Annotated in this window: 95 protein-coding genes and 1 tRNA gene (2 of these 96 cut by a window edge); 41 read left to right on the plus strand and 55 right to left on the minus strand. The window is 70.2% G+C overall.

Going from position 1 to position 114,177, the window contains the following annotated elements; translation table 11 throughout:
* The 4 genes from AC06E6_RS10065 to AC06E6_RS10080 form a co-directional block, all read right to left on the minus strand.
* Positions 1 to 687: the 5' portion of a sensor domain-containing diguanylate cyclase gene (locus AC06E6_RS10065; protein ID WP_478061193.1), read on the minus strand. It extends 606 nt beyond the left edge of the window; only the first 687 of its 1,293 coding nucleotides appear in the window; the start codon lies at positions 685 to 687; the stop codon falls past the left edge of the window.
* A complete protein-coding gene (locus AC06E6_RS10070; RefSeq protein WP_312347830.1) occupies positions 675 to 1,439 on the minus strand; it encodes an EAL domain-containing protein in 765 nt (254 codons plus the stop codon). The genes AC06E6_RS10065 and AC06E6_RS10070 overlap by 13 nt, the downstream gene beginning before the upstream one ends.
* A 78-nt stretch (positions 1,440 to 1,517) precedes the next feature.
* Entirely contained in the window at positions 1,518 to 2,183 is a 666-nt protein-coding gene (locus AC06E6_RS10075; RefSeq protein WP_478061195.1) for an SDR family oxidoreductase, read from the minus strand.
* A gap of 11 nt (positions 2,184 to 2,194) precedes the next feature.
* Positions 2,195 to 2,335 carry a DUF2256 domain-containing protein gene (locus tag AC06E6_RS10080; protein ID WP_478061196.1) on the minus strand — a complete coding sequence of 47 codons (141 nt, stop codon included), beginning with the start codon at positions 2,333 to 2,335 and terminating at the stop codon, positions 2,195 to 2,197.
* A 204-nt stretch (positions 2,336 to 2,539) separates the two neighbouring features.
* Between AC06E6_RS10080 and AC06E6_RS10085 the strand changes: the two genes are divergently transcribed.
* The 4 genes from AC06E6_RS10085 (at position 2,540) to folE (ending at position 6,220) form a co-directional block, all read left to right on the plus strand.
* The gene (locus AC06E6_RS10085) at positions 2,540 to 3,118 is read left to right on the plus strand and encodes a lipocalin family protein (protein WP_478061197.1); all 579 of its coding nucleotides are present in this window, start codon (positions 2,540 to 2,542) and stop codon (positions 3,116 to 3,118) included.
* Positions 3,115 to 3,867, plus strand: coding sequence for a hypothetical protein (locus AC06E6_RS10090; RefSeq protein ID WP_478061198.1), 753 nt, complete (start codon positions 3,115 to 3,117; stop codon positions 3,865 to 3,867). The genes AC06E6_RS10085 and AC06E6_RS10090 overlap by 4 nt, the downstream gene beginning before the upstream one ends.
* Positions 3,864 to 5,393, plus strand: coding sequence for a cryptochrome/photolyase family protein (locus AC06E6_RS10095; protein WP_478061199.1), 1,530 nt, complete (start codon positions 3,864 to 3,866; stop codon positions 5,391 to 5,393). Before AC06E6_RS10090 ends, AC06E6_RS10095 begins: the two co-directional genes overlap by 4 nt.
* Before the next feature lie 107 nt (positions 5,394 to 5,500).
* Positions 5,501 to 6,220, plus strand: coding sequence for a GTP cyclohydrolase I (gene folE, locus AC06E6_RS10100; RefSeq protein ID WP_104937873.1), 720 nt, complete (start codon positions 5,501 to 5,503; stop codon positions 6,218 to 6,220).
* A 64-nt stretch (positions 6,221 to 6,284) separates the two neighbouring features.
* On the opposite strand, the gene AC06E6_RS10105 is transcribed toward folE, so the two are convergent.
* Complete coding sequence (locus tag AC06E6_RS10105) at positions 6,285 to 6,953, minus strand: ChrR family anti-sigma-E factor (RefSeq protein ID WP_104937872.1); 669 nt, start codon at positions 6,951 to 6,953, stop codon at positions 6,285 to 6,287.
* A complete protein-coding gene (locus tag AC06E6_RS10110) occupies positions 6,950 to 7,588 on the minus strand; it encodes a sigma-70 family RNA polymerase sigma factor (protein WP_104937871.1) in 639 nt (212 codons plus the stop codon). Before AC06E6_RS10110 ends, AC06E6_RS10105 begins: the two co-directional genes overlap by 4 nt.
* Positions 7,589 to 7,732: 144 nt before the next feature.
* On the opposite strand from AC06E6_RS10110, the gene AC06E6_RS10115 reads away from it, so the two are divergent.
* The 13 genes from AC06E6_RS10115 to AC06E6_RS10175 all read left to right on the plus strand — a co-directional run bounded on the left by AC06E6_RS10115 (position 7,733) and on the right by AC06E6_RS10175 (position 20,030).
* Positions 7,733 to 8,698, plus strand: coding sequence for an acyl-CoA desaturase (locus AC06E6_RS10115; RefSeq protein ID WP_478061200.1), 966 nt, complete (start codon positions 7,733 to 7,735; stop codon positions 8,696 to 8,698).
* Position 8,699: 1 nt separating this feature from the next.
* On the plus strand, positions 8,700 to 9,950 hold the full coding sequence (locus AC06E6_RS10120) for an NAD(P)/FAD-dependent oxidoreductase (protein WP_478061201.1): 1,251 nt from the start codon (positions 8,700 to 8,702) through the stop codon (positions 9,948 to 9,950).
* Entirely contained in the window at positions 9,947 to 10,723 is a 777-nt protein-coding gene (locus AC06E6_RS10125; RefSeq protein WP_478061202.1) for a DUF1365 domain-containing protein, read from the plus strand. Before AC06E6_RS10120 ends, AC06E6_RS10125 begins: the two co-directional genes overlap by 4 nt.
* The gene (locus tag AC06E6_RS10130) at positions 10,720 to 11,973 is read left to right on the plus strand and encodes a class I SAM-dependent methyltransferase (RefSeq protein ID WP_478061203.1); all 1,254 of its coding nucleotides are present in this window, start codon (positions 10,720 to 10,722) and stop codon (positions 11,971 to 11,973) included. The genes AC06E6_RS10125 and AC06E6_RS10130 overlap by 4 nt, the downstream gene beginning before the upstream one ends.
* Entirely contained in the window at positions 11,970 to 12,503 is a 534-nt protein-coding gene (locus AC06E6_RS10135) for a DUF2878 domain-containing protein (protein WP_427852547.1), read from the plus strand. The genes AC06E6_RS10130 and AC06E6_RS10135 overlap by 4 nt, the downstream gene beginning before the upstream one ends.
* Positions 12,500 to 13,273, plus strand: coding sequence for a DUF1295 domain-containing protein (locus tag AC06E6_RS10140; protein WP_478061204.1), 774 nt, complete (start codon positions 12,500 to 12,502; stop codon positions 13,271 to 13,273). The genes AC06E6_RS10135 and AC06E6_RS10140 overlap by 4 nt, the downstream gene beginning before the upstream one ends.
* A 22-nt stretch (positions 13,274 to 13,295) precedes the next feature.
* Complete coding sequence (locus tag AC06E6_RS10145) at positions 13,296 to 14,375, plus strand: SAM-dependent methyltransferase (protein WP_478061205.1); 1,080 nt, start codon at positions 13,296 to 13,298, stop codon at positions 14,373 to 14,375.
* A gap of 526 nt (positions 14,376 to 14,901) precedes the next feature.
* On the plus strand, positions 14,902 to 15,576 hold the full coding sequence (locus AC06E6_RS10150; protein ID WP_313232282.1) for a hypothetical protein: 675 nt from the start codon (positions 14,902 to 14,904) through the stop codon (positions 15,574 to 15,576).
* 139 nt (positions 15,577 to 15,715) lie between these two features.
* The gene (locus AC06E6_RS10155; protein ID WP_478061206.1) at positions 15,716 to 16,279 is read left to right on the plus strand and encodes a fasciclin domain-containing protein; all 564 of its coding nucleotides are present in this window, start codon (positions 15,716 to 15,718) and stop codon (positions 16,277 to 16,279) included.
* A 750-nt stretch (positions 16,280 to 17,029) separates the two neighbouring features.
* Complete coding sequence (locus AC06E6_RS10160; protein ID WP_293760399.1) at positions 17,030 to 17,326, plus strand: hypothetical protein; 297 nt, start codon at positions 17,030 to 17,032, stop codon at positions 17,324 to 17,326.
* An 86-nt stretch (positions 17,327 to 17,412) separates the two neighbouring features.
* The gene (locus tag AC06E6_RS10165; RefSeq protein ID WP_478061207.1) at positions 17,413 to 18,636 is read left to right on the plus strand and encodes a sensor histidine kinase; all 1,224 of its coding nucleotides are present in this window, start codon (positions 17,413 to 17,415) and stop codon (positions 18,634 to 18,636) included.
* Entirely contained in the window at positions 18,627 to 19,373 is a 747-nt protein-coding gene (locus AC06E6_RS10170) for a LytR/AlgR family response regulator transcription factor (RefSeq protein WP_478061208.1), read from the plus strand. The genes AC06E6_RS10165 and AC06E6_RS10170 overlap by 10 nt, the downstream gene beginning before the upstream one ends.
* A 366-nt stretch (positions 19,374 to 19,739) precedes the next feature.
* On the plus strand, positions 19,740 to 20,030 hold the full coding sequence (locus AC06E6_RS10175) for a hypothetical protein (protein ID WP_478061209.1): 291 nt from the start codon (positions 19,740 to 19,742) through the stop codon (positions 20,028 to 20,030).
* Positions 20,031 to 20,191: 161 nt separating this feature from the next.
* On the opposite strand, the gene AC06E6_RS10180 is transcribed toward AC06E6_RS10175, so the two are convergent.
* From AC06E6_RS10180 to dtd, 4 genes are all read right to left on the minus strand, one after another.
* Positions 20,192 to 20,267 (minus strand) — tRNA-Ile (locus tag AC06E6_RS10180).
* 69 nt (positions 20,268 to 20,336) lie between these two features.
* Positions 20,337 to 22,646: a GH92 family glycosyl hydrolase gene (locus AC06E6_RS10185; RefSeq protein ID WP_478061271.1), complete on the minus strand. Its 2,310-nt coding sequence runs from the start codon at positions 22,644 to 22,646 to the stop codon at positions 20,337 to 20,339.
* 162 nt (positions 22,647 to 22,808) lie between these two features.
* A complete protein-coding gene (rpoD, locus tag AC06E6_RS10190; protein ID WP_104937856.1) occupies positions 22,809 to 24,662 on the minus strand; it encodes an RNA polymerase sigma factor RpoD in 1,854 nt (617 codons plus the stop codon).
* Between the two features lie 91 nt (positions 24,663 to 24,753).
* On the minus strand, positions 24,754 to 25,194 hold the full coding sequence (dtd, locus tag AC06E6_RS10195) for a D-aminoacyl-tRNA deacylase (protein ID WP_313232270.1): 441 nt from the start codon (positions 25,192 to 25,194) through the stop codon (positions 24,754 to 24,756).
* Positions 25,195 to 25,316: 122 nt separating this feature from the next.
* On the opposite strand from dtd, the gene AC06E6_RS10200 reads away from it, so the two are divergent.
* From AC06E6_RS10200 to AC06E6_RS10215, 4 genes are all read left to right on the plus strand, one after another.
* Positions 25,317 to 26,237 carry a lauroyl acyltransferase gene (locus AC06E6_RS10200; RefSeq protein WP_313232268.1) on the plus strand — a complete coding sequence of 307 codons (921 nt, stop codon included), beginning with the start codon at positions 25,317 to 25,319 and terminating at the stop codon, positions 26,235 to 26,237.
* An 82-nt stretch (positions 26,238 to 26,319) separates the two neighbouring features.
* Positions 26,320 to 27,450 (plus strand): GTP cyclohydrolase II RibA, encoded by a 1,131-nt coding sequence (gene ribA / locus AC06E6_RS10205; RefSeq protein WP_478061210.1) that lies wholly within the window; start codon positions 26,320 to 26,322, stop codon positions 27,448 to 27,450.
* A 55-nt stretch (positions 27,451 to 27,505) separates the two neighbouring features.
* The gene (locus tag AC06E6_RS10210) at positions 27,506 to 28,012 is read left to right on the plus strand and encodes a PH domain-containing protein (protein ID WP_478061211.1); all 507 of its coding nucleotides are present in this window, start codon (positions 27,506 to 27,508) and stop codon (positions 28,010 to 28,012) included.
* A gap of 2 nt (positions 28,013 to 28,014) precedes the next feature.
* On the plus strand, positions 28,015 to 29,514 hold the full coding sequence (locus AC06E6_RS10215) for a PH domain-containing protein (protein ID WP_478061212.1): 1,500 nt from the start codon (positions 28,015 to 28,017) through the stop codon (positions 29,512 to 29,514).
* 22 nt (positions 29,515 to 29,536) lie between these two features.
* On the opposite strand, the gene AC06E6_RS10220 is transcribed toward AC06E6_RS10215, so the two are convergent.
* A complete protein-coding gene (locus AC06E6_RS10220; protein WP_478061273.1) occupies positions 29,537 to 30,595 on the minus strand; it encodes a CDP-glycerol glycerophosphotransferase family protein in 1,059 nt (352 codons plus the stop codon).
* A 1-nt stretch (position 30,596) separates the two neighbouring features.
* On the opposite strand from AC06E6_RS10220, the gene AC06E6_RS10225 reads away from it, so the two are divergent.
* Positions 30,597 to 31,409: a glycosyltransferase family 2 protein gene (locus AC06E6_RS10225; protein WP_478061213.1), complete on the plus strand. Its 813-nt coding sequence runs from the start codon at positions 30,597 to 30,599 to the stop codon at positions 31,407 to 31,409.
* Here the strand turns inward: AC06E6_RS10225 and AC06E6_RS10230 are convergent.
* Positions 31,400 to 32,650, minus strand: coding sequence for an O-antigen ligase family protein (locus tag AC06E6_RS10230; protein ID WP_478061275.1), 1,251 nt, complete (start codon positions 32,648 to 32,650; stop codon positions 31,400 to 31,402). The two genes, AC06E6_RS10225 and AC06E6_RS10230, sit on opposite strands and share 10 nt — an antisense overlap.
* A 229-nt stretch (positions 32,651 to 32,879) precedes the next feature.
* On the opposite strand from AC06E6_RS10230, the gene AC06E6_RS10235 reads away from it, so the two are divergent.
* Entirely contained in the window at positions 32,880 to 33,818 is a 939-nt protein-coding gene (locus AC06E6_RS10235; RefSeq protein WP_478061214.1) for a UDP-glucuronic acid decarboxylase family protein, read from the plus strand.
* Positions 33,815 to 34,741 carry a glycosyltransferase family 2 protein gene (locus tag AC06E6_RS10240; protein WP_478061215.1) on the plus strand — a complete coding sequence of 309 codons (927 nt, stop codon included), beginning with the start codon at positions 33,815 to 33,817 and terminating at the stop codon, positions 34,739 to 34,741. Before AC06E6_RS10235 ends, AC06E6_RS10240 begins: the two co-directional genes overlap by 4 nt.
* Positions 34,742 to 34,781: 40 nt before the next feature.
* Here AC06E6_RS10240 and AC06E6_RS10245 read toward each other — a convergent pair whose 3' ends face one another.
* From AC06E6_RS10245 to def, 4 genes are all read right to left on the minus strand, one after another.
* Positions 34,782 to 35,540, minus strand: coding sequence for a glycosyltransferase family 25 protein (locus AC06E6_RS10245; protein ID WP_478061216.1), 759 nt, complete (start codon positions 35,538 to 35,540; stop codon positions 34,782 to 34,784).
* A gap of 236 nt (positions 35,541 to 35,776) precedes the next feature.
* On the minus strand, positions 35,777 to 37,114 hold the full coding sequence (gene rsmB / locus AC06E6_RS10250) for a 16S rRNA (cytosine(967)-C(5))-methyltransferase RsmB (RefSeq protein ID WP_478061217.1): 1,338 nt from the start codon (positions 37,112 to 37,114) through the stop codon (positions 35,777 to 35,779).
* 4 nt (positions 37,115 to 37,118) lie between these two features.
* On the minus strand, positions 37,119 to 38,042 hold the full coding sequence (gene fmt, locus AC06E6_RS10255) for a methionyl-tRNA formyltransferase (protein ID WP_161614169.1): 924 nt from the start codon (positions 38,040 to 38,042) through the stop codon (positions 37,119 to 37,121).
* A gap of 88 nt (positions 38,043 to 38,130) precedes the next feature.
* Complete coding sequence (gene def, locus AC06E6_RS10260; protein WP_478061218.1) at positions 38,131 to 38,646, minus strand: peptide deformylase; 516 nt, start codon at positions 38,644 to 38,646, stop codon at positions 38,131 to 38,133.
* A gap of 130 nt (positions 38,647 to 38,776) precedes the next feature.
* Between def and AC06E6_RS10265 the strand changes: the two genes are divergently transcribed.
* The 8 genes from AC06E6_RS10265 (at position 38,777) to AC06E6_RS10300 (ending at position 47,642) form a co-directional block, all read left to right on the plus strand.
* Entirely contained in the window at positions 38,777 to 39,913 is a 1,137-nt protein-coding gene (locus AC06E6_RS10265) for a LysM peptidoglycan-binding domain-containing protein (RefSeq protein ID WP_161614167.1), read from the plus strand.
* A 74-nt stretch (positions 39,914 to 39,987) separates the two neighbouring features.
* Positions 39,988 to 41,139, plus strand: coding sequence for a DNA-processing protein DprA (dprA, locus tag AC06E6_RS10270; RefSeq protein ID WP_161614166.1), 1,152 nt, complete (start codon positions 39,988 to 39,990; stop codon positions 41,137 to 41,139).
* Positions 41,140 to 41,182: 43 nt separating this feature from the next.
* Positions 41,183 to 41,656: a DUF494 family protein gene (locus tag AC06E6_RS10275; RefSeq protein WP_054668528.1), complete on the plus strand. Its 474-nt coding sequence runs from the start codon at positions 41,183 to 41,185 to the stop codon at positions 41,654 to 41,656.
* Between the two features lie 164 nt (positions 41,657 to 41,820).
* Positions 41,821 to 42,519, plus strand: coding sequence for a pilin (locus AC06E6_RS10280; protein ID WP_161614165.1), 699 nt, complete (start codon positions 41,821 to 41,823; stop codon positions 42,517 to 42,519).
* Positions 42,520 to 42,552: 33 nt separating this feature from the next.
* The gene (locus tag AC06E6_RS10285) at positions 42,553 to 43,473 is read left to right on the plus strand and encodes an RDD family protein (protein ID WP_478061219.1); all 921 of its coding nucleotides are present in this window, start codon (positions 42,553 to 42,555) and stop codon (positions 43,471 to 43,473) included.
* 186 nt (positions 43,474 to 43,659) lie between these two features.
* Positions 43,660 to 46,179: a DNA topoisomerase I gene (locus AC06E6_RS10290; RefSeq protein WP_478061220.1), complete on the plus strand. Its 2,520-nt coding sequence runs from the start codon at positions 43,660 to 43,662 to the stop codon at positions 46,177 to 46,179.
* Between the two features lie 130 nt (positions 46,180 to 46,309).
* Positions 46,310 to 46,870 (plus strand): L-threonylcarbamoyladenylate synthase type 1 TsaC, encoded by a 561-nt coding sequence (gene tsaC, locus AC06E6_RS10295; protein WP_478061221.1) that lies wholly within the window; start codon positions 46,310 to 46,312, stop codon positions 46,868 to 46,870.
* A 97-nt stretch (positions 46,871 to 46,967) separates the two neighbouring features.
* Positions 46,968 to 47,642 carry a DUF4124 domain-containing protein gene (locus AC06E6_RS10300; RefSeq protein WP_478061222.1) on the plus strand — a complete coding sequence of 225 codons (675 nt, stop codon included), beginning with the start codon at positions 46,968 to 46,970 and terminating at the stop codon, positions 47,640 to 47,642.
* Positions 47,643 to 47,657: 15 nt separating this feature from the next.
* Here AC06E6_RS10300 and AC06E6_RS10305 read toward each other — a convergent pair whose 3' ends face one another.
* Positions 47,658 to 48,431 carry an SDR family oxidoreductase gene (locus AC06E6_RS10305; protein WP_104937836.1) on the minus strand — a complete coding sequence of 258 codons (774 nt, stop codon included), beginning with the start codon at positions 48,429 to 48,431 and terminating at the stop codon, positions 47,658 to 47,660.
* Positions 48,432 to 48,521: 90 nt separating this feature from the next.
* On the opposite strand from AC06E6_RS10305, the gene AC06E6_RS10310 reads away from it, so the two are divergent.
* The gene (locus tag AC06E6_RS10310; protein WP_313232231.1) at positions 48,522 to 48,740 is read left to right on the plus strand and encodes a hypothetical protein; all 219 of its coding nucleotides are present in this window, start codon (positions 48,522 to 48,524) and stop codon (positions 48,738 to 48,740) included.
* Between the two features lie 74 nt (positions 48,741 to 48,814).
* On the opposite strand, the gene sppA is transcribed toward AC06E6_RS10310, so the two are convergent.
* The 4 genes from sppA to AC06E6_RS10330 all read right to left on the minus strand — a co-directional run bounded on the left by sppA (position 48,815) and on the right by AC06E6_RS10330 (position 53,877).
* Positions 48,815 to 50,722, minus strand: a complete 1,908-nt coding sequence (gene sppA, locus AC06E6_RS10315; RefSeq protein ID WP_240212859.1) for a signal peptide peptidase SppA — start codon at positions 50,720 to 50,722, stop codon at positions 48,815 to 48,817.
* A 69-nt stretch (positions 50,723 to 50,791) separates the two neighbouring features.
* Complete coding sequence (locus AC06E6_RS10320) at positions 50,792 to 52,153, minus strand: MATE family efflux transporter (RefSeq protein WP_240212858.1); 1,362 nt, start codon at positions 52,151 to 52,153, stop codon at positions 50,792 to 50,794.
* 160 nt (positions 52,154 to 52,313) lie between these two features.
* Positions 52,314 to 52,877 (minus strand): DUF3106 domain-containing protein, encoded by a 564-nt coding sequence (locus AC06E6_RS10325; protein ID WP_478061223.1) that lies wholly within the window; start codon positions 52,875 to 52,877, stop codon positions 52,314 to 52,316.
* The gene (locus AC06E6_RS10330; protein WP_478061277.1) at positions 52,864 to 53,877 is read right to left on the minus strand and encodes a hypothetical protein; all 1,014 of its coding nucleotides are present in this window, start codon (positions 53,875 to 53,877) and stop codon (positions 52,864 to 52,866) included. Before AC06E6_RS10330 ends, AC06E6_RS10325 begins: the two co-directional genes overlap by 14 nt.
* Positions 53,878 to 54,360: 483 nt before the next feature.
* Here AC06E6_RS10330 and AC06E6_RS10335 point away from each other — a divergent pair, with 483 nt between their 5' ends.
* Positions 54,361 to 56,556, plus strand: a complete 2,196-nt coding sequence (locus AC06E6_RS10335; protein ID WP_478061224.1) for a primosomal protein N' — start codon at positions 54,361 to 54,363, stop codon at positions 56,554 to 56,556.
* A 39-nt stretch (positions 56,557 to 56,595) separates the two neighbouring features.
* On the opposite strand, the gene AC06E6_RS10340 is transcribed toward AC06E6_RS10335, so the two are convergent.
* The 8 genes from AC06E6_RS10340 to AC06E6_RS10375 form a co-directional block, all read right to left on the minus strand.
* On the minus strand, positions 56,596 to 57,705 hold the full coding sequence (locus tag AC06E6_RS10340) for a serine hydrolase domain-containing protein (protein ID WP_478061225.1): 1,110 nt from the start codon (positions 57,703 to 57,705) through the stop codon (positions 56,596 to 56,598).
* 144 nt (positions 57,706 to 57,849) lie between these two features.
* Positions 57,850 to 59,280, minus strand: coding sequence for a glycoside hydrolase family 47 protein (locus AC06E6_RS10345; RefSeq protein WP_478061226.1), 1,431 nt, complete (start codon positions 59,278 to 59,280; stop codon positions 57,850 to 57,852).
* Positions 59,280 to 61,964: a beta-mannosidase gene (locus tag AC06E6_RS10350; protein ID WP_478061227.1), complete on the minus strand. Its 2,685-nt coding sequence runs from the start codon at positions 61,962 to 61,964 to the stop codon at positions 59,280 to 59,282. The genes AC06E6_RS10345 and AC06E6_RS10350 overlap by 1 nt, the downstream gene beginning before the upstream one ends.
* A gap of 70 nt (positions 61,965 to 62,034) precedes the next feature.
* Positions 62,035 to 63,312, minus strand: a complete 1,278-nt coding sequence (locus AC06E6_RS10355) for an AGE family epimerase/isomerase (RefSeq protein WP_478061228.1) — start codon at positions 63,310 to 63,312, stop codon at positions 62,035 to 62,037.
* Entirely contained in the window at positions 63,309 to 64,304 is a 996-nt protein-coding gene (locus tag AC06E6_RS10360; RefSeq protein ID WP_478061229.1) for a carbohydrate kinase family protein, read from the minus strand. The genes AC06E6_RS10355 and AC06E6_RS10360 overlap by 4 nt, the downstream gene beginning before the upstream one ends.
* Before the next feature lie 6 nt (positions 64,305 to 64,310).
* Complete coding sequence (fucP, locus tag AC06E6_RS10365; protein WP_409476215.1) at positions 64,311 to 65,618, minus strand: L-fucose:H+ symporter permease; 1,308 nt, start codon at positions 65,616 to 65,618, stop codon at positions 64,311 to 64,313.
* 31 nt (positions 65,619 to 65,649) lie between these two features.
* Positions 65,650 to 66,711 carry a LacI family DNA-binding transcriptional regulator gene (locus tag AC06E6_RS10370; protein WP_104937825.1) on the minus strand — a complete coding sequence of 354 codons (1,062 nt, stop codon included), beginning with the start codon at positions 66,709 to 66,711 and terminating at the stop codon, positions 65,650 to 65,652.
* Between the two features lie 123 nt (positions 66,712 to 66,834).
* Positions 66,835 to 69,285 (minus strand): GH92 family glycosyl hydrolase, encoded by a 2,451-nt coding sequence (locus AC06E6_RS10375; RefSeq protein WP_478061230.1) that lies wholly within the window; start codon positions 69,283 to 69,285, stop codon positions 66,835 to 66,837.
* A 741-nt stretch (positions 69,286 to 70,026) separates the two neighbouring features.
* On the opposite strand from AC06E6_RS10375, the gene AC06E6_RS10380 reads away from it, so the two are divergent.
* Positions 70,027 to 73,107 carry a TonB-dependent receptor gene (locus AC06E6_RS10380; protein ID WP_240212847.1) on the plus strand — a complete coding sequence of 1,027 codons (3,081 nt, stop codon included), beginning with the start codon at positions 70,027 to 70,029 and terminating at the stop codon, positions 73,105 to 73,107.
* 193 nt (positions 73,108 to 73,300) lie between these two features.
* Here the strand turns inward: AC06E6_RS10380 and AC06E6_RS10385 are convergent, their stop codons facing one another.
* Positions 73,301 to 73,921, minus strand: a complete 621-nt coding sequence (locus AC06E6_RS10385; RefSeq protein ID WP_161615367.1) for a glutathione S-transferase family protein — start codon at positions 73,919 to 73,921, stop codon at positions 73,301 to 73,303.
* A gap of 79 nt (positions 73,922 to 74,000) precedes the next feature.
* A complete protein-coding gene (locus AC06E6_RS10390) occupies positions 74,001 to 74,777 on the minus strand; it encodes an NYN domain-containing protein (protein ID WP_240212846.1) in 777 nt (258 codons plus the stop codon).
* A 131-nt stretch (positions 74,778 to 74,908) separates the two neighbouring features.
* On the opposite strand from AC06E6_RS10390, the gene AC06E6_RS10395 reads away from it, so the two are divergent.
* On the plus strand, positions 74,909 to 76,210 hold the full coding sequence (locus AC06E6_RS10395; protein ID WP_240212845.1) for an NAD(P)/FAD-dependent oxidoreductase: 1,302 nt from the start codon (positions 74,909 to 74,911) through the stop codon (positions 76,208 to 76,210).
* Between the two features lie 11 nt (positions 76,211 to 76,221).
* Here AC06E6_RS10395 and AC06E6_RS10400 read toward each other — a convergent pair whose 3' ends face one another.
* From AC06E6_RS10400 to rhlB, 7 genes are all read right to left on the minus strand, one after another.
* Entirely contained in the window at positions 76,222 to 76,626 is a 405-nt protein-coding gene (locus AC06E6_RS10400) for a GFA family protein (protein ID WP_240212844.1), read from the minus strand.
* 179 nt (positions 76,627 to 76,805) lie between these two features.
* Positions 76,806 to 77,681, minus strand: a complete 876-nt coding sequence (rpoH, locus tag AC06E6_RS10405; RefSeq protein ID WP_054661518.1) for an RNA polymerase sigma factor RpoH — start codon at positions 77,679 to 77,681, stop codon at positions 76,806 to 76,808.
* A 178-nt stretch (positions 77,682 to 77,859) separates the two neighbouring features.
* Positions 77,860 to 78,594 (minus strand): uracil-DNA glycosylase, encoded by a 735-nt coding sequence (ung, locus tag AC06E6_RS10410; protein WP_161615371.1) that lies wholly within the window; start codon positions 78,592 to 78,594, stop codon positions 77,860 to 77,862.
* Positions 78,591 to 79,433, minus strand: a complete 843-nt coding sequence (locus AC06E6_RS10415; protein WP_104937818.1) for a response regulator — start codon at positions 79,431 to 79,433, stop codon at positions 78,591 to 78,593. The genes ung and AC06E6_RS10415 overlap by 4 nt, the downstream gene beginning before the upstream one ends.
* Positions 79,434 to 79,440: 7 nt before the next feature.
* Entirely contained in the window at positions 79,441 to 80,418 is a 978-nt protein-coding gene (ftsX, locus tag AC06E6_RS10420; RefSeq protein WP_478061231.1) for a permease-like cell division protein FtsX, read from the minus strand.
* On the minus strand, positions 80,415 to 81,101 hold the full coding sequence (locus tag AC06E6_RS10425) for a cell division ATP-binding protein FtsE (RefSeq protein ID WP_054661506.1): 687 nt from the start codon (positions 81,099 to 81,101) through the stop codon (positions 80,415 to 80,417). Before AC06E6_RS10425 ends, ftsX begins: the two co-directional genes overlap by 4 nt.
* A 96-nt stretch (positions 81,102 to 81,197) precedes the next feature.
* On the minus strand, positions 81,198 to 82,883 hold the full coding sequence (rhlB, locus tag AC06E6_RS10430; RefSeq protein WP_313249955.1) for an ATP-dependent RNA helicase RhlB: 1,686 nt from the start codon (positions 82,881 to 82,883) through the stop codon (positions 81,198 to 81,200).
* Positions 82,884 to 83,080: 197 nt separating this feature from the next.
* Here rhlB and trxA point away from each other — a divergent pair, with 197 nt between their 5' ends.
* Positions 83,081 to 83,410: a thioredoxin TrxA gene (gene trxA, locus AC06E6_RS10435; RefSeq protein WP_054661500.1), complete on the plus strand. Its 330-nt coding sequence runs from the start codon at positions 83,081 to 83,083 to the stop codon at positions 83,408 to 83,410.
* Positions 83,411 to 83,631: 221 nt separating this feature from the next.
* The gene (gene rho, locus AC06E6_RS10440; RefSeq protein WP_312347718.1) at positions 83,632 to 85,362 is read left to right on the plus strand and encodes a transcription termination factor Rho; all 1,731 of its coding nucleotides are present in this window, start codon (positions 83,632 to 83,634) and stop codon (positions 85,360 to 85,362) included.
* Positions 85,363 to 85,437: 75 nt separating this feature from the next.
* Here rho and AC06E6_RS10445 read toward each other — a convergent pair whose 3' ends face one another.
* From AC06E6_RS10445 to AC06E6_RS10475, 7 genes are all read right to left on the minus strand, one after another.
* Entirely contained in the window at positions 85,438 to 86,307 is an 870-nt protein-coding gene (locus AC06E6_RS10445) for an energy transducer TonB (RefSeq protein ID WP_478061234.1), read from the minus strand.
* A gap of 58 nt (positions 86,308 to 86,365) precedes the next feature.
* Entirely contained in the window at positions 86,366 to 88,084 is a 1,719-nt protein-coding gene (aceK, locus tag AC06E6_RS10450) for a bifunctional isocitrate dehydrogenase kinase/phosphatase (protein ID WP_478061235.1), read from the minus strand.
* Between the two features lie 208 nt (positions 88,085 to 88,292).
* Positions 88,293 to 90,518 (minus strand): NADP-dependent isocitrate dehydrogenase, encoded by a 2,226-nt coding sequence (locus tag AC06E6_RS10455; protein WP_313232187.1) that lies wholly within the window; start codon positions 90,516 to 90,518, stop codon positions 88,293 to 88,295.
* 300 nt (positions 90,519 to 90,818) lie between these two features.
* A complete protein-coding gene (locus tag AC06E6_RS10460) occupies positions 90,819 to 91,307 on the minus strand; it encodes a hypothetical protein (protein WP_293762474.1) in 489 nt (162 codons plus the stop codon).
* 44 nt (positions 91,308 to 91,351) lie between these two features.
* On the minus strand, positions 91,352 to 91,651 hold the full coding sequence (locus AC06E6_RS10465) for a LysM peptidoglycan-binding domain-containing protein (RefSeq protein WP_321989812.1): 300 nt from the start codon (positions 91,649 to 91,651) through the stop codon (positions 91,352 to 91,354).
* Between the two features lie 102 nt (positions 91,652 to 91,753).
* Positions 91,754 to 92,566 carry an NADPH-dependent 7-cyano-7-deazaguanine reductase QueF gene (gene queF, locus AC06E6_RS10470; RefSeq protein WP_478061237.1) on the minus strand — a complete coding sequence of 271 codons (813 nt, stop codon included), beginning with the start codon at positions 92,564 to 92,566 and terminating at the stop codon, positions 91,754 to 91,756.
* A gap of 212 nt (positions 92,567 to 92,778) precedes the next feature.
* Positions 92,779 to 94,095, minus strand: coding sequence for an amidohydrolase (locus tag AC06E6_RS10475; RefSeq protein ID WP_478061239.1), 1,317 nt, complete (start codon positions 94,093 to 94,095; stop codon positions 92,779 to 92,781).
* A 209-nt stretch (positions 94,096 to 94,304) separates the two neighbouring features.
* Between AC06E6_RS10475 and AC06E6_RS10480 the strand changes: the two genes are divergently transcribed.
* The 3 genes from AC06E6_RS10480 (at position 94,305) to AC06E6_RS10490 (ending at position 102,066) form a co-directional block, all read left to right on the plus strand.
* Positions 94,305 to 95,555 carry an efflux RND transporter periplasmic adaptor subunit gene (locus tag AC06E6_RS10480; RefSeq protein WP_161614027.1) on the plus strand — a complete coding sequence of 417 codons (1,251 nt, stop codon included), beginning with the start codon at positions 94,305 to 94,307 and terminating at the stop codon, positions 95,553 to 95,555.
* A gap of 158 nt (positions 95,556 to 95,713) precedes the next feature.
* Positions 95,714 to 98,950: an efflux RND transporter permease subunit gene (locus AC06E6_RS10485; RefSeq protein ID WP_240212834.1), complete on the plus strand. Its 3,237-nt coding sequence runs from the start codon at positions 95,714 to 95,716 to the stop codon at positions 98,948 to 98,950.
* Positions 98,947 to 102,066 carry an efflux RND transporter permease subunit gene (locus tag AC06E6_RS10490; protein WP_161614025.1) on the plus strand — a complete coding sequence of 1,040 codons (3,120 nt, stop codon included), beginning with the start codon at positions 98,947 to 98,949 and terminating at the stop codon, positions 102,064 to 102,066. The genes AC06E6_RS10485 and AC06E6_RS10490 overlap by 4 nt, the downstream gene beginning before the upstream one ends.
* A 246-nt stretch (positions 102,067 to 102,312) precedes the next feature.
* Here AC06E6_RS10490 and hglS read toward each other — a convergent pair whose 3' ends face one another.
* From hglS to AC06E6_RS10540, 10 genes are all read right to left on the minus strand, one after another.
* Positions 102,313 to 103,677 carry a 2-oxoadipate dioxygenase/decarboxylase HglS gene (gene hglS, locus AC06E6_RS10495; protein ID WP_240212833.1) on the minus strand — a complete coding sequence of 455 codons (1,365 nt, stop codon included), beginning with the start codon at positions 103,675 to 103,677 and terminating at the stop codon, positions 102,313 to 102,315.
* Positions 103,678 to 103,801: 124 nt separating this feature from the next.
* A complete protein-coding gene (locus AC06E6_RS10500; protein ID WP_240212832.1) occupies positions 103,802 to 104,386 on the minus strand; it encodes a hypothetical protein in 585 nt (194 codons plus the stop codon).
* Positions 104,383 to 105,132: an HAD family hydrolase gene (locus tag AC06E6_RS10505; RefSeq protein WP_240212831.1), complete on the minus strand. Its 750-nt coding sequence runs from the start codon at positions 105,130 to 105,132 to the stop codon at positions 104,383 to 104,385. The genes AC06E6_RS10500 and AC06E6_RS10505 overlap by 4 nt, the downstream gene beginning before the upstream one ends.
* A gap of 82 nt (positions 105,133 to 105,214) precedes the next feature.
* Positions 105,215 to 105,562, minus strand: a complete 348-nt coding sequence (locus tag AC06E6_RS10510; protein ID WP_240212830.1) for an EF-hand domain-containing protein — start codon at positions 105,560 to 105,562, stop codon at positions 105,215 to 105,217.
* A gap of 221 nt (positions 105,563 to 105,783) precedes the next feature.
* Positions 105,784 to 106,164 (minus strand): hypothetical protein, encoded by a 381-nt coding sequence (locus AC06E6_RS10515; RefSeq protein ID WP_240212829.1) that lies wholly within the window; start codon positions 106,162 to 106,164, stop codon positions 105,784 to 105,786.
* Between the two features lie 147 nt (positions 106,165 to 106,311).
* Positions 106,312 to 107,016 carry a M15 family metallopeptidase gene (locus tag AC06E6_RS10520; RefSeq protein WP_313256416.1) on the minus strand — a complete coding sequence of 235 codons (705 nt, stop codon included), beginning with the start codon at positions 107,014 to 107,016 and terminating at the stop codon, positions 106,312 to 106,314.
* A 21-nt stretch (positions 107,017 to 107,037) separates the two neighbouring features.
* Positions 107,038 to 109,077, minus strand: coding sequence for an N-acetylmuramic acid 6-phosphate etherase family protein (locus AC06E6_RS10525; protein ID WP_240212827.1), 2,040 nt, complete (start codon positions 109,075 to 109,077; stop codon positions 107,038 to 107,040).
* Between the two features lie 57 nt (positions 109,078 to 109,134).
* Entirely contained in the window at positions 109,135 to 109,893 is a 759-nt protein-coding gene (locus AC06E6_RS10530) for an N-acetylmuramoyl-L-alanine amidase (protein ID WP_240212826.1), read from the minus strand.
* A 143-nt stretch (positions 109,894 to 110,036) separates the two neighbouring features.
* Positions 110,037 to 112,925 (minus strand): TonB-dependent receptor domain-containing protein, encoded by a 2,889-nt coding sequence (locus AC06E6_RS10535; RefSeq protein WP_161613989.1) that lies wholly within the window; start codon positions 112,923 to 112,925, stop codon positions 110,037 to 110,039.
* Between the two features lie 514 nt (positions 112,926 to 113,439).
* On the minus strand, positions 113,440 to 114,177 hold the final stretch of the coding sequence (locus tag AC06E6_RS10540; protein WP_427852501.1) for a serine hydrolase domain-containing protein. The gene runs 819 nt beyond the window's last position; only the last 738 of its 1,557 coding nucleotides appear in the window; its start codon lies off the right edge, out of view; it ends in the stop codon at positions 113,440 to 113,442.

Below are 114,177 nucleotides of genomic sequence, written 5' to 3' on the forward strand. Positions count from 1 at the left end.
GCCGCTCTTGTGGCGGTAGGTGAAGGTGGCGCGGAACGGCTTTCCCTCGCGCAGGCAGACCCGCAGGTTGCGGTAGAACAACGGGTCCTGGTGCGACGGGTACAGCATCCGCGCCGACTGCCCGAGGATTTCCTCCGGCGCATAGCCGGTGAGCCGGGCAAAGGCTTCGTTGACGAACACGACGCCGGTGTCGCGCCCGGTGATCAGGATCGGGTCGATCGCGGCATCCAGCGCCTGCAGCAGCAGCCGGCGTTCCTGCTCGGCGGCAATCCGCGCGCTGATGTCGTTCTGCACCGACACGAAATACGCGATCGCACCGCTGGCGTCGCGCACCGGGGAAATGCTCCACTCCACCGTGTAGGCACGGCCGTCGGCGGCATAGTTGACCGTGCTGCCGGCGAACGGCAGCCCCTGCTGCAGGTGCCGGCGCAGCGAGGCCATCAGCGCCCGGTCGGTGAGTGGACCCTGCAACAGGCGCGGGCTGCGGCCGAGCAGCTGCTCCGGCCGGTAGCCGCTCATGCGGCAGAACGCCGGGTTGGCGTAGACGATCAGCGGGCCGCCGCCCTCCAGCCCGGCATCGGTGATGAGCACCGCGCTGGTGCTCTGGTCGACGGCATGGGCAAGCACCGCGGGACTGGCGGCGCCAAGCAGGTCCAGCGCCTGCCCGTCATCACTCAGGCGACCCACGGTATGTCCGCCTCATGCGCGATGCGCTCGAACTGCGGGCGCCCGAACCAGTAGCCCTGCATCAAGCCGATGCCGAGATCGGCCAGGCAGCGCGCCTCGTCCGCGGTCTCGATGCCTTCGGCGATCACCTCGATGCCCAGCTCCCGGCACATCGCGACCACGCCGGCGACGATCGCGCGCCGCGGCGGGCTCTGGTCGATCGCGCGGATCAGGGCCATGTCCAGCTTCACGATGTCCGGCTGGAAGTCGGCCAGCAGGGTGAGCCCGGCGAAACCGGCGCCGAAGTCGTCGATCGCGGTCTTGAAGCCGATCCGCTTGTACTCGCTCAGGATCTCGGCCAGCCAGCTGCCATCGCTGACCTGCTCGCCCTCCACGGTCTCGAAAATGATCTGCTCGACCGGGAAGCCGTAGCGCCGCGCCGCGCGCAGCGTGGAGCGGATGCACAGCTCGGGCCGGTAGATGGCGTTGGGCAGGAAGTTGATCGACAGGTACGAACCCATCTGCAGCCGCGACGCGGTCTGGATCACCTTGTCGCGGCAGGCCTGGTCGAACGCATAGCGGTTGGACGCGGTGATCCGCGACAACACCGAAGCGGCCGGCTCGCCGGCGGTGCCGCGCACCAGGCCTTCATGCGCGAATATGCGGCGCGCGCGCACATCGACGATCGGCTGGAACGCATAGCTGAACTCGAAATCCAGCGGCTGCGCGTCGACGCACTGGGCGCAGCCGGCGCGCTTGTCGGTGGAGTTCATGCGGTGGGTTCTTTGCGCCGTGGGTCGGCGAAGGATAGCGGCTGCCACGCAACCCGGGCCAGCCACCCGCGCTGGCGGTCAACCGGCATGGGCGGCGATATCGGCGTTCTCGACGACTGCCGGCCGCGGCCCGGGGGCGATCACCAGCCGCAGCAGGCAGCGACCGATCGCCTCGGTGGTGGTGAACACCCTTGGGCAGGCGCCGGCCAACAGCGCCAGCAGCGGGTCGCCCAGCGCGTACAGGCCGCGGCGCAGCCGGTGCGGCGACACCGTGCCTTGCACCGGGCGGACCACGCCGGGGCGCACGCTGGTGTGGGCCAGCCCGCTCCGCGCCAGCACCTGCTCGGCTTCACCCTTGACCCGCAGCGGCATCAGCGCGCTGCCGGCATCGGCCCCCATGCCGGAGATGTACGCCACGAAGCCACCGGGGTTGGCGCCGGCGTACGCCGCCAGCACCCGTTCCAGCGTCGCCACGGTCGCCTCGCGGTACGCCGCCTCCGACAGGCCCAGCGGCATCGGGCCGGCGCAGTACAGGCAGGCGTCGTGGTCGCGCAGGTCGACCGCGGCCAGCGCCCCGGCGGAGAACTCCGGCGCCAGCAGCACCTGCACGCGCGGATCGGGCGAGGCCAGCGGGCGCCGGACCAGCACGCTCACCGCCTCCACCTGGTCCGAGCCCAGCAGCACGCGCAGCACGCCCTGGCCGACCAGGCCGGTGGCGCCCACCAGCAGAATGCGCTTGCCCATGACGTCGTTCCTCAGTTGCGTCCACGGCAACGCCGCGAACAGTAGCGCACGCTTTCCCAGTCGCGCGCCCACTTGCGGCGCCACGCGAATGCACGCCCGCAGGCCGCGCAGATGCGCTGCGGCAGCTCGGCCTTCGCGCGCATGCGCGGCATCAGTGCATCCCCGTCCACAGGGCCCGCGGAGCCGGCGATGCGGGGGCGAGCGCGGGGGCAATGACGGTGCGACGGGTGGACATGGCGGTGGCCCGGAGCGGCTGTGCAGTCACCGGCTTGTACGCAGGCGATGGGCACTTGGATGCATCCATGGCGGCCGTTGCTGCGTAAACCCCGGCATCTCCCCGATCACGGATGCACGCCATGCGCCTTGCCCGGCCCTTCCTGCTGCCGCTGCTGATGGCCACCCTGCTCAGCGGCTGCGCCCAGGCCAAGCACCCTCCGATCACGCCGGTGAGCTCGGTGGACCTGCCACGCTTCATGGGCCGCTGGTACGTGATCGGGATCATTCCCACCCGCCTGGAGCGCGGCAACCACAACCCGGTGGAAACCTACCGCCTGGACAGCAAGGGCCAGGTGTGTACCTGGTACCGCTACCGCCCCGGCGGGTTCCAGGCGCCGGTGAGGCTGCTGGCATCCACCGGGCTGGTGCAGCCCGGCACCGGCAATGCCGAATGGAAGGTGCGCTTCTTCGGGCTGTTCAAGGCGCAGTACCTGATCGGCTGGCTGGCGCCGGACTACAGCCAGGTCATGGTGGTGCGCGATGCCCGCGACTACCTGTGGTACATGGCGCGCACCCCCAGCGTGCCCGACGCCGACTACCAGGCCATGCTGCAGCGCGCGGCGGCGCTGGGCTACGACACCACGCGGATCGAGCGGGTTCCCCAGCGCTGGCCTGAAGCCGGCCAGGACAAGGACACCTTCGATGGAGCATGCCGATGAAATGGGCGGTACTGCTGCTGGCGCTGTCGATGCCGCTGGTCGGGTGGCTGTCCAACAGCGGCCTGTTCGGCCCGACCAACGGCGAGATCTCCGCGCGCTACCCGACCCTGATCGTCGCCGCCGGCTACGCGTTCGCGATCTGGGGCCCGATCTTCGCGCTGGACGTGGTGTTCGGCATCGGCCAGCTGGTTACCGGCGAGGACAGCTGGCGGCTGCGCCGCATCCGCTGGTTCACCGCCGCCGGCTTCGCCCTGACCTCGCTGTGGATGGTGGTGTTCACGCGGCAGTGGTTCTGGCTGGCGCTGGCGGTGATCTGGCTGAGCCTGGGCTGCCTGTTGGCGGCCGCGTGGCTGGCTTCGCATACCCGCCGCCACGCGCGCCAGCCGTGGTGGCAATGGCTGCCGCTGTCGCTGCACGCCGGCTGGGTGTCGCTGGCGGTGTTCCTCAATGTCGCCCAGGTGGTGGTGGCGTTCGAACTGCTGCCAGTCGATCACATGCTGCCGTGGACGCTGCCCCTGTTCGGCCTGGCGGCGATGCTGCTGCTCGGCATGCTGGCCATCCTGCGCGGCAACCCGTGGTACGCCCTGCCGGCGGTGTGGGGGCTGCTGGGCGTCTATGTGCGCCAGATCCAGTCACCGCTTGCCGGCGCCACCGTGGCGGCGCTGGTCGCGCTGGCACTGGCGGTGCTGCTGGTCGCGGTGGCCTTGAAATACGCGCTGTCCCCGGCGCTGCCGCCGGACCCGCCGTGACCTGCGTGCGGCTGCTGCTGGGCGACCAGCTCGATCCGCGGCACCCGTGGTTCGACCACACCGATGCGGACGTGCTGTACGTGATGATGGAAGTCCGCCAGGAAACCGACTACGTACTGCACCACGCACAGAAGATCTTGGCGATCTTCGCGGCGATGCGGCGCTTCGCCGCGCACCTGCGCGCGGCCGGCCACCGGGTCGACTACCTGGCGATCGACGATGCCGGCAACCGCCCGTCACTGGTGGACAACCTGGACCGGCTGCTGGCGCAGCACGCCGCCACCGCGCTGGAATACCAGGCGCCCGACGAATGGCGGCTGGACGCGCAGCTGCGCCGGTACGCGGCGCGGCAGGCGATCCCGGTGCGCTGCGTGGACAGCCACCACTTCCTGGCCGGGCGCGAGGAGGCGGCCCGCTTCTTCGGCAGCCGCGGGCGCTGGACCATGGAGCCGTTCTACCGCCACATGCGCCGCCGCCACCATGTCCTGCTCGAACCCGACGGCCGGCCCCTGGGCGGGCGCTGGAACTTCGATGCGGACAACCGCAAGCCGTGGCGCGGCGATCCCCCGGAGCCGCCGGATACCCGCCCGCGGCATGACCTGCGCGCGCTCTGGCAGTGCATCCAGTCCGCCAGCGTCGCCAGCTTCGGCGATCCGCAGGCGCATGCGCTGCGCTGGCCACTGGACCGCGCCGAAGCCCTGCAGCAGCTGCAGGCCTTCCTCGACCACGGGCTGGCGCATTTCGGCGACTACCAGGACGCGATCAGCGCGCGGGCGCCGCGGCTGTTCCACTCGCTGCTGTCGTTCGCGCTGAACGTGAAGATGCTCGACCCGGCCGAGGTCATCGCCCGCGCCGAGGCCGCCGCCCACGATGGCCGCGCGCCGCTGGCCGCGGTGGAGGGCTTCATCCGCCAGATCCTGGGCTGGCGCGAGTACGTGCGCGGGGTGTACTGGGCGCGGATGCCTGGCTATGACCAGTGCAATGCCTTCGGCCATGACCTGCCACTGCCGGCCTGGTTCTGGACCGGCGACACCCACATGGCCTGCGTGCGCGGGGCGATCGGGCAATCGCTGGCCCACGCCCATGCCCACCATATCCAGCGGCTGATGGTGATCGGCAACTTCGCGCTGCTCGCCGGGCTCGACCCGCAGGCCCTGCACCGCTGGTACCTGGGCATCTACATCGATGCCTTCGAGTGGGTTGAGCTGCCCAACACCCTGGGCATGAGCCAGTTCGCCGACGGCGGGCTGCTGGCCACCAAGCCGTATGTATCGGCGGCCGCCTATCTGCACCGGATGGGCGACCACTGCGGCCAGTGCCGCTACCGGCGCGACCTGCGCACCGGCGCCCGCGCCTGCCCGTTCAATGCGCTGTACTGGGACTTCCTCGACCGGCATGCGCCGCGGCTGGCGCACAACCCGCGCCTGGCCCTGCCCTACCGGCAGCTGGCGCGGATGCCGGCCGGCGAGCGCCAGGCCCTGGCCCAGCAGGCCGCGCAGCTGCGGGCGCGGCTGGACGCGCTGTGACCCTGCGCACATCCAACGCGCCGATGCCCGCGTAAGCACGATCATGCCCCGGCCCTGCGGCGTCCGCCGGACCGGGCCTCCCCCGCCCCGCTACCGAGCGCTCTCCCATGTCCCAGCCACCGAACGACCCCACCCTGCTCGACACCCTGCTGCCGCTGCCGGTGTCCGAGCGCGTCCGCCAGCGCCTGCTGCGCGCGGGCCAGCGCTTCCATGCCAACGACAACATCGCCGGGCACCTGCATGCCGGCGAGCTGGCCGCGATCGAGGACGAGGTTGCCGCCCGCGCGCAGGAGCTGCTGCGCGCGCTGGTGATCGATACCGACAACGACCACAACACCCGCGACACCGGCCGCCGGCTGGCGAAGATGTTCGTCCGCGAGCTGTTCGCCGGCCGCTACCAGCCAGCGCCGGCGGTGACCGAATTCCCCAATGCCGAGCGCCTGAACGAACTGATGATCGTCGGCCCGCTGCGGGTGCGCAGCGCCTGCTCGCACCACCTGTGCCCGATCATCGGCCAGGTCTGGATCGGAGTGCTGCCCGACGCCAACTCCAATCTGATCGGCCTGTCCAAGTATGCGCGGCTGGTCGAGTGGATCATGAGCCGGCCGCAGATCCAGGAGGAGGCGGTGAGCCAGATCGCGCAGCTGCTCGAGCAGCGGCTCCGGCCCGACGGCCTGGCCGTGGTGATGGAAGCCGACCACTACTGCATGCACTGGCGCGGGGTGAAGGACGACGGCTCGAAGATGACCAACAGCGTGATGCGCGGCAAGTTCCTTAGCGACCCGGCGCTGCGCCGCGAATTCCTGTCATTGCGCCACCGCGGCTGAGCCGGCCATGGTGGCGCGCTGCCGGGCCGGCAATGGCCCGGCACCGGTGTCCGGGTGTGCCCGGCTACAGGCCGACCATCGGCTGCATCTTGCGCGCCAGCCAGCCACGGAACTGCAGCGGGCCGTCCAGCGCCGCCACGCAGACGCATGGCACCCCCGGCGAGGTGATCGGCCGGTGCTCGATGTCGCTGTCCAGGTCGGCCATGTCGCCCGGGCCGAAATGGCCCAGCTCGTCGTCGTACGCGCCCTGCAGGATCTGCGTCAGCTCGCTGCCGTGGTGGCTGTGCAGGGGGATGCTCTTGCCCGGCGCGATCTTGAGCATGACCAGGGTGTCGCCACTGCCCGCCGCGGCACGCACCAGGTGCACGCCGGGGGCGACCCAACGCCAGCGCAGCGCCTTCCAGGTACGCCCGAAGTAGGGATGCAGCGCCCGCGGCAGCAGCTCGGCCGGCCGGTGCATCGGCGCCGGGGCCGGTTCGGCCGCGGCCGCCGGCAGCGGCTGCTGCAACCGGGCCAGGATGTCGCCGCGCAGCTGCGCCTCGCGCGCCGAGGCCACGGCCGGCTGCTGCTGCAGCAGCAGCGCGCCGCCGACGTGCTCAGCCGCGGCCAGCTGCCGCCGGCAGTGCGCGCATCCCTCCAGGTGGGTCGCCGCCACCGCCGCCATGGCCGCGGACAGGGCGCCGGCGGCGTGGCTGACCAGGGTGGCCGGATCCAGGTGATGGCGCGGGCTCATGCGGCCCCCTTCACGCTGGACTGCAGCTGCTGGAAGGCGCGGCGGATGTACGACTTGACCGTTCCCAGCGGCATGCCCAGCTCGTCGGAAATCTGCTGGTGCGACTTGGCTTCGAAGTAGGACATGCGGATCAGGCGTGCTTGGATGGCGGACAGGCGTTCGATGCGCTCGTTGAGGTCGGCATGCGCCGCATAGCTTTCGGCCGAGGAAAAATCCGGATCCTCGGTCTCCTGGCAGAACTCCAGGCCGTCATCGTCCTGGATCTCCACCGCGGTCCAGTGGGTCTCGCGGCGCAGCCGGTCGATGTGCAGGTTGCGCGCGACCCGGAACAGCCAGGTCGACAGCGTACTGCGCGCCGGATCGTAGCTGTCGGCACGCTGCCACAGCCGCAGCAGGGCTTCCTGCGCCAGCTCCTCGGCCACCACCTCCGGTGCACCGAGCCCGCGCAGGTACAGCCGCACGCGCGGCGCGAAGTGATCGTAGATGCGCATGAAGCAGCGCTGGTCGCGCTGCAGGGCGACGGCCTGCATCTGCGCGGACCAGTACCCGGCACTGCCCAGGCTTGTTTCGGCGATCGACATGACTCTGGCCGCCTCGAAGGGCGACAGGTCTCCAGGGTGGGCGTCCGGGCACATGGTAGGGCAGTTGGCAGGCGGTGCGGGCATCTGCCTGCTTGTACGCGGACGGCCCCGGTTTGGATGCAGGCCGGCGCCCACGGCGCCTGCATCCAACGGCGCGGCAATACCGTATAGAAAGGCGTACCCCGCGGACCACCGGCAATGCCCCTGCACCCAGCTCCTCCCCCTGCCCCGCCCGCCTCCCCGGCGCCCGCCCGTGTCCTGCGCAGCCTGCGCCTGTGGTTCGACAGCGCCGCCGCGGCGCCGGCCAACGATGCCGATGCCGACCGCGTCGACTGGCTGCGGGTGCTGCCGTTCGTGCTGCTGCACCTGGGCTGCGCCGGGGTGATCTGGGTCGGGGTCTCGCCGGTGGCATTGCTGGTGGCCGGGGTGCTGTACGTGGTGCGGATGTTCGCGATCACCGGCTTCTACCACCGCTACTTCTCGCACCGCAGCTTCCGCACCTCGCGCGGGCTGCAGTTCGTGTTCGCGCTGATCGGCGCGGCCAGCGTGCAGCGCGGCCCGTTGTGGTGGGCCGCCCACCACCGCCACCACCACCGCCATGCCGACCAGGCGCAGGACCTGCACTCGCCGCGGCACGGCTTCTGGCGCAGCCACATGGGCTGGTTCATGACCCCGCGCGCGTTCGCCACCGACCTGAGCCGGGTGCCGGACCTGGCCCGCTACCCGGAACTGCGCTGGCTGGACCGCTACGACGTGGCGGTGCCCGTGGCCATGGCCATCGCCCTGTACGCCACCGGCGCGCTGCTGCAGCACCTGTGGCCGGAGCTGGACACCAGCGGCGCGCAGTTGCTGGTGTGGGGGTTCTTCATCTCCACCGTCGTGCTGTTCCATGCCACGGTGACGATCAACTCACTCTCGCACCGCTTCGGCAGCCGCCGCTTCGAGACCGCCGACGACAGCCGCAACAATTTCCTGCTGGCGCTGCTCACCTTCGGCGAGGGCTGGCACAACAACCATCATTTCTACTCCAGCAGCGCCCGCCAGGGCTTTCGCTGGTGGGAGGTGGACCTGACCTGGTACGGCCTGCGCCTGCTCGCCCTGCTGGGCCTGGTGCGCGACCTCAAGCCGGTGCCCGCCTGGGTGCTGGAACGGCGGGAGCGCTGAGATGCGCATCGCCGTCGTCGGTTCCGGCATCGCCGGCCTGGCCAGCGCCTGGCTGCTGTCGCAGGCGCACGAGGTGGTGCTGTTCGAGGCCGCCGACTACCTGGGCGGGCACACCCACACCCACGACGTCAGCGTGGGCGGCCGCCCGTATGCGGTGGACACCGGCTTCATCGTCCACAACCCGGACCACTACCCGCTGCTGACCCGGCTGTTCCAGGCGCTGGAGGTGCAGACCCAGCCCACCACCATGAGCTTTTCGGTGCACAACGGGCGCAGCGGGCTGGAGTACAACGCCACCTCGCTGGATGCGCTGTTCTGCCAGCGCAGCAACCTGCTCTCGCCGCGCTTCCTGGGCATGGTGCGCGACCTGTTCCGCTTCTACCGGCAGGCGCCGGCGCTGCTCGAGGGCGACGGCCCGGGCCCCGGGCTGGGCGAGTGGCTGCAGGCCAACGGCTACGGCGCGGCCTTCCGCGACGAGCACCTGGTGCCGATGGCCTCGGCGCTGTGGTCTTCGCCGCCGCGGCAGATCCTGCAGTTCCCGGCACGCTACCTGGTCCAGTTCATGGCCAACCACCAGATGCTGCAGGTCAGCGGGCGCCCGCAGTGGCGGGTGGTGCGCGGCGGCTCGGCGCGGTATGTCGACGCGCTGCGCGCGCGCTGGACCGTGCAGGAGCGGCTGGCGTGCCCGGTGCGGGCCATACACCGCCATGGCGACCGGGTGAGCGTGGACAGCGCCGCCGGCAGCGAGGCGTTCGACCACGTGGTGCTGGCCTGCCACAGCGACCAGGCGCTGGCGCTGCTGGCCGACGCCAGCGACAACGAACAGGCGATCCTCGGCGCGATCGGCTACCAGCCCAACGAAGTGGTGCTGCACACCGACGCGTCGCTGCTGCCGCGCCGGCGCATGGCATGGGCGGCCTGGAACGCGTTCGTCCCGGGCGATGCCGACGCACCGTGCACCGTCAGCTACTGCATGAACCTGCTGCAGGGCCTGGATGCCCCCGAGCCGCTGGTGGTCACCCTGAACCGCAGCGAGGCGGTCGACCCGGCGCGGGTACTGCGGCGCCTCGCCTACCAGCACCCGGTGTACACCCCGCAATCGGTCGCCGCGCAGCAGCGCCGCGCCGTCATCCAGGGGCAGAACCGGACCTGGTTCGCCGGCGCCTACTGGGGCTGGGGCTTCCACGAGGACGGCATGCGCAGCGCGGTGGATGTCGCCGCCGGCCTGGGCGTGCGCTGGCCCACCTCATGAAGCCGCTCCTGCACAGCGCGGTCTACGAGGGCGTGGTGCACCATCGCCGCCATCACCCGCGCGCGCACGCCTTCAGCTATCGCCTGGCGCAGCTGTACCTGGACCTGGACGAACTGGACCAGGTGTTCGCCGGGCGCTGGCTGTGGTCGGTGGGCCGCCGCAACCTGGCCGCGTTCTACCGCGACGACTTCCTCGGCCCGGCCACGCGGCCACTCAAGGAGGCGGTCAAGGACCGGGTGCAGGCGGCCACCGGGCAACGCCCGGAAGGGCCGGTACGGCTGCTCACCCACCTGCGCTACGGCGGGCTGAGCTTCAACCCGGTCAGCTTCTACTACTGCTTCCAGGCCGACGGCCTGACCCTGCACAGCATCGTGGCCGAGATCACCAACACCCCGTGGCGCGAGCGCCATGCCTACGTGCTGCCGCTGGCGCAGGCGCGGCAGTCCGGGCGGCTGGCGGCATGGACGTTCGACAAGACCTTCCACGTGTCCCCGTTCATGGGCATGCAGCGCGGCTACGACTGGCGCTTCAGCCTGCCGGAGTCGCGGCTGCTGGTGCGCATGAACGTGTCCGACGGCGACCGCCGCGAATTCGACGCCCACCTGTCGCTGCGCCGGCTGCCGCTGGACGGGCGCTCGCTCGCGCGGGTGCTGTGGCGTTACCCGCTGATGACCGCGCAGGTACTTGCCGCGATCTACTGGCAGGCCCTGCGCCTGTGGCTCAGACGCACCCCCTTCCATCCCCACCCCCGTGTTTCCGGAGACTCCCCTTGAACAGCATCGTGCAGCGCGGCACCGCACCGGGCTTCGGCACCCTCGACCGCTTCCTGCGCCGGCACCTGCTGCGGCGGCTGGCAGGCTTCGCCCACGGCCAACTGCGGATCGAGGACCCGCTGGGCACGCTGCAGGCCGGCCCGGCCGACGCGGGCCCCACGGTCACCCTGCGGATCCACGACCCGGGCTTCTACCGCGCACTGGCCACCCACGGCAGCGTCGGCGCCGGCCAGGCCTACATGGACGGGCTGTGGCAGTGCAGCGACCTGGTCGCGCTGATCCGCCTGCTGGTGCGCAACCGCGACCTGCTCGACGGCATGGAGACCGGCAGCGCGCGCCTGGGCGGGCTGGCGATGAAAGCGCTGCACGCACTGCGCCGCAATACGCGCGAAGGCAGCCGCCGCAACATCGCCGCCCATTACGACCTGGGCAACGCGTTCTTCGGGCTGTTCCTGTCGCCGGACCTGATGTACTCGTCGGCCTGCTGGCGCGGGGCCGACGACACCCTGGAAGCGGCATCCACGCGCAAGCTGGACCTGATCTGCCGCAAGCTCGCGCTCGGGCCCGATGACCACGTGCTGGAGATCGGCACCGGCTGGGGCGGGTTCGCGCTGCACGCGGCGCGCCACTACGGCTGCCGAGTCACCACCACCACCATTTCGCGCGAGCAGCACGACCTGGCCGCCGCGCGCATCGCCGAAGCCGGGCTGGGCGGGCGCATCACCCTGTTGCAGTCGGACTACCGCGACCTGCGCGGGCAATACGACAAGCTGGTCTCGATCGAGATGATCGAAGCGGTCGGCGCCGAGTTCCAGGACAGCTACTTCGGCCAGATCGGACGCCTGCTCAAGCCCGACGGGCTGGCGCTGGTGCAGGCGATCACCATCGAGGACCACCGTTATGCGCAGGCGCTGGAGTCGGTGGATTTCATCAAGCGCCACGTGTTCCCCGGCTGCTTCATCCCCTCGATCAGCGCGATGCTGGCCTCCAAGACCCGCAGCAGCGACCTGGCGCTGATCGCGCTGGAGGACTTCGGCCTGTCCTACGCGCGCACCCTGCAGGCGTGGCGCGAGCGCTTCCTGGCGCAGTTGCCGGCGGTGCGCGCGCAGGGCTTCGACGAACGCTTCATCCGCCTGTGGGAGTTCTACCTGGCCTATTGCGAAGGTGGCTTCCGCGAGCGCTCGATCGGCGTGGCCCACCTGGTCCTGGCCAAACCCGGCTGGCGCCCGGCGGACGCGGAGCCGGCATGAACACGCTGGCGATCCTGCTGGCCTACCAGGCGACCTGGTTCGTGGCGGTGATCGGCGCCGGCCGCGGATCGTGGTGGCCGGGCGTGCTGGCGGCCGCGCTGTTCGCGGTGTGGCGGCTGGCGGTCTCGCCGGCGCGTGCGCTGGAGCTGCGCCTGCTGCTGGCGGCGCTGGGCATCGGCCTGCTGCTCGAATCGGTGTGGGTGGGCAGCGGGCTGCTGGACTACGCCGCCTGGCCGTGGGCCGGTCCGCCGGCGTGGATCCTGGCGCTGTGGTGCGCGTTCGCGCTGGTGGTGGTGCCGCTGCTCGGCTACCTGCACCGACGCCCGTGGCTGGCCGCCGCGCTCGGCGCCGTCGGCGGGCCGCTGGCGTACCTGGGCGCGGCCAGCGGCTGGGATGCGCTGCGCTTCTCCGAACCCCGCTGGCACGCGCTGCTGGCACTCGGCGCCGGCTGGGCGCTGGCGATGCCGGCGCTGGCCGCATTGGCCGCGCGGGGCCTGCAACGTGACATACCGCGAGGACACACGTCATGAACCTGGGCAGTCAACTGGTGGCGATCGGCGCGTTCGCCGGCGTGCTGATGCTGTGCGGCTGGCACTGGCAGCGCCGCCACGACAATGCCGGCATCGTCGATGTGCTGTGGGCCCTGGGCCTGGCCGGGGCGGCACCATGGCTGGCGCTGACCGGCAGCGGCGCCCCGGCGGCACGCATCCTGGTCGGCGTGCTCGGCGCGGCCTGGGCCCTGCGCCTGGCCTTGCACCTGTGGCGGCGCGTGCGCAGCGAGGCCGAGGACGGCCGTTACCGTGCGCTGCGCCGGCACTGGGACGGCGACCAGCGCAAATTCCTGGGCTTCTTCCTGTTCCAGGCCCTGCTGGTGGTGCTGTTCTCGCTGCCGCTGGCGGCGGTGGTCGCACACCCGCAACCTTCGCCACTGCAACTGGGTGCCGCCGCGCTGCTGTGGGCGGTATCGGTGCTGGGTGAAGCGCTGGCCGACGCGCAGCTGGCGCGCTTCCGCGCCGATCCGGGCAACCGTGGCCGTACCTGCGACCGCGGCCTGTGGCGCTATTCGCGCCACCCCAACTACTTCTTCGAATGGCTGCACTGGTGCGCCTGGGCCATTGCCGCGGTGGGCGCCCCGCACGCGTGGCTGGGCCTGCTCGGACCGGTGCTGATGTACCTGTTCCTGCGTTTCATCAGCGGCATTCCGTTCACCGAACAACAGGCCCTGCGCACGCGGGGCGACGACTACCGCGCGTACCAGCGGCGCACGCCGATGTTCTTCCCCTGGTTTCCCAAATCCTGATCGCATTGCCGAGGACCGCGTCATGACCACCACCGCCCTGGATCGCAATGAGTTGCCGCACGACGTGCCCGCCCCCGGCCTGCTGGGCCTGGCCGAACGCGGCTGGGTACCGGACGCCGTACTGCGCGCCGGCATCCGCCGCCTGTGCACCCAGCGCCTGCACGACGAGCTGGCCGGCGGCGTGGAGGCGCAGTCGCTGCGCCAGCGCGAGCGGTTGGCACAGCTGCGCCACAGCCCGCTGGCGATCGAAACCGAAGCCGCCAACCGCCAGCACTACGAACTGCCGCCGGCCTTCTTCGGCCACTGCCTCGGGCCGCGGCTGAAGTATTCATCCTGCTATTACCCGACCGGCCACGAGACCCTGGAGCAGGCCGAGGAGGCGATGCTGGCGCTGTACGGCGAACGCGCCGGGCTGGCCGACGGCCAGGACATCCTGGAACTGGGCTGCGGCTGGGGCTCGCTGACCCTGTGGATGGCCGCGCGCTATCCGAACGCGCGGATCACCGCCGTATCCAACTCCAACGGCCAGCGCACCTTCATCGAAGAACGCTGCCGCGAACGCGGCCTGCACAACGTGCGCGTGCTCACCCGCGACGTGAACACCTTGGCGCTGCCCGCCGCGGCCTATGACCGCTGCGTCTCGATCGAAATGTTCGAGCACATGCGCAACTACGACAGCCTGCTCGCCCGCATCGGCACCTGGCTGCGCCCGGGTGGCCGGCTGTTCGTGCACATCTTCGTGCACCGCACCCTGCTGTACCCGTTCGAGACCCAGGGTGCCGACAACTGGATGGGCCGGCACTTCTTCACCGGCGGGTTGATGCCGGCCGCCGACACGCTGCTGCACTTCCAGGGCCCGCTGTCGATCACCCAGCAGTGGCTGGTGGACGGCACCCACTACCAGCGCACCGCCAACCACTGGCTGCAGCGCCAGGACGAACAGCGCGACGCGGTGATGGCGATACTGCGCCAGGCCTACGGCGACGCCGCCGGGCTGTGGTTCCAGCGCTGGCGGATGTTCTGGATGGCCTGCGCCGAACTGTTCGGTTACGCCGGCGGGCAACAGTGGATGGTGTCGCACTACCTGTTCGAACGGCGCTGAGCCTACTGCAGGGGTGACGCCACCGGCGCGGACGTCATCCACGCGCGCACGGCGTGCCCGCGACACCTGCCACCGTACCCGCGTGCCACGCGAGGACTTGGCCCCTTGCCGCGTGTCACCGCGCCGCGCGGTGCCACCCATCGTTGCCCGGCGCGCAGCGTCGGACCGACAGCACGCATCCCTCTTGCATGGGTCAGCGCAGCGCGCAGGGGTGTGCGCCTGCGGCAGCCATCGTGCCAGCCGCTGCCACGTTCGCGGAACCCGCGTGCGTGTACGCCGCGTCAACGCCGCAACGTCGTTTTCATCGGTTTTTCTAGGCGGTATCGCGATCGGCATGCATCCAAGCGCGGGCGTGCTGCGTATTGGAAAACGCATGACCCCGTGCGTTTCCCATTCAGCCTGGAGAGCCCCAATGAAGTCTGCTGCCCTTGTCGTTCTCGCTGCCGGTCTGGCTGCATCCGCTACCGCACACGCATCCGGCGTCGAAGCCGGAAAGTGGAGTTTCTCCGCCTTCGGTGGCGTGGACATGCCGACCAGTGGCGATGTCCACGGCGGCGCCGTCGCGCCGGTGCCGGACCTCGGCCCGCTCAACCCCGCGCTGGCCGGCGTCAATGCCGAGCTGCGCATCCAGTCGCGCAGCCATGACCGCATCTACGGCCTGGCCGATACCTATGGCGTGGAAATGGGTTATGGCCTGAGCGACCGCGCCGAAGTGTTCGGCCAGGTGCGCTACAGCCATGCCTCGCCCGGCCGCGTGCAGGTGGGCGGCGCGTTCGTGCCGGCACTGGACACCGAGCTGCCGGTGTACGGCCGCTTCAGCGCCTACAAGAGCTACGGCGCGGAGTTCGGCTACCGCCGCTTCTTCATGGAGCCGGGCGCGGTGCGTCCGTTCGTCGCCGCGCGCATCGGCGCGACGCATACCGACGCGATCAAGGCCTCCTTCGACATTCCGGCCGCGGCCATCTCCATTCCGGATGCGCGCTTCACCAAGAAGACCTGGTCGGCCTCCGGTGGCGTCGACGTGGGCGTGATCATCCCGGTGGGCAAGACCTTCAGCGTCACCGCGCAGGCCGGCGTGCGCTACGTGGACAAGCTCAGTGGCGACGACGCCGACATCGGCGGGCTCGGCCTGGGCGGCATCAACAACGATGCCAAGCGCATCTCGGTGCCGATGAGCGTCGCCGCGCGCTGGGATTTCTGAGCGGCACCGTGTTCCGACCGCCGTGCCAGCCACGCCGCCACGGTGGCGTGGCTGGCACGGCACTGATCGACGAAAACCGCAGCCGACACTGCGTTCACCCCTGCCTCCACGCGGAGGCGATACCCATGAGGACATGACCATGCGTACCCAGATCCAGCGTCTTGCCATTGCCGCCGGCCTCGCGCTTGCCAGTGCCGCCGCCTCTTCCGCCTTCGCCGCAGGCAATCCCGCGGTGGGCGGCGCCGCCATGGATGCGAAGAAGACTATCGTCGAGAATGCGTCGGCCGCCACCGACCTCAGCACTCTGGTGACCGCGCTGAAGGCCGCGGGGCTGGTGGAAACGCTCGCCGGCAAGGGCCCCTTCACCGTGTTCGCCCCCACCAACCAGGCGTTCGCCAAGCTGCCCAAGGGTACGGTCGAGACGCTGCTCAAGCCGGAGAACAAGGCCACCCTGACCGGCATCCTGACCTATCACGTGGTGCCCGGCACCCACCCCTCCAGCCAGCTGGTCGCGGCCGCGCGCAGCCATGGCGGCCACAGCACGCTGAAGACGGTGCAGGGTGAGGAGCTGACTGTCGAACTGAAGGACGGCAAGGTGTGGGTGGTCGACGCCAAGGGCGGCAAGTCCGCGGTCACCACCGCCGACGTCATGCAGTCCAACGGCGTGGTGCACGTGATCGACAGCGTGCTGATGCCCAAGTAAGGCCATGTGCGGCCGGGCCTGCGGCATCCGCAGGCCCGTGCTGCGGACCGCCGCGCGCGACCTGGCATGCGCACGCGCTTCTCGTCGTACCCACGGTCACGGCGAGCCCACGCCGCGAGCGCCGCCCCCCCCTTTGCGGGTGCGCTTGGTCACCAGCGGATTGCGCGCATCCGACACGAACGGTACAGCGCCCCATCACCGCCTTCCGCGCCGCTGCCGCCCCATCGACCCACCTCGCATGCCTGGATTCCTTCGCGCGACGGACGGCTTGCACACACTGGTTACACCGGCGTTCCAACCGGGAGACGCCAGCGCGCCACCACGGTGACGCCAGACCGCATCCCATGCCTGCATGTGCGGCATCGGGCACATCCCACCATCCGCCGATGAAGTGCGCGGGCGGCGCCACCGCCATTCCGCCCGTGCGCGGCATTGTGCGTACGCCGCCAGCACTGGCGCCCGCCCTTCCCGCCCTTCCCGCCCTTCCCGCCCTTCCCGCCTGCCCCGATCGCGCGGTAGTGGCCAGTGCCGCCCGGCCCGCGACGATGCCGCACCCGGGACCGGGACGCGGCACCGCTGTCCACCGGCTCCAGCCTCCGTGCGGTTGATCACCGTGCTGGTGCGGTCCATCCCCATCGTCTTGAGCGGCGGTGACGCGCGAACCGAAGATCGGGCAAGCCCTGTCGTTCAATCAGGGTTCCTGCCCCGCGCCGGGCGAACCCGGAAGTTCCCCGTCAACAAGGAGTCCCCATGAAGTTCAAGCCCGTCCTGCTGGCCGCGTTGCTGGTCGTCCCGTTCACGCTCGCGGGCTGTTCCGCCGTGGCCAGCAAGACCAACACCCTGTCCGACGAGCGCATCCTCTCCGAGACCAGCGGTGTGCTGGGAATGTCGCCGTCCGACCTGACCCTGCTTGAGCGCCGTACCGAAGGCGTGAACACCTACGTGACACTCAAGGCCAAGAGCGGCAAGACCTACGCCTGCACCGTCAATGGCGGCAACCTGCTCTCCTTCGGCATGACCAATCCGCCGGTCTGCAACGCGCGTTGACGCGCCCCGCGGCGTCCGCCGGTGGTCGATGGCGGGCGCCGCGCCCCGGCGACAGGCCCGCGGCAACGGCCCCGGCCGGCAGCCGCGTGCACGCGCGTCCCCGGCACGCAACAATGCAGGCCCGAGCGGTGACCGCGGAGCCGATGTACCCGATGCCGTATCGCGCCAGCACGCACCGATCCCCGTCGCCGCACACACCGTGGCGGCGGCACCGCCGCGCCGCTCTGCTGGTGGCCGCCATCAGCGCCTGGTGGCTGCTGTACGGGCTGATGCTGGCGAGCCAGCTGGTGGACATGACGTCGGCGACCGGCGACCTGTTCACCTGGCGACGCGCCCTGATCCATGCCGCCGGCAGCACGGCCCCCTGGATACCACTGACGCTGCTCGCGTACCGGGTGGTGTCGCGCTTCCCGGTAGGGCGCGCGCACGCCGGGCGGCACGCCGCGATCAACCTGGCGCTGATCGCCGGCTTCATCGTCTTCAAGGCCGTCTACGCACGGGTGACCAATCCGGTCTTCGACTGGTATCCACTACTGCCGCCACTGCGCGAAATCCTGGTCACCAGCGTCGGCAACAATTTGATCCTGGGCATCACCGTCGTGGCGATGCTCCACGGCATCGTCTACTTCGAGCAGAACGAGCAGCGCCAGCAGCAGCTGGATGCACTGGAGAAGAACCTGGCGATGGCCCGGCTGGAGGCCGTCAAGGCGCGGCTGAACCCGCATTTCCTGTTCAACGCGCTCAACTCCGTGGCCGAACTCATGCAGGTGGACGTCGAACAGGCCGAGCGCATGCTGATCGCCATCAGCGACATGCTGCGTGACGGCCTGCGCGCCGACCAGCACCACGAGCGCTCCCTGCGTGATGAGCTCCGGCAGGTCGCGGACTACCTGATGATCGAAGGCATCCGCCTGGGCCGGCGGCTGCGCTCCCGCGTCGACGTCGACGACGCCTGCATGGATATCCCCGTGCCTACCCTCTCGCTGCAGCCGCTGGTCGAGAACGCGATCGTCCACGCCATCGCGCGGTCACGGGCACCGGGCTGGGTGGCCATCGGCGGATGGATGGATGGCCAGCACCTGCACCTGTCGATCGAGAATTCGCGTGCCACCGAAGGCGCGCGCGAGGACGGCAATGGCATGGGGCAGCGCTCGGTGAAGGAGCGCCTGCACCTGCTGTACGGCGACCGCGCCCGGCTAGAGGTGCACGACGCCGGGGCGGATGTGTACCGCGTGCATCTGCGGGTACCGCTGCCCGGCAGCCGGGTCCTGCCCGCTGCGAACGCGGAGGGCATCGGCACATGCCCTTGAAGGCGGCCATCCTCGACGACGAGCCACTGGCAAGGCAGCGCCTGCGGCGGCTGCTGGGCAAAGTCGCGGGCGCCGCGGTCCAGGTCGTGGCCGAATGTACCGACGTCGACGAGCTGATCCGCTTCGCCCGGCACCACCGGGTGGACGTCCTGTTCCTGGACATCGAACTGCCCGGAGGCGATGGCTTCAGCGCGCTGCGGCGCTGGAACGGGCCACCGCCGCGCGTGGTGTTCGTCAGTGCCTATGACCAGCACGGCGTGCGCGCGTTCGAAGACCGCGCAGTCGACTACCTGCTCAAACCGGTGTCCGCCGAACGCCTGCGCGAAACGCTCTCGCGCCTGCTGCCGCATGCGCCGCCTGCGACCGCACAGGGGGCCACTACCGATGTCCGCAGGCTGCCCCTGCCGCTGGGCCGTCGCACGGTGATGGTGGACGAGGCCGACATCCAGCTCATCCGCGCACGCGGGAATTACCTGGACATCGAAACGAAGCGGGGAACGTTCACCTTCCGGCGCACGCTCGGCGACTTCCTCAACGAACTCGACGCGGGCACCTTCCTCCGCGTGCATCGTTCGTGCGTGATCCGCATCGCCGCCGCCATCGAAGTCATCACCCTGGGCTCGGGCCGGTACCGCCTCACCCTGGATTGCGGGCGACAGGTGGTGACCGGGCGCCAGTACCGGGTGCATGTCCAGCGCAGCCTGATCGGCAGGCCTTACGGCCCGCCGTGTCCATGACGCCTGCATGGCCAGGCACATTCGCGTGCAGATGGACATTCCTCCCCGGGTTTCTGTCAGTGTGACCAGGTGCACGGGCGAGGGGACGAGCGTCATTCCCACAACCATCGCTTTCACTCACCATCCGCATGGAAGGTGACTCCACCGGTGCCAGCATGCGTCGGGATCGCCAAGGCGGGGAGAATCCAGAGCAGTGTGCCGACATGCCCGACGCCGCCCCCCGGAGGGCATGTGCAATCCAGTTCCCGACGGCGCGGCCGACGACACACGTCTCCGCCCGTACCGGTGGAGACCAGGACCACGTCGCAGCGTGCGCTGGATCCTCCGGTTGTAGATGACCCTACCCGACAGCGCGAAGGAGCCTGCATGAGCATCACCCGAACCCTCATTGGCGCAAGCCTGCTGTCCCTCACCGCCTGCGCTGGAACCGCAGGCTCCGGCTCGCGCGATGTATCGGCCGCCGAATGCCGCGCGTACTACGTGCACACCTATGCGATCAACGGCGAGGACATCACGGCCATGATGGGCGAGGCACAGCTGGACAAGGACGCGGCCACCTGCGCGGAACATGGCAGCGTGACCCGGCGCCACCTGGACTGCGCGATGAAGGCCAGTTCCATGCAGCAGCTGCAGGAATGCGGCCTGCCCAATACCTGAGGGGTTCGCGGCTACCGGGCGTTCCGGTGCCCAGAAACATCGCATGAGCGCCAGTGCCGGAACAGCAACTCGGCAGGGGATGCCACGTACCGTGGCAGTGGGGCCATAGCCCGTGCAGATCGCTTACCCCCGCATGCGCGGCATGCGCCAGGGCTTCGCGGTGGTGGGCCCACCAGGATTCGAACCTGGAACCAAAGGATTATGAGTCCTCTGCTCTAACCGTTGAGCTATAGGCCCGCTGCCGGTGCGCAAGTGTAGTGGAGGCCGCGGCAGGCGGCCACCGCCGGTCGCGCCGGCATGCGCGGCTCAGTGCGTGGACTGCGAGTACGGGCGGGCGTCGGGCCGGGTGCCCCACTCGCGGTTGGGCTCGGCCTGCAGGGTGAAGCGCAGCTCGCCGCCGGCCATGATCTCGTCGTGGCGCAGGAACGCGCGGTCCAGCGGCTTGCCATCGAGGGTGACGCGGCCGACGTAGGGATGGGCCTCGTCCAGGCCTTCGGCCACGATGGTGAAATGCTTGCCGTTGGGCAGGTTCAGGCGCGCACGCGGCAGGAACGGGCGGCCGATGATGTACTCGTTGCTGCCCGGCGTGACCGGGTAGAAGCCCAGCGCGGTGAACACATACCACGCCGACATCTGCCCGAGGTCGTCGTTGCCGGCCAGGCCATCCGGGCGCGGCGCGTACTGGGTGTCCATGATCCGCTTCAACCGGGCCTGGGTGCGCCACGGCTGGCCGGCGTAGGCGTAGAGGTAGGCGACGTGGTGGCTGGGCTCGTTGCCGTGCGCGTACCAGCCGATCAGGCCGGTGATGTCCTCCATGTGCTCGAACACCGCCGGGTCCACCTTCGCATCGAACACCGCGTCGAGCCGTTGCAGCAGCGTGTCCGCGCCGCCATGCGCGGCGGCCAGCCCCGCCACGTCCTGCGGCACGTACCACGAGTATTGCCAGGCGTTGCCTTCGGTGTAGTCGCTGCCGTAGCCGCTGGCGGCCGGGTCGAAGGGTTCGCGGAAGCGGCCGTCGCGCCTGCGCGCGCGCATGAAGCCGGTGGACGGATCGAAGGCGTGTTTCCAGTTGCCGGCGCGTTTGGCGAATTCCGCGGCGACATCGTCCCGCCCCATGGCCTTGGCCATGCGCGCGATGCTCCAGTCGTCGTAGGCGTATTCCAGGGTCTTGCTCGCCGCCTCGCCTTCCTCGTCGATCGGCACCCAGCCCAGTTCGCGGTACTGGGCGATGCCGTCATACGGCCCGTAGTTGGCACTGGCGACCATCGCCTGCAGCGCTTCGTCGGCGTCGAAGCCACGGATGCCCTTCAGGTAGGCATCGGCGATCACCGGCACCGCGTGGTAGCCGATCATGCACCACGTCTCCAGGCCGTGGAACGACCACACCGGCAGGATCCCGTAGGGGCTTTCGCGGCGCGCGGCCAACAGCGAGTTGACCATGTCGCTGCTGCGCTGCGGCGGCTGCAGCAGGGTCATCAGCGGGTGCAGCGCGCGATAGGTGTCCCACAGCGAGAAGGTCGAATAGTTTGTCCAGCCCTGCGCCTGGTGCACGGCGTTGTCGGGGCCGCGGTAGCGGCCATCGCTGTCCATGAACAGGGTCGGCCCGAGCATGCTGTGGTACAGCGCGGTGTAGAACGCGGTGCGCTGCGCCGGCGCTGCGTCCACCTCCACCGCCGCCAGTGCCTGCGCCCACTGCGCGCGGGCGGCGGCGCGCATGCCGTCGAAGTCCCAGCCGGGCGCTTCGGCGTCGAGGTTGGCGATGGCGTTGTCCTCGCTGACCGGCGAGATCGACACCTTGACCAGCAGCGGCTCGCGTCCACCCGGGCCGAAATCGAAGCTGCCCACCAACTGCCGGCCCTCGATCTGCGCACGCGCGCCCGGGTCCTTCTCCGCCGGCGGCGGAAAGCCGCGGTAGACCACATCGCTTTCGGTGTCGTGGAAGGCGTGGCCGCGCAGCGGCCGCGAGAAGCGCATGGCGTAGTACAGCTGCCGTCCCGGCGCCCAGCCGCGGGTCTGGCGGTAACCGGTCACGGTGCCGTCCGCGCGCAACCGCAGGCGCGACCACAGGACCTTGCCCGGGTAGTCGTACATGCTGGTGCGCAGGTCGACCAGCACATGCGCCGGCCGGTCCGCGGGGAAGGCATAGCGGTGCATGCCCACGCGCGCACTGGCGGTGAGTTCGGCGCGCACCCCGGAGTCGTCCAGGGTGACGGCGTAGTAGCCCGGCTCGGCGCGCTCGCTGCGGTGATCGAAGCGCGAGGTGTAGCCGCTGCCCGGCCGGGTGACGTCGCCGCGCTCGTATTTCACTTCGCCGCTGAGTGGCATCAGCAGCACGTCGCCCAGGTCGGAGTGGCCGGTACCGGAGAAGTGCGTGTGCGAGAAGCCGACGATGGTGGTGTCGTCGTGCCGGTAGCCGGCCGCCCAGCCGTAGCCGTCCCTGCGCGACCGGATCTGGGTGTCGGGGCTGAGCTGGACCATGCCGTGCGGCACCGTCGCGCCCGGGTAGGTGTGGCCTTCGCCGCCGGTGCCGATGAACGGGTCCACCGCCGCCACCGCGTGCTCCCCGGCGCGCTCGCCCGCCACCGCCGTGCCCGCCAACAGCACCAGCGCGACCATCCACTTCGCCTGCCCGACTGCCATTGCCCGCCCTTTGGATCGATCCAATCTCTATCGAAGATAACATCCGTCGCCATCGGGGTATTGGCGCGGCGCCACAAAACGAAAAGGCCCCGCGATGCGGGGCCTTCTCTTCGGTACCGCGGCGGGGCCGCAGGCCGGTCAGTCGATGTCGAGGAAGCTGCGCAGCTGCTCGGAACGGCTGGGGTGGCGCAGCTTGCGCAGCGCCTTGGCCTCGATCTGGCGGATGCGCTCGCGGGTGACGTCGAACTGCTTGCCGACCTCTTCCAGGGTGTGGTCGGTGTTCATGTCGATGCCGAAGCGCATGCGCAGCACCTTGGCTTCCCTCGGGGTGAGGCCGGCCAGCACGTCGCGCACGGTCTCGGACAGGTTGATGTTGGTGGTGTTGTCGATCGGGGACTCCACGTTGGTGTCCTCGATGAAGTCGCCCAGATGCGAATCCTCGTCGTCGCCGATCGGGGTTTCCATCGAGATCGGCTCCTTGGCGATCTTCATCACCTTGCGGATCTTGTCTTCCGGCATGTCCATTTCCTTGGCCAGCTCCTCCGGCGTGGCCTCGCGGCCGTACTGCTGGAGCATCTGGCGGGAAATGCGGTTGAGCTTGTTGATCGTCTCGATCATGTGCACCGGGATGCGGATGGTGCGCGCCTGGTCGGCGATCGAGCGGGTGATCGCCTGGCGGATCCACCAGGTGGCATAGGTCGAGAACTTGTAGCCGCGGCGGTATTCGAACTTGTCCACCGCCTTCATCAGGCCGATGTTGCCCTCCTGGATCAGGTCCAGGAACTGCAGGCCGCGGTTGGTGTACTTCTTGGCGATGGAGATCACCAGGCGCAGGTTGGCCTCGACCATTTCCTTCTTGGCCTTGCGCGCCTTGGCTTCACCATAGGCCATGACCCGGCTGATCTCCTTCAGCTCGTCCAGGCTCAGGTGCGACTCCTTCTCCACGTCGAGCGTGGCCTGCTGCTCGGCGATGATCTGGTCCTTGACGTCGCGCAGCGCCGACGACCACTTCTGCTTGCGCTTGATCGCGTCCTCGACCCATTCCAGGTTGGTCTGGTTGCCTTCCCAGGAACGGATGAAGTCCTTGCGCGGCATGCGCGCGGTGACCGTGGCCAGGTGCAGCACGCGGCGCTCCTGGGCCTTGATCCGGCCCATGGTGTCGCGCAGCAGGCGCACCAGCACGTCGGTCAGCGGCAGCGGCAGCTTCAGGGTCACGAAGGTCGCCGACAGCTCCTCGCGCAGCTTGGCCTGCGCCTTGAGGTCGCCCTTGGCATGGGCCTTCTTGAACTTGGCCATGTCGCTGGCCAGCTGCTCCATGCGGTTGGCCACTTCCACCGGATCCGGACCGGTCGGGCCGGCATCCTCGTCGCCGCCGACATCGTCCTCGTCCTCGTCGGCCTCGGCATCGCTGTCGTCGGACGCGTCGTCGCTGTCGGTGGCGGCCGGCGCCGGCTCTTCCTCGACCAGGTCGTTGAAGCCGACGATGATCTCGGCCAGGCGCTTCTTGCCTTCCTTGTGCAGCTCGTAATCGGCCAGCACCGACTCGACCGCCGGCGGGAAGGTGCCCAGTGCCGCCTGCACCTGGCCCAGGCCTTCCTCGATGCGCTTGGCGATGGCGATCTCGCCTTCGCGGGTCAGCAGCTCGACCGTGCCCATCTCGCGCATGTACATGCGCACCGGGTCGGTGGTGCGGCCACCTTCGGTGTCGAGCGCGGTCAGCGCTGCAGCGGCTTCCTCGGCGGCGGTATCATCCACCTCGCGGTTGCCGGTGTTGCCATCGCTGAGGATCAGCGTGTCGGCATCGGGCGCCACTTCATGGACGTCGATGCCCATGCCGGTGATCAGGCCGATGATGTCTTCGATCTGCTCCGGGTCGACCATGTCGTCCGGCAGGTGGTCGTTGACTTCGGCGTAGGTCAGGTAGCCCTGTTCCAGGCCCTTGCTGATCAGTTGTTTGATATCGGATTGCTGGGCAGGACGTTCGTTGGCCATGTAGTGCTCGCGCCACCGGCAGGGAAAGATAGAGAACCTACTATTATACCAGCGCAGCATAACGCTTGCCGGGCGGTGGTTTCACGGCGCGTCAGGGTCTGAGCAGGAAGGTCACCGGTCCATCGTTGACCAGGCTGACCACCATATGGGCCCCGAAGCGCCCGGTTTCCACCCCGCCAGCGTGTTTTTCACGGCAGATCGCCACCAATCGATTGAATAGCCGTTCAGCCTCGGCCGGCGCCGCGGCAGTGCTGAAGCCCGGGCGCATGCCCGAACGGGTGTCGGCGGCCAGGGTGAACTGGCTGACCAGCAGCAGGCCGCCCCCCGTATCGTGCAGCGAGCGGTTCATCCTGCCAGCATCGTCGGCGAAAACCCGGTATCCGAGCAGGCGCTCGGCCATCCGCGCCAGCGCCGCCTCGTCGTCGCCCGGCTCGACGCCGACCAGCACCAGCAACCCCGGGCCGATCTGCCCGACGATCTGGTCTCCGACGCTGACCGACGCCTGGGTGACGCGCTGGAGGAGGGAAAGCATGGCGGCTCCTGGAAAAGGGGAGCGCGCACCATATACCGCACCGGGCGGCGCGGCGACGGCCCTGCAGCCGCCCGGCGGCGCCGCTGCCGGGTCCGCCGCCGCGGCGGGCTAAACTTGCACGGATGAAACCGGAACGCGCCGCCAAGCTCTACCACCGCCTCGCCGCCGGGCTGACCGCCCTGCCCTGGTCCTGGCAGCGAACCCTGGCCGATGCCCTGGCCTGGCTGTGGCGCCGGCTGGACGCCCGCGAGAGCCGGGTGACGCGGCGCAACCTGGAACTGGCCTACCCGGCGCTGTCGGTGCCGCAGCGCGCGCGCCTGCACCGCGACATCCTCAGGACCACGGCCCGCCAGGCGCTGGAGACCCTGTACCTGTGGACCCACGACCCGGCCCGCAATCTGGCCACCCACCTGCGCGAGCGCCACGGCCAGGCGCTGTACGACGCCGCGCTGGCCGCCGGCAGGGGCGTGATCGTGGTGGCCCCGCACTACGGCAACTGGGAACTGCTGAACCAGTGGCTGGCCTCGCGCGGGCCGATCGCCATCGTCTACGCGCCCCCGGACAACCCGGTCGGCGACGCCTTCCTGCAGCGGGTCCGCGGTGGCGACAACATCCGCCAGGTGCGGGCCGAGGGCCCCGCGGTGCGGCAGCTGTTCAAGGTACTCAAGGACGGTGGCGCGGTCGGCATCCTGCCCGACCAGCAGCCGAAGAACGGCGACGGCGTGTTCGTGCCGTTCTTCGGGGTGCAGGCGCTGACCATGACCCTGGTCAACCGCCTGGCCGAGCGTACCGGCGCCACCGTGCTCTACGCCTGGTGCGAGCGGATCGGCCCGGACATCGAGTTCGCCCTGCACGTGGAACCGGCACCGGCGTCGATCGCCGACCCCGACCTGCAGGTCGCCACCAGCGCGTTGAGCGCGGGCATCGAGCGCATCGCCCGGCGCGACCCGGCGCAGTACCAGTGGACCTACAAGCGCTACACGCTGCGGCCGCCCGGCAGCGGCGAGAGCGACCCGTACGCCACCGAGCGCCACCCGCACTGATGCGCCCGCAGCATGCCCCTGCAACACTGCGTCACCCCGGTGATCGATTGAATCCGCCGGCGCCGACCCCATTAGGTTGCCGATGAACGCCACCTCCTCCCTCCCCGCTGCCGCCCTCCCCTGCTTTGGCGAGACCGCGGCGATCCGCTGCGAGCGCGCCGCCGCCGAACTGCGCGCAGGGCGACCGGTGGTGATCACCGAGGGTGACCGCCGCCTCGCCACGATGGCGCTGGACAGCGCCTCGCCGGCCGGCTTCGCCGCGTTCGCGCATGCCGCGGACGACCGCCATTACCTGTTCCTGACCACGCCGCGCGCGCGCACGCTGGGCATCGACAGCGCCCACGGCATCCGCATCGCGCTGGCCGGGCAAGGCTTCGAGGCCCTGGCGGCGCTGGCCTACCTGCGCGACACGCCCTCGCCGGACGGCCTCCCCAGCGAGGGCGACGCCCTGGATGCGGCGGCCGTGGAAGTAGCCCGCCTGGGCCTGCTGCTGCCGGCGCTGGTATCGACCACCCTGCATGCCGGCGACACGGCATTCGACGCTTGCCTGCACCTGGCGCTGGACGACCTGCGCTGCGGCGCCGCCCAGGCCGGCCAGGACTACGAGCTGGTGACCCGCTCGCCGGTGCCGCTGCGCGATGTCGGCATGACCGAGTTCGCGGTGTTCCGCGGCGGGGTGGCGCAGCGCGACCAGGTCGCGGTGATCGTCGGCAACCCCGACCTGCAGGGCGTGGTGCCGGTGCGCGTGCACTCCTCGTGCCTGACCGGCGACCTGTTCGGTTCGCTCAAGTGCGACTGCGGCGACCAGCTGCGGCGCGCCCTGCGCACGCTGAAGGAACTGGGCGGCGGCATCCTGCTGTACCTGGACCAGGAAGGCCGTGGCACCGGCATCGCCGCCAAGATGCGCGCGTATGGCTACCAGCACGAGGGGCTGGACACCATCGACGCCGACGCGCAGCTGGGCTTCGGCGCCGACGAGCGCCGCTACGGCAGCGCCATCGCCATGCTGCGTGGGCTGGGCGTGCAGCGCATCCAGCTGCTGACCAACAACCCCACCAAGGTGCAGCACCTGCGCAATGCCGGCATCGAGGTGCTGGGCAGCATCCCGGTGACCGGCGAGATCACCGCCGAGAACGAGCAGTACCTGCGCACCAAGGCCGCGCGCGCCGGCCACCACCTGGACGTCGACGCGCTGATCATGTCGGCGCAGTAGGCACGGCCGCGGCCCCCGGATGACGGACCTCCCGGGGTGCCTGTATGGTCGCGCCATGATCGAACCACCCGAGCTCCCCGCCCCGCCCTCCACCACCGCCGACTGGCAACCGCTGCCGGCGCGCGGCGCACCGTTCGCCGCGATCGGCGCGGGGCTGGCATCGATGCTGGTGCTGCTGCTGGCCAGCGGCGTGCTGTCGCTGGTGCTGCGCAACCCCTGGTGGCTGCCGAGCGTGCTGGTCGCCGCCGTTGCCGGCCTGCTGGGCGGTGCCTGGATCGGCTGGCGCCGGCATCGCCGCACGTTCTGGCGGCTGGATCCGCAGGCGCTGGGCGTGCGCCGCGGCCACCTGTGGCAGAGCGAGAGCCATGTACCGGTGTCGCGCGTGCAGCACCTGGACCTGCGCCGCGGCCCCCTGCAGCGCGCCGCCAACCTGGCAACGCTGGTCGTGCATACCGCGGGCACGCGGATGAACACCGTCGCCATCGCCGGGCTGGCGCAGGAGGACGCCGAGCACCTGCGCGACCGGCTGGCCCGCCAACTCGACCACGACGACGCGCTGTGAGCATGCCCGACAGCGCGGACGACGCACCGGACCAGCGCCTGCACCCCTGGTCGTGGCTGTTCGAACTGCAGCAGCACCTGCAGCAGTTCCTGCTGCCGCTGGTGGCCCTGCTGTTCTTCGGCAGCCGCCGCCAGGACGGCGAATGGCCGTTCCACCTGGTCACCCTCGCGGTACTGCTGGCCATGACCGGCAGCGCGCTGCTGCAGTACGTGACCTACCGCTACCGGATCGGCAGCGATGCGCTGACCGTGCGCAGTGGCATCCTCGAGCGCACCCGCCGCGAAATCCCGTTCGCGCGCATCCACAACGTGGTGGTCCACCAGAACCTGCTGCACCGCCTGTTCGGCGTGGCCGAGCTGCGGCTGGAGTCGGCCGCCGGCGACAAGCCCGAGGCGCAGATGCGGGTGCTGCGGCTGGCGCAGGCGCTGGAGCTGGAACGCCTCATCCGCCAGCGCGGCGAAAGCGCGCCGGCGGCCGTGGACAGCGGGCCCGCCGCTCCGGCCCCGCTGCTCGAACTGCCGCTGCCGGAACTGGTGCGGCTGGGACTGATCTCCAACCGCGCCCTGGTGGTGGCCGCGGCCGCCTGCGGCGCCATCTGGCAGATGTTCCCGCGCGATGTCGCGGAGGAATTCGTCCGCGACCAGGGCCGGCAGGCGGTCGGCTATGCCAGCCAGCTGCAGCTGGGCGCGGTGCCGCTGGCCGGCACCGTCGCGCTGGTCCTGGTGGCCGGGCTGCTGCTGATGGCGCTGATGTCCATCGCCCTGGCGATCGTGCAGTACCACGGCTTCCGCCTCAGCGAGGCCGAGCGCCGGCTGACCGTCGAACGCGGCCTGCTCAGCCGCTCGCGCAGCAGCGTCGCGCAGCGCCGCATCCAGGCCTGGACCCTGCGCGAAGGCATGCTGCATCGCCTGTTCCGGCGCCGCCAGCTGCGCGTGGACATCGCCAGCGGCGGTGGCCAGGAGCAGCAGGGCCGGGCGCTGAAGGAGCTGGTACCGGTAGCCGCGCCCGCGGCGTGCGACGCATTGCTGCAGCACCTGTTGCCTGCGGTGCAGTGGCCGCCGGCACGATGGCAGGCGGTGTCGATGCGTGGCTGGTGGCGCCTGTGCCTGCCGGCGCTGGTGACCGTTGCCGCGGTGACCGCGCTGGGCTGCCGCCAGTTCGGTGCCTGGGGTCTGCTGCCGCTGCTGTGGCTGCCCTGGTCCGCGCTGCATGCGCACCGCCGGGTCGCGCGCATGGGCTACAGCATCGACTCGCGCCGGGTCGCGATACGCGGTGGCTGGTGGAGCCGCTGGTGGCGGGTGGCCGAGCTGGACAAGCTGCAGGCGCTGCGCCTGGACCGCTCGCCGCTGGACCACTACTTCGGCACCGCCACCCTCACCCTGGATACCGCCGGCGCCTCCGGCTCGCCGCCGCTGCGGCTGCACTTCCTGGAAGCAGCGCACGCGCGCGAACTGATGGAGCAGCTGGGGCAGGAGATGGCGCGGCGCCGGCTGCGCTGGTAAGGGTGCGGCGGAGCCCGGCGCGCTACGACCGCGAAGGCCCCCAGTAGCCCAGCTCGCGGCGGATCTGCAGGCCGCGCCACAGCGCGCCCAGTGGCTTGCGCCCGGGCGTTCCCAGGCGGCCGGCGATGAAGTCCTCGGTGGCGGCGATCACCCGCTCCGCCGAGCGCCCGTCACGATACGGATGGATCGAATCGGCATAGCGGACGATCTCGGCCAGCAAGGCCGGCTCCGCCGACAGTGCGCGCGCCAGCATGTCCGGCAGTTGCCGCGGATCGTCGAAGTCGAGCATGTGCGGCTGCGGCACGCGGTTGCGGAAGGTCACCACCGGCTTGTGCTGGACGACGAACTCCGAAACGATCGACGACGTATCCGAAACCAGCACGTCGGCGGCGCGCTGCGCGGCCATGACCTGTTCGGGCTCGATGAAACGGGCATTGGCGCCGGCCAGCGCGCGGTAACGCTCGAACAGTTCCGGCGCGCACTTGGGGTGCAGGGTCAGCAGCCAGTAGCGCCCGCCCGCGGCGATGTCGGCGGCGATGCTGTCGTACAGGTGCGGGGCGGCACTGAGGCGCTCGGTGAAGGTGGAGCCGAACAGCACCACCGCGCGGTCGCCGGCCGCTGCGCGCAGGGCGGCGGCCTGCCCGCCATCATCGCGGAACAGCGGGTCGAGTTTCGGCCAGCCGGTTTCCTGCACCACGAAGTGGCGCTCGCGCGTGGCCAGTTCCTGGAACGGCCGCGTCGTCGCCGGTCCCTGCGTGCAGTACAGGTCGAACAGGCCGCGCACGCGGAAATGGCCACGGGCATCCTCGCGCTTCTGCACGTTGAAACCATGGAACAGCTGCACCTTGGCCCCGGCCACGAACGGCGGCACCCAGTTGGCCGCGCTGAGCACCGCGCGCGGCCGCATCGCCAGCGCCTGCTGCAGCCCGATCGACGGCACCCCCTCCAGGGTCGCCCCGGCGGCACCGCCCTCGAACCAGGCCGCGACCGCATGGCCGCCCGCGTGCAACGCCTGCGCCAGAGGCGCGAGAATAGGCAGCGCATAGCGCTCCGTCGCAAACAGCAGGTATCCGGCCATCACCATGTCCTCTTCGACCGCTCCCACCGAACGGCCTCGCATCACGGCCTGCATTATCGCGTTCAACGAAGCCGCACGCATCGGCGACTGCCTGGCCTCGCTGGCCTTCTGCGACGAGATCGTGGTGGTGGACTCGTACTCCAGCGACGCCACCGTGGCCATCGCCGAAGCGGCCGGCGCGCGGGTGCTGCAGCGCGCGTTCGACGGATTCCGCAGCCAGAAGGCGTACTGCGTGGAACAGGCCCGCCACGACTGGGTGTTGTGCCTGGACGCCGACGAGCGGATAAGCCCCGAACTGCGGCACGCCATCGAGCAGGCGCGCGACACCGGATTCAACGGCGCGGCCGGCTACCGGTTTGCCCGCCTGTCCGAATATTTCGGCCGGTTCCTGCGCCATGGCAACGCTTACCCCGACCGCGTGCTGCGCCTGTTCGACCGCCGCCGCGGCGGCTGGCGCGGCGCGCGCGAGATCCACGAGGCGGCCACTGTCGATGGCCCGGTGCGCACGCTGCGCGGCGACCTGGTCCACTACCCCTACCGCTCATTCGAGCAGCAGCTGGCCAAGACCCAGCGCTACGCGCGGATGATGGCCGAGCACGAGTTCGCCCGCGGCAAGCGCGCCACCCTGGGCAAGCTGGTGCTGGCGCCGGCGTGGCGCTTCTGGCGCGGCTGGCTGCTGCGCGGCGGCTTCCGCGACGGCTGGCACGGCCTGGTGTACGCCTACGTGCGCGCCAACTACGTGCGGCAGAAGACCATCATGCTGTGGCTGCTGCAGAATGGCCGGAACGTGGCCGATCCGCCGCGCGATCAGCCCTGAACGGGCTGCCGGCGCCCACTCTGGCGCTGCCCGGCCTGGCGCTGCCCGTCCTGCGGGCGGTAGCGCGCGGAGGCCGTCACCAGCGACAGGCCGGCCAGTACCCCCACCAGGGTGGCGTAGGTACTCACGGTTATCTGGTGGGCGAACATCGACTGGGTGACCCCACACAGGAGGTAGGCGACCACCAGCATCACCCCGGCCGCGGCGGGGCCACGGAACCCACCGATGCCGCTGTGGCGGTGCAGGTGGATGAAGATCCACAGCGGCAGGCCGTAGATGCACAGCAGCAACAGCAGGCCCGGGATGCCCTGGGTCGCGCCCCATTCGGCGACGTCGTTGTGCGCGTGCCCCAGATGGCAGCGCGCCTCCACCGCCTGCGGCAGGCGGCACTCCGGCAGGCGCTGCATGGCGGTATCGAACCTGCCGATGCCCACGCCCGTCCACGGGTGCTCGCGGAACGTGTCCCATGCCACCTGCAGCCGCTCCAGGCGTGCGCCGGCCGACGAATCCACATCCCCGGCCTCGATGCGCTGCACGTCGCTGTGCAGCTCGCTCAGGCGGGTCAGCTCGCGCAGCTGCGGGACCGCCAGCACGAGGGTTGCCGCGACCAGCAGCAGCCCGCCCAGCCAGGCCAGGCGCAGGCGCCCGCTGCCACGGCGGATCGACAGCGCCATCGCCACCAGCAGCGCAAGCAGCGCCGGCCATACCCCCCGGCTGCCACTGAGCAGGATCACCGTGCCGCCGGCCGCCATGCCCAGCGCGATCCAGCCCCAGCGCCCGGGCGGGCGGCAGAACACCAGTACGATCATCAGCATCAGGGTGACGTCGGCCAGCACGATGGCGTTGGTCCAGGCCTCGGCCCGCGCCCAGCCATGGGTCACCTGGTAAACAGCGATGGCCAGGGTCGCGAACAGGCCGAACAGCGCGCCCCGCCACAACATTTCCTGGCGGGGACGCAAGGCGTACACCCAGAACAGCACCCAGGGCATGGCCAGAAAGCGGGTAGGGTAGCCCTCGTCCCTGAACATCCCCACCGAATGCAACGACGACACCAGTGCGGAGACCAGCGCCGCCAGGGCCAGGGCCAGCAGCAGGCCGCCGACGACACCGGTGCGCACGCGCCACAGCCGCGAGAACCCCCACGCGCTGGTCGCCAGCAGCACCATGGCGAACGGCAGCACATTGACCGGCGTACTCACCAGCGCCGCCGGCAGCAGGAACAACCCTGCCGAAGCCAGCATGCCCAATGCGTCCGGCCGCTCGAGCGCAGCGGTTTCGGTGTACGTCAGATTGCGTGCCATCCCTGTCACTCTGGGGCCGAGGCCATGAATCATTCCCTACCAGAAACGCTGCCGAACCCTTCCACGGCCCCTGAATCCGTGCATGCGACCCGCGACTTCGGTAACTGGTGGACGATATCACGCCTGTATCATTCGCCTTAACAGGCCGTCCTTCCGGTGATACCTCCCCATGAAACGCATCCTGGTCACCGGCGGCGCCGGCTTCCTCGGTTCGCACCTGTGCGACCGGCTCGTCGGCAACGGCCACGACGTGCTCTGCGTCGACAACTTCTTCACCGGCAGCAAGCGCAACGTCGCGCACCTGCTGGGCAACCCCGGCTTCGAGCTGATGCGCCACGACGTGACGTTCCCGCTCTACGTCGAGGTCGACCGCATCTTCAACCTCGTCTGCCCGGCCTCGCCGGTTCATTACCAGCACGACCCGGTGCAGACCACCAAGACCAGCGTGCACGGGGCGATCAACATGCTGGGCCTGGCCAAGCGCCTGGACGCACGCATCCTGCAGGCGTCCACCAGCGAGGTCTACGGCGACCCGGAAGTACACCCGCAGCAGGAAGGCTATTGGGGCCGGGTCAATCCGATCGGCATGCGCAGCTGCTACGACGAGGGCAAGCGCTGCGCCGAGACGCTGTTCTTCGACTACTTCCGCCAGCACGGGCTTGACATCAAGGTGGTGCGCATCTTCAACACCTACGGCCCGCGCATGCATCCCAGCGACGGCCGGGTGGTCAGCAACTTCATCGTGCAGGCGCTCAAGGGCGAGGACATCACCATCTACGGCGACGGCAGCCAGACCCGCAGCTTCTGCTACGTGGACGACCTGATCGAGGCCATGCTGCGCATGATGGAAAGCGAGCGCGGCTTCACCGGGCCGGTCAACATCGGCAACCCCGGTGAGTTCACCATGCTGGAACTGGCCGAAAAGGTGATCTCGCTGGTCGGCGGCCGCTCCAGGCTGGTGTTCCAGCCGCTGCCGGAGGACGACCCCAGGCAGCGCCAGCCGGACATCGCCCTGGCCCGGTCCAGCCTGGACTGGGAACCGAAAGTGGCGCTGGACGACGGCCTCAGGGAGACCATCGCCTACTTCCGCCAGGTGCTGGCGGCATGAGCACCGCGGCCACCACATTCTCGGTCGTCATCACCAGCTACAACTACCTCCCGTTCGTGGTGGAGGCGGTGGAGAGCGCGCTTGCGCAGACGCGGCCGGCCGCGCAGGTCATCGTCGTCGACGATGGTTCCAGCGACGGCTCGCCGGCGATGCTGCAGCAGCGCTACGGCGCCGATCCGCGGGTGACCCTGCTGTTCGGCGAGAACGCGGGGCAGCTGGCCGCGTTCCAGCGCGGCGTGGCCGCCGCCAGCGCCGACGTGGTCTGTTTCCTGGACGCCGACGACCGCTGGAAACCGCGGTACCTGGAGCAGATCGGCGCGGTCTACGACGCGCGGCGCGATGTCGATTTCGTGTTCAGCGACCTGCAGACCTTCGGCATCGACAACCAGGACATCCTGTACGAGGACAGCAAGAGCCCGATCGATCTGGGCTACACCGCGATCAGCACCTACTTCTTCGTCACCTGGTACGGCGCCCCGACCTCGGCGCTCTCGCTGCGCCGGCGCTGGGCGGACACCGTGCTGGACCTGCCATCCAGCTTCCGCAAACAGTGGAAGCTGTGCGCCGATGCCTGCCTGGTCCACGGCGCCAGCATCCTCGGCGCGCGCAAGTACTACCTGCCCACCGGCTGCGTCGAATACCGGACCCACGGCAGCAACGGCTGGTGGGCGACCCGCCAGCAGCCGGCATCGCTGCACCTCAACGGCCTGCGCAACTACGGGATCGTCCGCCACTACGCCTGGCGCAACGGGCTGGACGACAACTGCTGCGTGCTGAGCAAGACCGAGTACCGCACCAAGCCCGCACCGACGCGCAAGGAACGCAAACGCTACGCGTCGCTGGCACTGCGCGGCGATGCGCCGTGGTGGAAGCGCTACGAGCGCGCGGCCAGCATCCTGTTCGGCCGCAGGCGCGGCCGCTGACGGCCGGCCGCCGGCAGGACAGCGCGCGGGGCGGCCGGGGTCAGGACGCCCCGCGGGGGCGGACGCGCCCGGGCAGGTTGTGCAGGAACCAGCGCACGTCAAGTTTGAGGCGATAGCCCTCCCGGGCCAGCCAGCGCCACGGCCCGACCGGTTCCTTCTCCCCGGTGCGGGCCTGGATGATCGACTCGAAGCTCTCGTCGCTGCTGACCAGCCCCGGCTTCAGGCCCAGGCATTCCACGCCGTGCAGCCAGGCCAGGTCCATGTAGTCGTCGACCGCGACGATCCACTCGTCCGCATGCTCCAGGAACCGCGCCGCCGCCGCCGGGGCCAGGTAGTAGCCGAAGGTACACAGCGGGCTGCGCCAGTAGCGGTGGAGGACGAAACCGCCGACGCGGCACCAGGGCTCGCTGGCCCGGTCGGCGGCATGCAGGCGGAAGTACCCGACATCCTTCGGCAGCTGCCCCAGGTCGGCCAGCAGCGCGGGCAGGCGCGGGTCGATCGCGATGTCGTCCTCCAGCACCAGCATCGGCTGCCCGCTTTCCACGCAGCGTTGCCAGAGCAGGTAGTGGCTGGCCCAGCAGCCGATCTCGCCGGGGCGGAACGGCCTGCCCTTGCGCAGCAGCCGCTTCTTTTCGGCGACATGCGCGAACAGGGGGTGCGGCTGGCGCCCGTTCACCGCCTCGAAAAACTGGAATCGCAGCCCCAGCGCGGCCGCCTGGCGCTGCATCGATGCCCGCCGGTCGGCCGATGCGGGCAGGTTGATGACGTATATCGGCAGTTCGCTGCAGGGCCGAGACATGGGAGGCACTTCTGGATTCGGGAAACGGACTGCGGCACAGCAGGCAACGCCCGCCGGCCTGCGCGTGCGGACCAGGCAACCCCCGCTCCAGCGTCACGCAACTCTGGTTGCCTGGCTGGGCGGGGTTTCACAGGGCCCGCACGCTTTTTCACAAGCATTGCACGGCCACTCGAAAAGGAATGTAAATGCGCGTTCCGTGATGATGAACACATTCAACAAGCCCGGGCCGGGCCCGGCTAGCCGCGCTTCAGTAGCCGCGCATGGAAGAAGCCATCGCCATCCTGTTCACCGGGCAGGCGCTGCCGCGTCCCGGCATCGCCATGGCCAAACGCGTCCGGCAGCGCGTCGATGCGCGCATCGGCCGTCCGCGCCAGGAAGGACGCGATCTGCTGCTGGTTCTCGCGACGCAGGATCGAGCAGGTGGCGTACACCAGCACGCCGCCGGGCGCCACCACCGGCCATAGCGCATCGAGCAGCCGCGCCTGCTGGGCGACCAGCGCGTCGATGTCGGCGGGGCGCCGGTGCAGCAGCACATCGGGCTGGCGACGGACCACGCCGGTGGCCGAACACGGGGCGTCCAGCAGCACCGCGTCGAACGGCTCGCCGTCCCACCATGCGCCGCAATCGGCCGCGTCCGCCGCCCGCACCTGCGCCGACGCACCGACCCCGGTACGGTTGAAGGTCTCGCGGATGCGCTGCAGGCGCCGCGCATCCACGTCCAGCGCCAGCAGCCGCAGGCCGGGATCACGTTCCAGCAGGTGCGCCGCCTTGCCACCCGGGGCGGCGCAGGCGTCCAGTACCCGCGCGCCGCGCGCGGGCGCCAGCGCGTCGGCCACCTGCTGCGCCGACAGGTCCTGCACCGACACCGCGCCCTCGCCGAAACCCGGCAGGCTGGCGACCGGCACCGCGACCGGCAGGCGGATCGCATCGGCGGCCAGGGCCGACCCTTCCGCTTCGATACCGGCCTCGTGCAGCAGGGCGAGATAGGCGTCGCGCGCATGGCGCTGGCGGTTGACCCGCAGCCACAGCGGCGCTGGCCGCAGGCTCGCGGCGAACACCGCCTCGGCCTGCGCCGGCCAGTCGCGGCGCACATGCTCCTGCAGCCAGACCGGCCATGCGTCCTCGGCACGGACCTCGGGGAAACCTTCACGTTGCGCCCGGCGCAGCACCGCGTTGACCAGCCCGGCCTGGCGCTCGCGTCCGAGCGCGCGCGCCGCGTCCACCGTGGCCGACAGCGCCGCATGGGCCGGCAGCTGCAACGCATCGAGCTGCGCGAAGCCGGCCAGCAGCAGCCCCTTCAGGTCGGCATCGCGCGCGCCCAGGGGCTTCTGCAGCCATTGCCGCAGCGCCTGTTCGTAGAGGGCGTGGCGACGCAGCGCGGCGAAACAGATCGCCTCCAGCAGGGCGCGGTCACGGCCATCGTCCAGCTGCGGCAGCATCGCCGCCAGCTCGGCCTTCAACGAACGGCCGCGGCCGGCCACCGCCGCCAGCACCTTGGCCGCCAGCACGCGCGTCTGCACGCCCGGTTGTTGCGCGACGCCGCCCTTCCACGGCCCGGATGCCGAAACCACCATCCGCTCAGCCCTCCACCGGCAGGTCGCGGCGGGCATTGAGGTAGTCGGCGGCGGTGATCGCCTTGCCGCCCTCGCGCTGCACCACGCGCAGGCGCAGGGCACCCTGGCCGCAGGCGATGTCGATGCCCTCGCGGGAGGCGCCGATCACCGTGCCTGGCGCCTTGCCGCGGTTGTCGTCGATGGCCACCGCGCCGTGGATGCGCACGCGCTCGCCGGCCAGCATGGCCTCGGCCACCGGCCACGGGTTGAAGGCGCGCACCCGCCGCGCCAGCGCCGCGGCGTCCTGGCTCCAGTCCAGCCGCGCCTCGGCCTTGTCGAGCTTGTGCGCATAGGTGACCCCGGCCTCGGGCTGCGGCTGCGCCACCGGCTTGAGGCCCGCGCGCAGCAGCCCCAGGCCATCGGACAGCACCCGCGCGCCCATCTCGGCCAGGCGGTCGTGCAGCAGGCCGCCGGTATCGGTGTCGGCGATGGCGGTGTGCTGGCGCAACAGCACCGGCCCGGTATCCAGCCCGGCTTCCATCTGCATCAGGCAGACCCCGGTCTCGCTGTCGCCAGCCTCGATCGCCCGCTGGATCGGCGCCGCGCCACGCCAGCGCGGCAGCAGCGAGGCGTGCACGTTCCAGCAACCATGGGGGGGGATGGCGAGCACCGCCCTGGGCAGGATCAGGCCGTAGGCGACCACGACCATCAGGTCCGGCTGCAGGTCGCGCAGTTGCTGCTGGGCCTCGGGGGTCTTCAGGCTCTCCGGCTGGAACACCGGAATGCCGCGGGCGATGGCATCGAGCTTGACCGGCGACGGCATCAGCCCACGGCCGCGGCCGGCCGGGCGATCGGGCTGGGTGTAGACCGCGACCACCTCGTGGTGGCGCGCGGCCGCGCCGAGCGAGGCGACGGCGAACTCCGGCGTACCGGCAAAAACGATTCTCATGGCAATCCAACTCCCGGAAAGAACGACGGCGCCGGGGTCGGCGCCGTGCGCTGCGCTGGTGCGCGCCCGGCCAGGCCGGGGGCGCGGCTCAGGCGACGTGCTTGCGCTGTTTGGCCAGCTTCTTGCGCACCATCTCGCGCTTGAGCGGCGAGAGGTAATCGATGAACAGCTTGCCGTCCAGGTGGTCCATCTCGTGCTGGATGCAGGTGGCCAGCAGGCCATCGGCCGCCAGTTCCTGCGCCTTGCCCTCGCGGTCGAGGAAACGCACCACGATGCTGTCGGCACGGGTCACGTCGGCATAGATGCCGGGCACCGACAGGCAGCCTTCCTGGTAGACCCGGCCGCCTTCGCTGGCGCTGGCGATCTGCGGGTTGATGAACACCTGCGGCGCGTCGTGCTCCTCGCTGACGTCGATCACCATGAAACGCTTGTGCACGTCCACCTGGCTGGCGGCCAGGCCGATGCCGGGGGCGTCGTACATGGTCTGGAACATGTCGTCGAGCAGTTGCTGGAACGCCGGGGTGGTCACTTCGGCAGGGTCCATCGGGACCGCCTTGGTGCGCAGCCGCGGGTCGGGGAATTCGAGAATGGGCAGGAGGGCCATGGGGTGCACCGGAATGGGGATGCCGCACAATTCGGCAGGACGTCCCAATTCTAGCGCCTGCGCTTGCCCCGCGCCCCGGGTTCTGCACTATAGTGCGCGAACCTGTTGGGGAATCAGGCAGATCGCAGCCATGCTGAAACAAATACGTACGGTCGCCGCCGTCGCGTTGCTGACCGTGACGACCTATGCCGTGGCGGTCGAGACCGGCGCCACCCATCCGGACACCTACGTGGTGCGCAAGGGCGACACGCTCTGGGATATCGCCGCCCGTTTCCTGAAGAAGCCGTGGCTTTGGCCGGAAATCTGGCAGGCCAACCCGCAGGTCAAGAATCCGCACCTGATCTACCCGGGCGACGTGCTGAGCCTGGCCTACCTGGACCGGGTGACGCCGCAGGGCAGCATCCAGCCGGGCAAGCGCGACGAAGCGCCGATCAACGCGATCCCGCTGGCGCAGGTTGAACCGTTCCTGAAGAACCTGACCGTCATGGACAGCTTCAAGCAGCTGCCCTACGTGGTCGGCCTGGAAGACAACCGCATGCGCGCCAGCGCCGGGCAGCAGGCCTATGTGCGCGGCCTGCAGGGCGCGCAGGCCGGCCAGCGCTATGCCGTGCTGCGGCCCACGGTGCGGTATGGCCAGCCCAAGCCCAGCGACGACCTGGACGAGCGCGGCAACGTGACCCCGTTCACCGGCGACCTGTGGCGGAGCTACGTGGCCAGCAGCGACCGCCACGAACTGCTGGGCTACGAGTTGGCCCAGGTCGCCACCGGCACGGTCACCCGCGTCGGCAACGGCGAGCACGAGACCAGCACCCTGCTGCTGCAGGCCAGCGGCCGCGAAGTGCGCGCCGGCGACCGCCTGGTCCCGGTGCAGGCCAGCCCCTACGACCTGCAGTTCGTGCCGCACGCCCCCAGCGCGGCGATCGCGGACGGCCACCTGCGCGTCCTGGCCGTGGCCGACGCCCTCACCTCGGGCGGTCCGCGCGACGTCATCGCCATTTCCGGTGGCGCCCGCGACGGCATCGACAACGGCACCGTGTTCTCGGTCTGGCGCAGTGGCCGCCATGTCACCGACCGCGTGACCGGCATGGCCACGTCGCGCACCGACGACGGGCTCAAGCCCGGTGCTGGCCGCGTGTCGCTGCCGGCCGAGTATGCCGCGCACGCCATGGTGTTCCGCACCTTCGACCGGGTCAGCTATGCGCTGGTGATGGAAGGCACCAAGCCGGCACGCGTGGGTTACGAGCTCAAGCATCCGGACGCGCAGTAGGCGCGGCGTAATCCTATGCAGCAGCACGACGGCGCCCGAGGGCGCCGTCGTCGTTTCCGGGCCAGCATCCGCGCATGCCCGCCTTTCCCGACCCTGCCGGCGCGTGCGCAGACGAAGCCGAGGCGCTGCTGGCGTTGGTGCTGGCCGGCGGCAGCGCCCGGCCGCTGCGCGATCTGCTCGACCACTGCGGCAGCGCACGCCACGCGCTGGCTGCCGGGCGCCCCGCGTGGCAGGCCGCCGGCCTGGACCGGCAGCAGGCGCAGGCGCTGGTCGCGCCGGCACCGGCGCGCATGGCGCAGGCACGTCGCTGGCTGGAGCATCCGCGCCACCACCTGCTCGGCTGGGGCGATGAGGACTACCCGCCCCTGCTGCGGCGTTGCCCGAATCCCCCGCTGGCCCTGTTCATCGATGGCGACCCGGCCTGCCTGTGGCAGCCGGCCATCGCCATCGTCGGCAGCCGCAACCCCAGCGCGGGGGGCCGCGACAACGCCTACGCGTTCGCGCGCGAGCTGTCGGCGGGCGGGTTGGCGATCGGCAGCGGCCTGGCCGCCGGCATCGACGCCGCCGCCCACCGCGCCGCGCTGGATGCCGGCGGTGCCACGTTCGCGGTGATCGGCACCGGCCCGGACCTGGCGTACCCACGCCGCCACGCCCCGCTCCAGGAGCAGGTCGCCGCGACCGGAGCAGTGGTCAGCGAGTACCCACCCGGCACGCCACCGCGCAACGGCCAGTTTCCCGCCCGCAACCGGCTGCTCGCCGCGCTGTGCCTGGGCACGGTGGTGGTCGAAGCCGCCGCGCGCTCCGGCGCGCTGATCACCGCGCGGCTGGCGGCCGAAGCCGGTCGTGAAGTGTTCGCGGTGCCCGGATCGATCGGCAACGCCATGGCGTGCGGCTGCCATCGCCTGATACGCGACGGTGCAATCCTGGTGACACAACCGGCGGACATTATGGAAGGCGTGGCCAATCTGGCCGGCGAACTGGCGGGCGCCTTGCAAAACCGGTTGCTGACCCCCATTCCTGAGGCCCCGGGCAGCCCTTGCCCGGCCCCCACCCCACCGGACCCGGACTACCAGCGCTTGTGGAATGCGCTGGGCTACGACCCAACCGGTATGGATTCGTTGATCAGGCGCACTGGATTGACGGCCAGCAGGCTGTCATCCATGCTGCTGGTCATGGAACTGGAAGGGAAGGTGTCGTCCGCATACGGCTGCTACACCCGCACCTGAGGTTCCTTCACCTCCACAGCGCCGCATGGCGCAGGCCGAGGCAATGAAAGAGAGCATCCTGGACGTCCTGCTGTATCTGTTCGAACACTATTTCAGCGAGGACGCCGATCTCATCCGAGACCGCGACTCCCTGCAGAACGGCCTGATCCAGGCCGGTTTCAGCCCCACCGAGATCAGCAAGGCCTTCGACTGGCTCGATGCCCTGGCCGAGCAGCGCCCGGCCGTGGGCCAGGCGCGGGTGGACGGGCCGGTACGCATCTTCCATGGCCCGGAGCTGGACAAGCTGGACGTGGAGAGCCGCGGGTTCCTGCTGTTCCTGGAACAGCACGGCATCCTCGATGCCGACCAGCGCGAACTGGTGCTGGACCGGGCGATGGCACTGGACCAGGACGAACTGGACCTGGACGACCTCAAGTGGGTGGTGCTGATGGTGCTGTTCAACCAGCCGGGCGCGGAAGCCGCCTATGCGTGGATGGAAACGCAGATGTTCGTCGACGAGCCCGAGCCGCTGCACTGAGGATCGACGGCGTGGCGCATCGCGCGCCACCGTGAGCGCCCGCGCGGCGCTGACGACCCCGCCGCCCGACTCCTGGCGGCCCGCCGGTGCCGGCGCGGGTAGCGGAAAGGACATCCCCGCGCGCCACGACGCGCCCCACCCTGGACAGCCACAAGGAGTCCCCCGTGAGCCAGTGGTTCTATGCCGAGGGCAACCGCGAACGCCGCGGCCCCCTGCCCGCAGCGAGCATCGTCGAGCTGTTCCGCTCCAACCGCATCGCCGGCGACACCCTGGTCTGGCGCGAGGGCGCCAGCGACTGGCGGCCACTGGCCGACTTCGCCGCCGAGCTCGGCCTGGACATGCCCGCGGGCCAATCCTCCGGGCCGCCGCTGCCACCGCCGGTGCAACAGGCATATATCATCGCTCCGGCGCCGCCACGGCCCGGACTGTCCGGGTGCGCCGTGGCCGGCATCGTCGCCGCGGTTGCGGGCGTCGCGCTGCTGGCGATCGGCGGCATTCTGGCCGCCATCGCCATACCCGCCTACAACAGCTACCTGACCCGCGCGAAGGTGACCGCGGCGTGGGCGCAGCTGCAGCCACTCACCCAGGACGTGGCGCGGTTCGCCAGCGCCAGCGGCCACTGCCCGGTCAACGGTGACAGCGGCTTCGACAGCCCGGAAAGCTACGCCGCCGGCGATGTCGCAAGCGCGCGCATCGGCCGTTTCGAGAACGGCCACTGCGGCGTGGAGGCGCGTTTCCAGGTGCCCGGCAGGCAGGCGCTTGACGGCAAGCACCTCTGGCTCGACTACGATACGCAGACCGCCACCTGGACATGCCGGTCCGACGTGGCGGACCAACATCTGCCAGCCCAGTGCCGCGGCTGAGCCGGGACGCACACACTTCACAGGGGAATATTGATGAGTCAGTGGTATTACGCCGATGCGCAGCGCGAGCGGCATGGGCCGGTCGAAGCCGACGTGCTGCGCGACAAGTTCCGCAGGAACGAGCTGGACCTGGGCAGCCTGGTCTGGCGCGAAGGCATGTCGCAGTGGCAGCCGCTTTCGGCGATGGCCGAGGAACTGCAGCTGCTGGTACCGGCGGCCGCCGGGGCCGGCATCGACCTGCGCGCGGACTACCAGGCGATCGAGGACGGCAGCGCCGTCGCCAAGGCCAGTGCGGCGGCCCAGTCGCCCTATGCCGCGCCCACCAGCGCCGCCACCGGCGAAGCGGTGGTCGGCGGCGGCGAGATCGTCTACGCCGGCTTCTGGAAGCGCGTGGCGGCCTATTTCATCGACAGCCTGGTCGTGGGCATCGTCGGCGGCGTGATCGCGATGGTCATCGGCATGGTGCTGGGCATCGGTATGGCCGGCATCGGCGGCGGCAGCGACGCCATGGGCGCGGGCTTCATCGCGATCCAGCTGCTGACCAACCTGGTCTCCATCGGCCTGGCCGCCGCCTACTACGCGGTCTTCCATGCCTCGTCCGGCAAGGCCACCCTGGGCAAGATGGCGGTGGGCATCAAGGTGGTGCGCAGCAACGGCGAGCGGATCACCATCGCCCGCGGCATCGGCCGCTACTTCGCGGCCATGCTCAGCGGCCTGATCCTGTGCATCGGCTACCTGATGGCCGCCTTCACCGAGCGCAAGCAGAGCCTGCACGACATGATCTGCGACACCCTGGTGGTGGACAAATGGGCCTTCACCGACCACCCGGAGTGGCAGCAGCGCGGGCTGGGCACGGTGACCATCGTGATCCTGTCGCTGTTCGGCGTGATGGTGCTGGTGGGCCTCGTCGCGCTGCTGGCGATCATCGGCATCGCCGCCTCCAGCTTCAGCTGAGTCACATGCCGCCGCTTGACAACGGCGGCCTCTCCGTGATTTCTCTGGACAAGGAAAGCTGAACGCCCGGGCCCTGCCCGGGCGTTGCGCATCTCCGCATCGGCCCCGCGGCTTCACTATCGGGCGCGTTTGCGCCACCCTAGCGCCCCCCACCGGGCCCCGCCCTCCCCGCAAGAACCCACTGACATGCCCAAGCACCTGCTCATCGTCGAATCGCCCGCCAAGGCCAAGACGATCAACAAATACCTCGGCAAGGACTTCACCGTCCTGGCCTCGTATGGGCACGTGCGCGACCTGGTCCCGAAGGAAGGCGCGGTCGATCCGGACCACGGCTTCGCGATGCGCTACGACCTGATCGAGAAGAACGAGAAGCACGTCGAGGCCATCGCCAAGGCCGCCAAGGGCGCCGACGACATCTTCCTGGCGACCGACCCGGACCGCGAGGGCGAGGCCATCAGCTGGCACATCGCCGAGATCCTGAAGGAACGCGGGCTGCTGAAGGACAAGTCGATGCAGCGCGTGGTCTTCACCGAGATCACCCCACGCGCGATCAAGGAGGCGATGGCGCAGCCGCGCGCCATCGCCGACAACCTGGTCGACGCCCAGCAGGCGCGGCGCGCGCTGGACTACCTGGTCGGCTTCAACCTCTCCCCGGTGCTGTGGCGCAAGGTGCAGCGCGGCCTGTCCGCCGGCCGCGTGCAGAGCCCGGCGCTGCGCATGATCGTCGAGCGCGAAGAGGAGATCGAGGCGTTCAAGGCGCGCGAGTACTGGTCGATCCAGGCCGACTGCGCGCATCCGACCCAGCATTTCTCGGCCAAGCTGATCAAGCTGGACGGGCAGAAGTTCGAGCAGTTCACCATCACCGACGGCGACACCGCCGAGGCCGCGCGCCTGCGCATCCAGCAGGCCGCGCAGGGCCGCCTGCACGTCACCGACGTCGCCAGCAAGGAGCGCAAGCGCCGCCCGGCGCCGCCGTTCACCACCTCCACCCTGCAGCAGGAAGCCTCGCGCAAGCTCGGCTTCACCACGCGCAAGACCATGCAGGTGGCGCAGAAGCTGTACGAAGGCGTGGCGATCGGCGAAGAAGGCACCGTCGGCCTGATCTCCTACATGCGTACCGACTCGGTGAACCTGTCGCAGGACGCGCTGGTCGAGATCCGCGACGTGATCGCCCGCGACTACGGCACCGCCTCGCTGCCGGACAAGCCCAACACCTACACCACCAAGAGCAAGAACGCCCAGGAAGCGCACGAAGCGGTGCGCCCGACCTCGGCGCTGCGCACACCGGCGCAGGTGGCCAGGTTCCTGACCGACGACGAGCGCCGGCTGTACGAGCTGATCTGGAAGCGCGCCGTGGCCTGCCAGATGATCCCGGCCACGCTCAACACGGTCAGCGTCGACCTGTCCGCCGGCAGCGAACACGTGTTCCGCGCCAGCGGCACCACCGTGGTGGTGCCCGGCTTCCTGGCCGTCTACGAGGAAGGCAAGGACAGCAGGAATGCCGAGGACGAGGACGAAGGCCGCAAGCTGCCGGCGATGAAACCCGGCGACAACGTGCCGCTGGAACGCATCGGCGCCGAACAGCATTTCACCCAGCCGCCGCCGCGCTTCACCGAAGCGGCGCTGGTCAAGGCACTGGAGGAATACGGCATCGGCCGCCCCTCGACCTACGCCTCGATCATCCAGACCCTGCTGTTCCGCAAGTACACCGAGATGGAAGGCCGCAGCTTCAAGCCCACCGACGTCGGCCGCGCGGTCAGCAAGTTCCTGTCCAGCCACTTCACCCGCTACGTCGACTACGACTTCACCGCCCGGCTCGAGGACGAGCTGGACGCGGTGTCGCGCGGCGAGGAGGAATGGGTGCCGCTGATGGAGCGCTTCTGGGGCCCGTTCAAGGAGCTGGTCAGCGACAAGAGCGAATCGCTGGACCGCACCGATGCGGGCAGCGCGCGCGTGCTCGGCACCGACCCGGGCAGCGGCAAGGAAGTGAGCGCGCGCATCGGCCGCTTCGGGCCGATGGTGCAGATCGGCACCGTCGAGGACGAGGAGAAGCCGAAGTTCGCCTCGCTGCAGCCCGGCCAGAGCATTTACTCCATCTCGCTGGAGGACGCGCTGAAGCTGTTCGACATGCCGCGCAGGCTCGGCGCCGACGCCAATGGCGAGGAAGTGAGCGTGGGCATCGGCCGCTTCGGCCCGTTCGCCAAGCGCGGCAGCACCTATGCCTCGCTGAAGAAGGAGGACGATCCGTACAAGATCGACCTGGCGCGCGCGCTGTTCCTGATCGAGGAAAAGGAAGAGATCGCCCGCAACCGCATCATCAAGGAGTTCGAGGGTTCGGACATCCAGGTGCTCAACGGCCGTTTCGGGCCCTACATCAGCGACGGCACCCTCAATGGCAAGATCCCCAAGGACCGCGAGCCGGCCTCGCTGACCCTGGCCGAGGTCCAGCAGCTGATGGCCGAGACCGGCAAGCCGGCACGCAAGGGCTTCGGCGCGAAGAAGGCCGCGGCCAAGAAGGCCGCCGTCAAGAAGACCACGGTGAAGAAGGACGCCGCGCCGAAGACGCCGGCCACCAAGAAGGCACCGGCCAGGAAGGCGGCGGCCAAGAAGGCCACGGCCACCAAGAGCACGGCGAAGAAGGCCGTCAAGAAAGCCGTGGTGAAGGCCGCGGGCAAACCGGCGGCCGACGACGCGCCGCCGTTCTGAGCGCCGTCTCGCCCTGCCGCCCCGGCAGGGGGATAATCGCGTACCCGTACCAGGCCGCCCACGGGCGGTCTGGCGCGTCTGGCCTCCCTGCGTTCCCGCGGCCACCGCCGCGGTAGCCAACGGTACCCCGATGATTGAATTCGATCTGCAGAACGTGGTCCCGGCGCTGCGCGCCGGAAGCGTCATCGCCTATCCGACCGAAGCGGTCTGGGGCCTGGGCTGCGACCCGGCCAACGAAACGGCGGTGATGAAACTGCTGGCGCTCAAGCAGCGACCGGTCGAGAAGGGCATGATCCTGGTCGCCGCCGACGTGACGCAGCTGCAAGGCTGGGTACGGCTGGACGCGCTGGCCGACGACCGCCGCCAGGCGGTGCTGGACAGCTGGCCCGGGGCCCATACCTGGATCGTGCCGGCCGGGCCGCTCGCCCCGCGCTGGATCACCGGCGAACACAGCGGCATCGCGGTGCGGGTCAGTGCGCATCCGCAGGTACGCGCCCTGTGCCAGGCCTGGGGCGGCCCGCTGGTCTCGACCAGCGCCAACCTCGCCGGGCAGCCGCCGGCACGCGCCCGCGACCAGCTCGACCCGGCCCTGCTGGCGCAGCTCGACGGGCTGCTCGATGGCGCCACCGGCGGGCTGGCGCAGCCCACCCGCATCCGCGTCGCCGCCACCGGCCAGGTGCTGCGCGAGTAAGCCACCCGGCGCGGGGGCCCGGGGGTGGCAGGCGCCCGCCACCCCGGCCGGAAACGCACGCCTACCCGCGGTCCGCCAGATGCGGCACCATGGCCGCATGCGCGTCCGCCTGCTCCTGCCCGGGTTCCTGGGCCTGCTGCCCGCCATGGCGATGGCCGCCGAGCCGCCGCCGGCCGACAGCGTGCGCATTTACCGCTGCGTGGCTGCCAATGGCGCGGTCACGCTGCAGGACGCCCCCTGCGCCGGTACGCATCGGCAGCAGGTGCTGGACATGCAGCGCCCCCAGGATCCACCGCCGCGGCCGGCGGTGGCGCCCGCCACTGCGCCCGCGCCACCGCCACCGGAGCGCGAAGTGCGCATCGTCACCGTGCAGCCGCCGCAGCCCCTGTACGAGTGCATCGCGCCGGATGGCGGGCGCTACACCAGCGAAGACGGTCTCGGCACGCCGCGCTGGGTGCCGCTGTGGGTCGGCGGCTACCACCCGCCCGGGCGCATCGGCACCGCGCCACCGGCTTCCGGTGGCGGCATGGTCGCGGGCGGACGGCCCGGCCACGGCCACCCGCACCCCGGCGGCGCCGTCATCGCCAGCGGCACCTGGGTCCGCGATGTCTGTCACCCGCTGCCACAACAGGAAGTGTGCGCGCGCCTGCGCGACCGTCGCTGGGAACTGGTGCGCCGCTACAACAGCGCGCTGCAGAGCGAACGCCAGGCCCTGACCCGCGAACAGCGCGGCATCGAGGCACGGCTGGACCGCGATTGCGGCGGCCATTGACGCCGCCGGCGCGGCTCAGAACCCGTAGCGCAGGAAGCCACCGTCCACCGCGATGCACTCGCCGGTGACATAGCTCGACGCCGGCAGGCACAGGAAGCCGACCGCCGCGGCCACTTCCTCCGGCTCGCCGATGCGGCGCATCGGCGTGCGCGCGATCACTTCGTCGTAGTAGTCGGCGTCGGACAGCGGCCCGGAGGTGCGCCGGGTGCGGATATACCACGGCGCCACCGAGTTCACCCGGATGCCGTCCTCGGCCCATTCGCAGGCGAGGTTGCGGGTCATCTGCTGCAGCGCCGCCTTGGTCATGCCGTAGACCACGCCACTGCGCACGTGGGTGATGCCGGACACGCTGCCGACGTTGACGATGGCCGACGCGGCGTGGCGGGTGAGCAGCGGGTAGGCATAGCGCGACAGCTCGAACGCCGAGAACAGGTTGGTCTCGAAAATCCCGCGCCACTCGTCCTCGCTGTAGTCGTTGGCCGGCTTGGTGATGTTGCCGCCGGCGTTGTTGACCAGCAGGTTCAGCCCGCCATGGTCTTCGACCCAGTCCAGGATCGCCTGGCGGTCCTCGTCGTCGGCGACGTCGGCGGACAGGCCGTGGATGGCGCGGCCGGGGAATTCGTCGGCCAGGTCGTCGCGCGCCTGCGCCAGCGCGTCGGCATCGCGCGCCACCAGCAACAGGTCGGCGCCGAATCCAAGCAGTTCGCGCGCGATGGCCAGGCCGATGCCGGCGCTGGCGCCGGTGATCAGTGCGGTCTGTCCGTCCAGCCGCCAGCGGTTCGTGTTCATGGGTGAAGGATACCGCCGCGCCGGCCGCGGGTCAGGTTGCGGCCGTGGCGGTGTGTCACGATGGACGCCTGCCCGCACAGGAGCACGCCGATGGACATCCGTCATTGCCTGCTGCCGATGGCCCTGGCCCTGCTGGCCGGTTGCGGCAGGCCGCAGCCGCCGGAAACCGAGCGCCGGCCCGATCCCCAGGCCGCGGCGCCGCACCGCGATGGCCTGCCCGCGCGGACGCCGGCCGGCGGCACCGCTGCCGATACGGTCGCGGCTGCCGGGGCACGGATGCATGCACGGCCGGTCGGACGCGCACCGTAGCCACGCGCGCACCCCACGGTTGAAACGACAACGCCGCCCGGGGGCGGCGTTGCCAGGTCACGCGTTGGCGGCGCTTACAGACCGCAGAAGCAGTAGGCCAGTGCCTTGACCGGCGCGCCGTTGCGGTCCTTCACCGCATCCTCGACGAAGCGCAGCTGCGCGTCCATTTCCGGCAGGGTGCGCGCCAGCATCAACCGCGCCAGGCTGGAATCGGACAGCATCCAGGCGCCGGCGCGGCTGCCGGCGAAGCCGGTCATGAACTGCGCGAACGGCGTGGCCGCCTTCTCGATGTAGTTCACCCGGTACTTGTCCGGCTCGCCGAGCTTGGCACGCCCGGCGGCATCGGCGATCGCGGCCTTGAGGCCACCGAACGCGTCCACCAGCCCGCGTTCCTTGGCCTGCGCACCGCTCCACACGCGGCCACGCGCGACCTCGTCGATGGCATCCACGTCGCGGTCGCGCGCCTGCGCCACCTTGCCGGTGAAGTCGGCGTAGCCCTTGTCGATGACCGACTGCACCACGCGACCCACCGCCGGATCCATCGGCCGGGTGACGTCGAACGCGCCGGCGAAACGGGTGGTACCCACGCCATCGGTATGCACGCCGATCTTGTCCAGGCTGCGCGCGAAGTTGGGAATCATGCCGAAGATGCCGATCGAACCGGTGATGGTCGATTCGTCGGCGTAGATGCGGTCGGCGTTCATGCTGATCCAGTAGCCACCGGACGCGGCCAGGTCGCCCATCGACACCACCACCGGCTTGCCGGCGGCCTTGAGCGCCTCGACCTCGCGACGGATCTGCTCGGAGGCGAAGACTTCGCCGCCCGGGGAATCCACGCGCAGCACCACCGCCTTGACGTCGTCGTCGTCGCGCGCGGCGCGCAGCAGCGCCGAGGTGGAGACGCCGCCAACGCGGCCGGCCGGCAGGTCGCCGCCGGCGATCTCGCCCTCGGCCACCACCACCGCCACCTGCGGACGGTGATCGATCGGCGAGCGGCGCGCATCGACCTGGGTCAGGTAGTCGCCCAGCGCGATCTGGCGGAAGCCGCCCTCGGCGTCGCTGTCGGCCACGCCACGCTGGGTGAGCAGCGTTTCCACTTCCTCGCGGGTCTTGAGCCCGTCCACCAGCTTCTGCTGCAGGGCGAAGCGCGCCAGGTCGCCACCGGCGGCGGCGATGCCCTCGGGCAGGGTGTCGATGCCGGCGGCCAGCTGCGCGGCGTCGAGCTTGCGCGCCTTGGCGATGTCGCCCAGGTAGCGCTGCCACACGTCGTTCATCCAGAACAGGTCGGCTTCCTTGGCCTGCGGCGAGGCGGCATCGAGCACGTAGGGCTCGGCGGCCGACTTATACTCACCCACCTTGAACAGGTGCACGTCCACGCCCAGCTTGTCCTGCAGGCCGCTGCGGAAGTACTGGCGGTAGCGGCCCAGCCCCTCGAGCAGCAGGCTGCCCATCGGGTCCAGGTAGACCTCGTCGGCCTGCGCGGCCAACAGGTACTGTGACTGGTTCATGTTCTCGCTGAAGGCCACCAGCTGCTTGCCGGAGGCGCGCAGTTCCTGCAGCGCGGCGGCCACTTCGCGCATCGAGGCGAAGCCGGAGGGCTGCAGCTTGTCCAGCTCCAGCACCACGCGTTCGATCTTCTTGTCGTCGCGCGCGGCCTCGATGGCGCGGATCAGGTCGCGCAGCTGGATCTCCTCGGCGTTGTTGTCGCCCACCGCCTTAGCCAGCGCGCGGCTCACCGGATCGGTGCTGTACTGCTCGACCAGCCGGCCTTCCGGGGCGATCACCAGAGTGGTGCGGTCCTGCAGGATCTTGGCCGACGATGCGCCCTTGCCCATCGCCACCATCATCACGATCAGCACTAGGAACAGCAGGCCGAAGAACACGAGGTTGAGGATCAGCCGCCGGGTGAAGTTCATCACGTCCCACAGCCCGACGAAAAAGCGGGCGATGGGGTTGCGGCGAGGCAGCGGTGGGGGATTCATGGACGCTCCGGAAGGGGCTTGTTGCAAAGCAGGATACCCATAACCGGCGGACCCGGCATGGGCTTCAAGTCAGGGGGCCGGCTGGAGGAGCAGGCGCTGGCTGCTGATCCGCAGGCGCCAGCCCATCAGCACCGCGGCGGCGGTCAGGCCCATGATCAGGCCGATCCACATGCCCTGCGGTCCCCAGCCCAGGCCCAGGCCGAGGCCGGCGCCGAGCGGCATGCCCAGGCCCCAGTACGCGAACATGGCGATGAACATCGGCACGCGCGTGTCCTTGAGCCCGCGCAGCGCGCCGGCCGACAGCACCTGGATGCCATCGGGGAACTGGAAGGCCGCCGCGTACAGCAGCAGGGTGGAGGCCAGCGCGGCCACCGCCAGGTCATCGGTATACAGGCGCACCACCGCGTCGTGGCCCAACAGAAGCACGGTGATCGACAGCAGCTGCGTGACCAGCACGATCGCGTAGCCGGCCCAGGTGGCGCGGCGCACGCCCAGCGGATCGTTGCCGCCCACCGCATGGCCGACGCGCACGGTGGTGGCCTCGGCCACGCCCATCGGGATCATGAAACACAGCTGGGCGACGTTGATGGCGATCTGGTGGGCGCTGGCCTCGACCGCGCCGATACGACCGATCAGCAGCGCGGTGATGATGAACAGACCGCCTTCCATGAGCACGGTGATGCCGATCGGCAGGCCGGTACGCAGCAGGTCCCAGATCGCGCGCCAGCGCGGCGGCTCGAAATGGCCGAACAGCCGCAGGTGGGCGAAACGCCGGGTCTTCCACAGGTAGCCGGCGAAACACAGCGCCTGCAGCCACATCGTCACCGACGAGGCGATACCCAGGCCTTCGGCACCCATTTCGGGAAAGCCGAAGCGGCCATTGCACAGCGCATAGCCCAGCGGCCCCAGCACCAGCAGCCCGCCGAACCCGAGCAGCATGGTCGGCAGCGTCCAGTGCATGCCCTCGCTCAGGTAACGCATGCAGAAATAGAGCGTCAGCGCCGGCACGCCCCAGCGGATCGCGTGCAGGAAGCCGGTGGCGCCGGGAACGATCTCCGGGGCGATGCCGAACGCGGGCAGGAACGCCGGCACCACGCTGAGGAAAGCGAACATCAGCGCGCTCAGGCCCACGCCCAACCACAGCGCCTGGCGGAACAGCGGGCCGATGTCGCGCTCGCGGCCAGCGCCGTGCAGCTGCGACACCGAGGCGGTCAGCGAGATCAGGGTGCCGATCGGCACCAGCATCGGCAGCCACAGCAATGCGGTGCCGATGCTGACCGCGGCGAAGGTATCGGTACCGTGGTGGCCGGCGATGGTGTTGTCGACGAAGGCGATCAGGCCGGTCGAAACATGGCCCAGGACCAGCGGCAGGGCGAGCAACCCGGTGGCGCGCACTTCCTGGCGGAAGCGCGGCGTGGCGGTGGTGGACATGCGGGAAATGGCGCGGACTGCGGCCGGCGCGGGACGCGCTGTTGCCGGGTCGCGGAGGGGACGCATTGTAATGGCTATGGATGAAGCCGGGTGAAAGGCGCGACCTTGGCGACACTTTCGCCCTGGCCGCGGCACCGGCGCCATGGCCGGCGTGCGCGTCTCAGCGCGATTCGGTGCGCTGCCGCAGCCAGTCGCCGCGCTGCGCCGCCGGCAGCGCCAGCAGGCGCTCGCGCAGCGCATCGCGCTCCTGCGGCGGCGTGCGCTGCGCCAGCACGCCCAGCTGCGCCAGCTGCGTGGCGTCAAGCTGGCGCAGCAGCGCCAGCATCGGTTCGCGCTGGTGTCCGGGCAGGTAGCCCAGCAACGGCTGCAGCTTCGGATAGTGCGCGCCCAGCTGCGGGCCCAGCCGCCAGCCATCGCGGTGCAGGCGGTCCAGGCCGAGGAAGCGGTTGCGCACGGCCGCGCGCTCGGGCGCGGGCAATGCCGCCACCTCGGCCGCGGCCCGGCGCACCCGCTGGCGCTCGGATTCGGGCAGCGCGCGCCACGCCGCATATCGTGCGCGCAGCTCGCGCTGCTGGGCCGGGGCCAGTGCCTGCCAGCCCACCGCCGGATCGGGCGCGGGCGTGGTACTGCCCGCCGGCAGGACAGGCACCACCGGCGCCGCCAACGACGACGCGGCCGGCAACAGCGCCAGCACCACCATCAGCAGCCCCTCAATCCTCGGCATCGACCGTCTCCAGTGCACCGCCGGCAGGTTCGGCGCGGCCGGGCTGCGCCTGCGATTCGTCCACCGGCAGCGGGCCGCCGGCGGCGTACCAGGCATGGAAGTCGGCGTCCCGCGCCAGCGCGAGCTCCGGATCGGTGAGCATCGCGGCATCGTCGGCGGCATGGCTGCCGGCGGCCGCCGGCCCGGCGGGGGCACCGTCGTCCGGCAACGCTTCCACCTGCACCGGACCATTGTCCGCCACCGCGCCCTCGGCGGCCGGCGCCGCCGCACCCGGCAACGCCGGGCCATAGCGGATCCACCCCCAGGCCAGGACCAGCGCCAGCAGCAGCAACGGCAGGCACAGCAACAGCCAGGTCCGCCGGCTCCAGCGCGCCCGGGTACGACGCGGCGCGCGCGCCCTGCGTCCATCGGCCTCTACCCGGAGCGCGGGTGCCGGCCGCGGCGCCGGCGCGGCGGCGGCCGCCATCATCCCGCGCAGTTGTTCCAGCTGTTGTACCTGCCCGGCCGGCAGCTCGCGGACCCGTGCCTGCACCTGCTCGGCCAGCCCGCGCCAGGCCAGTGCATCCGGATGGCCCTGCGCATCCAGTGGGCAGGCAGCGGCCAGCGCGCGCCGGTATGCCTCGGGCGTGAGCCCCAGCACGGCGGCCGCGGCGTCTTCGTCCAGGCCACCACCGACACGCAGCAAGAGTGCCAGCCGCGGTTCGGGCGCCAGCCGTTGCAGGTGCAGCAGCGCGGGCGGCCAGCGCCCGCCCTGGGACGGTGCCCGCAGTTGCGGGCTGCCGCACAGCAACGCCCAGAAGCGCGCCGGCCAGTCGGCCATCGGCAGGTCCGCGGCGGGGCCGGCAAAGGCACGCATGGCGGCCGCCACGGCCTGGGCGGCGGCGGCCTCGTCGCCGCCCTGCAGGCTGGCGACGACCAGCGCGCGGCGTTCGACACCTTTCAGGAAAGCGGACAGGGCGCTGGCTGCGGCCGGTGCGGGGGAGGCGGGTGCAGCCATCAGGTGGACTCCTTCATCGGCGGGAATGATACCCAGCCGATCCCGGCCTGCAGATGCCGCCGACGGCGGCCTCCACGCGCTCTTCACGCCGTTGCGGGCGGCCCATGCCGCAACTTGTGCACAGCGTCAATAGTCCGGCCCCGGATGCCCGCGATTGCGCCATCGCACCCACATTTCGCTTTTGTTTCACGGCCAAGTTGTTGATTTTAAATATATTGATGGCGTGGCTATTTTTTGACCAAGTTGACTGAAAGGCTTCAACCACCGCCTTGGACGCGTGGAGCACAACGCTGATGCACAGAGTTATCCACAAGTTGTGTGGATAAGCCCAAATCTCCAATCGGGGCCTGCGTTTACGCGGTGTTTATGCTTCTGGCGCTGCACAAGCGCACGCAAGTAACGCGGCCGCCGGCGCAGGCGCGGGCGGCCCGCGGGCAGCGGGCGCGGGGGTGTGCCGGGCACCGGCCGCCGCCTACACTGCCGCCCATGCCCACCTGCCCCACCCTGCGCATCGCGCTGCCGGTTCCGTTGCCGCAGACCTTCGATTACCTGCCCCCGCCCGGCAGTCCGGCGCCGGACACCGGCGATGCCGGGCGCCGGATCAAGGTGCCGTTCGGCAACCGCGAGCTGGTCGGCATGGTCGAGGGCATCGGCACGGTGCAGAACCCGGCGCCCCTGCGCGAGGCGCTGCAATGGCTGGATGGGCCGCCGCTGCTCGGCGGTGAACTGTATGCCTCGCTGCGCTGGCTGGCGCGCTATGCGCATGCGCCGCTCGGCGAGGTGGTCGCCACCGCGCTGCCGGCGCCCCTGCGGCGCGGCGAACCGCTGCCCGATACCCAGGAGTGGGGCTGGGAACTGACCGCGGCCGGTCGCGAGGGCCTGTCGCGGCTGCGCGCGGGCAGCCGGCCGCGACGCCTGGCCGAGCTGCTCGGCGACGGTCCCCTGGCCGAGGATGCGCTGGCCGCACGCATGGACGGTTGGCGCGAGGCCGCGCGCGCTCTGCTCAAGCGCGGCTTCGCGCAGCGCGTTGCGCTGGCGGCGGCACCGGCGGTTGCGCAGCCGCTGCCGGGGCTGGACCCCAACCCGCAGCAGCACACGGCGATCGCGGCGATCACCGCGGCCGACGGCTTCCAGCCCTTCCTGCTGGACGGGGTCACCGGCAGCGGCAAGACCGAGGTCTACCTGCAGGCCATCGCCCGCTGCCTGGCGCAGGGCCGGCAGGCGCTGGTGCTGGTACCGGAGATCGGCCTGACCCCGCAGATGCTGGCGCGCTTCCGCGGCCGCCTGGGCATCGCCGTGCACGCGCTGCATTCGGGACTGAACGACAACGAGCGCGCACGGGTGTGGGCGGCGGCCGCGCGCGGCCAGGCGCGGGTGATCGTCGGCACCCGCTCGGCGGTGTTCACGCCGCTGCCGCAGGCCGGGCTGCTGATCGTCGACGAGGAACACGACGGCAGCTACAAGCAGCAGGACGGCATCCGCTACCACGCCCGCGACTTCGCCCTGGTGCGCGGCAAGGCGCTGGACGTGCCGGTGGTGCTGGGCAGTGCCACGCCGTCGCTGGAATCGCTGCACAACGCGCGTGCCGGCCGCTACACCCACCTGCGCCTGCAGCAGCGCGCCGGCGACGCGCGGCCGCCGGCGGTGCGGGTGTTCGACGTGCGCAAGCGGCCACTGCAGGACGGCCTCTCGCCGGAAGTGCTGGCCGGCATCGACCAGCACCTGCGTGCCGGCAACCAGGTGCTGGTATTCAAGAACCGACGGGGTTACGCGCCGGTGCTGTTGTGCCACGACTGCGGCTGGACCGCGCCGTGCAGCCGCTGCAGCACGCCGTTGCACACCACCCCGATGACCGTGCATGGCGCCGGGCGCCGCCTGCAGTGCCACCATTGCGGCGCGCGCGCGCCGGTGCCGCTGGCCTGCCCGGACTGCGCCAGCCTGGCGCTGCAGCCGCAGGGCATCGGCACCGAGCGGCTGGAGGAGCGGCTGCTGCAGCTGTTCCCGGATTTCCCGGTGCTGCGCATCGACCGCGGCACCACCGCCCGCCGCGACGCGCTGGAACAGACCCTGGCCACGCTCGGCGCGCAACCCGGCATCCTGGTCGGCACCCAGATCCTGGCCAAGGGCCACGACCTGCCGCGGCTGACCCTGGTGGTGGTGGTGGGGATCGACGAAGGCCTGTTCTCGGCCGACTTCCGCGCCAGCGAGAAGCTGGCCCAGCAGTTGATCCAGGTCGCCGGCCGCGCCGGCCGCGCCGACCGCCCCGGCGAGGTCTGGCTGCAGACCCACCACCCGGACAACGCGTTGCTGCACACGCTGGTCAACGGCGGCTACCACGCCTTCGCCGACGCCGAACTGGCGCAGCGCGAAGCCGCCGGCTTCCCGCCGTTTGCGCATCTGGCGCTGATCCGCGCCGAGGCCAGGCAGGTGGAGCATGCCAATGCGTTCCTGGCCACGGTGAAACAGGCCGTTCCCGACGCCAGCCCGGTCGAATGCTACGGCCCGATGCCGGCGCCGATGCCGCGCCGCGCCGGTTTCCAGCGTACCCAGCTGCTGCTGTCGGCAACGCAGCGGCGTGCGCTGCACGGCCTGCTCGACACGCTGATGCCGCAGGTCTACCCGTTGCCGCAGGCACGGCGCGTGCGCTGGTCGCTGGACGTGGACCCGATGGACCTGTATTGACCGCGGCGCCCGGCCGCGCGCCGGGCATGCTATACCGGGTCAGCGCGCCGCGGCGGCCGGCACCGTGCGATAGAACCCGGCGATCCCGGCGATGAAATCCTGCGGGTCGGCACCGACCAGGTTGGTCAGCACGACCACCGCCAGGCCCTCGTCCGGATAGATGCGGAAGGCCGCGCGGGCGCCGCCCATGCTGGTCACTTCGCGATGCGGGGCGGTGCCGGCCACCGGCCAGCCGGCGGCCCAGTTACCCAGGCCGCCATTGTTCAACCGCTCCGGCGCCCACATGCGTTCGCGTACGTCCGCCTCGAGCAGCCGCCCCTGCATCAGCGCGAGCAGCCACTGCGCCAGTTCGTCGGCGGTGGTCTGGATCCCGCCGCCCGCCCACAGCCCCTGCGGCACGTCGTAGAACCAGTGCGACAGCCGCGCGGGCATGCCCGGCGCATCGCTCCGGCGCGGCAGGAAGCTGTACACGGTGGCCGCACCGGCGACCAGGTCGTAGCTGTCGCCGAAGCGCGAACGGCGCATCCGCAGCGGCGCGAACTGGTGGTCGGCGACGAACGCCGCGTACGGCATCGCGCCCTGCGCTTCGACGATCCGCGCCAGCAGCCCGTAGTTGGTCTGGTTGTAGGCGAAGCGCTCGCCCGGCGCGGCCTGCAGCGGCATCGCCGCCACCGCCTGCCACGCGTCCGGCTCCGTGCCGGTGCCGACCAGCCCCTGCGCGTCGACGATGTCCGGCAACCCGGAGGTATGCGCGAGCAGCTGGCGCACGCGGATCCCACGCCACGCCGGCGGCAGGTCCGCCAGGTAGGTCGAGATCGGCGCCTCCAGGTCGACGCGCCCGGCCTGCTCCAGCTGCATCACCGCCACGCCGGTGAAGGCCTTGGTCGCGGAGTTGATCGGGAACAGGGTCGTGGGTTCGACCGGCACGCGGTTCTCGACATTGGCCAGGCCGTGGCTTTCGGAGAACACCACGCGGCCATCGCGGACCACCGCGACCTGCAGGCCCGGGATGCCCCGCGCCTTCATCGTCGCGCGGACGAAGTCGCGGGCGGCGGCATTGGCATCGGCCAGGGAAGCGGCGGTGGCCGGCGCGCCGGCCAGCAGGGCAAGTAGCGCCAGCAGCAACAGCCGGCAGAGCGTGGTCGGCATCCAATGTTCTCCAGGGTCGGGTATGGCCAATGCGCACCGACAGGCGCGCGACTGGAGGTTGGATGCCGGACAGGTGCAGAAAGGTTTAAAGCGACGCGACCGCAGCCGCCCTCTCCCCCGCGGGGAGAGGGGGCCGGCGTGCGCTCACCAGGTGCGGCGCAGCGGATGCGCTTCGGTGTTGAACACCACGCCGTCGAAGTCCAGGGTCTCGGCGGGGGCGAACAGCAGGTAGTAGTACTTGAAGGTCTCGGCGAACAGGAAGCTCTCCATCGAGTCGTCCTTCTCCTTGCTGCGCACATCCTTCAGCGCCGAGAAGCCGTGTTCGGTGCGGGTGTATTTCACGAAGTCCTCGAAGAACTCCTTGCCCATGCCGCGGTAGCGCGCGTCACCGGTGTAATGGTGCAGGTAGTAGGCCGACTCGACGATTTCCGGACGCAGCGCGTAACCCGGCGAGCGCACCTGCATCGCCGCGTAGTCCAGCGATTCCGGCTCGATGCCGTGCAGCCGCCACATCTTCAGGTTGGACTCCTGCAGGCGCCTGGCGCGTTCCAGGTCGCCCCCCAGCGCCAGCAGCCCCGGCATGAACGCATCCAGCGCGCCGTAGGTGGTGGACGTACGCGCGCCGCTGTCCATGTCGGCGTGGCCGTACCACAGCTCGCCATCGCGTACCTCGTCGGCCAGGTGCCGGTTGAGCGGGCCGATGCTGTCCTCCCACATGCGCTTGCAGTCCTCATCGCCGAACAGCTTCCAGCACTTGAGCAGGTACTCGTAGTAGGAGTCGATGCCGCCGGCGATCGAGGCGTCCTTGTTGGTCCACTCACCGGTCTCGACATTGATGTTCAGCCCGACCAGGCCGATCTTCGAGCGGCGCTTGTAGGTTTCCACCAGCGCGCGCTTGGCCTTGTCGTAGTAGGCCTGCTTGCCGGTGAGCCTGGCCAGGGTGCCGAACTCCAGCAGCAGGGTGCCGGTTTCGGCCGGGTTGCTGATCGTGCCGCGGGTCTTGCCGGTGCGCAGGTTGACGTGGGTGTACGGCAGGCCGGTGGGGCTGTCGAACACCGGCGACAGCCGCGTGCCGAGGTCGTCGGCGAGCTTGAGCAGGCGCGCGTCGTTGGTCATCTGGTAGGCCGACAGCAGGCCACCGAGCAGGCGGATGGTGACCTCGAAGTTCTGCACTTCGATGTCCTGGTCGAACGACAGCTGGCCGACGATCAGTTCGCGCGCCTCGTTGGCCTCCTTGTCCAGGCCCAGCAGCAACAGCGTGTCCAGCGCGTCGACCGGCGACATCAGCAGCGGCGCCGGGTACCAGTCGCGCGGCTGCGCGCTGATCGGCTTCAGGTCGTCGTGGCCCCTGGCGTACTGCATATAGCCCTGCCAGGCATGGCGGGTGGCCTCGCGCACCTGCTCGGCCATGCGTGCGGCCTCGGCGGCGTCGACCGCCGGCACGTCGGCGGTGGCGGCCGGGGTGGCGGTGATCGTCGCATCGGCCGGCGCGGCGGCGGGCGGCGACGGGCTGCAGGCGGACAGCGCCAGCAGCAGGGCGGCGGCCAGGGGGGCATTGCGCAGGGCTCGGTTCATCATCGGGTCCTCGGGGTGGAAGCGGGGGCGTGCGGGGGAGTGGAAGCGGCGTGCAGGGTGTCGCCCAGGGTGCGCACGCGCAGCGCGGCGCGCAGTGCGTCGAGACGGGCGTCGGTGTCCACGCGCAGCTCGCGGGTTTCGCCCGGCAGCAGGTCGAAGGCGTTGTCGTCCACGCGGGCGCCGGTGTCGCCGAAATCCACCCACACCGCGCGCACCAGGCCATCGGCGTGCAGTCGCAGGCGATAGTCGCCGCCGTCGGCAACCAGCTCGGCGCGCAGCTGGCCGGCGGCCAGCGCCTGTTCCCTGGCCGGCACGAAATGCACCAGCCGCCGCGCGACCACCTCGCCGCCGCGCAGCAGCTCGAACGCCGCCACGCTGCGTGCCGGGTCGTGGCCCTTGAGCAGGTCGGCATCGACCAGATCGGCCACCGCGGTCGCGGCCATCGGCGCCAGGGTGATGGTTTCCTGCTGGCACGCGAACTCGCCACCGGCCACGTCCATGACCCGCACGCGCCACTGCGCGGTGAGCGGCTGGCGGCCATCATTGAGCAGGCGGAAGCGGGTGACCCCGTCATCGTCGCGCAGCGCCGCCACGGCCACTTCGGCGAAGAAGCGGCGCGCGTGGTAATGCAGCGCCTTCCAGTGGCCGAAGTAATCCAGGCTCGACCATGACGCGCCCGGCCACACGTCGTTGAGCTGCCAGTACAGCGAGCCCATCGTGTACGGCCGCGAGGCGCGGTGATGCAGCGCCGCCAGTTCAATGCCCTCGGCCTGCATCACCTGGCTGAGGTAGATGAAGTCGGCGAACGAGGCCGGCGTGCCGTACTCGCGCTCGATGTAGTGCAGCAGGCGTTCGTTGCCCTGGCCGGCCATGAACTTCTGGTGGGCGCGGATCACCGGCCCGTCGATGCGCTGCTCGTCGGGCGTGGCAAATGCGTCCACCGTGGACAGCTGCGGCCACGCTTGCAGGCCGTACTCGGACATGAAGCGCGGCGTCTCGCGCAGGTAGGCGGTCACCGGCAGCGCCGGGCCGCCCCACACATCCCAGTAGTGCTTGTCGCCGCGCCGGGAGTCGTTGGCCTTGGCGTCCAGGTCGTTGCCCGGGGAGCTGGACCAGTAGGGCACGCCCAGCGCCTCCTCGGCCACCACCTGGCGCAGGTCGTTGCCGAACAGGTCCACGTAGCCCTGCCACACCTTGGCCGCGAACCCGGGGTCGGCGGCGGCCAGCGCCTTGCCGTGCCCCCAGTCCTTCCACGCGGTTTCCTCTTCGTTGTTGCCGCACCACAGCACGATGCTCGGGTGGTGGCGCAGGCGGCGGATGTTGTCGCGCGCCTCGGCCACCACGTTGGTGCGGAACCCCGGGTCGTAGCCGGGCTGCATGCCGCCACCGAACATGAAGTCCTGCCACACCAGCAGCCCCAGTTCGTCGGTGATGTCGAAGAAGTCGTCGCTCTCGTAGTAGCCGCCACCCCAGTTGCGCAGCATGTTCATGTTGGCGTCGCGCGCGGCCTGCAGGTCGCGGCGCAGACGCTCGCGAGTGACCCGCGCCGGGAACGATTCGAACGGAATGACGTTGGCGCCCTTGGCGAACACCGGCACACCGTTGATGACGAAGGCGAAGCCCTGGCCGCCATCGGCGTCCGCCTCGCGGCGCAGTTCCACCGTGCGCAGGCCGGTGCGCCGCACCGCTTCGCGCGCCGGATCGCCACCGCCATCGATGCGCGCCTGCACGGTGTAGCGGTCCTGTGCGCCATGGCCCACCGGCCACCAGCGCCGCGGCTGCGCGATCTCCAGCGGCAGTTGCACCGTGTTCTGGCCGGGATGCAGGGTGACTTCGCGTTCGAGCCGGGCGACGCGGCGCCCGTCGGGGTCGAGCACGTCCACTGCGACGCTGGCCTTGCCGGCCGTGGCGCCCCGCTCCACCTGCAGCAGCACGCCCAGGCGCGCGCGCTGGTCGTCCAGCGCGTCGGTGCGCACGGCCAGGTCGGTGATGCGGTGCTGGTCCCAGCTGTCCAGGTGCACTGGCCGCCATACGCCGGCGGTGACGTAGCGCGGGCCCCAGTCCCAGCCGAAGTGGTAGGCCGGCTTGCGCGCGAAGTTGCCGACCATCGCGTCCTTGGGCTCGTCGCCATAGGGCGAGGGATAGTTGCCGGCGATCTTGTGCGGCATCGCCTGCACCTGCGGCAGCAACGTGCGGATCGGCGAGCGGAACACGACGCGCAGTTCGTTGCCCTGCGCGCGCAGGCGCCCGTCGACGCGCGCGCGCCAGGTACGGTGCGCGTTGTCGGCCTTCAGCAGCGGCTGGCCGTTGAGGCTGACCTCGGCGAAGGTGTCCAGGCCGTCGAAGCGCAGTTCGGCATGGTGGCGCGCCAGCGTGGCCGCGTCGACGTCGAAGCGCGCGCGGTATTCCCAGTCGGCGAGGCCGATCCACTGCAGCCCGGCCTCGGCCGCGCCCACGTAGGGATCGCCGATGACGCCGGCCGTCTGCAGGTCGTCATGCACGCTGCCCGGCACCTGCGCCGGGCGCCAGGCATCGAGCCCGGGGTGCGCCGGCAGCTGCGCATCGCCCGGCAACAGGCGGAAGCTCCACTGCGCCTGCAGCGGCGCGGCCGCGGCGATGCCGGCGAAGGCGCACAGCAGGCACGGCAGCAGCACGCGCCAGAGCCTTGCCAACCGGAATTGCATCGATCCAAAACCGAATGTCGCCTGGCGCATGCCTGCCTCCCGTCGTCGCCGTCGCGGATGTCGCCGGGCCTCAGCCCGGCATGCCCTCGCGCACCACGTTCAATACTTCGTGGCAGGCGCCCATGGTGTGGTAATCGGTCTTGCCGGCCGGGCTCTTCTCGTCGTCGTACTTGCGGTTGTCGGCGTCGAGGATGCGGAACCAGGCGCCATGGGTGTGGTCGACGAAGTGCTCCCACGAATACGCCCACAGCTTCCCGTACCACTGCCAGTACGCGTCGTCACCGGTGCGCCGGGCGAGCAGCGCGGCGGCGGCCAGCGATTCGGCCTGCACCCAGAAGTACTTGTCGTCATCGCAGATATCCGCGGGTCCCTCCGCAAAAGCCCGGCCATCCATGGCCGGACTCCCCAATGCTTTCGCTTCGTTCAGCGCCTGCTGCAGCCCCGCCGGCGCGAAGCCGTAGTACAGGCCGCCGCGCGTGGCGTCCCACGAACGGGTGACGGCGCTGTCGAACAGGTGGCGTGCGGTCGGCACCAGCCAGTCGGCTTCGACGTGGCGGTCCAGGATCATCAGCAGCTTGGCCCACTCGGTCTGGTGGCCGGGCTGGAAACCCCAGGGACGGAACAGGTGTTTGGGGTTGTCGAGGTTGTAGTGCCAGTCGATGTTCCAGTCGACGTCGTAGTGTTCCCACACCAGCCCGCCGGCCTTGGCCGCCTGGCGGCGGGTCATGTTGTCGGCCAGCTGCAGCGCGCGCTCAACATAGCGGCGCTCGCCGCTGGCCTCGAACGCGGCCAGCATCGCCTCGCACATGTGCATGTTGGCGTTCTGGCCGCGGTAGCCGGTGAAGTTCCACTGCGCGTCGGCCTCGTCGCGGTACAGGCCGTGCTGCGGCTCCCAGAAGTGCGTTTCCAGCAGCTGCCAGGTTTCGTCCATCCATTCCCGGCCCTGCTCGATGCCGGCCTTGAGCGCGCAGCTGTAGGCCAGCAGCACGAAGGCCACGCCGTAGCAGTGGTTCATGTCGTCCTCGACCTTGCCCTCGCGCAGGGTCCAGGCGTAGCCGCCGGTGGCCGGATTGCGGTGCACGTTGCGCAGGTAGTCCACGCCGTGCTTCACCGCGGCCAGGTACTCCGGGTTGCCGAACTCGCGGTAGGCCATGGCGTAGTTGAAGACGAAGCGGGTGCTGCTGACCAGGTGGCGGTGGCGGGCGTCGTAAACCGTGCCGTCGTCCTTGTAGTAATGGAAGAAACCGCCGGCCGGGTCGATGCAGCGCGGGTGGTAGAAGGCCATGGTGTCGGCGATGTGCGCGCGCAGGAAGGCCGGGGAACGGAAATCGGGAGCGGTGGTGTTCATGCGATGGCGTCCTGTTGCTGCAGCAGCTGCTGCACTTCTTCAAGTTCGGGCATGGCGGCGAAGGCGCCCTTGCGGGTGACCGCCAGCGCGCCTACCGCCGCGGCGAAACGCAGGGTGGCGGTGATGGCGTCGTGGTCGTGGCAGAACGCATTGAACGCGGCGCCGGTACCGCCGCGTTCGGCCAGGCCGTACAGCACGCCGCCGACGAAGGCATCGCCGGCCGCGGTGGTGTCCACGACGGGCACGCGGAAGCTGGGCACCTGGCCCTGGGCCTCGCGGGTCAACCAGCGCAGTGGCGCGGCGCCATCGGTGACGATCACCCAGCGCGCCTGCGCGCCGAGCAGGCGCCGCAGTACCCGCGCCTCGCCGTCCTCGCCGAACGGGGCCGCCAGGTAGTCCAGTTCCTCGCGCGAAAGCTTGACCAGGTCGGCGCGCTCCAGCGCCTGCCACAGCCACGGCGTCGGGTCGACCGCGGCGGGCCACAGCGCCGGACGCAGGTTGAGGTCGAGGCTGACCACCGCGCCGGCGGCGCGCGCGCGGTCCATGCCGGTGAAGGTGGCCGCGGCGATATCCGGCTCGGTCAGGCTGTTGGAACAGACGTGGAAGCAGCCGGTGCCGTCGAAGCAGGCCGGGTGGAAATGCCCGGCGCGGAACAGCAGGTCCGCGGCCGGCGGCCGGTAGAAGCTGAAGCTGCGTTCGCCGTCCGCATCCAGCGCGACGAACGCCAGCGCGGTCTTGGCCGCATCGGTGCGCACGATGCAGTCGGTGAGCACGCCGGCATCGGCCAGGCTGTCGGCAAGGAAGTCGCCGAACATGTCGCGGCCGAGCATGCCGGCGAAATAACTGCGTGCGCCCAGCCGCGCCGCCGCCACCGCGACGTTGGCCGGCGCCCCGCCGGCATACTGAAGGAACGCGCGCGGGGTCTCCGGCGTGGCCGGCGGCTGCGCCAGTAGATCGATCAAAATTTCACCGAAACAAACAATCTTGCCCATCTGGCCTCAGCCTCCCTGGCCGCTGGCGGCCCGCGGTCGCGAACCGACCAGGCCGTAGAAAATGATGTAGAGGTAACACGCCACCGGCAGCACGAAACTCAGGTGCAGGCCCATGCGGTCGGCCAGCATGCCCTGCAGCAGGGGAATCACCGCGCCGCCGACGATGGCCATGATCAGCAGGCTCGAGGCCTTGTTGGTCAGCGGCCCCAGGCGCTCGATGGCCAGCGAGAAGATGGTCGGGAACATGATCGAGTTGAACAGCCCGGTGGCGACGATGCCGTACACCGCGACCTCGCCGCTGGCGGCCAGGATCACGCCCAGCAGCACCACGTTGGCCAGGGCGAACACGGCCAGCAGGCGCCGCGGCGGGTACTGCACCAGCAACCACGAGCCGGCGAACCGCCCGACCATGGCGCAGCCCCAGTACGCGGACACGTAATGGGTGGCGCGCTGCTCGCTCATGCCGCCGATCTCCGGCAACGCCAGGTAGTTCACCATCAGGCTGCCGATGGACACTTCGGCGCCGACGTAGAAGAAGATCGCCAGCACCCCGAACAGCACGTGCGGGTGCCGCAGCGCATCGAGCAGGGTGTGGTGGCCGCTGTCGGCCTTCTCGGTGGCCTCGGTCAGGCTGGGCAGGCGGAACAGGCAGACGAACACCGCCAGCAGCGCCAGCGCGATGGCCAGGCCGACGTAGGGCCCCTGCACCGACTGCGCTTCGGCGGCGCGGTAGGCGATCTGCTCGGCCGCCGGCAGCGCGTCGATCTGCTCGCTGCTCTTGACCGTCGTGCTCAGGATCAGCAGGCCGCCGAACAAGGGCGCCAGGGTGGTACCCAGCGAATTCAGCGCCTGCGCCAGGGTCAGCCGGCTGGAGGCGGTCTGTTCCGGCCCCAGCAGCGCCACGTACGGGTTGGCCGCCACCTGCAGCACGGTGATGCCGGTGGCCAGCACGAACAGCGAGGCCAGGAACGCTTCGTAGGTGCGCAGCGCCGCCGACGGCCAGAAACCGAGCGCGCCGATGGCGGCGATCAGGAGGCCGGCGATGATGCCTTTCTTGTAGCCCAGGTGCGCGACCAGCCGGCCAGCGGGCAACGACATCAGGAAATACGCGCCGAAGAACGTGAACTGCACCAGCATCGCCCGCGTGTAGTTCAGCTCGAACACCGCCTTCAGGTGCGGGATCAGCACGTCATTGAGGCTGGTCAGGAAGCCCCACATGAAGAACAGCGTGGTGGCTACCGCCAGCGCGACCCGGGGCGTGACCACCGGGGTGGACGTCGCGGGCGTTGACAGGGGCGTGGACGGTATCGGCATGGCGCGCCTCGGGGTGCGGGGTCGGAAGGAATCAGATGGGGCGCGCGGCGCTGCTTTCGCGGATGCGCAGCTGTACCGGCGCGACCGTGCGCATCGGCGGCGCATCCGGGTCGTCCAGCCGCTGCAGCAGCAGCGCGGCGGCCTGGCGGCCACGCTCGCGCGGGTCGGCGGTCAGCGTGGTCAGCGGCGGCACCGCCACCGCGGCCTCGGAAATGTCGTCGAAGCCGGTGACGGCGAAATCACCGCCGGGGCGGATGCCACGCGAGGTCAGGCCCAGCATCAGGCCCAGCGCGACGGTGTCGTTGTAGCAGACCGCGGCGCTGGGGCGCTGGCCGTCGGCGAACAGCTCGCCGGTGCGCGCGGCCGCTTCCAGGCGGTTGGGTGCCGACTCGATCATCCATTGCGGGCGTGCCTGCAGGCCGGCCTCGGCCAATGCCTGCTGGTAGCCGGCGCGGCGCTGGTGGCAGGAGCTGGACGCGGCGTGCCCGCCGAAGAAGGCGATATCGCGATGGCCGCGCTCGATCAGGTGGCGGGTGGCCAGGTAGGCGCCCTGCTGGTTGTCCATGGTCAGGAAATCCCAGTCGGCGCCGGGCAGTTCGCGGTTGAACAACAGCACGTTGGCGTGGCTGCCGAGCACCTGCCGCAGCTGCGCCGCGTCGCTGCCTTCGGCCGGTGACAGGATGAAGCCGGTCGGGGTGTGCTCCATCAGCGTGCTCAGCACCGCCTGCTGCCGCTCCGGCGACTCGCCGGTGCTGCCGAGCAGGGTCACGTAACCCTTGCCGCCCAGGGCCTCGTCCACGCCGGATGCGAACTCGGCGAAGAACGGGTTGGACAGGTCGTTGATCACCAGCGCGATCGACGACGAGGTGCGCCGCCGCAGGTTGGCCGCGGTGCGGTTGTACACGTAGCGCTGGCGGCGCAGTTCGGCCTCGACCCGGGCGCGGGTATCGACGTTGACCAGCGGGCTGCCACGCAGCACCAGCGACACGGTCGCGCGCGACACGCCCACGGCCTGGGCGATGTCGGTCACGGTGACCGCGCGCTTGCCGGTCCGGCGCGTGGATTTTCCGGCGGTGGAGGTGTCGTTGCTCATCGTCGCTCGCAGGTGGGCATGAACGTCACAGCTTAAAAGCGGCCAATGACGAAGTGGGAACCGGGATCAGTCCCCGTGGCCCGGCACATCGCCCGGGTCGTCGCTCGTCCGCAGGGCGCCAGCTCATCGCATGGCGCTGCCCGGGGTGGCGCACCAGGACACCGGCAGGTCCGCCACGTCCGTGCCCCAGCCCTGCTCCGGCGCCTGCGCGGCCAGCGTGTAGCGGATCGTGCCGCCCGCGCGCAGCCGCGCCCAGTCCAGCCACACTGCATGCTGCGGCCTGCCGTCGACCTGCACCGCCTGGATGTACTGCAGGCTGCGGCCGTCGGCGCCCGGTGCCTGCAGGCGCAGGGTGCGGCCGTTGCCCAGCGCGATCTCGGCGCTGGAGAAGCGCGGCGCGTGCAGCAGGAACTGGCCGCTGCCCGGCACCGCCGGGTACAGGCCCAGCGCACTGAACAGGTACCACGCCGACATCGTGCCCAGGTCGTCGTTGCCGGTGACGCCGTTGGGCGCGTTGGTGAACAGCTGCTGCGCCGCGCGCACCACGGTGGCGGTCTTCCACGGCTGGCCGATCAGCGTGTACATCCACGGCGCATGCAGGTCCGGTTCGTTGTTCGGGTTGTAGCGGTACTGGTTGTAGTAGCTGTACGGGCCGACCACCCATTCCTTGCGCGCGGCGGTCAGCGGCGCCTGCACCAGCGCGTCGTAGGCGAAGAACGCATCCAGGCGGCGCCCGGCCTGTTCGCGGCCGTGCATCGCCGCCACCAGCCCCGGCACGTCCTGCTGCACCAGCCACTGGTACTGCCAGGCGGTGCCCTCGTGGAAGCCATGCTGCGAGCGCGGGCTGTAGTGGCCATCGGCCGGCGTGTACCACGCGCCGTTCTCGTCGCGCGGGCGCGGGAAGCCGCTGAAGCCGGTCTCGGCATCGCGCACCTGCGGGTCCCATACCTTGTGCCAGTTGCGGCCGCGCTCGCGCAGCGCCGCCGCGTCGTCGGCATGGCCCAGGCCATCGGCCATCTGCGACAGCGCGCAGTCGGCCAGCGCGTACTCCAAGGTGGCCGAACCGCCGTGGTGCGGGTCCACGTCCATGCCCTTGGACGGGAACGCGCGGTCATAGGCGACGAAGCCGTCGCGCAGGTAGCGGGCGTTGCCGGAGCGGCCGGCCGCGCGTGAGTTCAGCGGCGGCATGCCGAAGGCATTGCGGCGCAGCGCCGCCCAGGCCTCGGCTTCGCGGCCCGCCAGCGCGCCGAAGCGCCACAGGTCCACCAGGAACGGCGTGACCGGGTCGCCGGTCATGACGTTGGTCTCGAAGTTGGCGTAACCCCAGCGCGGCAGCCAGCCACCCTGGGCGTCGATCGCCAGCAGGGTGCGGCCGATGTCGCGGGCCACGTCGGGCCGGGTCAGCGCCAGCCACTGGTTCTGCGCGCGATAGGTATCCCACAGCGAGAAGTACTCGTAGTAGGTCCAGCCATCGGCGCGGTGGATCGCGTCGTCGTAACCGCGGTAGCGGCCATCGGCGTCGCTGCCGGTCATCGGCTGCAGCAGCGCGTGGTACAGCGCGGTGTAGAGCACCGTGCGGTCATCGCGGCTGCCGCCCTGCACGCGCACCGCGTCCAGCTGTTCGCGCCAGCCCTGCTGCGACAGCGCGCGCATGCGCTCGAAACCGAGCAGGCGGCCGTCCTGCATGCCATCGGCACGCAGGTTGCTGCGCGCACCTTCGGCATCGACGTGCGAGATCGCGCTGGTCGCGGTGACGGCACGGCCGTCGGCCAGGTCGAAGCTCAGCCACGCACCATTGGGCTTGAGCTCGCCCTCCATGCTGTGGCGTGCGCCGGGCAGGCCGCCCTGTTCGCCCCAGGTGCCGTGCGCCTTGAACGGGCGGTCGAACTCGATGCGGAACCAGGTGGTGTACTGGTGGCCGCCGCAGAAACTGCGGGTCACCAGCTTGCCTTCCACGGCGCGGTCGCCGACCACGTCGATGACGCTGCCGATCACCGAATGGCGCTCGTTGGCCTGGCCCACGTTGACCAGCACATGGCCCTCGGTGCCGGCGGCGAAGGTGTAGCGCTCGCTCGCGGCGCGGGTGCGCGCGGTGGCTTCCACGTCGATGCCGCCGTAGTCGGTCAGGCGCACCCGGTAGTAGCCGGCCTGCCCCACTTCGCCGGCATGGCTGTAGGACGATGCGTAGCGCTTGTGGTCGAAGGCCTTGGCGTCGGTGGTGTCGAAATCACCACCGGGGCCGATGCTGCCGGTGACCGGCAGCACCGATACCTGCCCGCCCTGCTCCCAGCAGCCGGCACCGGACAGGAAGGAATGGCCGAATCCGCGGATCTTCTCGTCGTCGTAGCGCCAGCCGGCGTAATGGCTGCCGATCGGGCTGACCTGGATCAGGCCGAACGGTGCCGACGCACCCGGGAAGGTGTTGCCGTCGTCCTTGCTGCCGATGAAGGTGTTGACCTCGCGCTCCAGCGCGGGCGGCGCGGCCGCCAGCGACGGAACGCAGGCCAGGGCCAGCAGGCAGGCGAGCCCGGCGGCGGAACCCCTGCGGGGGGCGGTGGACGGCGATCGGCGCATGCGGTGGTTCCTCAGGGTCGATGTCGGTGGGTGGAAAAGGGGGTCCGGCCGAAGCCGGACCGGTGATACCCGGCCATCCCGAGCGGGATGGGGAGAGGAGCCGGGATCAGAAAGCGGCAGGGCGACGCGCAGCCCGCCCCGCCGGGAATGACGGTGCGGCCAGGGCCAACGGGTGATTCGATCCGGTCATGGCGTTCTCCCCTGCGACCCGCGGGTGCAGCGCTGCGGAAACAACCCACAGCCGGCATTCGCGGGATCTTCCATCGGTCCAAACGGGACCTGCGTTGAATTTAGATCGATTCAAGTAAACCACGGCCCTTTGCCGGACCGCATTCTGCGGCGCACCATCGCCGCCCCCCGCGGGTCATCTGCCCGGCTCCGGCGGCGACGTCGGGCGCGCCCAGGCCCTCTCCCCTTGCCCGTTCGCGGCCGGCGCCAGATGCGGGCAGACGCCCCCCCCTGACAGGGGGCCGGCAGCCCGCGGACCCGCCGCGTCTTATTGCGCAGCAACATGCAGCGGGGAGGGCGCTGTGCTAAAAAAACCGCGTCATTTGTTTAGATCGATCCAAATAGAGATCGACTGGCAATTGCCTGCGACAAGGGAAAACGGACCGGGTCCGTCACTCGATCCATGCACGAAACGCCCCCGGCGCGCCGGGGATGCGTGGCTTCAGAACTTAGATCGATTCAAGTCCTTTCGTACCAGAAGCGGATCCAAATCCAGGAGAGGGAGAGAGTGGAATGAAACAGACATCACGCATGCACGCCCGCAGTTCGCTGTCCGGTGCCATCGCCATCGCATTGGCCGCAGCGGCACTGCCGGTGAGCGCCATTGCCCAGCAGGCGGCCACGCCGGCGCCGGATGCCACCACGCTGGATGCGGTCACCGTCACCGGTTACCGCTATGCCATCGAGAAGAGCCTGCAGCAGAAGCGCGACGCCAACGCGGTGGTCGAAGTCATCACCGCCGAGGACGTCGGCAAGTTCCCCGACAAGAACGTGGCCGACGCGCTGCAGCGCGTGCCGGGCGTGATCATCACCCGCAGCGGCGGCGAGGGTAAGAACGTCAGCGTGCGCGGCCTGTCCTCGGAACTGACCCTGACCGAGTTGAATGGCAACTACATCGCCACCGCAGAATCCAACGGCGACCCGACCCGTTCGTTCAACTACACCCTGCTGCCGTCGAACATGCTGGGCAGCGCCGAGCTGTTCAAGTCGCCGGAAGCGCGCATCGACGAAGGCGGCATCGGTGGCACGGTGATCCTGCACACGCGGCGTCCGCTGGAGATGGAATCCAACACCGGCTTCGTCTCCGTCGAAGGCACCTGGGCCGACACCACCCGCAAGACCGACGGCCAGGCGTCGGCCTCGTACGCCTGGCACGACAAGGACGAGCGCTTCGGCGTGTTCGTCGGCTACACCGACCAGAAGCGCACCACCCGCACCCTGGGCGCCAGCACCGAAAGCTGGCAGTGGTATGGCCGCGACGAAGGCGGCACCGCGGTCGACGTCAACGGCAACCCCTCGAAGTTCAACTCCAACTGGTGGGGCGGCACCGGCTTCTACGACCAGAGCGGCAGGTACTACACCGGCTTCATGATGCCGACCTCGGTGAACCTGGACGTCAAGGAGGAGGAACGCGAGCGCAAGGGCGGCCAGCTGACCCTGCAGTTCAAGCCGCTGGACAACCTGACCCTGACCGCGAACTACTTCCGCTTCGACCTGTCGCAGAACGCCCAGACCCACACCATCAAGGTGCCGGAATGGAACATCGCCCGCTACTGGGGCGACGGCAACTGGGCCGGCGGACGCCTGCTCGACGGGCTGACCCTGGACCCGAGTGGCACCATCGTCACCGGCGCCGATTACAGCCGGCACCCGGGCAAAACCTATTACTGCAGCGAGGAACAGGCCGCAGCAGGCGGCATGGCGCCGGGCGGCTGGGGTTCGGACGACTGCACCGTGCCGACGCCGCAGATCACCGGCAGTTACAACCTGGAAAAGGCGCTGTCGCAGACCGCCGATTTCTCGGCCGAATGGCGTGGCGAGTCGGTCGACATCGCCTTCAAGGGTGGGCGCACCTGGGCCAAGGGCGGCCCGTCGCTGCAGTTCTCGGTGCCGCTCAAGCCACGCAGCCAGAACGCGGACGGCAGCTGGAACCTGGGCAACCTGGCCAGCTCCTGGAACCTGACCGGCACGCCGTCGATGGCGTTCTCGCCGGAACTGATGCAGAACCTGAAGAACGGCATCCTGCAGGTAGACCTCGGCTCGACGGGCTCGTCCTGGACCCGCAACACCACCGAGCAGAAGTACGCGCAGATCGACAGCACCTGGTACAACGACAGTGGCGTCCTCGACTCGCTGCAGTTCGGCGTCAAGTACCGCGACGGCGGCATCCACCGCAGTACCGGCAACAGCTACTGGACCTGCCCGGGCAGCGATCCGGCCGACTACGAGAACCGCTACTGGAACGGCGGCTGCAACGACCTGGCCCAGCAGTTCTCGCCCGACTTCCTGTACGCGATGGGCAACCTGGCCGGCGGCATCAACGCCAGCGCGTTCCCGGCCATCAACTACCCGGCCTACATCGCCTATCTGAACAAGACCTACGGGCCGATGCAGACCCGCAACGAGGACAACTTCGTCTACAACGTGGACGAAAAGATCTACGCCACCTACCTGCAGGCCAACTTCCGTACCGAGCGCCTGCGCGGCAACGTCGGCGTGCGCGTGGTCAGCACCCGCCAGCACGCCGATTCCACGGACAAGGTCACGTCCTACAACGACTACTTCTACGACGACGCCAGCGGCAATCCGCTGGCGTGCCAGGCCGGTGACACGGTACCTGGCGGCGCCCCCGCACGTACCTACTGCGGCACCGAAGGCTATTGGCGGCTCTCCGACAGCGAGGCGCGCACCGAATCGTTCGCGGTCAGCGGGCTGGATCGCAGCTACACCGACGTGCTGCCGAGCTTCAACCTGGCCTATGACCTGACCGACAACCTGCTGCTGCGTGCGGCGGCCTCCAAGGTGATCGCGCGCCCGAGCTACAGCAACATCGCCGCCCCGGGCAGCCTGGAGTACTTCAGCCCCGAGTACGTCAACGACCGCCGCCTCACCGGCGGTGCCGGCGAACAGGGCTGGTACGGCTCGGGCAGCAACAAGAACCTGGAGGCCTACAAGGCCACCCAGTACGACATCGGCCTGGAGTGGTACTTCCAGCCCGGCTCGGTGCTGGGCCTGGGCCTGTTCCGCAAGGACGTCAGCAACTTCTCGGTGCCGGTGGTGCAGGACGTGACCCAGAACGTCGGCGGCCAGACTGTGGTGGTGCAGAACTACTCGACCACCGCCGGCGGCCGCGACGCCGTTTCGCAGGGCGTGGAGTTCTATGCGCAGCACACGCTGGATTTCGGCCTGGGCTTCCAGGCGAACTACACCTGGAACGACACCAACGAAGCCGCCATCACCCTGGAGGACGGCACCGAGATCGGCAAGTCACCGCTGGTCGGCAGCGCCAAAAACCAGGCCAACTTCACCGTGTTCTATGAAGTGGAGAAACTGCTGCTGCGCGCCTCGTGGAACCGTCGCGGCGAAGTGGTGCAGGGCCTGGTCAGCGGCCTGAACCTCTACCAGGAGCCGTACCAGCAGATCGACCTGAATGCGGCCTACAACATCACTCCGGCACTCTCGCTGAGCGCCTCGGTGCTGAACCTGACCCAAGAAGAGTCGCGTACCCACCTGGGCAACGACACCAAGGCCCGCTTCTACTCCAACAACTATGCCGGCCGCGTCATGTATCTCGGCCTGACCTGGAAGTTCTGACCCCTGCCTTCCAGGCACCGACGACGACAGCCGCGCTGGTACAGGCGGCTGTCGTCGTTTGCAGCGCTTGTAGATGCGGGGCTCGCCCCGCATGGGCTTCACCGGAAACGCCCCGTGCGGGGCAAGGCCCGCACCGGCGGACTCCCTGCGTGGATGCGGGGCCTGCCGCGCGTGTGCGGTATTCCGGCAGTTCTCAGGTCAGCGGCGTCATCACGCCCTTGCGGTAGGCCGGGCGCTGCTGCAGGCGCGCGTACCAGCCGGCCAGGTGCGGCAGTTCCGGGCGCTGCACCGGCATCTCGAACCAGGCATACGCGAACGCGCCGAGCGGGATGTCGCCCATCGCGAACGTCTCCCCGGACAGCCACGGTTGCCGCGACAGCTCGGCGTCGGCCAGCGCCAGCAGTTCCCCACAACGCACCAGCGCGGCGTCGATGCGCGCCGCGTCGCGGTCGGCCGGTGCGGTGCGCACCACGCCCCAGAACAGGTCGCGGAAAGCCACGGCGAAGCTGGAGATGGTCCAGTCCATCCACTTCTCGCTCTGCGCGCGCCGCGCCGGATCCTCGGGGTACAGCGTACCCAGCGCGTAGCGCGCCGACAGGTAGCGGACGATGGCGTTGGATTCCCACACCGGCAGGCCATGGTCCTCGATCACCGGTACCAGCCCGTTGGGATTCATCTGCCGGTACTCCGGCGTCTGCGTGCCGCCGAAGGCGCCGCCGACCTCGATCGATTCATACGGCAGGCCGATCTCCTCGGCGCACCACAGCACCTTGCGCACATTGCTGGAATTGTGGCGTCCCCAGATCTTCAGCATTGCGGTTCCCGTCATGGCCGATGCCAGGCGCGCACGATACGCCAGCCCACGTCATGACGGCGTCCGCAGCGGTGCGCCATCAGCCCACGCCCGGCTTGCCGGCCTTGGGCGCGGCCTTGCGCGGCAGCGCACGCACATAGGACGACTTGCCATCCTTCTTCAGCTCGAACAGGCCGATCGCCGCGAGCAGGTCCGAGAGCTTGCCGTACCCGTAGTTGCGCGGATCGAACGAGGCCTGGTTGCCGATCTGGCTGCCCACCGGCCCCAGGTGCGCCCAGCCATCCTCGCCCTCGGCCGCGGTCACCGCGCGACGCAGCATCTTCACCAGGCGCGTGTCGCCGCGCAGCTCCGCGCCGCTCTTGCGCGGGCGCGCCTCCTCGCCCACGTCCGGGCCCACTTCCGGGGTACTGGGGTGCGGCTGCCCCAGCGCCTCGAGGTAGGTGAACTGCGAGCAGGCGTTGACGAACGGATCGGGCGTCTTCTTCTCGCCGAAGCCATATACCTTCACCCCGTCGGTCAGCAGGCGCATCACCAGCGGGGTGAAATCGGCATCGCTGGAAACGATGGCGAAGCCGTCCAGGTTGCGCGCGTAGAGCAGGTCCATCGCATCGATCACCATCGCCATGTCCGAGGCGTTCTTGCCCTTGGAATAGGCGAACTGCTGGATCGGCCGGATCGCGTATTCGTGCAGCACCGACTCCCAGCCCTTCAGCCGCGGGCTCTTCCAGTTGCCATAGGCGCGGCGCACGTTGGCCACGCCGAAGCGCGCCACCTCGGACAGTACTTCGTCGATCTTCGCCGCGGGCGCGTTGTCGGCGTCGATCAGTAGGGCGATGCGCTTCTCCGGATCGGACACGGGGTTGTCTCCATGGCGGTCGATTGGCCCCAGTATCGACCATCGACATGCGCGCGCGCACCCCGTGCGAAGATGGAGGCCGGTTGTCACGCTCTCCAGCCGGCCACGCCCGGCCCCCACCGGAGTAACGCATGCCCCACGACCGCCCTCCCCGGCTGCTGATCATCGGCGGCGGCTTCGCCGGCCTCTGGGCCACACGCGCCCTGGCCACCGCGAAACTGCGCATCACCCTGGTCGACCGCCGCAACCATCACCTGTTCCAGCCGCTGCTGTACCAGGTGGCGACCGCCGGCCTGTCGGCCCCGGACATCGCCGCACCGCTGCGGCACATCCTCGGCCGCCAGCGCAACGTCGAAGTGCGGCTGGGCGAAGTGGAGGCGATCGACAAGCAGCACCGCCAGGTGCGGCTGCGCGACGGCGGCACGCTCGACTACGACCTGCTGCTGGTGGCCAGTGGCGCCACCCACGCCTATTTCGGCAACGACCAATGGGCGCCCGACGCGCCCGGGTTGAAGACGCTGGACGACGCGCTGGCGCTGCGGCGGCGGCTGCTGCTGGCCTTCGAGAAGGCCGAGGCCGAGCCGGATCCGGCAAAGAAGGCGGCATGGCTGAGTTTCGCCATCGTCGGCGGCGGGCCCACCGGCGTCGAGCTGGCCGGCACCCTGGCCGAGATCGCGCGCCACACCCTGCGCAACGAATTCCGCCATATCGATCCGGCGTCAGCGAAAGTGCGCCTGGTCGAGGCCGGGCCGCGGGTGCTGTCCAGCTTCCCGGAAGTGCTGTCGTTGAAGGCGCGCCGGCAACTGGAACGGCTCGGGGTCGACGTGCATACCGGTACGCCGGTGACCGCGATCGACGCACGGGGCTTCCGCCTGGGCCAGGACTTCATCCCCGCCCGTACCGTGGTCTGGGCCGCGGGTGTCGCCGCCTCGCCGCTGGCGCGGACGCTGGACACGCCGCTGGACCGCGCCGGCCGGGTACTGGTGCAACCCGATCTCACCGTGCCCGGCCACCCGGAGATCTTCGTCGCCGGCGACCTGGCCGCGCTGGCCCAGGCCGATGGCCGGCCGGTACCGGGCGTGGCGCCGGCCGCCAAGCAGATGGGCAAGTACGTGGCCGCCGCCATCCACGCGCGGCTGCAGCAGCGTGCGGCACCTCCGCCGTTCCGCTATCGCGACCAGGGCAACCTGGCCACCATCGGGCGCATGGCCGCGATCGTGCACATGGGCCGGCTCAAGCTCTCCGGGCTGCTCGCCTGGTGGTTCTGGCTGGCCGCGCACGTGTTCTTCCTGATCGGCTTCCGCAACCGGCTGGTGGTGCTGCTCAACTGGGCGGTGGCGTACTGGAGCTACCAGCGCGGCGCGCGCATCATCTTCGGCGACGCCGATACCGGCGCCGGTGCCGATCCACCCACGCGGCCGCCGGCGGACTGAGCGCAGCGGGACTACCCCCCGTTGCCGCCGGCGAACTGCTCGAACACCTGCTGGCCGGTCAGCGTCGGCGTCTGGTTGGCCAGCGCATAGAACGGCGGCTTCTCGTCGATGAAGATCTGGCTGGCCAGTTCGAAGGCCTGCTCCTGGAACAGGCCGGCCGAGACGTAGTACGCGCCGTCGGGCACCAAGCGGTAGTAGAGGGTGCTGCCGCAGGTGCCGCAGAACGCGCGCTCGGCCCACTCCGAGGAGCGGAAGGTCGTCAGCGCGGCGCCGCTGAACTGCACCGTGTCGTCACAATGCACGGCGAAGAACGGCCCGCCGGTCCAGCGCCGGCACATGCCGCAGTGGCACAGGCCGATCTGCCCCGCATCGTTGGCCACCACTTCGACCGCACCGCACAGGCAGGTTCCCTTCATCGTCGTCTCCGTTCGTGGATTGCGTCCGCGCAATCTACACCGCGCCGACGCCACGCAGGCCGTCGGCGGTCGCGGTTTGGCAAGACGGCGCCGGCATGCCCGCGCCGGTAGCGGCCAGCGGCAACGAAAAAGCCCGGGTTTCCCCGGGCCTTTCGCATGCCCGCCTGGCGGCGTGGCGATCAGGCGGTGAACAGCGCCTTCATCTTCTTCAGCGCGTTGGCCTCGATCTGGCGGATGCGCTCGGCCGACACGCCGTACTCGTCGGCCAGTTCCTGCAGCGTCACCTTGCTGTCGGCATCGAGCCAGCGGCGGGCGATGATGTCGCGCGAACGCTGGTCCAGGTTGGCCAGGCCCTCGCGCAGCAGCTGCAGCTGGTTTTCCTCGCTGTCCTCGCGCTCGTAGGCCTGCGACGGGTCCTCGTCGCGCGCGACCAGGTACGCCGCCGGCGACGGCGGTGCGTGGTCGTCGTCCTCGTCGGACGGCGCGTCGAAGCCGACGTCGCGACCGGACAGGCGCGACTCCATCTCCATCACTTCGCGCTCGGAGACGTTCAGGTCCCGCGCCACCGCGCTGACCTCGGCCGCGTTCATCCAGCCCAGGCGGGTCTTGGACTTGCGCAGGTTGAAGAACAGCTTGCGCTGCGCCTTGGTCGTGGCGACCTTGACGATGCGCCAGTTCTTGAGGATGAACTCGTGCATCTCGGCACGGATCCAGTGCACCGCGAAGGACACCAGGCGCACGCCCATGTCCGGGTCGAAGCGCTTGACCGCCTTCATCAGGCCGATGTTGCCTTCCTGGATCAGGTCGCCCAGCTGCAGGCCGTAGCCGTTGTAGCCGCGGGCCACGTGCACGACGAAGCGCAGGTGCGAATGCACCAGCTCGCGCGCGGCGTCCAGATCCTGCTCGTCGCGGAAGCGGCGCGCCAGTTCCTGTTCCTCATCGACCGAGAGCACCGGGATCTGGTGCACGGCACCGATGTAGGCATCCAGCGAACCCAGCGCACTGGGAATCGGAAGATTGTTTGCCACAAGGGCAGTGGAGGTGTTCTGGCTCATAGGACCTCATCTTAGCAGTCGAACTATTGGACTGCCCGGTACAGAAAAAGTTCCAGCGTTCTATTTTTGTCGAAAAACAGCCGCGGAAGCACCTCAGAACCTCCCGGTATGGATCAACCGGGAATCAGCCCAGCGTAGCAGGAAGCGGGTCACCGCCACATGACAGCGCAGGGAGCGTTCAGCCACCGGCGAGCTGGGCGTCCAGCGCCGCGCGGGGCGGCAGGCGCCAGTCGATCGGCCGCTGTCCGCGGCGGACCAGGTACTCGTTGGCCTGGGAGAAATGGCGGCAGCCGAGGAAGCCGCGGTGGGCCGACAGCGGCGAGGGATGCGGCGCCTTCAGCACGCGGTGGCGGCGGGTGTCGATGACCTTGCCCTTGGCCTGCGCGTAGCTGCCCCAGAGCAGGAACACCAGGCCTTCGCGCTCGCGGTTGAGGACATCGACCACGTGGTCGGTGAACCCCTCCCAGCCCTTGCCCTGGTGGGCGCCGGCGCGGCCTTCCTCGACCGTCAGCACGGCGTTGAGCAGCAACACCCCCTGCCGCGTCCACGGCAGCAGGCAGCCGTGGTCCGGGCGCTGGAACGGCGGCGCGACGTTGCCGTCGCCTTCCAGCTCCTTGTAGATGTTCAGCAGCGACGGCGGCACCGGCACCCCCGGCATCACCGAAAAGCACAGGCCATGGGCCTGGCCGGCGCCGTGGTACGGGTCCTGGCCGAGCACCACCACCTTCACCTGCTCGAACGGGGTCGCGTCGAACGCGGCGAATATCTGCGGCCCCGGCGGGAACACCCGCGCACCGGCGGCCTTGCGCTGGCGCAGGAAGGCCGCCAGTTCGCGCATGTCAGGGCGCAGCAGCCAGTCGCCAATGCGCGCCTTCCAGCCCGGCTCAAGCTGGATGTTCGGCGCTGCGCTCACAGCGCCACGGCCGGTTGCGCCAGCCGGGTCAGGCGCAGCTGGAACAGCACCTTGGTCACCAGCAGGCGCTCCTCGATCGGCTTCTGCACCAGGTCGTTGGCACCGGCCTGCAGCAGCGCGGACTGGTTGTGCGGGTTGCTGTCGCCGGTCATCACCAGCACCGGCAGGCGGCGCTTGCCGTAACCGAAGTCGATGCGCACGCGCTCGACCACGTCGCGGCCGTTGAGCTCGCCCTTGAGGGTGACGTCGGTGAGCACCAGGTCGATGCGCCGGGTGGTGCGCCCGAGCGACTCGGCGGTCAGCAGCGAAAACGCATCCTCGGCGGTGAGCACGTGCACCACGTGCAGGTCGTGACGCTCGAGCATGCGCTTGGTGGCTTCGGCCACCACCCGGCTGTCCTCGACATACAGCACGGTCGCGCCGGGCACCGGCTCGGGCTGCACGTAGCCGCGGATGAAGGTCGCCAGCGCCTCGTGGCCCAGCGCCTTGTCGAAATAGTCGGTGACGAACTCGTTGAAGCGGCGCTGCTCCAGGTGGCGCTGCGCATCGCCGGATACCACGATCACCGGCACGTAGGCCTGCCCGGCCGCCTCGCGCACGCTGCGCGCCAGCGCCAGGCCATCGCCGTCGGGCAGGGCCAGCGAGGTGGTGACCAGGTGCACCGGGCCGGTCGCCAGCGCCGCGCGCGCTTCCTCGATACCGGCGCAGCCCACCACCTCCACGTCCGGCAGCTCGCGCTGCAGCACATCGGAGATCAGCTTGCGCACCAGTTTTGAGCCATCGACCACCATCACCCGCGGGGCGTCGCTGATCAGATGCTTGAGTTCGTGCGTGGACATGCGCGTGTCAGGTATCGGTCGGGCGAGTCTGCCTGAGGAAGTGCCCGGTCACCAGCCACGCCCCCAGCCACCCCAGGATCACCGTCCCCAGCAGCACCAGCCCCGAATGCAGGGCATCGAGCCCATGCAGGGTGAAGGTACTGCCATAACTGCCGGTCAGCGCGGCCAGCGGCGGGCGCAGGGCCAGGCCGCAGGCGCCCACCAGCGCCAGCGCCAATGCGCCCGCGCCAAGGCCGTACCAGGCGCCCAGGTAGACGAAGGGGCGACGGATGAAGCCGTCGCTGGCGCCGAGCAGCTGCAGCACGCCGATTTCCTCGCGCCGCGCCTGGATGTCCAGCCGCACGGTATTGCCGACCACCAGCACCGCGCCCAGCCCCAGCAGCAGCGACAGCACCTGCACCAGGCGCGTGCCGAAGCCGAGCCAGGCGTCCAGGCGCTGGCGCCACAGTGCGTCGTGCTGGACCAGGTCGGCCTGCGGCAGCGCCTGCAGCGCGCTGGCCAGGGCCATGTCCTGGTCCCCGGCCGGGGTCACGATCAGCAGTGTCGGCAGCGGGTTCTCGCCGAGTGCGTCGATCGCCTCGCCCAGCCCCGCGCTCTGGCGCAGTTCGGCCAGGCCTTCGTCCGGCGTACGCAGCACCACGCCGGCCACGTCGGCACGCGAGCGCAGGCCCGCGGCCACGTCCTGCGCGATGGCGCCGTCGACTTCCGGCTTGAGGAACAGGTTGATGTCGCGCGACTGCTGCACGCTGCCGGCGAACAGCTTCAGGTTGTCCAGCGCGATCGACAGCCCCAGCGGCAGCGCCAGGGCTAGCGCCATCACCGCCACGGTCAGCACCGTCGCCCATGGCTTGCGCAGCGCGCGACCGAGGCTGAAGACCACGCTGTGCAGGTGGTGGGCGAACCACACGCGCAGCCGCGACGGCGCGGGCGTGGCATGCGCGGCGGCCTTGCCCGCGGCGTCCTTGTTGTCCGGATTGCTGCTCATTCGGCCAGGTCCTGCGGCGAGATGTCGTCCACCAGGCGACCGTGGTCCAGGATCAGCACGCGCTTGCGCATGCGCTTGAGCAGCGGCAGGTCGTGGCTGACCACCAGCACGCTGGTGCCGCGCCCGGGTAGTTCGGCGAACAGGGCCATGATCTCCGCGGCCAGGGTCGGGTCGAGGTTGCCGGTCGGCTCGTCGGCCACCAGCAGCCTGGGTTCGGCGACGATCGCGCGGGCGATGCCCACGCGCTGCTGTTCGCCGGCCGACAGCTGCGTGGGCAGCGCCTTCTCGCGATGGCCCAGGCCCATGCGCTCGAGCACCGAGCGCACCCGCTTGCCGGTGTCGGCGCGACGGTCGCCACGCAGGATCAGCGGCAATGCCACGTTCTCGCCGACGCTGCGGTCGATCAGCAGGCGGTGGTCCTGGTGCACCGCACCGACTTCACGGCGGTGCAGCGCCACCTTGCCGCCGCGTACCTTGAGCAGGTTGCGCTCGCCGAACAGCACGGCGCCACGGGTCGGGCGTTCGCTGAGATGGATCAGCTTCAGCAGGGTGCTCTTGCCGGCACCGGAATGGCCGGTGACGAACAGCATCTCGCCGGCCGCCACCTCGAAGCTGACGTCCACCAGCGCCTGGTGGCCGCCCGCATAGTGCTTGCTGACATTGTCGAAACGCAGGACGCTCATGCAGCGATTATGCCGGAGCCGAAGCGCGGCGTGCATCGCGCTGCCGGGCGCGGGCGCGGAACGACAACGGCGCCGGCCAGGCGCCGGCGCGCTCGATCAATCGCCCGACAGCATCCGCCGGATCTTGCGGCCCAGGCGGGTCAGGAACGAGTCGCTGTCATTGCCGGACGCGCGCATCGGCGTGGCCGGCACCTGCACCGGGCCATTGCCGGCCGCAACCGCGGGTGCGGCGACGGCGGCTTCGGCACCCTCGACCGGACGCCCGTGGCGACGACGGCGACGCTTGCGCGGCGCGCGCTCGCCTTCCACCGCGGCCTCCGGCGCGCCTTCGGCACGCGGCGGGCGGGGCGGGCGCGGAGCGGCGGCGGGTTCGGCCGCGGCCGCCCCCTGCTCGCCCTCGACGCGCGGCTTGCGCGGGCCACGCGGCTTGCGATCGCCATCGCGGCGCTCGCCACGGCCGGCGCCGGAACGCCCACCGCTGCGGCCACCACCGCGGCGCTCTTCCTCGGCGGCACGGGCTTCGCGCGCCTCGCGGAAGATCGCGCCGACGCTTTCGTTCTCTTCGCCTTCGCCCTCGGCCGGCGCCGCGCGTTGCGGGCGCGGCAGCGGGGTCAACAGCTCCTTGGTGACCGGCTCGGAGGGAATCTTCTGCTCGATGTAAGCCTCGATGTCCGGCAGGCTCATCGCATAGCGTTCGCAGGCAAAGCTGATCGCGTCGCCCTCCTCGCCCAGCCGCGCGGTGCGGCCGATGCGGTGCACGTAGTCCTCGGCATCGAACGGCAGGTCGTAGTTGTAGACGTACTTGATGCCGTCGATGTGCAGGCCACGCGCGGCCACGTCGGTGGCGACCAGGATTTCCAGCTGGCCCTTCTGGAAGCGGTTGAGCAGGCTCTCGCGCTTCTTCTGCGGCACGTCGCCGGACAGCACGCCGACGCGGTAACCGGCCTTCTCCAGCGCGCGGGCGACGCGCTCGACGAACACCTTGGTGTTGACGAACACCATGGTGCGCGCGCCCTCGCTGCGCGAGAGCAGGCCCAGCAGCAGCGGCAGCTTCTCCTCGTCGGAGGGGAAGTAGATGCGCTGGCGCACACGGTCGGCGGTGATGTTGTCGGTTTCCACCACCAGCTTCTGCGGCTCGTTCATGTGCTCGTAGGCCAGCTCCAGCACGCGATGGCTGAGGGTGGCCGAGAACAGCAGGGTCTGGCGGGTGGTGCGCTCGGGCATGCGCCGCAGCAGGAAGCGGATGTCCTTGATGAAGCCCAGGTCGAACATGCGGTCGGCTTCGTCCAGCACGCAGATCTCGCAGGCATGCAGCGAGACCACCTTGTGCTGCTTGACGTAGTCGATCAGGCGGCCCGGGGTGGCGATGATCACGTCCACGCCCTTCTGCAGCAGCTCGCGCTGCTTGTCGTAGTCGACACCGCCATAGACCAGGGCGAAGCGCAGGCCCGAATCGGAGGCGAACTTCATCGCGTCCTTGTGGATCTGGATGGCCAGCTCGCGGGTCGGCGCCAGGATCAGCGCGCGCGGGTCCTCCGGCTTGCGGTCGGCCAGCGCCGGCCGGCTCAGCAGCCGGTTGATGACCGCCACCAGGAAGGCCAGCGTCTTGCCGGTGCCGGTCTGCGCCTGGCCGGCGACGTCGCCGCCCGGCAGGGCCACCGGCAGGGTCAATGCCTGGATCGGGGTGCAGCGGGTGAATCCGGCTCCCTCGAGTCCGGCCAACAGCGCCGGTTGCAGCTCGAAGGAGGAAAAAGTCACATCAGTCAGCGGTTTGTCGCTCATTATTTGGTCTTGGTAGTGCCAGCCGGCCAGGTTGGCCGGGCGGCTTGCATCGTATCGGGCACCGTCGCACACTGCGGCCCCTGCGCCGGGTCGCGCGACGCAAGGCCAAGCCTTTGGGTCCGCGCAATGCCCCAGTTTAGCGCAATGCGGCAGCCAACCCGGCATGGGCCGTCGCATTGCCCCAGGAGACTCCTCAAGTGAGCGATAAGGTTCTACACGTCGGCGATGCCGATTTCGACGCCGCCGTGCTGCAGTCCGACACCCCGGTGCTGGTGGACTTCTGGGCCGAATGGTGCGGCCCGTGCAAGATGATCTCGCCGGTGCTGGACGAACTGGCCGACGCCTACGACGGCAAGCTGAAGATCGCCAAGCTCAACGTCGACGACAACCGCGCCACCGCGGTCAAGTACCACGTGCGCTCCATCCCGATGCTGCTGCTGTTCAAGGATGGCCAGATCCAGGCCACCCAGATCGGCGCCGTCGGCAAGGGCCAGCTGAGCCAGATGATCGACAAGGCGCTGGCCTGACCCCTCCCCGCCGGCGGCCTGGCCGCCGGCTCCGGGCCGCCCTTACCGCGGCCCAACGGGCGTTTCCCGCCACCTTGCACCGCCGTGCGCGGCGGTGTTAGTGTCGCCGCATCCGGCAGCGTTCGCCTGCCGCACCCTCCGGCCGGGTTCTCGTCCGGATCATTCCCAACCAGTTCGCCGCCCTGTCAGGCGCTCGCACGTCAGCGAGAGGAATCAAGCACTTGTCCGAGAACACTCCTTCCGAAACCGGGAGCGCCGACGCGCCCGTCGAGAAGCGCGTGCGCAAGCCGCGTGTCGCCAAGGCCGCCGAGGCCGCCGACAGCAGCAGCCCCGCTTCCCCCCCGGCCCAGTCCGCCCTGCCGCTGCCGGCCGGCGACAGTTCCCCCGCTCCTGCGGCCCCGGGCCCCGGCAACGACGCACCGGCGCCCGCGCCGGCCGGCAACCCGTCCGCCGGCCAGGAGGGTGGCGAGGCGCGCGGCGGCGACGGCAACAACAACGCCCAGCGCCACGGCCAGCAGAACCCGCAGAACCAGCAAGGCCAGGGTCAGGGCCAGGGCAATCGCCGCGACCGCTTCCGCAACCGCCGTGAGCGCAACCGCGACCGCTTCCGCGACGACGGCCTGCCCGGCGACAACGGCAACGAGACCTTCGTACCGCGCCCGCACCCCTCGGTGCCGGAAGGCTTCCCGGTCTATTCGCTGAGCGATCTGAAGAAGATGCCGGCGCACAAGCTGCTGGAAATCGCCGAGCAGCTGCAGATCACCGACGGCGTGGCCCGTGCCCGCAAGCAGGACGTGATCTTCGCCCTGCTCAAGGTGCTGACCCGCCATGGCGAGGGCGTGGCCGCCGATGGCGTGCTGGAAATCCTGCCCGACGGCTTCGGCTTCCTGCGCGCCGCCGAGGCCAGCTACCTGGCCGGCCCGGACGACACCTACATCTCGCCCAGCCAGATCCGCCGCTTCAACCTGCGCACCGGCGACCACATCGCCGGCCGCATCCGCTTCCCGAAGGACGGCGAGCGCTACTTCGCGCTGAACATCGTCGACACCATCAACGGCGAGCCGATCGAAGCGTCGAAGAACAAGGTGCTGTTCGAGAACCTGACCCCGCTGTTCCCGCGCAAGCGCTTCACCCTGGAACGCGGCAACGGCTCTTCCGAAGACATCACCGGCCGCATCCTCGACCTGATGGCGCCGCAGGGCAAGGGCCAGCGCGCGCTGATCGTCTCCCCGCCCAAGGCGGGCAAGACGATGATGATGCAGCAGATCGCCACGGCCATCACCACCAACCACCCGGAAGTGCACCTGATCGTGCTGCTGGTGGACGAGCGCCCGGAAGAAGTGACCGAAATGCAGCGCACGGTGCGCGGCGAAGTGGTCTCCTCGACCTTCGACGAGCCGGCCGCACGCCACGTGCAGGTGGCCGAAATGGTGATCGAGCGCGCCAAGCGCCTGGTCGAGCACAAGAAGGACGTGGTGATCCTGCTGGACTCGATCACCCGCCTGGCCCGCGCCTACAACAACGTCGTGCCCAGCTCCGGCAAGGTGCTGACCGGCGGCGTCGACGCCAACGCCCTGCACCGCCCGAAGCGCTTCTTCGGCGCCGCGCGCAACGTCGAGGAGGGCGGCTCGCTGACCATCATCGCCACCGCGCTGGTGGAAACCGGCTCGAAGATGGACGAGGTGATCTACGAGGAGTTCAAGGGCACCGGCAACAGCGAAGTGCACCTGAACCGCCGCATCACCGAGAAGCGCGTGTACCCGGCCATCGACATCAACCGTTCCGGCACCCGCCGCGAAGACCTGCTGATCGAGCCGGAGCTGCTGCAGAAGATCTGGATCCTGCGCAAGCTGCTGCACCCGATGGACGAAATCGCGGCGATGGAATTCCTGCTGGACAAGATGAAGAACACCAAGTCCAACGACGAGTTCTTCGGTTCGATGAAGCGCTGATCCCCCGCCGGATCGGCTGTAACGAAAAAGCCCCGCGAACGCGGGGCTTTTTCGTGGCGGATGCAGCCGGCGCGCTCAGCCTTCCAGCGGCGTCAGCAGCTTCGGTCCGCCACCGCGGCCGGCCATGTAGACGCCACCATCAGCCAGTGCGTCCGAGCCGTTCTCCCAGTCCTCGTCGCTGATCCATGGCGCGCGTTCGCGCGGTCCGGGGATGTAGGCCTGCCACGTGCCGTACTCGTCCGGCATCGATCGGCCCTGGTCGACCACCGCATAGCGCACCGGCACGCGCACGTTCCAGTGCGGCGCGTCCACGTCCTTGCCTTCGACCGGAACGCGGAACTCCCACTTGCGCGCCGCGGCCAGCGCATTGCCGCCCAGCACCTGGCGGAACCGGCGCATCTGGCCTTCGCTGGCCACCACGGTCATGTTGACCTGTTCCACGTATGCATCCTCGACGCGGCCATCGCGCCCGACCCTGACGACCAGGTAGACATTGCCCTGCGCCCCCACCTCGTACATCGAACGCGGGTAGCTTGGCGGCGTCATCTTCAAGGCGGTGACCGCGCTCCTGCTTTGCGGATCGTAGGCCTCGAAAGTTGCGCTGCGGATGGCCACCTGGGTGCCGCCGTCTTCCAGCCTCTTGCCGACCAGGCGCAGCATCAACGGCGAACGCGCGGCAACCGGCTTGCCGTCGCGGACCACCGGCACGAAGGTCCAGCCCATCACCGAGCTGCGCACGAAACGGGACAGCTCCGCGCTCAGCCGGTCCTGCTGGTCCAACCGCACCGCTTCCACGCTGCCATCGGGCGCGATGTCGATCTGCCCGGACAGCTGCATGGCCATCTCGGCCTGCTTGCGCACGGCCCCGGGCCCGGCGGCCGACGCGGCAACGGCCACCAACAGCAACGCGGCCAGCACGGCCCCGCGACGCAACGACTTCAGCATGACGCTCTCCCTGCCCTCCATGTCCAGGACGCGACTGTAGCGCTTCCGGCGGCGATGTTCACGCCAGCCGCAGTGCGCGTGGGTAGGGCGGGGTATCGGGGAATTCGCCGCGGGCGAAGGCGGCCTGCAGGCCGCGCCACCAGCGCGGATCGAACAGTTCCCCGTGCGCCTCGCGCACCGCCTCCATCAGCGGCCGCGGCAGGCCCATGAACAACGGGAAGCGCTCGGGAAACACGTCGTTGGGCGCGACGTGGAACCACGGCTCGGCGGCCAGGGCTTCGGCGGCATCGCGTGGCTGCGGCCACTCGCGGAACGTGCAGTCGCTGACCCGGCACAGCTCGTCGTAGTCGTAGAACACCACGCGGCCGTGGCGCGAGACGCCGAAGTTCTTCAGCAGCATGTCGCCGGGGAAGATGTCGTTGCGCGCCATGTCGGTGATGGCCTGCGCATAGTCGAGCGCCGCCGCGCGCGCGGCCTGCGGGGTCTGTTCGCGCAGGTACAGGTTGAGCGGGCGGAACCGCCGCTGCACGTAGCACAGCGATATCACCAGGTCATCGCCCTCGACCCGCACGCTGCGCGCGCAGCTCTCCAGCAGCTCCTGGCGCAGCGCCGGGGCGAAGCGCGCCAGCGGGAAGCGCAGGTGGCGGTACGGCTGCGCATCCAGCAGCCGGCCGATGCGGTCCAGGTTGAACACCAGCGCGTAGCGGTCCTCCACGTCCTGGCGGCTGACTGTCTTGGGCCAGGCGAAGCGGTCGCGGATCAGCTTGAACACCAGCGGGTAGCTGGGCAGGGTGAACACCGCCATCACCATGCCCGGGGTGCCCTCCGCCGGTACCAGGCGCTCGTCCGGATGCTGCTGGAAGTGGCGGAAGAAGGTGCGGTAGCGCTCGGTCTTGCCCTGCTTGGCGCGGCCCAGCACGGTGTAGATCTCGTCCACCGGCTTGCCGGGCAGCAGGCTGCGCAGGAACACCACCGCATCGGCGACGGTGGGCAGGTCGGCCTGGAAATAGCTGCGCGACACGCCGAACAGGTGGGCCACGTCGCGGCGCCGGCTCAGCACCGCCTCCGCGCGCAGGCCGTCGTCGCCGTCGTTGACCAGCGCGATCACGCAGGGCGAGAAGCGGTGCTCGCCGAACACGCGCCCGACCAGATAGGCGCGGCGCTCGCGGTAGAACACGGTATCGAGCAGTTCGATGGCGCGCACCGGGTTCGGCCCCCAGTGCGCCAGGTCGTCCTGCAGGCGCACGGCGATGGCCGCGGCGCAGCGCAGGCGGTGCCGGTAGGGCACGTCGAAACGGTAGTCGGCCAGCACGCGCTCGAAGGCCTCGGCCGGACGCGCCTCGGAAACGGTATAGACATGGCGCGCCACCGGATGGGTGATGGCATCGGACGGCTCGATCTCCAGTGCCATGAACTCGATGGCATCGTCCACCCCGCGGGTGGCGAACAGGCGCCGGGTCAGGGTGTTGTAGAAGGTCTTGTACAGCTCGCCGTCGATCTGCCCTTCCACCAGCGCGGCGAAGGCCGTGCGTACCCGGGCCCACGCATCGCGGCCGGGCCGGCTGCCCGCGATCGCCTGCAGGCGCGCCATGCACTCGCCGACGCACAGGTCGTAGAGCGCGATGCGCTCGACCGCGTCCTGGCGCGCCGCCGCCCAGTCGCGCTGCTCGAAGCGCCCGCGCGCGCGCCGGGTGATGGCAGCGAAGCGGGCGTGGTAGTCCTCGAAGCCGTCGCGGATGCAGCGGGCGATGGCGTGGGCGGATTCGGTGGCAGGCATCGGCAGTGGAGAGTCGGGGGCGCCGGCCACCACCCTACCGCACCGCGCCAGCGCGCGTGTCCCGGCCACCGCCGCGCAGGCAACCGGGGTGGCCGGCCGCCAGCGCGCGGCCGCCCGCCGCGTTGCGGGGATGCGCGGCACCATGAAACACGAAGCCCGCATCGCGCGGCGATGCGGGCTTCGGCTCAAACGGCCGTGGCGGCTGCGATCAGAGCGCGGCCAGCGCGGCGTTGAGGGTCGCGCTCGGGCGCATCGCGCGGCGGGTCCTGCCTAGGTCCGGGCGGTAGTAGCCGCCGATGTCCACGGCCTTGCCCTGCACCGCGACCAGTTCCTCGACGATCTTCTGCTCGTTGTCGGCCAGCGCCCTGGCCAGCGGCGCGAACCTGGCCTTCAGCGCGGCGTCCTCGTCCTGCGCGGCCAGCGCCTGCGCCCAGTACATGGCCAGGTAGAAGTGGCTGCCGCGGTTGTCGATGGTGCCGAGCTTGCGGCCCGGCGAGCGGTCGTTGTCGAGGAACATGCCGTTGGCCTGGTCCAGCGCCTTGGCCAGCACCGCGGCGGCGGTGTTGTCGTAGCGCTGGGCCAGGTGTTCCAGCGAGGCGGCCAGGGCCAGGAACTCGCCCAGCGAATCCCAGCGCAGGTAGTCCTCCTCGACGAACTGCTGCACGTGCTTGGGTGCCGAACCGCCGGCGCCGGTCTCGAACAGGCCGCCACCGGCCATCAGCGGCACGATCGACAGCATCTTGGCGCTGGTGCCCAGCTCCAGGATCGGGAACAGGTCGGTCAGGTAGTCGCGCAGCACGTTGCCGGTCACCGAGATGGTGTCCTGGCCCTTACGGATGCGCTCCAGCGAGAACTTCGTCGCTTCCACCGGCGACAGGATGCGGATGTCCAGGCCCTGGGTATCGTGGTCCTTCAGGTACTTCTCGACCTTGGCGATCACCTGCGCGTCATGCGCGCGGTTGGCGTCCAGCCAGAACACGGCCGGGGTGTTGCTCAGGCGCGCGCGGCTGACGGCCAGCTTGACCCAGTCCTGGATCGGCGCGTCCTTGGTCTGGCACATGCGCCAGATGTCACCGGCCTCGACCCTGTGCTCGAACACCACGTTGCCGGCGTCGTCGCTGACGCGCACGGTGCCGTCGGCCGGGATCTGGAAGGTCTTGTCGTGGCTGCCGTACTCCTCGGCCTTCTGCGCCATCAGCCCGACGTTGGGCACGCTGCCCATGGTCGCCGGGTCGAACGCGCCATGCGCCTTGCAGTCCTCGATCACCGCCTGGTAGACGCCGGCGTAGCAGCGGTCCGGGATCAGCGCCTTGGTGTCCTGCAGCTTGCCCTCGGCGTTCCACATGCGGCCGGAGTCGCGGATCATTGCCGGCATCGAGGCGTCGACGATCACGTCGCTGGGCACGTGCAGGTTGGTGATGCCCTTGTCGGAGTTGACCATCGCCACCGCCGGGCGCCGGGCGTACTCGGCGGCGATGTCGGCCTTGATCGCCTCCTGGGTGGCTTCCGGCAGCGACGGCAGCCGCGCGTACAGGTCGCCGATGCCGTTGTTCGGGTCGAAGCCGGCCTGCCTGAGCTCGGCGGCGTACTTGCCCAGCACGTCCTTGTAGAACTCCTCGACCACCACGCCGAACATGATCGGGTCGGAGACCTTCATCATGGTCGCCTTCAGGTGCAGCGAGAACAGCACGCCCTGGGCGCGGGCGTCGGCGATCTGCGCGGCGACGAACGCGGCCAGCGCGCGGCGCGACATCACCGAGGCATCGACGATCTCGCCGGCCTTGACCGCGGTCTTCTCCTTGAGCACCACGGTCCGGCCATCGTCCTGCACCAGCTCGATCTTCAGGCTGCCGGCGGCGGCCAGCGTGGCCGACTTCTCGCTGCCGTAGAAATCACCGTCGTCCATGTGCGCCACGTGCGACTTCGAGTCGCTGCTCCACGCGCCCATGCGGTGCGGGTGCTTGCGCGCGTAGTTCTTGACCGACAGCGGCGCACGGCGGTCCGAGTTGCCTTCGCGCAGCACCGGGTTCACCGCACTGCCCTTGACCTTGTCGTAGCGCGCCTTGATGTCGCGGGCGACATCGTCGGCCGGCGCGTCCGGGTAGTTCGGCAGCGCGTAGCCCTGGTCCTGCAGCTCCTTGATCGCGGCCTTGAGCTGCGGCACCGAGGCGCTGATGTTGGGCAGCTTGATGATGTTGGCTTCCGGCCGGGTCGCCAGCTCGCCGAGCTCGGCCAGGTCGTCGCTGATCTTCTGCCCGTCCTGCAGGTAGTCCGGGAACTGCGACAGGATGCGGCCGGAAAGCGAGATGTCGCGGGTCTCCACCGCGATGCCGGCGGTGGTGGCATACGCATCGATGATCGGCAGCAGCGACTGCGTCGCCAGGAACGGGGCTTCGTCGGTGAGCGTGTAGATGATCTTCGGCGTATCGGACATGGGGGATGGTTTCCGTCGGAAGTAAATGCGGGTAGTCAGCACTGCATTGTCGCGCGTCGCGACGGTTCGGGCAAAACGGGCCGGTACGGTTGCGGCAGTGCGCCGCCGCGCCGGCACATGGCATCGGCGCATGGGGCGGGCATCCGCCGGACGCGTGGCGACGCGGCGCGGGCGCCCAGCGATGCCGACGCCGCGCTGGCACGGCCACCGCGCATGCGGTCATAAAAAAGGGCGCAGTCCTGCGACTGCGCCCATGGCCTGCACCTGTCGGGAGAGAGGGGCGACAGGTGATGCCGCTTGCTACTTCACTTCGAACTCCTGGGTGGTGCCGGCCGGCTGGCCGTCCAGGGTCACGTCCGCGCGGTACTTGCCGGCGGGCCATGCGCTTGCCTTGCTGAATTCGACGTTGGTGGTCTCGGCACCGGTGGCGGTGAGCGTTGCGGTCTGCTCGCCGGCCACCTGCCCGTCCTGGTAGGTGAGCTTCACGCCGAGGGTGGCGTTGGTCGCGGCGCCGTCGGTCTTCACCGACACGATGATCTTGTCCTTGCCGCCGATCATGGCCACCGGCGCCACCGACTTGTCCGCCGCCGCGGTGGTGCCGACGGTGACCGAGGTGACACTGACCGCCGGTGCGGCCGCCGGCGGCGGTGCCGGTTCACTCATCGGCGCCGGCGCCGGGGTGCTTTCCATCGGCGGCGGCGCGGTCTCTTCCTGCTTCTTGCAGCCGGCCACGGCCAGGGTGCCGGCCAGGGTGATCATCAGGACACTGCTGAGCGAAGTCTTCTTCATGGGATGCTCCGGAATGGGAGGAAAAGGCACCGGGCCTGGCGGCCTCAACCCTGGCGCGGGGGAATCTTCAGGGTCTGCCCGGGAAAGATCTTGTCGGGGTCGGAAAGCACGTCGCGGTTGGCCTCGAAGATCTGCTTCCAGGCATTGGCATCACCCAGCAGATGCTTGGCGATGCGCGACAGGCTGTCGCCCTTCTGCACGGTGTACTGCTGCCCGCCGGCGATCTGCGCGGTGGAATCCACCCGCGCGGTCACATCGGAAAAATCAGCCTTCGGCGCGACGGCGGCGGTGCTGTCCACCGTGGACGTCACGTCCGAAAAATCGGCCTTCTTGTCATTGCTCATCGGGTCGTTCCTCCTCGGCTGGGTGCCACCATTGCACCGGCCGCGTTAAGGAACCATCGCGCCGGCGTAAAGCCGGCGTGTACCCGGTGCGGGCGGCCCGGCCTATTGGCGCGGGTCGCGCAACGGCCGGTGGCCGGCGGCCAGGTCCGGAGTCGACCGGCGCGGGTTGATGTCCAGCCCGCCGCGGCGGGTGTAGCGCGCCTCCACGTCCAGCGAATGGCAGCCGCAGTGGTGCATCAGGTCGAGGAAGATCCGCTCCACGCACTGCTCGTGGAACTCGGCGTGGTCGCGGTAGCTGACCAGGTAGCGCAGCAGGCCGCCGCGGTCGATCCGCGGGCCCGCGTAGCGGATGCTGATGCTGGCCCAGTCGGGCTGGCCGGTGACCGGGCAATTGGACTTGAGCAGTGCCGAGACCAGTGTCTCGGCGACGGCCTCGCCGGTATCGGCATGCAGGAAGCCGGCCTGCGGCGGACCATAGTGGTCGATGTCCAGGTCCAGGCCATCGATGCTGTGGCCTTCGGCGTCGGCCACCGGCGGCAGCCCGAACTCGACCGTGACCGCGGCCCCGGCGCAGGCGGACAGGTCGGCGGCGATGCGCGCACGCACCTCGTCGGCACTGTCGAAGCGCGCCGCGTTGAGGGAGTTCAGGTAGAGCTTGAGCGACTTGGACTCGACCAGGTGCGGCGAGGCCGCCGGCACCCACAGGGTCGCGGTCGCCACGCACGGCTTGCCGCGCCTGTCCAGCCAGCCCAGCTCATAGACATGCCAGCGGTCCTGGCCGACGAACGGCAAGGCGGCATCCAGGCCGATCGCGGCGCGGGCGGTGGCGCGCGGGATCGGGAACAGCAGGCCCGGGTCATACTGCGAGGGATAGGCGACCTCGCGGCCGAGGCTGGAATCGTGGGGGGTATTCATGCGCGGATTGTAGGGCGTGCCGGGTGAGCCCTGCCTGCACCACGCATCGACGCCGGTGCCAGCGCCGCCGGGTGCTGGCCGGGAAGGCCGGGCCGCAGCCGCCTTCCCCGGGGCCCGGTGGCGCGCGCGCGTCACCGGGCCCTGGCCCGGCGCCACGGCAACGGCGGGCGGCGGCTGTCCGGCCGCCCGCCGTTGCCGGTACCCGCCGCGGCTCAGCCCCGGGCGCCGTGCAGGTAGTCCAGCGACACCTGCAGCAGCGCGCGCAGACCGACGTCCAGCGCCGTCTCGTCGAGCAGGAACTTCGGCGAGTGGTTGCTGGGCGCGGTGGCCGGATCGATGCCCTGCCCGGTCGAGCCGACGAAGAAGAACATCGCCGGCATCTGCTGCGCGTACAGCGAGAAGTCCTCCGAGCCCATCTGCAGCGGCGGCTCGTAGACATTGTCCTTGCCGACCACGGCCTGCAGGCTGGGCAGCATGCGCGCGGTCAGCGCCGGATCGTTGACCGTGGCCGGGTTGCCGTCCTTCTCGTAGATGTCGGTGGTGGCGCTGGCGCCGTGCGCGGCCGCGGTGTGCTCGGCGACGCTGCGCAGGTCGGCGAAGATCTGTCGGCGCATGTCCGGGTCGAAGGTGCGGATGGTGCCGACCATCTCCACCGCGTCGGGGATGATGTTGTAGCGGATGCCGCCCTTGATCGCGCCGAAGGTGAGCACCGCCGGCTGTTTGGACAGGTTGGCGCGGCGGCTGACGATGGTCTGCGCGGTGCCGATCAGGTCGGAGGCGGCGACGATCGGGTCGATGCCGTTCCACGGCGCCGAGCCGTGGGTCTGGCGGCCGTTGACGGTGATGGCGAAGCGGTCCGACGCGGCCATCAGCGGGCCGCCGCGCACGGCGATCTGCCCGGCCTGGACGCTGGAGAACACATGCAGGCCGAACACCGCCTCCGGCTTGAAGTCCTTGAACAGCCCTTCCTTGAGCATCAGCTCGGCACCGCCCTGCTCCGGCGGCGGCGCGCCCTCCTCGGCCGGCTGGAAGATCAGCATCACTTCGCCGGGTAGCGTGTCGCGCATCGCCACCAGCGCGTCGGCCACGCCGAGCAGGGTGGCGGTGTGGGCGTCGTGGCCGCAGGCGTGCATCACCCCGACCTTCTCGCCGCGGTACTCGGCGGTGGCGGTGGACGCGAACGGCAGCCCGGTCTGCTCGGTCACCGGCAGTGCGTCCATGTCCGCGCGCAGGGCGATCTTCGGGCCCGGCAGGCCGCCCTTGATGACCGCGACCACGCCGTGCACGGCCACCCCGGTCTTCGGCTGCAGGCCCATCGCGCGCAGGCGTTCGGCGACCTTGGCGGCGGTGCGCGCTTCGCGGTTGGACAGCTCCGGATGCTGGTGGAAGTCGCGGCGCCACTCCACCACCTGCTGCTGCAGGCGCGCGGCGGCGGCCGCGACCTCGGGGCGCTGGGCATCGCCGGCCAGCGCGGCCGCGGGGGCCAGGGCGCACGCCAGCGCGGTCAACACAACGGTCTTGCGGATCATCCAGGCATTCCTCGTCGGCAATCGAGAGGTGAATGTAGGGCAAACGAACCGGGGCGACGAGTGTCAACCGATGCCGCGCGGAACCGTTCACCCCCCTTGCCGGTCAGAGCGCGTGGCCCATCGGTCATGCAGCCGCTGTCATGGCCCGGCGTTATGCTCTGCGCCGTTGTGCCCGCCCCTTCGCCCATCGGTTCCCCGGGAGTTTTTGCATGTCGCGTTTCTGGAAGATCGTGCTGCTCGTCATCGCCGTCCTGCTGGTGGCGGGAATCGGCTACCGGATGATGGGGGGCGGCAAGCAGGCCGGCGGCGCGGCACCAACCGCGGGCGGCCCGGGAGGCCGGGGCGGCGGCGACAAGGCACGCGATCCGGTGCCGGTCACCGCGGTGGCGGCCGAACGCAGGAACGTGCCGGTGTATGTCACCGCGCAGGGCACGGTGGCCGCCTACAACACGGTCACGGTCAGCCCGCAGGTGGGGGGCGAGCTGCTGAGCGTGGACTTCAAGGAAGGGCAGACGGTGAAGAAGGGCGACCTGCTCGCCCGGATCGACCCGCGCACCTTCCAGGCCCAGTACGACCAGGCCATCGCCAGCCAGCGCCAGAACCAGGCCCTGCTGGCGACCGCCCAGTCCAACTACGAACGCTCCAATTCCGAGGCCTACCGCCAGTACGTGGCGCAGACCGACCTGACCACCCTGCGCAACCAGGTCGCGCAGTACCAGGCCGCGGTGGCGGCGGCCCAGGCCAGCGCCAACCAGAGCAGGGTGCAGCTGGGCTACACCCGCATCGTCTCGCCGATCGACGGCGTGGCTGGCATCCGCGCGGTCGACCCCGGCAACGTGGTCAGCGCCGGTACGGCGATCGTCACCCTGACCCAGCTGCAGCCGATCTACGTGCTGTTCAACCTGCCCGAGCAGCAGTTGGAGGCGGTGCGCGCGGCGCAGGGCAAGGGACCGCTGGAAGCCGCGACGCTGGACCGCGCCGGCGGCAGCGTGGTCAACGCCGACGGCAGGCTGCAGGTGGTGGACAACCAGATCAGCGCCAGCAGCGGCACCTTCCGCCTGCGCGCCGAGTTCCCCAACGCCGACCAGGCGCTGTGGCCGGGCCAGTTCGTCAACGTGCGCATGAAGCTCGACGAGCTGCCCGACGCGGTGGTGGTGCCGGCCGAAGCGGTGCAGCGCAGCAGCACCGGCGACTTCGTCTACCTGATCAAGCCGGACAACACCGTCACCCTGCGCGAGGTGGTGCAGGGCGGCCAGGTCGACGACAGCCACGTGGTCATCAGCAAGGGCCTGCAGCCGGGCGACAAGGTGGTGACCGAAGGCCAGTTCCGGCTCAAGGAAGGCGTCGCGGTCAATCCGCTGCAGCCGGGGCAGGCGCCGCCGGCACCGACCGAGGCGCAGCTCAAGGCCGCCAGCGAGAAGCGCGGCGGCGGCGGCCGGGGCGGTCGTGGCCCGCGTTGAGGCGCGGCCGCTGCCTGCCGCGCGCGACGGCGCGGCGCGGGCACCGGCTCCATATGCACGCGTGAACACCCGGTGCGGTGCACGCGACGCGCGCGGCCGGAGCTGGGGCAGGCACTGACCGCCCCGCGCCGCGCACACTCTCACCACAGGAATCGACCGTGGGCTTCTCGACTCTCTTCATCCGCCGCCCCATCGCCACCTCGCTGCTGATGGTCGGGCTGATGCTGCTCGGCATCCTTGGCTACCAGCGCCTGCCGGTTTCGGCCCTGCCCGAGATCGAAGCACCCAGCCTGGTGGTGACCACGCAGTACCCCGGCGCCAGCGCGCAGACCATGGCCTCGCTGGTGACCACGCCGCTGGAGCGGCAGCTGGGCCAGATCTCCGGCCTGGACCTGATGACTTCCGACTCCTCGGCCGGCCTGTCCACGATCGTGCTGCAGTTCTCGATGGAGCGCGACATCGACACCGCCGCCCAGGACGTGCAGGCGGCGATCCGCCAGGCCACCCTGCCCGGCTCGCTGCCGTACCAGCCGGTCTACAACCGGGTAAATCCGGCCGACGCGCCGATCCTGACCCTCAAGCTGGCCTCGGACACGCGCCCGCTGCGCGAGGTCAACGACCTGGCCGACTCGGTGCTGGCGCAGCGCCTGTCGCAGGTGGACGGCGTCGGCCTGGTGTCGATCGCCGGCAACGTGCGCCCGGCCGTGCGCATCCAGGCCAACCCGGCGCAGCTGGCCAACATGGGCATGACCCTGGAAGACCTGCGCAGCGCGCTGACCCAGGCCAACGTCAACGCGCCCAAGGGCTCGCTCAACGGCAAGACCCAGAGCTACACGCTGTCCACCAACGACCAGCTCAGCGACGCGGCCGACTACAACGACATCATCGTGCGCTACCGCAACGGCGCGCCGGTGCGGCTGCGCGACGTGGCCAGCGTGGTCGACGGGGTGGAGAACGACCAGATCGCGGCTTGGGCCGACGGCAAGCCGGCGGTGCTGCTGGAAGTGCGGCGCCAGCCCGGCGCCAACATCGTCAAGACCGTGGAGAGCATCCGCCAGATTCTGCCCGGCCTGCAGGGCATGTTGCCGGCGGACGTGAAGCTGGACGTGTTCTCCGACCGCACCGTCACCATCCGCGCCTCGGTGCACGACGTGCAGTTCACCCTCATCCTGACCATCTGCCTGGTGGTGGCGGTGATCTTCGTGTTCCTGCGCCGGCTGTGGGCAACGGTGATCCCCTCGGTGGCGGTGCCGCTGTCGCTGCTGGGCACCTTCGGGGTGATGGCCTTTGCCGGCATGTCGCTGGACAACCTGTCGCTGATGGCGCTGACCGTGGCCACCGGCTTCGTGGTCGACGACGCGATCGTGATGATCGAGAACATCGTGCGCTACATCGAGCAGGGCAAGGACGGCCAGGATGCCGCCGAAACCGGCGCCAGGGAGATCGGCTTCACCGTGCTGTCGCTGACCGTGTCGCTGATCGCGGTGTTCCTGCCGCTGATCCTGATGCCCGGCGTCACCGGCCGCCTGTTCCACGAGTTCGCCTGGGTGCTGTCGATCGCGGTGGCGATCTCGATGCTGATCTCGCTGACGCTCACCCCGATGATGTGCGCCTACCTGCTCAAGCCCGACGCGCTGCCCGAGGGCGACGATGCCCACGAGCGCGCCGCCGCGCAGGGCAAGGTGACGGCGTGGTCGCGGCTGGTGCACCTGTACGAATCCAGCCTGGATTGGGTGCTGCGCCACCAGCGCATGACCCTGGGCATCGCCCTGGGCTCGGTGGTGCTGACCGTGCTGCTGTACATCGCCATTCCCAAGGGCCTGCTGCCCGACCAGGACACCGGCATGATCACCGGCGTGGTGATCGCCGACCAGAACGTGGCCTTCGAGCAGATGCAGCAGCGCACCCAGGCGGTGGCCGAGGCGTTGCGCCAGGACGCGGCGGTGACCGGCGTGGCCGCCTACATCGGCGCCGGCTCGATGAACCCCACGCTCAACCAGGGCCAGCTGAACATCGTGCTCAAGGATCGCGGCGAGCGCGGCAGCCTGGACACGATCCTGCCGCGGCTGCAGGCCGCCGCCGCGCACATCCCCGGCGTCGCGCTGTACCTCAAGCCGGTGCAGGACGTGACCCTGGACACGCGCGTGGCCGCCACCGCCTACCAGTTCTCGCTGTCGGACATGGACAGCCGGGAGTTGGCCGAGCAGGCCGCGCGCGTCACCGACGCGCTGCGCCGCCTGCCGGAGCTGGCCGACGTCGACAACAACCTGGCCGACCACGGCCGCGCCCTGCACGTGGAAGTGGACCGCGACAAGGCCAGCCGCTACGGCGTGCCGATGCAGACCATCGACGACACCCTGTACGACGCCTACGGCCAGCGCCAGATCTCCACCATCTTCACCCAGCTCAACCAGTACCGCGTGGTGCTGGAGGTGGCGCCGGAGTTCCGCACCGCCGACGCGCTGATGAACCAGCTGGCGATCGGCAGCAACGGCAGCGGCGCGCTCACCGGCAGCAACGCCACCACCCTGGGCCAGGTCAGCTCCAGCAACTCCTCCACCGCCACCGGCATCGGCAACAGCAACACCGGCATCGCGCTGGGCGCCGGCGGCAGCATTCCGCTGTCGGCCATCGCCACCGCCACCCCGGGCACCGCGCCACTGGTCGTCAGCCACCAGCAGCAGCTGCCGTCGGCGACGATCTCGTTCAACCTGGCCCCGGGCTATTCGCTGTCCGAAGGCGTGGCGGCGATCAACAAGGCCGTGGCCGCGCTGCAGCTGCCGCCGCAGATGCAGGCGCAGTTCGTCGGCACCGCGGCCGAGTTCTCCAGCAGCCAGACCGACGTGGTGATGCTGCTGCTGGCCGCCATCGCGGTGATCTACATCGTGCTCGGCGTGCTCTACGAGAGCTGGATCCATCCGCTGACCATCATCTCCACCCTGCCGCCGGCCGGGGTCGGCGCGCTGCTGGCGCTGTACCTGTGCGGGATGAGCCTGTCGGTGGACGGCATCGTCGGCATCGTGCTGCTGATCGGCATCGTCAAGAAGAACGCGATCATGATGATCGACTTCGCGCTGGACGCGCAGCGCGCCGGCATGAACGCCTTCGATGCGATCCGCCGCGCCTGCCTGCTGCGCTTCCGCCCGATCATGATGACCACCGCCGCGGCCATGCTCGGCGCGCTGCCACTGGCGCTGGGCACCGGCATCGGCTCGGAGCTGCGGCGCCCGCTGGGCGTGGCCATCGTCGGTGGCCTGCTGCTGTCGCAGCTGGTCACGCTGTACACCACGCCGGTGATCTACCTGTACTTCGAGCGGTTCTCCGAGTGGGCCGCGCGGCGCCGCGAGCAGCGCGCGGCCGCACGCCTGCAGGCCGCCGGCAAGCGCACGGCATGAACATCTCCGCGCCCTTCATCAAGCGCCCGATCGGCATCAGCCTGCTGGCCATCGGCCTGTTCTTCGCCGGCCTGCTCTGCTACCTGCGGCTGGGCGTGGCGGCGCTGCCGAACCTGTCGATCCCGGTGATCTTCGTGCAGGCCAGCAACATCGGCGCCGACGCCGACACCATGGCCGCCACCGTCACCGCGCCGCTGGAACGCCACCTCGGCCAGGTGCCGGGCATCAGCACCATGCGCTCGAGCAGCAGCGACGGGCGCAGCATGGTGTTCCTGATGTTCGACACCAGCCGCGATATCGACGCCGCCGCGCAGGACGTGCAGGCGGCGATCAACGCCGCCATGGCCGACCTGCCGGCCGGCATCAACACGCCCACCTACCAGAAGGCCAACCCCAACGACGACCCGGTGATCGCGCTGTCGCTGACCTCGGACACGCAGTCGGTCGCGCAGCTCTACAACCTGGCCGATTCGCTGCTGGCGCAGCGCCTGCGCCAGTTGCCGGGGGTATCGCAGGTGGACATCGCCGGCGCCTCGACCCCGGCGGTGCGCGTGGACCTGAACCTGCGCGCGATGAACGCGCTGGGGCTGAGCCCGGACGACCTGCGCAACGCCATGCGCGCGGCCAACGTGGCCTCGCCGCTGGGCTTCCTCGACGACGGCCGCAGCCAGACCGCCATCGTCCTCAACGACCAGGTACGCAGGGCCGCCGATTTCGCCAACATCGCCATTGCCAGCCACGACGGCGCGGTGGTGCGGCTGAAGGACATCGCCACCGTCTACGACGGTCAGCAGGACGCGTTCCAGGCGGCCTGGTTCAACGGCAAGCGCGGCGTGCTGATGTACGTGTACCTGCGCAGCGGCGCCAACCTGGTGGCGACCGTGGACCGGGTCAAGGCGGAAATGCCGGCGCTGTCCAGCCATCTCGATGCCGGCACCACGCTCACCCCCTACTTCGACCGCACTCCGACCATCCGCGCGTCGCTGGCCGAGGTGCAGATCACCCTGATGATCAGCCTGGCGATGGTGGTGCTGACCATGGCGCTGTTCCTGCGCCGGCTGGCGCCGACGCTGATCGCCGCGGTCACCGTGCCGCTGTCGCTGGCCGGCGCGGCGGTGGTGATGATGGTGCTGGGTTTCACCCTCAACAACCTGACCCTGCTGGCGTTGGTCATCGCCATTGGTTTCGTGGTCGACGACGCCATCGTGGTGATCGAGAACATCATGCGCCACCTGGACGCCGGCATGCCGCGCCTGCAGGCGGCGATGGCGGGTGCGCGCGAGATCGGCTTCACCATCGTCTCCATCACCGCCTCGCTGGTGGCGGTGTTCCTGCCGATCATCTTCGCCCAGGGCATGCTCGGCGCGTTCTTCCGCGAGTTCACCCTGACCCTGGTGGCGGCGATCATGGTGTCGGCGCTGGTGTCGCTGACCCTGACCCCGGCGCTGTGCGCGCGCTTCCTGCAGCCGCACGCGGCGCACGTGCGCGAATCGCGCATGCACCGCCTGCTCGACCGCGTGCACGGCGGCATGCTGAAGGTGTACACGGTGGCGCTGGATTTCTCGCTGCGCCATGCGCTGCTGCTGGCGCTCACCCCGCTGCTGCTGATCGTGGCCACGTTCTACCTGGCCGGCGCGGTCGGCAAGGGCAACTTCCCCGAGCAGGACACCGGCCTGATCTGGGGCCGCGCCAGCTCCAGCGCCACGGTGTCGTTCGCCGAGATGAGCCAGCGGCAGCGGCGCCTGAGCGACATGTTCCTGGCCGACCCGGCGGTGAAGATGGTCGGCTCGCGGCTGGGTTCCAGCCGCCAGGGCAGCAGCGCGCAGTTCAACATCGAGCTCAGGACCATGGCCGAGGGCCGACGCGAGCCGACCAGCCTGGTGGTGGCCCGGCTCAGCGCCAAGGCGGCGCAGTTCCCGGACCTGGACGTGCGCCTGCGCGCCATCCAGGACCTGCCGTCCGACGGCGGCGGCGGTGGCGGCCAGGGCGCGCAGAACCGCGTCACCCTGCAGGGCAACGATGCCGCGCAACTGGCCGAATGGCTGCCCAAGCTGGTCGAGGTGCTGAAGCAGAACCCGAAGCTGCGCGACGTCGGCTCGGACGTGGACAAGGGCGGGCTGATGCAGAAGATCGTCATCGACCGCGAGAAGGCCTCGCGCCTGGGCGTAAGCATCGGCGCGATCGACGGCGCGCTGTACGGCGCCTTCGGCCAGCGCCAGATCTCCACCATCTACGCCGATCTCAACCAGTACGGCGTGGTGGTCAACGCGCTGCCGGAACAGACCGGCAGCCCGGCGGCCATCGACGACGTGTACGTGCGCTCCAGCAGCGGGCAGATGATCCCGCTGACCGCCTTCGCCCACCAGGAACCCGGGCTGGCGCCGTCGCAGGTGACCCACCAGAACCAGTACACGGTGATGGACCTGAGCTACAACCTGGCGCCCGGGGTCAGCAGTGGCGAAGGCGACGCCATCGTCAAGGCCGCCATCGACGGCCTGCGCATGCCCGGTGACATCCGCCAGGCCGAACCCGGCGGCTTCCGCCAGGCGCTGGACCCGGCGGCGATGCTGATGCTGATCATCGCCGCCATCGCCACCGTCTACATCGTGCTGGGCATGCTGTACGAGAACCTGGTGCACCCGGTGACGATCCTGTCCACCCTGCCGGCCGCCGGCATGGGCGCGCTGCTGGCGTTGTGGGTGACCAACACCGACCTGTCGGTGATCTCGACCATCGCCCTAGTGCTGCTGATCGGCATCGTCAAGAAGAACGCGATCATGATGATCGACTTCGCCCTGGTGGCGCAGCGCGAACACGGCAGGTCGCCGGCCGAAGCGGTGCGCGAGGCCAGCATCGTGCGCTTCCGCCCGATCATGATGACCACGATGGTCGCGATCCTGGCGGCGCTGCCGCTGGCGATCGGCCTGGGCGAAGGCTCGGAACTGCGCCGCCCGCTGGGCATCGCGATGATCGGCGGCCTGCTGATCTCGCAGAGCCTGACCCTGCTCAGCACCCCGGCGCTGTACGTGATCTTCTCCTGCCTGCAGCAGCACTGGCGCGGCTGGCGCGCACGCCGCCGCGAGCGCAAGGGCCAGCGGCGGGTCGCACGGGCCTGATCGTCTCCTGCACGGGGCTACGTTCCGATGGAACGTAGCCGGGAACGTCCCTGCCTGGCATTGCGCGGCATCGCGGAGATCACCATCGCGGCGACGCAGCCGTCACCCCGGCCAACGGCTGCACGCGGTTCATACGTGCGGGTTTCCGTCCGCAGCGACATGGCCGGCGGATGGAGGCCGGCAGCAGATGGGGCAAGCACAGTCGCGCCGGCAGCCGGCGTGTCGTACCGGCCCCATCGCCACGGATCAGGCCACCAGCTGCGCCAGCGATTCCGCCTGCAGGCGCTCGTAGATCGCGAATTCGTCGGCCACCGTCGCCCCCAGGGCCTGCTCGAACGCTTCGCGGTTGGCACGCGCCGCATAGGCGCGCTGCTCCTCGCCGCCCAGGTTGGACTGGAAGATGCCCGCGGCGCTGACCGGCAGGAAGTCTTCGTAGACGATGGGTTCGGCGACGGCCAGGCCGCGGTCGATCAGCACCTCGGCCGGCAGTGCGCGCTCGGCCGCCGGCAGCGCGCGGCCGGCATCGGTCAGCGCGTAGCGGTAGTAGCCCAGGCCCTCGCGGCGCAGGGTGGCGTGGTCGTCGGGGAAGCCGGCGAACGCCGCCTGCAGGCGCTGCATGTAGTCGCCACCGGTGCTGCCGGCGCCGCCGTTGTCGCGCGCCTGGGCCAGCAGCGCGTCGTACAGCGCGCGGCCCTTGGGAGTCAGCGCCAGGCCGCGCTGCTCGATCTCGCCGAAACGCGCGGTATGGGTGCCGGCGGCGTTGTCCTCGCCCGAGGGGAAGTGCACCAGTTCCTCCAGCGCCTTGAAGCTGGTCTGGCGCAGCAGGATCGGGCACGCGCGGCGCGGCGGGCCTTCGATCACCGCCTTGGCGGCCAGGCCGCGCGCGTGCATCGCCGCCTGCGCGGCATCGATGTCGAGCGTGCGCGGCGTGAGGTGGTTGATGTGCGGGCCACGGAAGCTGACCACATCGGCCACCAGCCGGTGCGCGGCATGCAGGGCGTGGTAGGTCTGCAGCGACACGGTGGCCTCGTTGTGCCAGCGGAAGGTCTCCAGTGCCTCGACCACGAAGCGCCAGGCATCCTCGCCGGACAGGCCGCCATCGCGTTCGCACTGCTCGATGAGCTGCAGCACGCCCGGGGTGAAGATCGTGCGCCGGGACAGGATCCCGGCCGCCTGCGCGCGCAGCGCTTCGTCCTCGATCAGTTCCAGCCGCAGCAGCGAGGTGAACACCCGGAACGGATTGCGGTTCAGCGATTCGCCATCGACCGGGCGGAACGCAGTGGAGTGCACCGGCACGCCGGCCACCGACAGGTCGTAGTAGCCCACCGGCTGCATGCCCATGACCGCGAACAGGCGGCGCAGCGTGGACAGCTCCTGCGCGGTGCCGACCCGGATCGCGCCGTGGCGCTCCACGTCCAGGCGTTCGCGCTCGCCACTGCGCTGCATCTGCGCATCCAGTTCCGGCTGCGCCGCCAGGACGCCGGCGTTGACCTCGCCGACCAGCTCCACAAGCGTGCCGTACAGCGGCACCTCGGTGCGGTACATGTGCGACATCGCCTGCGAGAACAGGCTGCGGATGTGATCGGCGGAGACGAAACGGTCGGCGGTCATGGCGGGGCGCGCGGCGCGGCAGGGGAAACCGCTATTTTCGCCCGGATGGGGTCAGCCGGTCATCCATTGCATTGGATACTTTCGCGGTACCGACGCGGCACCGACGGCACCGCGACGCGGGCGGTCAGTCGTGGCCACGGGCGGCCGCATCGCGGCGCGCGCGGTCACCGAGCTGGCGCTGCAGCAGCGCGTCCAGCCGGATCGGCCGGTCCCAGTGGTCGTAACTGGCGACCAGGGCGTGGCGCACGGCGCGCCAGTGCAGGTTGTCCGGCGCCACCGGCAGGCTTTCCACCACGGCTCGCCAGCCCTCGCCCGGGAGCCGGCTGCGCGCCTGCACCGGCTCGCGGCAACTGGCACCGATGGCCTGGCCCCAGAAGCAGGCGAACCAGACGTCGCCGGGCACCCAGCCATGCTGCTGCAACAGCGCCTCGACGTAGCCGCGGCGCGCGCCGCCATAGCGCACCAGCTCGTCGATGAAGGCGTCGGGGTAGCGCTCGGCGTAGCGGTTGACGTCGGCCAGCTGGCGGTCGAGCCAGGCATCGCCGGTCCCCGGTTCGTAGGCGGGCGCGGTGGCCGCCGGGTCCGCGGCGGCCGCCTGTGCCGCTGCCACCGCGGGGAGCAGGGGCAACGCGGAAGCACACGCAAGCAACGCGGGCAGGCAGCGGCGCAGCCATGCCACCCGTGGCACCGCGCGCACGCGCCGGTTCATCGGCCGGCCGCTTCGATCGCGGCCACTGCCTGCGGCCACTGCCAGGCGGTGTCGGCCAGGCGCAGGCGCGGCTCCTCGCTGGACACGCCGTGCTCGGCCTCGTGCGCCCAGGTCATCGCGTACGGGGTATGCACGCCCCAACCGCCGAGCGCCAGCACCGGTTCGATGTCCGAGCGCAGCGAGTTGCCGACCATCACGAAGCGCTCGGCCGGCAGCCCGAACTCGGCCAGCACCCGGGCGTAGGTGGACGGGTCCTTCTCCGAGACGATCTCGATCCGCGGGAACAGGTCGCGCAGGCCGGAGCGCTCGATCTTCTGCTCCTGGTGGAACAGGTCGCCCTTGGTGATCAGCACCACCGGCCAGCGCGCGGCGATGGCCGACACCGCTTCGCGCACGCCGTCGATCACCTCGACCGGATGCTGCAGGGTGCGGCGGCCGATCTCGACGATCTGGCGCAGGTGGGCGGCGGAAATACGCTCGTCGGTCAGCTCGATCGCCGCCTCGATCATCGACAGGGTCATGCCCTTGGCGCCGTAGCCGAATATCGCCAGGTTGCGCCGCTCCACCTTGAGCAGGTGCTGCGCGGTGCCGGCATCGTGCAGGTCGACGTAATGGCCGAGGATGGACTCGAATTCCTGCTCGGCCAGGCGGTAATAGTCTTCGCTCTTCCAGAGCGTGTCGTCGCCGTCGAAGCCGACCAGGCCGATGGCGGAAGAGGGGGCGGGAGCGTGGGGTGCGTGCGTCATGCGCCACAGGATAGCAACCCGCCCCTGGGGGAAGAGCGGCCGGCGGCCGCTCTTCCGGGACCGGGGCACCAGGGCCGGCGCGTTACTTCTGCTGCGAGGCGGTGTAGGTGCGGTATTCGTCCGGGGTCAGCTTGCCGTCCTTGTCGGCATCGGCGGTGTCGAACACCTGCGCCAGCCCGGCGTGGGCCTGCGATTCGGCGCGGCTGATGCTGCCGTCGCCATCGGCGTCCAAGCTGGCCCACGACTGGCCATTGCCGCGGGTGGCGGCATCGTCGGCAGCATCCTGGCGGGTGTCGCTGGCCTGCGCCGCCTGCTCGTGCGCCTGGTGCTGCTGTTCGGCGCGGGCGTCCTGGGCCATGGCCGGCATGGCCAGTGCGGCACCGGCGGCGGCGACGAGGGCGAACAGCGGGTTGCGGTTGCGAACGGTCATCAGGTGTTCCTCCTGCGGTCTGGAAAGCGCGGTGATTCCGCACGCCCCCACCCTCGCAGGCCGGTGCTGAATCGCGCACGCCCCGCGGAACCGCCGCAGACACGGCGTTAACCAACGCACGCGCCGGAACCGCTACCGCCCTGGTTAGCGATGCGTGAGCCGCAGGTAAGCCGCGCATTCGGGCGTTCCATCCGCGGCACGCCCGCGCGGATCGGCCGGCGTCAGTCGCCGTGGGTGTCGTCCCCGGCGGTGGCGCGCGGGCTGAACGCCCGCCATCCGAGCCCCACCCCGACCAGCGCGCCGGCCACTTCCAGCACCACCCGCGTGCCCAGCTGGTCGGGGTCGTGGATGCCGGCCAGCGCCAGCCGCGCGTAGAGCGGCGACTCCAGCTGCACCATGCCCAGGTAGAACAGGTTCCAGCCATCCACCCCGGCACCGATCGCAACCGCGGCCAGGCACGGCCAGGCGATCGCATGGCCCGCCGACAGGCCGCTGCGGCGGCACACCTGCCACCACAGGGAAAACACCACGAAGCCGACCGCCAGCGCGATCAGGGCTGCTTCCAGCGAGCCCAGCAGGCCGTAGTGGAGTTCCAGGTTCATCGGGGGTCGGTCATGGCAACGGGGACGCCGCAGTGTAGCCGGCGGCACACGGCCTGCAGGTGCGCCGGTTGCCGCGCTGCGGCTTTGCTGGCCACGCCATCAGGTGCCGACACGCCGGCAGCGCCGCCGGACGCGGCGCCGGTGGTGCTAGCGCACCGGGAAATCGTAGGCGGTATCGGGCGTCGGCTCGGGGCGGAAGGTGTAGTGCCACCACTCCATCGGGTAGTTGGCGAAGCCCTGGGCCGCCATTGCGTCAAGCAGCAGGCGCCGGTTGTGGCGCTGCTGCGCGGTGATCCCGGGGCTGTCGGTATGCGCCAGCGGATCGAACCGGTCGAAGCCGGTGCCCATGTCCAGCTCCACGCAGCCGCCCTGGCGGCAGTCGAGCAGGCCCAGGTCGACGGTGGCGCCGCGGCTGTGCCCGGAATGCTCGGCGATGTAGCCGTCCAGCAACCGGCTCTTGTCGATGTTCGGGTAATAGCGGGCCTTGGCCTGCTGGTCACCCGGGTCGTGCGCCCAGGCGACGAACGACTGCACCGAGCGCACCGGGCGGTAGCAGTCGTACAGGCGTAGTGCGTGGCCCTGCGCCTGCAGCGCGCGCTGCACGCGCGCCAGCGCCTGCGCGACCGGGGCGAGCAGGTAGCAGCGCGGTGCGTCGTATCCGGGCACCGGGCGGCCGGTGAAGTTGTCGCTGCCGGCATAGCGCATGTCCAGCGAGAACCCGGGCGCCAGGGTGGCGACATCCAGCATGCCGGCCTGCGCCGGGGTGGCCGCCGGTGACACCACCGGTACCGCCGCCTGCGCCGCGGCGCAGGCGGCCAACGCAGGCAACGCGATCCAACACCGGACATTCATCGCAATGGCTCTGGCCATGGCTCAGGCGCGCCCGCGCAGGTAGCCGTTCAGGCCCTTGGCACGCAGCAGCTGCGCGGCACCGGCCCAATCCAGCGGCTTGCCGCTGTCCAGGCGCTCGAGCACGGCGACGATCGCCAGTTCCACCTCGGGCAGCTGCGCCGCTTCGGCCAGGCGCGCGCGCTGGTCGATCGCCTCGAACAGCACGCGGTTGGCCTCGGCATAGCTCAGCGGCGCGGTGTTGCCGTGCCGCGCGCGCCAGCGCTGGCCGTCGAGCACGGCGTTGACGTGCGACTGGATCAGGTAGGTGGCGCGGCCGATCAGCTTGAGGTTGCCCGGCTGCACCGCGGTCATGGTGTTGCCCACGGTGCGCCCGAGCCGCGCCATCACCGCGGTCGAATGCGCGTTGAGCAGCATCTTCAGCGCCAGCGTGCGGTCCAGGCCGAGCGGGTCGTTGCTGCGCGGCAGGTCCAGCGCGACGCCCGGCGCCGCGCCGTCCAGCGCGCGGGAATCATCGCCGGTGCCGGCGCCATGGCCCACGGTGACGGTGAGCCGGCCGGCGCCGGCATCGGCGAACGCCTGCCACCATTGCCGGGCCAGTGCGTCCACCGGCTCGCCGGCGTAACGCAGCAGCACGCCGAGGTCGCCCGCCTGCGGCGGCAGCCGCTCGCGGTTGCCCGGCGACCAGGACAGGTCGTACAGCGCCTGCTGCTCGGCGCCGGCGCGTTCCAGGCTGCGCAGCGCGGTGGCGCGCAGCGCCGGATCGTCCACGTTCTGCTCGAACTGCGGGCGGTACTGCGCCGCATCCAGCCCGTGGAACGGGCGGTGCAGCAGTGCGTCCCAGGCCGCCTGCGGTGTCGCCACCGGCGCCCACACGCGGATCCACGACGCCGGCGGCGTGGTGTCGGTGCGGTCCAGCGGCGCCAGCCGGAAGGTCGGCGCGCGTTCGGTCACGTCCACGAACACCGGCATCAGCGCCTGCCCGGCCAGGTAGGTGGCGTGGCGGCCGTCGGCATAGGCCTGCGCCTCGCGCGCGGTCCATTGCGCCAGCTGCGGGGCACTGGCGGCCACGCGGCGCTGCAGGCCGGCGAAGCCGCGCAGGCGGCTTTCGATGGTGTCGCGGGCATCCAGCCCCAGGCGCCGCGCATCGGCGGCGTCCAGTTGCGGCAGCAGCAGCGCGCGCAGCGCGTCTTCCAGCACCAGCCCCAGCGCGTACAGGCTGGTGGTGGTGGCCTGCATGCGGGTGGACCCGGTGATGGCCTGCGGCCCGGTGGGCAGGGCGATCTTGTGGATGCGCGCGTCATCGAGCACGCGCCGGCTGCGCTCGAACGGGCGCAGCACCTCGTCCGGGTTGTTGTAGACGAACCAGACCCGGTCGGTACCCGCACCGCGCTGGTCGGCGGCGGCCAGCGCGGTGCCGATCACCGCCGACGTCTCGCCGCCTTCGGTCACCGCGAACACCACGTCGTCGGCGCCGATGCCGTCGTCGCGCATCTGCAGCGCGCCGATCAGCTGCAGGTCCTCGAAGCCTTCCAGCGAGCTGATCAGCGCGCGGTCGCCACCGGTGATCTCGCCACGCACGCGCTCGCCCAGCCCGGCCGGCAGCCGGGCGGCGATGCGCGGCCACGCCGGGTCGGCCTGCAGGCGCTTCCAGAACGGCCGCCACACGCCGCTTTCCAGGGTCTCGGCCAGGCGCCCGGTCGAGCCGGTGCCGTAGAAGTAGATGCGATGGCCGTCGCGCAGCGCGCGCTGTACCGCGCTCGAGGCGGCGTGCAGCTTGGCCATGCGCTGCGGATCGTCGGCCAGCGCGGCGAAGGCGCGGGCCACGTCCTCGTCCACCGAGAACAGCTGCGCCAGCGCCTGCGCCGGGTCGTGCGCGGCGACTTCACTCAGGTTCCAGGTCCGGGGATGGCGTTGTTCGGTCAGCAGCGTATGCAGCTGGAACTGGGTGCGCTGCTGCACGAACCCGGTGGAGGCCGGTGACGGCGGCAGCCCCAGCCGCTCGCCGGCATCGGCGGCAAGCGCGGCCGGGCTGATCGCCGCCAGGCTCAGGGCGAACGTCATGGCAATGCGTCCGGTACGGGGGAAGGAGGCACGGTTCGGTCGGGTCATGCGGCCGCCTCAGGGGTTGGCGGCCGGGGCGGCCAGGTTGCCCGCGGCCAGCGCATGCAGGATGCGCAGGTCCTCGGCGTCCAGTTCGCTGCCACCCTGGCCGCGGAAATGGTTGCGGAACGCGCGCACGGTGGCGGCGCGGTCGTCCAGCGGGTAGCCGATCAGGCGCAGCGCGGTCCATGGGTCGAACCCGGCCGGCGCCGGCGGCGCATCGGCGGCGGGCCAGCGGCCGAAGCCGGCATCGGCCAGGCGCTTCCACGGGAACAGCGGGCCCGGGTCGGGCTTGCGCGTCGGCGCCAGGTCCTGGTGGCCGATGATCTGGCTGCGCGGGATGCGCAGGCGCGTGCACAGGTCCTCCAGCAGCACCAGCAGGCTCTGCACCTGCGCCTCGGCGAACGGCGACCTGCCGTCGTTGTCCAGCTCGATCCCGATCGAGGCGGAGTTGAGGTCGGTGAACGGGCCCCAGCTGCCGGCACCGGCATGCCAGGCGCGGCGCTCGTCGCTGACCAGCTGGTAGCGGGTGCCGTCGGCACCGATCAGGTAGTGCGCGCTGACCGGGCCGCCGCTGTTGCGGCCGCGCAGCGTATCCAGGCTCTGCTGCACCGAATCCTGTTCGGTGAAGTGGATGACGATCAGGTTCGGCCGGCGCACGTCCTGGTTCGGCGAAGGCACCCAGCCTGCCAGCGGGTTGCGCGGCGGCGCGTGGCCGCAGGCGGTGAGCAGGGCCAGCAGCGCGGCTGGCAGCAACAGCTTGGTGGACATCTTCATCAACGCCTCGCTTGCACGACGGTGGTGCGTGGATCAGGGCAGGACCGGCGCGCGGCCTGCCGACAACACGAAGAAAGCGCCTTCGCCGCCGCCGGTTGCCGGGCGGCGGCGAAAGGGGCCCGGCAACCGGGCCCGTGGGCATGTCACTGGAAGCGGTACTCCAGCAGCAGGTTGAACGAACGGCCGCGCGGGTCGGCCACGCGCGCTTCCCAGCCGGCGCCGTCGCCATCGTCCAGGTAGCGGACGGTGAACGGCGGATCGGTGTTGAGCAGGTTGCGGATGCCGAACGTCGCCTTCAGGTTCTCCATGCCGGTCCAGGTCAGGCTGTAGTTGTAGGTGATGTAGGCATCGACGTTGCCGTCCCACGCCGGCGGGTTGTAGCCGTTGACGATGCCGCCCGGCTTCCAGTCCTTGTAGCCGCCACGGTAGACCTGGGTCAGCGTGTGCGCCCAGTCGCCCCGCGCCCAGCCGGCGCTGACGGTGTGCTTCCAGCGGATCGGCAGGTTGTAGTAGCGCTCGTACTCGCCGACCAGGTTGTCGCTGTAGGGCAGGCTGTCGAAGGTCTTGGTCCTGAACGTATCCAGGTAGTTGCCGTTGAGGTGGACGTTCCAGGTACCGCCGGCCAGGTCGCCGCGCACGTTGGAGTCCAGCTCGATGCCACGGGTCAGGGTGCCGCCGGTGTTGATGTAGCGCTGGTCGATGGCGATGATCTTGCCGGCCGAATCGCGGATGAAGTTGGAGGCGTACAGTGGGTAGTTGGCGGTCATCGTCGACAGGTTGAAGCCGCTGCGGATCGTGTTGGTGCGCTCGATCTCCCACCAGTCGACGCTGACGTTGAAGTTGCCGTTGGGCGCGATCACGAAGCCGATGCTGCGCTGTTCGGCCTCTTCCGGCTTCAGGTTCGGATTGCCGCCGGTGATGATGTCCGGGCGGATCTGCTCGCTGCAGTTGGGCACGTCCGGGTTGTACTGGCCCTTGGGGCAGGTCGCCGGATCGGCCAGGTCAAGGCCGGTGTACTGGCTCTCGGTGATGCCGCGGAACAGCTTGGCGAAATCGGGCACCTTGAAGCCGGTGCTGTAGGAGCCGCGGAACACCAGCCAGTCCATCGGCTGCCACTTGAACGAATACTTCGGGTTGGTGGTGCCGCCGAAGCCGTCGTAACGGTCGTGGCGCACGGCCAGGTTGACTTCCAGGCTGTCGACCACCGGCAGATTGACCTCGGCGAACACCGCCTTGACGTTGCGCTGCTTGGGCGACATGTAGTTGGAGGCATCGCCGGGAACGCCGAACACGTAGGCGTTGCCCGCCACCCATTCGGCCGGGCCGCCGAACTCGTATTCCTCGCGGCGCACGTCCACGCCCGCCGCCGCCTGCACGTCGTTGTCGCTCCACAGGCGGAAGCCGAGGCTGCCGCTGAAGCTGGCGTCGAAGGTGGTCGTGGTCGAGGTGCCTTCGTAGATCTGCAGGCCGCTGGCGTCGGCCGCGGCCAGCGCGTCATACGCGGCCTGGGACTGGCTCTGGCCCGGCATCAGGAACGGGTTGAGCACGCCATTCTTCAGCGCCGCCTTCAGCTGCGGGGTGTAGTAGTAGCCGCCGGCGGTCACCGACTCGGCCTTGCTCTGCGCGCGCGACAGGCCGATGTTGTAGTCCCAGCTGCCGAGGCTGCCGGTCATGCCCAGCAGCGCGCGGTAGGCCTTGGTGGTGGTCTCGATCTGGCGCGGGCCGCAGACTTCGCAGCGCCAGCGGTAGGCGATGGGGCTGCCGTAGACCAGGTTGGCCTGGTTGCCGAAATAGTCGTGCAGCTGGTTGTAGATGGCGTCGTAGGTCGCCTTGGTGTTGGCATTGAGCTCGTAGGCGTCGAGCTGGGTGGCGCTGGCGTTGATGCTGGTGGTGATCTGCTGCGCTTCGAACTGGCGCTTGGAGGTCACCTTGGAGCCCATGAACTCGGCGAAGAATTCATGGTTGTCGCCGACCTTGAAGGTGGCGCGGCCGATGCCCTGCACCGTGTCCACCGGCTGCTGGATGGTGCGCGCGCGGCCATAGTCCCAGGCGCAGCCGAAGCTGGCGCCGGGGCTGGCCCAGATCTTGTCGCCGTAGTCGCCCATCATGTCGCCGCCGTTCACGCAGCCGGCGCCGCCGGGCAGGCGCAGCGTGTTGATGGTGGTCTTGGTGAGGCCGGTGACCGGGTCCTTCAGGCCGCCGCCGATCATGCTGCCGGTGCCGGTGACGATGTTGGCGAACGGCGTGCCGCGGGTATCCGGCGACAGGCCACGGTCGGCCTGGAAACTGTTGACGAAATCGCGCTGGTTGCCGCGCAGGATCTTGTTCTGCTTCACGTTGACCGCGGCCCAGACGTTCCAGCGGTCGTTGTCCAGGTCGCCCCAGCCACCCAGCAGGCTGCCGTGGAAGATGTTGCCGCCGCCCTCTTCGGTCACGTCGGCGCCGGCGGTGAGGGTGATGCCCTGGTAGTTGTTGCGGGTGATGAAGTTGATCACGCCGCCGATGGCGTCGGTGCCGTACACGGCGGACGCGCCGTCGCGCAGCACTTCCACGCGTTCGATCGCGGCGAACGGGATCGAGTTCAGGTCGACCACCTGGCCCGCCAGGCCATGCGCGGCGACGCGGCGGCCGTTGAGCAGCACCAGGGTCGCGTCGGCGCCCTGCCCGCGCAGGTTGGCGCCGGACACGCCGTTGTTGCCACGGGTGCCCGGGGGCGCGACGCCGCTGTTGGCGGCCAGGCTGTCCGGGCCGCTGCTGGCGATGTTCAGCTGCTGCAGCAGCTGTTCGGCCGAGGTGATGCCCTGGGCCTCGATCTCGGCTTTCTGGATGATGGTGACGGGCATCGCCGCTTCGACGTCGGTGCGCTTGATGCGCGAGCCGGTGACTTCGATCTTGTCGAGCGTGCGCGCCTCCGGCGACGCCGGGGAAGCCGCGGGCTGTGCCTGCGCGAACGCGGCCAGCGGGCTGCCGAGCGCCAGCAACAGTGCGGCGCTCAGGTGGTGCATGCGGGGGGGACGTGCGGTTGCGGACATGCTCTCTCTCCAGAAAAGGGCGCGTAACGTGGGTGCTGCAGGAGCGATGCCGGCGCCCTTGCTCATCCGGGCTGGCGGGGGTACGACGACCATCCATCGATCCTCAAGGGGGGCGGCACGATTCCGCCTGGGCAATGGGATCCACGGCCACCGCTGCGGGGGCCGCGCCTCTCCTTCCATGGTTGCACCACACCGGGGAGCGTCCTTGTCTGCCGGCCTGCAACATGCCAGGCCCCGACCGCAGACCTGTCCAGCACTGGGGCTGCCACCCGGACGCTGCGTCATGCAGTCCCGGGCGGTGAAGCGGCGGGCGCATGCGCTCCCGCCCAGACCCCGTTTCACAGCTGTTTAACACGGGCTGAATCCGGCGGTCAATAAACTATTCCCCATACCCCAAGGCTATGGAAATAAAATATTTTCGTGATGCGCCGCACAATCCCGGCGCGGCATCACGCAAGCGCGCCTGGCGGATCGAGGGAACCGGGCGCGGGCCGGCGGCCCGTCGCCCAAGCCTTCACGGGCAATCGCCCACGCGGCGGAATTCCAGATCCTGGTAGTCGTAGCTGAAGTCGATGTCCGGATCGATGGCGCGCATGTGCAGGGTGCGCTGCGCGCCCTCGCCGGAGAACACCAGCCAGGCCTCGGCGTCTTCGCCCAGCCCCTGCCACTGCACCCATGGGCGTCCGGCCGAGCGCATGACCCGGCCGCGCAGGGCCGGCGATTTCGCCGCGGCGAAGGTGATGCCGGTACCCACCGGGCACAGCGTGACCTGTCCGAACCAGGGGTCGGCCCACACCCCGGCATCGGCGCCGAACTCATCCGCGGCGACCGCGGCTGCCGGCGCCAGCACCGGGCGCACGTGGCCGGCCGCGCGGCGCTGGGTCCGCTCGCGTTCCAGCAGCCCGGCGTAGTGCAGCACATCATGGCCGGCGGCTGGCGCGGTCTGGCGCTTGAGCAGCGCCTGCATCAGCGCGGTGCGCGCGTCCTCGCCCTCGCCATTGATCAGGATCACCACGCCGCTGCGCCGATCCGGGAGCAGCGCCAGCGACGAGTACATGCCCGACAACGTGCCGGTATGCGCCACCTTCCATTGCCCGTCCATGTCCGACAGGCGCCAGCCGTAGCCGTAGGCCAGGAAGTGGGTGTTGTCCCAGTCGCGCAGGCGCTGGCCGATGGGCATCGGCATGTGCGCGGTCCACAGCGCGCGGCGCTGGGTGGCATCGAGCCAGCCCGGTACCCGCGCCGGATCGAG

It is taken from the genome of Stenotrophomonas sp. Steno-Z10-HUANG (genome assembly GCF_056393075.1).

Excerpts from the sequence above, each read along its gene's own strand:
- tsaC (WP_478061221.1), top strand. The coding sequence starts at position 46,310 with ATGATTGAATTCGATCTGCAGAACGTGGTCCCGGCGCTGCGCGCCGGA.
- AC06E6_RS10155 (WP_478061206.1), top strand. The coding sequence starts at position 15,716 with ATGCGTACCCAGATCCAGCGTCTTGCCATTGCCGCCGGCCTCGCGCTT.
- AC06E6_RS10265 (WP_161614167.1), top strand. The coding sequence starts at position 38,777 with ATGCTGAAACAAATACGTACGGTCGCCGCCGTCGCGTTGCTGACCGTG.
- AC06E6_RS10510 (WP_240212830.1), bottom strand. The coding sequence starts at position 105,562 with ATGACCGTTCGCAACCGCAACCCGCTGTTCGCCCTCGTCGCCGCCGCC.
- AC06E6_RS10285 (WP_478061219.1), top strand. The coding sequence starts at position 42,553 with ATGAGTCAGTGGTATTACGCCGATGCGCAGCGCGAGCGGCATGGGCCG.
- AC06E6_RS10240 (WP_478061215.1), top strand. The coding sequence starts at position 33,815 with ATGAGCACCGCGGCCACCACATTCTCGGTCGTCATCACCAGCTACAAC.
- AC06E6_RS10535 (WP_161613989.1), bottom strand. The coding sequence starts at position 112,925 with ATGTCCGCAACCGCACGTCCCCCCCGCATGCACCACCTGAGCGCCGCA.
- AC06E6_RS10325 (WP_478061223.1), bottom strand. The coding sequence starts at position 52,877 with ATGCCGAGGATTGAGGGGCTGCTGATGGTGGTGCTGGCGCTGTTGCCG.
- AC06E6_RS10090 (WP_478061198.1), top strand. The coding sequence starts at position 3,115 with ATGAAATGGGCGGTACTGCTGCTGGCGCTGTCGATGCCGCTGGTCGGG.
- AC06E6_RS10210 (WP_478061211.1), top strand. The coding sequence starts at position 27,506 with ATGATCGAACCACCCGAGCTCCCCGCCCCGCCCTCCACCACCGCCGAC.
- rsmB (WP_478061217.1), bottom strand. The coding sequence starts at position 37,114 with ATGGTGGTTTCGGCATCCGGGCCGTGGAAGGGCGGCGTCGCGCAACAA.
- AC06E6_RS10500 (WP_240212832.1), bottom strand. The coding sequence starts at position 104,386 with ATGAACCGGCGCGTGCGCGCGGTGCCACGGGTGGCATGGCTGCGCCGC.
- AC06E6_RS10360 (WP_478061229.1), bottom strand. The coding sequence starts at position 64,304 with ATGGGCAAGATTGTTTGTTTCGGTGAAATTTTGATCGATCTACTGGCG.
- AC06E6_RS10345 (WP_478061226.1), bottom strand. The coding sequence starts at position 59,280 with ATGAACCGAGCCCTGCGCAATGCCCCCCTGGCCGCCGCCCTGCTGCTG.
- hglS (WP_240212833.1), bottom strand. The coding sequence starts at position 103,677 with ATGACCGCCGACCGTTTCGTCTCCGCCGATCACATCCGCAGCCTGTTC.
- AC06E6_RS10230 (WP_478061275.1), bottom strand. The coding sequence starts at position 32,650 with ATGCTGGCTTCGGCAGGGTTGTTCCTGCTGCCGGCGGCGCTGGTGAGT.
- AC06E6_RS10370 (WP_104937825.1), bottom strand. The coding sequence starts at position 66,711 with ATGAGCAACGACACCTCCACCGCCGGAAAATCCACGCGCCGGACCGGC.
- AC06E6_RS10115 (WP_478061200.1), top strand. The coding sequence starts at position 7,733 with ATGCCCCTGCACCCAGCTCCTCCCCCTGCCCCGCCCGCCTCCCCGGCG.
- AC06E6_RS10320 (WP_240212858.1), bottom strand. The coding sequence starts at position 52,153 with ATGTCCACCACCGCCACGCCGCGCTTCCGCCAGGAAGTGCGCGCCACC.
- AC06E6_RS10105 (WP_104937872.1), bottom strand. The coding sequence starts at position 6,953 with ATGAGCCCGCGCCATCACCTGGATCCGGCCACCCTGGTCAGCCACGCC.
- AC06E6_RS10125 (WP_478061202.1), top strand. The coding sequence starts at position 9,947 with ATGAAGCCGCTCCTGCACAGCGCGGTCTACGAGGGCGTGGTGCACCAT.
- AC06E6_RS10110 (WP_104937871.1), bottom strand. The coding sequence starts at position 7,588 with ATGTGCCCGGACGCCCACCCTGGAGACCTGTCGCCCTTCGAGGCGGCC.
- AC06E6_RS10185 (WP_478061271.1), bottom strand. The coding sequence starts at position 22,646 with ATGGTCGCGCTGGTGCTGTTGGCGGGCACGGCGGTGGCGGGCGAGCGC.
- AC06E6_RS10425 (WP_054661506.1), bottom strand. The coding sequence starts at position 81,101 with ATGAGCGTCCTGCGTTTCGACAATGTCAGCAAGCACTATGCGGGCGGC.
- folE (WP_104937873.1), top strand. The coding sequence starts at position 5,501 with ATGTCCCAGCCACCGAACGACCCCACCCTGCTCGACACCCTGCTGCCG.
- dtd (WP_313232270.1), bottom strand. The coding sequence starts at position 25,194 with ATGCTTTCCCTCCTCCAGCGCGTCACCCAGGCGTCGGTCAGCGTCGGA.
- AC06E6_RS10310 (WP_313232231.1), top strand. The coding sequence starts at position 48,522 with ATGGACATCCGTCATTGCCTGCTGCCGATGGCCCTGGCCCTGCTGGCC.
- AC06E6_RS10395 (WP_240212845.1), top strand. The coding sequence starts at position 74,909 with ATGCCCCACGACCGCCCTCCCCGGCTGCTGATCATCGGCGGCGGCTTC.
- AC06E6_RS10275 (WP_054668528.1), top strand. The coding sequence starts at position 41,183 with ATGAAAGAGAGCATCCTGGACGTCCTGCTGTATCTGTTCGAACACTAT.
- AC06E6_RS10415 (WP_104937818.1), bottom strand. The coding sequence starts at position 79,433 with ATGTCCACGCACGAACTCAAGCATCTGATCAGCGACGCCCCGCGGGTG.
- aceK (WP_478061235.1), bottom strand. The coding sequence starts at position 88,084 with ATGCCTGCCACCGAATCCGCCCACGCCATCGCCCGCTGCATCCGCGAC.
- AC06E6_RS10225 (WP_478061213.1), top strand. The coding sequence starts at position 30,597 with ATGTCCTCTTCGACCGCTCCCACCGAACGGCCTCGCATCACGGCCTGC.
- AC06E6_RS10140 (WP_478061204.1), top strand. The coding sequence starts at position 12,500 with ATGAACCTGGGCAGTCAACTGGTGGCGATCGGCGCGTTCGCCGGCGTG.
- AC06E6_RS10340 (WP_478061225.1), bottom strand. The coding sequence starts at position 57,705 with ATGCCGACCACGCTCTGCCGGCTGTTGCTGCTGGCGCTACTTGCCCTG.
- dprA (WP_161614166.1), top strand. The coding sequence starts at position 39,988 with ATGCCCGCCTTTCCCGACCCTGCCGGCGCGTGCGCAGACGAAGCCGAG.
- AC06E6_RS10070 (WP_312347830.1), bottom strand. The coding sequence starts at position 1,439 with ATGAACTCCACCGACAAGCGCGCCGGCTGCGCCCAGTGCGTCGACGCG.
- AC06E6_RS10465 (WP_321989812.1), bottom strand. The coding sequence starts at position 91,651 with ATGAGCAATGACAAGAAGGCCGATTTTTCGGACGTGACGTCCACGGTG.
- ribA (WP_478061210.1), top strand. The coding sequence starts at position 26,320 with ATGAACGCCACCTCCTCCCTCCCCGCTGCCGCCCTCCCCTGCTTTGGC.
- AC06E6_RS10085 (WP_478061197.1), top strand. The coding sequence starts at position 2,540 with ATGCGCCTTGCCCGGCCCTTCCTGCTGCCGCTGCTGATGGCCACCCTG.
- sppA (WP_240212859.1), bottom strand. The coding sequence starts at position 50,722 with ATGAATCCCCCACCGCTGCCTCGCCGCAACCCCATCGCCCGCTTTTTC.
- ftsX (WP_478061231.1), bottom strand. The coding sequence starts at position 80,418 with ATGAGCAGCAATCCGGACAACAAGGACGCCGCGGGCAAGGCCGCCGCG.
- rhlB (WP_313249955.1), bottom strand. The coding sequence starts at position 82,883 with ATGAGCGACAAACCGCTGACTGATGTGACTTTTTCCTCCTTCGAGCTG.
- AC06E6_RS10455 (WP_313232187.1), bottom strand. The coding sequence starts at position 90,518 with ATGTCCGATACGCCGAAGATCATCTACACGCTCACCGACGAAGCCCCG.
- AC06E6_RS10475 (WP_478061239.1), bottom strand. The coding sequence starts at position 94,095 with ATGATCCGCAAGACCGTTGTGTTGACCGCGCTGGCGTGCGCCCTGGCC.
- AC06E6_RS10385 (WP_161615367.1), bottom strand. The coding sequence starts at position 73,921 with ATGCTGAAGATCTGGGGACGCCACAATTCCAGCAATGTGCGCAAGGTG.
- AC06E6_RS10245 (WP_478061216.1), bottom strand. The coding sequence starts at position 35,540 with ATGTCTCGGCCCTGCAGCGAACTGCCGATATACGTCATCAACCTGCCC.
- AC06E6_RS10215 (WP_478061212.1), top strand. The coding sequence starts at position 28,015 with ATGCCCGACAGCGCGGACGACGCACCGGACCAGCGCCTGCACCCCTGG.
- AC06E6_RS10515 (WP_240212829.1), bottom strand. The coding sequence starts at position 106,164 with ATGAACCTGGAACTCCACTACGGCCTGCTGGGCTCGCTGGAAGCAGCC.
- AC06E6_RS10490 (WP_161614025.1), top strand. The coding sequence starts at position 98,947 with ATGAACATCTCCGCGCCCTTCATCAAGCGCCCGATCGGCATCAGCCTG.
- rpoH (WP_054661518.1), bottom strand. The coding sequence starts at position 77,681 with ATGAGCCAGAACACCTCCACTGCCCTTGTGGCAAACAATCTTCCGATT.
- AC06E6_RS10235 (WP_478061214.1), top strand. The coding sequence starts at position 32,880 with ATGAAACGCATCCTGGTCACCGGCGGCGCCGGCTTCCTCGGTTCGCAC.
- rpoD (WP_104937856.1), bottom strand. The coding sequence starts at position 24,662 with ATGGCCAACGAACGTCCTGCCCAGCAATCCGATATCAAACAACTGATC.
- AC06E6_RS10350 (WP_478061227.1), bottom strand. The coding sequence starts at position 61,964 with ATGCAATTCCGGTTGGCAAGGCTCTGGCGCGTGCTGCTGCCGTGCCTG.
- AC06E6_RS10300 (WP_478061222.1), top strand. The coding sequence starts at position 46,968 with ATGCGCGTCCGCCTGCTCCTGCCCGGGTTCCTGGGCCTGCTGCCCGCC.
- AC06E6_RS10160 (WP_293760399.1), top strand. The coding sequence starts at position 17,030 with ATGAAGTTCAAGCCCGTCCTGCTGGCCGCGTTGCTGGTCGTCCCGTTC.
- fmt (WP_161614169.1), bottom strand. The coding sequence starts at position 38,042 with ATGAGAATCGTTTTTGCCGGTACGCCGGAGTTCGCCGTCGCCTCGCTC.
- AC06E6_RS10525 (WP_240212827.1), bottom strand. The coding sequence starts at position 109,077 with ATGACGTTCGCCCTGAGCCTGGCGGCGATCAGCCCGGCCGCGCTTGCC.
- AC06E6_RS10200 (WP_313232268.1), top strand. The coding sequence starts at position 25,317 with ATGAAACCGGAACGCGCCGCCAAGCTCTACCACCGCCTCGCCGCCGGG.
- AC06E6_RS10145 (WP_478061205.1), top strand. The coding sequence starts at position 13,296 with ATGACCACCACCGCCCTGGATCGCAATGAGTTGCCGCACGACGTGCCC.
- AC06E6_RS10120 (WP_478061201.1), top strand. The coding sequence starts at position 8,700 with ATGCGCATCGCCGTCGTCGGTTCCGGCATCGCCGGCCTGGCCAGCGCC.
- AC06E6_RS10520 (WP_313256416.1), bottom strand. The coding sequence starts at position 107,016 with ATGAATGTCCGGTGTTGGATCGCGTTGCCTGCGTTGGCCGCCTGCGCC.
- AC06E6_RS10530 (WP_240212826.1), bottom strand. The coding sequence starts at position 109,893 with ATGAAGATGTCCACCAAGCTGTTGCTGCCAGCCGCGCTGCTGGCCCTG.
- AC06E6_RS10175 (WP_478061209.1), top strand. The coding sequence starts at position 19,740 with ATGAGCATCACCCGAACCCTCATTGGCGCAAGCCTGCTGTCCCTCACC.
- AC06E6_RS10380 (WP_240212847.1), top strand. The coding sequence starts at position 70,027 with ATGAAACAGACATCACGCATGCACGCCCGCAGTTCGCTGTCCGGTGCC.
- AC06E6_RS10150 (WP_313232282.1), top strand. The coding sequence starts at position 14,902 with ATGCCGACCAGTGGCGATGTCCACGGCGGCGCCGTCGCGCCGGTGCCG.
- AC06E6_RS10460 (WP_293762474.1), bottom strand. The coding sequence starts at position 91,307 with ATGAAGAAGACTTCGCTCAGCAGTGTCCTGATGATCACCCTGGCCGGC.
- queF (WP_478061237.1), bottom strand. The coding sequence starts at position 92,566 with ATGAATACCCCCCACGATTCCAGCCTCGGCCGCGAGGTCGCCTATCCC.
- AC06E6_RS10305 (WP_104937836.1), bottom strand. The coding sequence starts at position 48,431 with ATGAACACGAACCGCTGGCGGCTGGACGGACAGACCGCACTGATCACC.
- AC06E6_RS10075 (WP_478061195.1), bottom strand. The coding sequence starts at position 2,183 with ATGGGCAAGCGCATTCTGCTGGTGGGCGCCACCGGCCTGGTCGGCCAG.
- AC06E6_RS10170 (WP_478061208.1), top strand. The coding sequence starts at position 18,627 with ATGCCCTTGAAGGCGGCCATCCTCGACGACGAGCCACTGGCAAGGCAG.
- AC06E6_RS10335 (WP_478061224.1), top strand. The coding sequence starts at position 54,361 with ATGCCCACCTGCCCCACCCTGCGCATCGCGCTGCCGGTTCCGTTGCCG.
- AC06E6_RS10445 (WP_478061234.1), bottom strand. The coding sequence starts at position 86,307 with ATGCTGAAGTCGTTGCGTCGCGGGGCCGTGCTGGCCGCGTTGCTGTTG.
- def (WP_478061218.1), bottom strand. The coding sequence starts at position 38,646 with ATGGCCCTCCTGCCCATTCTCGAATTCCCCGACCCGCGGCTGCGCACC.
- AC06E6_RS10375 (WP_478061230.1), bottom strand. The coding sequence starts at position 69,285 with ATGCGCCGATCGCCGTCCACCGCCCCCCGCAGGGGTTCCGCCGCCGGG.
- AC06E6_RS10135 (WP_427852547.1), top strand. The coding sequence starts at position 11,970 with ATGAACACGCTGGCGATCCTGCTGGCCTACCAGGCGACCTGGTTCGTG.
- AC06E6_RS10355 (WP_478061228.1), bottom strand. The coding sequence starts at position 63,312 with ATGAACACCACCGCTCCCGATTTCCGTTCCCCGGCCTTCCTGCGCGCG.
- AC06E6_RS10080 (WP_478061196.1), bottom strand. The coding sequence starts at position 2,335 with ATGCCGCGCATGCGCGCGAAGGCCGAGCTGCCGCAGCGCATCTGCGCG.
- fucP (WP_409476215.1), bottom strand. The coding sequence starts at position 65,618 with ATGCCGATACCGTCCACGCCCCTGTCAACGCCCGCGACGTCCACCCCG.
- AC06E6_RS10505 (WP_240212831.1), bottom strand. The coding sequence starts at position 105,132 with ATGACGCACGCACCCCACGCTCCCGCCCCCTCTTCCGCCATCGGCCTG.
- AC06E6_RS10400 (WP_240212844.1), bottom strand. The coding sequence starts at position 76,626 with ATGAAGGGAACCTGCCTGTGCGGTGCGGTCGAAGTGGTGGCCAACGAT.
- AC06E6_RS10290 (WP_478061220.1), top strand. The coding sequence starts at position 43,660 with ATGCCCAAGCACCTGCTCATCGTCGAATCGCCCGCCAAGGCCAAGACG.
- AC06E6_RS10480 (WP_161614027.1), top strand. The coding sequence starts at position 94,305 with ATGTCGCGTTTCTGGAAGATCGTGCTGCTCGTCATCGCCGTCCTGCTG.